The sequence below is a fragment of the Bacillus sp. FDAARGOS_527 genome, from assembly GCF_003812125.1.
Lineage (GTDB): Bacteria > Bacillota > Bacilli > Bacillales > Bacillaceae_G > Bacillus_A > Bacillus_A paranthracis.
Map to the genome: position 1 here is coordinate 57,672 of NZ_CP033789.1, position 115,343 is coordinate 173,014.

Here is a 115,343-nt window from a genome sequence, read left to right on the forward strand (position 1 = left end):
AGCAATTGATATTAGTTCATTACCTCAACAAGATTTAGACTCTTTATTCCTAAATGGACAAGCTCCATTGAATCCAATAACACCTAAAGATTCAGATCAAATTCAATATGTTCACCCAACAGCTGGTACATTCAACTGGAAATATGTAACGACAACTTATGGAAACAATGTATTTTATAATGCCTCATATCGTTTTATGGTTAACGCAGCTATAGCAGGTTTAGGTGCTGGAGTTATAGCGAAAATTGGCAATGCTTTTGCTTCTGGTGTAGCAGGGTATGTAGTAGGCGGTCTTTCTCTTCCTAAGGGTAAAAACTATTGGTGGACTGTACAAAAATGGCAGGATCAAGATGCATACAATGTTTATGTTAAATACAATATTAAGGTTTATTCTGATTCTGGACGTACTAAATTAGTTGATTCCTATAGCGAGCAATTTGCACAAAGATATCGATAAATTGTTTGCTGTAAAATATATAAAAGACTATCTATCAAGAGGGTTTGCTTGTTTTGAAAACAAGCAAACCCTTCACTATAAAACTACTTTTATTCTTTATATCATTTACATTAGGAATCACTGTATAAACCTCTAAATTTAGCCCCTCATATTTCCAAACGTTGACCAAAAAATAAAAATATGGTATGTTTACTTTAGATTAGTTATATATTGAATGCATATTCAGTATATATAAAGTATAGTACTTAACTGAATTGCATAAACTAAAAAAGACGAGATGCTGTCAACATCCCGTCTCATAACTGCTACTGTCAAGGTGGCCGTTATTATGCATTATCTTTTTCTTTTAGACCCTCGCTTGTACTTTGGTCGGTGAAGCGCGGGTTTTTTGTTGTCTTTTTTTTCGAATTGCTTTTTCAGTGCGTATGCTGAAACTTCACGCACAACTGCTCTTGCAATTTCTTTTAAAAGTTCAAACAAAAATTCCATGTTATATCACCCCCTTTCCTTCCAAATGGAAAGAAGGGATAATAACAAGCCCACCTTCACACGATATACAGTTATACTTCTATTTTACCATACTTCAACACTCTAAAATAGAAAATCTGTCCAATTTTAGTCTGTATATAATCTTTGAGTTAATGAGTTTTACAAGAAATTAGTTTACTATAATTTAAATATGTATACTGTATTTCTTTGATTTTTCATAATTGTCCTTAGTTTTATATGCTATTTTTTGAGAATATAAATTTCAAATAAAAGTTGTATATTTTTTTGATGTGTTCCGCAATGTATCTCTGCCTAATCCTCTAACTTACTCATTTGCCTACTAAGTTTCAGATGAAATCTTTATATTTATAATCCTGGTATCATTATCTCTTATATCTCACATCTTTCTTTTCACACATTTCTCATTTTAAATAAAGCGCACTTGTAATTATTCATTGTCTCTTCCTCTATTTTCTAATTTATATATATTAACCCTTTTTTTTGTAATTGTAGTGATTTTTTCAGTGATGTCCCCGAAAAACGACCTCTCAAAATCATCTGTAATCATTTTTAAAACTTCAGATAATGCAATTACACTTGAAAGATAAAAAACTTCTTAGAAACAAAAATAGACCCCTTATAACGTTTTTTCGTTTTTTAGGGATCTATTCTCTCTGGGATTTCTATTCTTCTATGTCTTCTTTTACTTCTGCAGATAAAATGTCTTCAGCAAACTTCTTGTAGCCATTATACCCTTTCTTCGCAGCCTTTTTCTTTATTGCTTCTACTACCTTTTCATCAAGATAGAGACTTAAATGCTGCTTTTTTTCTTTCGATTCCTTTTTTGATCGGTTTTCAATTTTTCCTTTGAAAACTTCCAAATCCTTTTTTAAGTACAATCGTTCAGTAGATTTCCCTTTAGCAATCTCTTTAAAGGGCAATATCCCATCTTTAGCGGCATTATGAACGTAAGTCTTAGACTTATTTAGAAATTCAGCTGCTTCTTTTAATGTTAAAGAGTCTTTGTATAATTCCTCTAACTTTTTTACATCTTTTTTCTCAAAGCGATATCCGCCATCTGCTTTCCAGGTAGCCAGATTGATAGGTTCGATCTGTTTATATTTAATTAAATAGCCTAATTGATTTTTTGTTAAACCTACCCTATCGCATACCTCTTCTAAAGATAAATAGTCCATTTCTCACCTCGTCCGAAACTTTCATTCTAGCTGTTGTTTAAATTTTCTTAGTTGATACTTTGTTAAACCTGTTTCTTTTACTACATCTGTAATTGAGTACTCCTTATACTGCAGATACTTAAATGGATTCTCCATATAACGTTCTCGTACTTTATTAAATGTACTCTTTTTCGATAAAGAATTCAATTGCTCTCCTTTCTCTCGGATGGAATCGAAAATGGGACAACCTTTACAATGTTTGTAGTTTCTCTGTTTTGCCTGTTCTTGCTCATCTGTACAATTCACTGATAGGTTGTTCAGAGGGCAAATTGAACAATGGGTATCTTCTAAATTATGGATTTCTTGTAAAATTTTCAGACGAAGACTAGTCAAAAAAAATCTCCTCCTACCGCATTTGGATTGAAATGTACAAAAAAAATCAATTAAACATTTCTATTATACATTACCTAGACAGAAACGTTAAATTTTAATTCGAAAATATTTATTTAAACATTTCATTTTATACCACAATAAATAATGCATTTATTGTGGTATAATTAGAACTATAAAATTTTATATAAAAATATTTGTTTAATATTTCATTCTATAAAAGGTTGTGTTTAAATTTGAATATTATAAATTACGAACATAATAACCAAATTGTAAAATCAAAATCAGATTTTTTTGATAGCAGTCATTTTGAAAAAATTATGGGTTTGGGTATCCGTAATATTGACTACTCCCAATTAAGTGAAGAATCATTAGTTTATTTATTTTTACACGATGAGCCTTCTTTAACGAAAAATAGAAGTGAGCGAACAAAACAACAGTATCTGCACGATCTTTCTCATTTTCTTCGCTACATAAAAGAAGCAATCGGAACCATCCAGGAGTTATCCCATAATGACATGGAAATCTACTTCTATGAATTAAGTAAGAAATATGCTGCCACTACATTACGTAAAAAGAAAACAGTAGTTCAGCAGTTTTTAAAATATGTGTATGATAATAACGGACTCTCAGACAACTTTAGTAGTCGCCTTAAAAAAGTATCCGTAAAAAAAGAAGAGCTAGTCAATCGTGACCTTTATCCAGAAGAAGTTACCCAGATATTAGATGAACTGAAAAAATCCAACTATTTTGTTTACACTGCATTTTTCCTGTTAACTACAACAGGACTACGAATCGAAGAAATCGCAACTGCTAAATGGGCAAATTTGGTCTTTCATTCATCTTTAAATGCCTATCTACTTCGTGTAGTTGGTAAAGGGAATAAAAGTAGGGAAGTTCGTATCTTTGAAGATACATTGGATGCTTTATGCCATGTTCGAAGTTTACGTAAACAAACAACAAAACTAGATGCATCGAATACCTCCGCTTTTCTCCCTAAAGCTGATGGATCAAATTATAGAGCAGACTATCTATCTTCTCTTGTGGCAAAAAAAATTGAAGAAACAAATTTAACTTTTCTGCGCTATCGACAGGATAGAATTACTCCTCACACTTGTAGGCACTTCATGGCTAATTACTTAATGGAAAAGGGTATTGAATTAAAAAAAATTAGGGACTATTTAGGACATGAGTCTATTATGACGACGGAACGTTATTTAAGAGAACGTACAAGACGTCAAAACTTGGCCACAATAGATATCGGAAATTCATTATTTTAGTAAGTATATATAATAGGAAGATTCTCGATTCGATGTGTCGATTTTAGGAGTTAAAATTTCAATTCAATTCGGTTCTCGTTTTCAGTTTGTGAATTCTTCACATACATTTCACGAATTTCAAAATCGATATTTAGGAAATATCCCTAAAAACAACAAATGCGATTGCCTCTACTGAGACAATCGCATTCGAATTATTTAAGGCTCAACCCATTCCACTTCCAGGATCAGCCATTCTAGCTAATAATTGTTCTGAATCTTTTTTCACTAATTTGTTTGGTTGCTCTTTACTACCAGCAGCGGTGTAAACAATTCCTGCCGCTAAAACGATACTTGTTAATATAAATAATATTTTCTTCATATAGCACCACCTTCGTACATTATACCATTTCCATTAAATTCTACCACTATTTTTTTAGGGAATCTACAATAGAAGCGATTCCCAGCGCACTCTAGTAGCATAATTGACTTTTCAATTAAAGAAATATCATTCTTTGCTATCCCTAAATAGCAATATTGCATCGGTGTGAGCATACCATTTTTCTTTTCTAAATCACTCAGGATTTCAACTGCTTTCTTGTGATTCCCTCTAATAATTTCTAAAAAAGATTTTTCTGCAGAATGATATATATCAATATTCTCCAATTCTTGCTTATTCACTAACTTAATAAAAGCATAGGTGTTAAGAATTGATTGCTTTCTTTGTTTTTCCCTTTCAAAATTACATGGTCCTAACTGCTTTAGTGCCTTCTTCATATACCAAGATGCACTATCATAACAATCAAAGGTATATGATTCTGCTATATAAGCAAGTGCTGATGCTCTTAAAAGGTGGAAACAATTTTTAGGATCATCTATCGCTAAAATTTCCTTACATAATTTCCTAGACATTTCAAGGTTATCTTGTACTAAATAGGCATACGCTAATCCTTCTTTAATCCTACCTAAATAAGATGACTTAATAAAACTATCGGTAATTGCATTAATATCTGGAAGCAACATCTCGGCATACTCGAACAGAGAATTCTATTTTTCTAAATCATACATAGTGTAGTAAGTTAATATACCACATAAGACCTTCATCTCGATTGTCTTAATTATCTTACTCCCCTTATGGTCTTCAAGCCTGGATAACAATTCCTGCTTTTTAATCGTCCCGTTACTTCTAAGTAATACCATTTCATATACATAAGCCCACTCTCTATTCATTGCGAGTGAAGATTTTCTCTCTCGATCTACCAATAACTTGAGAAGTGATAAGTCACCTTTTGCATTCGCATATTCCATGGCAATCCTCAAGTTTTTCTTACTTGTTGTGACAGAACAGAAAGTGTGTAACATCTTTCTCTGTTTATGAAAATCACTCGGATATAATATATTAAGTAACTTGATTAAATTCCAAAATCCAAATTGGTTTTTTCCAGTTAAATTTTTAGAAAGAGTTCCAGGAGAAATACCAACTATTTTAGCAATATCTTCTTGATTTTTTCTTTGGAAATCAATTTCATCAATAATTCTATCCAAGAATTTCTTCAATGTTTGTTCCAAAGTTTTATCTTCTTTCTTAAGCATTTCGTTCATATTATTTCCCCTTCTAAATCTAAAAAAGAATGCTGCAATATCTCTTATTATATTATTCCAACCTAATGTTAGTATATGGTATTTTACCATAAGCATATCAAAAAATGTGTTATTTGTAGTCGTTATAACAGGATAACTGCATATGCAATTATGCATAAGTGTATCAAATGGCAAACTAAAAGGAGTCGAAGATGTTCGACTCCTTTTTTTACTTATTTTTTAATTTCAGCAAACTTATAGTTAAATTCTCCACCAAAGTCGTTTGTTACAATTCCGTTAATAGAGGAACGCTGTAAGTATGATCTGCCTGATTGATAAAATGGTGCGACCGCTCCATCTTCTAATAATATTTTTTCTGCTTGTTTCATTGCCTCCCAACGAGCAGTTTCATTACCAGCTAAATCTGTTTTCACTTGATGAATTAGTTCATCATATGCCTGATTTGAATACTTATCAAAGTTATAGCTACTATCTGTCGCGAATATATCTAAAAATGTGATTGGATCAGGAATATCGGGAGCCCATACATCAACACCTAAATCATAATTACTATTTAGTAGCAATTGAATTTGTTGTTTGCGTGGCTGCGGCTTCACATTGACCGTTAATCCCTCTAAATTCTTTTCTAATTCACCTTTTAAGTACTCCGCATTCTTTTTAGCAAACACATTATCACTTGTAAGCAATTCTAATGTTACCTGTTCTTTCCCAAGTTCTTGCTTTGCTTTCTTCCAGATTTCCTTCGCTGCTTTCACATCATCTTTTACTAATTTTCCATTTTCCTTTCGGAAGTCTTTTCCGTCCGAACTTTTAGCAAAATCGACTGGTATAAAACCGTCTGCAGGAAGAGAACCATTATTCAAAACTGTATCTACAAAGGCTTTCTTATTCATTGCTTGACTGATTGCCAAGCGAGCATTTTTATTTTTTAATACTTCATTCTTTTGATTCATACGTAGGAATTGCACTGTAACTTCAGAACGTTCTTTGAAGTCGGGATTCTTTCTATATTTATCTACAAACTCACCTGTTAGTCCTACACGGTCAAGCTGACCTGATTCATATAGATTTATTTCTGTTGATTTATCTTTCACAATATCAAAGTTAATCGCATCTAATTTCACTGTTTTAGAATCCCAATAGTTAGGATTCTTTTTCAACTGAAAACCTTGTTCATGCTTCCAATTATCCAATGTAAACGCTCCGTTATAAACCAATTTGCTTGCTTCTAAGCCATACTGCTTTCCTTGTGATTCAAAATACCTTTCGTTAATGGGTAAAAACGTTGCGAACGTTGTCAATTCGATAAAATAAGGGACAGGCTGCTCTAATTGCACCTCTAATGTTTTATCATCTATTGCTTTTACCCCTAACTGATCTACAGGTAGCTCTTTACTATTAATTCTCTTTGCATTCTTTATATCAAAGAATAGAAAAGCATATTCTGCTGCTGTATCGGGATTCACAGCACGTTTCTAAGAAAACGCGAAGTCAGCAGCTGTTACAGGTGTTCCGTTTGACCATTTCGATTCTCTCAAATGAAACGTGTACGTTTTTTTATCCTCACTTACGTCATAAGATTGTGCCACTCCAGGAATCAATTTATTATCTTCTCCTAGTGTGTACAGACCTTCAAAAACATTACGCATTACATTCATTGATTCACTATCAGTTGCCTTTGTTACATCCATTGTTGGAATCTCCGCTATATACGGTAAATTAATGGATTGTTTTGTTTCATTCTTGTTAGTTGCCTTTGCTGTATTTTTAGTCTCTTTCTCTCCACTACAAGCAGTTAATAGAAAACTAGTACATAAAACAGAAGCAACAACCGATGTAACCTTTTTAAACATCTTACTTTCTTCCTCTCTACATGTATGGTTTATATAATTAAATTATCTGTATATGGAATTTTATAGAATATCAGAAGAGAGTTTTTCATTCTCTAAACGTATTTCAGCATCTATTCTCATATATGTAGCATCTAAATAATAAACCCTTTATTACTTTAATATTAAAAACGTAGCATTCTAGAGATTATTGTGTCAATCACTAATGAATAATTTAAACGTGGTAGGTGAAATTATGTCGATAAAATAGACAAAATTATTCCCAACAAATACGAATATCCAAGTTATATAAAAACTAAAGGTTAACTAGCATATTTGAATGCCTGAATGTATTTTTTATTCATTGTTACTTGTTGGTATTTTCTTTAATTTAGGTGTTTCAGACCAAATTATCTTATGTGCCATGAATACGACGAAGGAAAAATAAACTACATATCCAATAGAAAAAATCATGAAATTAAAAACTGTTCCTCCAATATCATCTGGGAAAGTATTCAAAAGAAATCTAAAAGGAACATTATTAGGGTTAAGTATTACAGGAAAGAAATATAGCCAAAAACCTATTGTAACGATTACTTTTAATAACAAACCAACTTTATTCATCTCAATTCCCCATCCTTTCTCGCCGCTTTTTATTTAATAAGATATTTAGCTCCTTCTAATTTACCTACTAAATTCCGCCTTCTCTTTGAATAAGGGAAAGGATAGCAACTCGACCGCCTTCACAATATACAATTACTTATTTAAGTTTACCATTTTCATCCCCTTAGCATCTACTAACATAGAAGAATACAGTAGGAAAGAACTAGTAAAACTAAATGAAGATGTATTGTGTTATTTTCTCCACTTCACTCATCCCCAAAAGATCCAACAGGATTTCTTTTTGTCTGATGCATAGATTATATTCATATGTTACCTTTAAAATAAACATATATTTTCCTATGATTTTTTTGGTTGGAGATTACCTCCCCACCAAGATATCTTCTGGTAACAATTTTGTAGTCGTCATATAATATAAATATCAATCTCTAAAACTACGAAATGTGAAATTACAAATTCAAATGGAGGATTCTTATGGATATATCCTTGAAAATAAGCAAGTCTCAAGATCCGCATAATACAGCTATTAAAAACATTTCTTCCGTATTAAAAAAAGAATGGCTTACAAGTTATGATTACAAAAGACAAAAACCTACTCACTATCAAAGTCAAAGGGCACCGGGGGATCTCTTCACAGCACAGACTATAAAACCGATTCTATATCTAACAAAATTGACTCACGCTGCTTTATATGAAGATCACAACCTAGTATCATCTTTTCTTAAAAAAGATGATACCGCCTGGAAAGAAGTTTTAAAACATAACAAAAACGGCGGATTATGTATTTACGCAAGTGTTTTACTTCACTATTTGTTATTGGCGTCAAATGAAATATCCAAGAATAAATTATCCTTTATGCAAGGCTATTATCACCATGAATTCCACGATCAACATATACTTAAAAATATGTATCAAAACGGTGTATTCGGACTTCATTCTTATCTTCTCTATGAAGGGTACGTAGTTGACACTACAATCCATCAAATTGCCTTTAATTATTATCCTGGTGAACACAAAGAATTTAATTTCATCGGCGAAATCACCGGTGGTATTAACCTATATGGCTTTAAAGAGACAAATAAAACTGTACATAAATACGCGAAAAAGTTTGCTAGAGATTCCGATAAGACTATTGAAGCTTGGATTAACTATCACCAATCAATAATGAATGAATACATTTCAAATCAAATTTCGCTTCTAAATGATAAAAAGGACTTTTGATTAATTCAAAGGGTCCTTTTTTCTAAAATACATATTGTGTTAGATAAAATCTTTAATGTAATTAGCTATGTCACTAGAAAACAGTGCCATAATTGTAACAACTATATACATAGCAAATAACGATTTTGCTTTTTTCCTCTCATCTGCTTGTTCTTTTTGAAGAGTGATATAGTAAAGAGATGTTAATAGAGTTCCAATAAAGACAAATATCAGGATTATTCTTTGGAGTATGACAGCTTGTTCTTCAGCTATTTGCATAAGAGTTTCAACGTCAGCTTTTAATAATATGTTCAGTCCAACCATTACATATAGAACTAGTAAGGTTAATTTAAGGAAAGTTAATTTTTTCATTTTTATAGTATTCCTCTCTCTTAAATTGTATCGTGAAATACTTTTAATATGGTTTATAACTGTATAAAATAATCTTACTTTACTAAGTGTTGCTGAATTTCTTTAATTAAAAGTTCAGCCCCTTCAGGACTAAGAACAATTTGTCCATTAGCTAATGACATGTTTTTTTCTGAAATATCACCAGTTATTGTACAAGCATCATATGACTTGTATTTTTGTAGTATTATCTTTTCACCTTCTACAAATATTTCTATAGGATCTTTTTCTGCGATTCCTAATGTTCTTCTCAATTCTTTCGGTAGAACAATACGTCCTAATTCATCTATTTTACGTGTAACACCTGTTGATTTCATGCTTTACCACCCTTTTATTTGTTTTTTAAATCGTTCAGTTCTTTTAATAAATCTTCATGTTTCTCACATAATCTATATACATCTAATAACAATTGTCTACCATTTATTGCTCCCCATTGATTAGATATGTTAACACCATGCAAACATTTGATTAAATCTGGATTCAATATGGCATTTTTTATTTCATCTATACTCATTTTCATTTCTTCTTTAGGCATTTGCTCTTTCTCCTTCGGATCTATCTATCACATATGGACAGACGTACTAAATGATGTATTTTGGGTATCATTTGCATTTAATACTACAATTTTATCGATAAGATTAATTGCTTTATCCAACGAAATGTTTTTTTCATAACATTTATAGCCTAGTTCTAAAGTTAAAAGTGTAGCTTCACTTAAAAGTGATTGTTTTTGAATCTCCTCAATTTCTTTTCCTCTTTTACGAAGATTAATATACTGTTCAATTGACATAATTTTATGCTCCTCTCGCTACAATTACATATCTAAATTACTATTATCATCTTTTATTTCGTTTTCTCTCTCTTTAGCTTCTAACATAAAGTTAGCATAAATCATTATCTTTTCTAATCCATCTTTCGTTGCATTATAATCTGTGATATAGCGTTCTTTTCTTCCTGGACTCATATATTTGTTATTTTTCATTTCGTTTATTGTTTCTATATTTAAGATTTTTCCCTTTCCTTTTAATTCGTTCACGAGTTTTAAATTAATAGCTAGACCTATACTCCAAAGAATCAAGCCAATAACGAAGGAAAGTAATAGATGTACTGAAAGAGAATTATCAATGATCATGAAATAGAGAAAATAGATAACTGAGATTGTCCACAAAAATGGATTGTAGTACTTTTGAATTTTTTTATATTTTTTTATTTTTATTTCGTGTTGCTTTTTTCTCATTTCAAGAGTCTCTAACATGTAAAAGCTCCTTTTAATTAGTTAACTAAGCTTTTTTTTAGCGTTGAGTATAAACATTACATTTTCACGGTAGGTCTATAGTTATACGTTACCTTTCCAAGCAAGCGTGCCTCCAATTATTAAAAATATAAAACAATAGATAGCTATTTCTACATAGTTTTTTCCGAAAAATGGAATTAATTCACTGATATTCAAGTTAAATCCCCCTATATTTGTAATTAAATTCGGCTCAAATGTGATTTTTCTTTAGAAAAATCACATGCTGCTATTATTGATTAATCCTTTCCATGAGTAGATTTAGAATATAGTCATAAAATTCACCAGAAAAGGATATAAAACAGTATGAGAGCATTAATACTGTTGTTGAAAGAAGTATTATTAATGCTTGTCCTTTCCAATTGCATTCGCCTATATCTTTAAGCTTAAAAGATATAGCTAGTACAAGTGGACTTATACAAACTAATGGTATAGTGAACTTATTTAAGGGCATGCTACCTCCAATAACGCTCCCTAAAATTAATCCACAAATTAAAGTTGATAATATCACTGGTCGCTTTGTGGTCATTTTATTTTGTCCTTTCATTTCATTTATTTAATTAATAATAGACTATATTGTATAAGTTATTTACTTTTAAAAGTAAATAACTGAAGAAATCTACTATATTAATGCGTTAAAATTGGAGTAATTTTTTCGATTATCATATTATGTTCCATATCACGTGTAAAGATAACTTTAAATACCCCTTTTTCACTGGTTACTTTCGAATAATCCTCATAATCTTCGACTAATAAATTATCTCTAGTCGTTCCCAGTTCTGTTTCTAATAGCCTTGTTTTATCATCTATTTGCTTTTGTTCAAGGTCTCTCAAGTTTAATGCAAGTACTGCAAGATTATGATCCACTTCTTTACCAGAGTTATATATCGATATGGAAAGAATAGATATCATCACTATTATAAATACTGTAGGTAAAGGATTTTCGCGTATAGAACTCAAATCGTTATTTATACCGAATACTAACATTGCGCCAGCAATTATAACGATTGAAATTGCTAGTATTGCTAGTGTTTGCATAATACGTTCCCCTCCCATAATTATTGTATTCGCTCAAAACAACGACATAATTTGATTCAACAACTGGAAAACTGTAAGTAGAAAAAACAAGAATTTTAAATAGAATTAATTTCTTTAATCTTTTCCATCATCATTATTGCTTGTAATAGATGAAAACAAAGCAACACCCATCGCCTTCTTATTACTACTAGAATACCCTCTATATGTTGTTTTTCCAACAATCATCCGTTTCATTAATATCAAAGTAATTAGTAATATAGATACACAACCCACTATCCATAAACAAGACCAAAATAAATTAATCAAATCATTGAAATTATTCATTTAAATCCCCCATTATTAAATAATTTATATTCATAGTCTATTCGCTTTAAAAAGAGCAAGCAGCAAGAAGAATCCTAACAAGCATAAAATTGTTATATTCAATGAGATCCCTGTGTAATGACCAATTGTTACCGTCAAATTATTATAAGTAGGTTCAAATTTATCTTTAAACATAAGTAAAATTCCCGAACTAATTAAACAAATAATTGCTCCAGTTAATCTAATTATGTCTGGAGCATAAAGCTGCTTAGTTTTTAGCCAAAGAACAATAATCGTTGCTAGGGTAACTATAGAAAAGATAAAGATTGATATGATAAGAGTTAAAAGTCCCATCGTGGTACCCCCCTTTCGTTTAATTATAGTTCATAATCAATAAATAAAACTTTATATATTAATTATATAATGAATGTAGGGATTAAACAACAATAAACTTCATGAAGTTTATTGTTGTTTAATTAAATTGATAGAAACTCAATAGTAATGCTATTATATAAATATGAAAAAATTAAAGGGTGTTTAATATGACTAAAAAGAAACATTATAAAGTAGTGAATAGAAAACAATTATCTACAACATTAGCCAATGATTTGAATGAAAGATTGGAAAAACTTAAAGAAGATACAAATATACCTAAAACAAGACTATTAGACCAGGCAGTTTCACTGTTATTACTCTTTCAATCCAATTCTACTAATGCTTTCATTAGTGAAATGAACGAATTAAAAGAGCAAAAAGGGCTTAATAGTAGTGAACTCACAGATTATATTTTAAATAGTCTAAAGAAGGAATAACATTGTTTTATCTAGACTACTAGGAAACAATCTATGGGTATGGTACTAATTGCATCAAAAGTATAGGCACGTTATAATGGTCACCTAATTACATATAACGAGGTGTAGAAAATGAATAAGACTGAATTAACAAGAGTAGTAGCAGAAAAAGCAGAACTTACACAAAAAGATGCAGCTGCAGCAACACAAGCTGTATTAGATACAATTACAACGGCGCTAGCAAATGAGGAGAAAGTTCAGATTCTTGGATTTGGTACATTTGAAGTACGTGAAAGATCTGCACGTACAGGACGTAACCCACAAACAGGTGAAGAAATGCAAATCGCTGCTTCAAAAGCGCCTGCTTTTAAGGCTGGAAAAGAATTAAAAGATGCAGTGAAATAATTACATATAGTAAAAAGGGTTTGATATGAATATCAAACCCTTTTTAGACTAACTTAGTTTTAAATATAGAAAAATTTAATTTTCCTAATTATATTTGAAATGAATTTACTAATTTGATAAAAACATAATATATGTAAATTTGCATGTATAAATACTTATTTTAATGTTATACTAGATTTAACCAAGAAGCATCCAACAATTTATGATTAATCACTACATTTTCTTTCATAGTATGTCAACGTAAAAAAGACACTTTCTATAGTGTCTTTTTTTACGTTTCTAGATGAATACATTTACTACAACTTATATTTGGCAATTTTTATCGATGTCAGCTGCGAACCAGTCAATCTTTCCCGTTTCTTCTTTTGATTCTTCAATGGTATTAACGCAAAATATTATTATAGACATCTCTTTTTTGGAAATAATACACCTATGTTAGCTTTTTACACTCTAAAATAAAGTCAATATCTTCGCAAGTAGTATCCTCATTGTAAATACGTTCAATAACTTCTGCTGCATACTCTTTATCTTCATATGTTTCTGCTAATCTCTTTAGATAGTTTTTTAAAATTTGTATTGCTTCTTCCTGGTCTAGATTATTTTTCATTAATTCAGGGTTGAAATATCCCAATTCGTACACTCCTTTTCATTAATGTAATGATGATTTCTCTCTCTTTTCTCGCATATATAATGCAAATTGTATTACTTCTTCTTTCTCAAATTACTCCCTTCTGTTGCTCCTTGTCTAGCAGTTCAAATAACACTAATCTAGTTGTTTATTCTATAAGAAGTCTTCTCAAAACGGGGTGCTGCCAACACTTTGCCCCCCACGTTAAACAATGGAATACTAAACTGATTTTTTAATAGATTGAATAATATAATCGCACACAAACTCATCTACGCTTTGATCTATATTAAATTTCATATTTAAAGCTCTGCTAATTTCATCAATAAACATTGCTAAATAACCGATATCCGTAGAGTCATTCCTGTCTTTTGTATTAAAATATGGAGCAATATTAGTGAATAATTTTTCGTATTCTAGATAATTCTTTTTATTGTCAACAACGATTCAAATTTCCCCAATTTCAACGAAATGAAATTCCCCATTATGAACGGCTAAATCGTTGTTTGGGCAGGATAAATTCCTGCTTTTTTCTTTTCTCGCAAACGGTAGGAGTCACCCTTGATGTTAAATGTAATCGCATGATGTAAGAGGCGATCCAAGATAGCCGTTGCCAATACATCGTCACCAAAAACTTTTCCCCATTCAAGGTACGATTTATTAGATGTTAAAATCATTGCTCCTTGTTCGTATCGCTTTGAAACAACCTGGAAGAAAACATTGGCGGTTAGTTCATCAAAAGGAAAATAACCTACTTCATCTACAATTAACACGTCTGGACGACTCCAACGATTTACGAGTCGCTGGAGTGTCCCTTTATCATTGGCCTTGCGGCACTGAGCCACTAAGTCGTCGGCCGACAAAAATAGGGCTGTATATCCTTGGGTAATCGCTTCAATCGCAAAGGAGACGGCTAAATGAGTTTTTCCTACACCCGGAGGACCCAGTAATATGCGATTTTCCCCATTGGCAATAAAGCGACATGTTAAGGTTTCCTTGACCCTTTTCTCGCTCAGACTTGGTTGAAATGTAAAGTCAAAATCATGAATCGTTTTGGTGTAAGGCAGCTTTGCCCGTTTCATTCGCTTTTCTAGTTGATCAGAATCTTGTTGCTCCGTTTCATGCAAAACGATAGTGTGAAGAAACTCAGAATATGATACATTATCCTTAGAAGCGTCTTCTAGTAAACTATCAAGTTGGTTGGCTGTATGATGCCAGCCGAGCTTCTTTAAACGCTCCAATAAGAGTTCGTTCATCATACAGACTCACCTTCTTCCAGTGCTGCGTAAGCAGCGAGAGGGCGTTTTTCCACATTTGGAGATGGGGTATGAGAGTGAAGACCGTCGGTCGCCAAATCTTCAACGTTCTTCGCTTTCTGCCCTTTTTCTTTTGTATGTAGCCCATCATAGTGTTCCATTCGGATATGAGTAGTTGCTTTTCCTGTAAGAACCGGATGTTTTGCGATACATTCACGTTCATCGTAAATCTCTAAATGATGATCGAGTGTTTCTTTAATCTTAACCATTTGTCCAGCGTAACGGTAAGGAACTGAATACCTTTTTCCGCGGTACGACACCACACAGTCCCGACTGACTTCTCTGGTTTCCCAATGTGAAGTGGGAAACAGAGGCTTCACTCCCCATATCTGCAGGAACTTCTGTTCCTGCTCAAATCGTTGAAATGGTGACTCATTAGTAGTCTGATTGGTTTTCTTGTTAGCTATCTGATCCAACCATGTACGTACGGCTTCATTTAATGCATGTAAAGTTGGTTCGTGTTTTCGCTGAAAGAAGTTATCTTTCAAATACTTAATGGTTCTTTCTACTTTCCCCTTTGTTTGCGGACGTTTAGGACGACAGGCTTTTGGCACAATCCCATAGTAGGCTAAGAAATCCTCAAACTTGCGATTGAAACGAATCTCTACAGGACTATGCTTGATTACAACGGTTTTCATATTATCATAGAGAATTTGTTCTGGTACCCCATTAAAGTAAGAAAAAGCATTCATATGACACTTCATGAGGGTTTCGAGATTCATGTTGGTTGTAAACTCTACGTACTTCATTCGGGAATAACCTAATATCATCACAAATGCATAAATGTCTTGCAGATTGCCATTCACTAAGTATTTTCCCACGTACGCCCAATCCATTTGGGCTTGTTTCCCTGGTGGTGTTTCAAACCGTAAGGTTGCCTGTTTCTTTGGCTGTTGACGAAGAGGACGAACAAAGTCTCTTAAAATTGTCATCTTCCCCTCGTAACCCATCGTTTGAATTTCCTCTAACAGTACGACACAGTTGGTTGTTCCTTCTTTGACTCGTTGAAGGATGTAGGACTTATAGGGTTCGAGCTTACTCTCTTTCTGCTGCTCGCTTGCCTTACGTTCCGGCAACTGATTGCTTTTTAGATATTTGCTGATCGTTTTACGATCGAAGCCTGTTGCTTCTGCAATGGCTGTTTTCGTCCACCCTTTCTGAAATAACTCTCTAATCATAAAAAACTCCCCAATCTTCAGCACCGTTTCTTCACTCCATCTTTGATGTTTGTTTCGAAACGATTATCTGTTATTTTTGGGGAATTTAAAACCGTTGTTATTGGGTATTTTACAATCGTTGATTACATTATCAAAATTTGGAGTGTAATCTGAAAAGATTTGCATTATGTCCAGGTCAGGTAACTCATCATCAGGGATATTTACATCTAGATAGTTCTCCCAATAGTCTGTCATAACGTTAATTATGCGCTTATAAATAAGATCTTGTGCTTTTGAAGAGATATCTGAACTGTTTTCTGTATATTCCATTAATCTTTTTAAGCCAAACCCATTCCAATGCTCAATTCCACTCTCAATAATATACCCACCTCTTAAATCTTTAGATACTAACTCTGCTATCTTATCGAAGTTAACTTTGTTATTTTCTTTGTCTATTATTACTTCAATAGGAGGAAATTTACGAGTACTTTTAACTATTTTTACTTGGTCAGCGCTAGTTATAAAATACTCAATTTGTGCCATCACAATATTTCGGACTTGTTCTGCTTTTAAATATATTCTTTGGTCAAGAAAGCTTTCATTTTGTATGTGATAATCAACTGTCGATAAATTATCCTTTTTAGATTTGTCTTGTTTGTCACTCGCTATTTCCAAACAATAATCCATTTCAGCTAAGCTTTCATTGTTGAAATAACTAAGTTGAGTAAACGAATCATTTTCTTTGTTGCTAAAAATCATCCAAAGTTGGCTATCTTTATACCCCTCTAACTTTAGAGATTCAATTTTTGTAAGCTGCTCTCCTGAATGAACAATAAGTGTTCTGATATCTAAAAGAGTATTAAATTCATCAAGAGTTTTATATTCTTTTAAATCCCATAATCTTTTTAGATATTTCATTGCATTATTTAATCGATACAGATTGTTAGCAAAATGATCCGCTTGCATGCTTGGAATGCCTGATTTATTTCCTATACCTAAAAACTCATTGTCTAATTGGTCAAAGTAATCAATACATCCTCTAATAATCCAAACCAAGGGAGCTTCTGAATTATGAAAAGTGGTTTCAGTTTGATGTTTTTCTTGATACTCATTAAATTTATCTTTTAAATTTTTTGCCGTGGTATTAAATTCTGTTGAAAGTTTAACAATAATTGGCTCCATTAAATTACTCCATTCATCTAAAATAATGATTAGTTTTATTATATCATTTAGGCTTTTGAGACGTAGATTATTGCAGTATTTAATGTTTTATTGAGAGGTAAATTGTATCTAACAGTTGTAGGCAACACAAAGAATCAAATTGTGTAATCTTTATTAATTTTTAAATATATTTTGGTACGTGAAATTATATGTACTAAGGTGTTTCTTTCAAAAATTCTTATAGCATTCTATATAAATGTTGTGTTATTATATAGATAGAAAATTTGTTTCCATTGTTTATACTCTATTGTACGTAGCGTGAAGGACAAACCTTACGCCCAGTTAACTCGGGCGAGGTTTGTCCTTTTTTTTACTTTAAGGAGGAATTTACTATGAATAAAGTCTACAAAATTGGAGCAATTGTTACTACATTATGCGTTGCTTGTATCGCTATCTTTACTTTAACTAAAAATGAATCTGTTAACCCAGAGACTGTAACACCAAAGAAAACAATTGTGTCAGCTGCAGAAACAAAAGGATCACCCGAAAATATTAAAGATATTTCAAAAGAAGAATTAAAGCAAAAAATACAATCCCATGAAGAGTTTATTGCGTATTACTATCAACCAACTTGTCATTATTGTAAAAAGGCAGCACCAGATATCAATAGTATGTCAAAAAAGCATGATAGAACTATCTATCGTATTGATATCTCTACACCAGAAAATCAAAGTGCCTTTCAAGAGTTCGACATTCCTGGTACTCCAGTTGTTGTAGCTTATAACAGAGGCGAAGAAATTGAACGCCTAGAAGGTGCAGTGTCAGCTGCTACATATGACGGATTCTTTGCGAGACGTAATTCGAGCGCTAGTTAATATAGTGCTCGTTTTTCTTTGTAAGAAAGGGGAATTCATATGCAACAAAACGCCCGTATTTATTCTTTAGACATAATAAGAGGCATTGCCATACTATGTATCCTATTTGCTAATCTACCTACTATGACGGGACTAGACCCCTTTAATCAAGCGGGTTACTCCGGTACAGATAAAGTGATTCGTTTATTAATAGATTTATTTATACAGGCAAAATTTTATACTATTTTTGCGTTCTTATTTGGAGTAGGGTTTTATATCTTTATAAAGAATGCTGAAGCAAAAGGCTATTCTATGTATAAGCTGTTTAGTCGTAGATTGTGTATCTTACTACTCTTTGGTTTACTCCACTTTATATTTCTATGGTATGGAGATATTCTACACGCATATGCCTTAGCTGGTTTTATCCTATTGTTCTTTTATAAGCGATCTACAAAGCTTATTTTTATAGTTGGCAGCCTCTCTCTATTTGTTGGCTATACACTACATGCTATTTTATTTATACAAGCAAGTCCTTCTATTTCTGCCGTACCAAGTTACTATCAATATATGTTTACAGGCCACACTACCAATCACACTGTAAATCTATTTACACATTATTCACATCAAGTAAAAGCTCGTCTGTTCTTTTTAATGATTGAGGAATTTCAACAATTACTAGTAGGAATTCCGGAATATATAGGCTTATTTTTAATTGGTTTATGGGCTGGTAAGAAAGATATTTTTAAAAGGGTACCGGAATTTATAAAAGAAATTAGATTTATCCAGTGGAGTTCGTTATGCATTTCATGTCTTCTCTCTTGTCCTATTATCTACTATTTTATAAAAACGGATATCTATTACTCTCAGGATATTAAACTATGGATTCTATTTGGAGGGAAAACGCTAGCTATATTCTATATTTGTACTCTACTTAGGGTTTGTGAGAATAAAAAATATATAAATCAGCTGAAACCTTTTATGAACGTAGGCAAGTATGCTTTAACGAATTACATTAGCCAAAGTATACTAACTCTTGTCATTCTTTCGTTGTACTTTAAAGATGTCTCACAGGTATATTACTGGCAACTATGCATCTTCGGGATTTTAATTATCTTTGTACAAATTATATTTAGCAAAATTTGGAGTAAACATTTCCGCTATGGTCCTATTGAATGGATATGGAGAAAAGGAATTTACAAAAAATAACCTATCTTTCACCAGTTTTATGCAATTAACTGAAAAAAATGATAAAATATCATATGAAAGATAAAAGATATATTTGTGATTGTAAAATGATGTTATTAAAATTAAAGTGGTTCAAGTCAGAGGAAGGCACCTTAGGTGTCTTTTCTTTATTAAAATATGTATTTTAACAAACCTTTAATACTTATGTATTAGATAATAATATTATTTAGTAAAAGGCATTTTTAGAGATAAGAGCCAATAAAAAAAGCCCTAACAGGGCTAAATAATTTTCTTCATACCACATTGACGACATTCTCTTAGAAAGATAAAATCTTTAACGGAACTCTTGAACGCGGTATTACCACAGTTATCGCAACGACCGCTAACCTTATCTGGGAGCTCTGTGTATGTGTATATTTTACCTAGATCGTAGTGTTGTTCAGGTTGTTTATTTTCCATTCGTTTCACCCACATAGCAATTTGAATTAATATAGCTTAACCATAATAACACGAAGTATCCGCATAGTGGATGCTTTTTATTTTTTAAAGGATGCTTTTCCCAGCAGAAACCCTAATAGGCCTCACCATACATGCCCATCAACTTAAGAACGAAAACAAAATGAACTTTCGTTCAAACAAACTAAAAAACACGTAATGTACTTTTGGTATTGAAAAGTACACACACCAAATAAACTCTAACGAGTTTCATTTTAAAAATTATGCAGCTTTCTTTTGTTTTCCAAACCCATTATACTCATAGACAACACCCATAATATCAAAGATAGTTTTCTTCTCATATCGATGAGATTTCCGTCCATTCTTCTGTAGGAGGTCGAACAAACGGATTAAAATCTTTGTTAGATTTTGGGTGTTTCTCTGTATCGCTTGATATAACAGCGATACATGATCTTGAATCATCCCAATGGCTTTATATTCACTTAATTCTCTTTTGTTCTTTTGCAAAAGAAGTTTACGCATCTTAAACATCGTAGAAGAACAGATAAAGATGGCAATAAGTCTTCCATACACATGACATTCTAATCGCTCTTTTTTGATAGTTTGCCAATGATGAATTTGAAATAAGGATTTCCACGTTTTAAAAATAATTTCTATTTGCCAGCGAAGGGAGTAAAAGTCATGTATTTGTTCCATCGGAACAACTCCTTCAGGCGTATTTGAGACATATATGTTGATACCCGTTAATCGTTTACTCTTTTCTGAAAATGTAATACCCTTTTTACTTTCAGTGTAACTTTGTTTTTTTCTACGTTCCTGTATCTGTTTGTCTGTTAAACGATAGATAATTACACGTGTGAATAGTTTTTGATTCTTTCCAATGTAAGCTTCTTTTATTTCGTATGTTTGACCGGGTTTTAAATTGTTCATAATATGTTCTAAATCAACTTGGATATACTGTGATTGCTTTTTTACGGTTCCGTTTCGAAAGTATTCTGGAAACGGATTTTTTACATACACGGTATGGTTTAATTTTAATCTGGATATATAATAAGCACCTCGTTGATCCATTTGATCTAAGTCTTCTAATGAAAAATAACCTAAATCACGGATACATAAATCGCTTGGACGTAATGTGTCTAAGCATTCTGTTCCAAAGGTCTTATCATTATTTTTTCCTGGACCTATCTGAAAGTTTAGAAACTGTCCGCTATGTAAGTCATATTCTAATTGAATCTTGATACCCGCTGTTTGTGCACAACCACCTGATCCAGGATATACATGGGCTAAATGTTTTGGTACTTGGAAAATCGTCGCATCTAAAATACGAATTCGTTGAAAATACGTGAGCGCCGCGCTTGAAATGGCCGATGTTTCACAGATTTTACTTTTCCATAATGCCGAAAAAATATATTTCAAAAATTCAACCGCTTTTTTATCAAAGCGTTTATTGAGTCCTTCTGGACTCATAAGAGTGCCTGTGGCCGCATGTAATTGACTGCATAGTCGAACAAGCGAGTCACTCGCTGTACGTTGACTTACCCAAATACATATGGTAGCTAATTCATTTCCAGAAAACTTTCGTTTTCTTTTTACAAAACCCAATTCTTTTGCGAGTTCTTCCAAAAGAGAAGGGGTTAAATGACGATACAGTTCTTCAGAAAATAGTTGTAATTCATCTTGAATCGAAAGATTCATAAAAAATGTCACCCTTTCTAGCTAGCTTTTTAGAAAGAATAACGTTTTTTGTCACTTGGGGGTAGTGAAAATTCTTAAGTTGATGGGCATGTATGGTGACCCCTAATAGAAAAAGCTCCCACAATTAAAATGAGAACTAACTCCATGCTACTTTCAATCTCGTCCCTAGAATTATACATATCGTTAACCTGTTGGCGCTTCTTATCGTTCTATATAAGGGTTATCCTACTCTTTTTCTATTTACATGTCATATGTGCAAGCACCACATTTGTATCCACTGGAATTTCAATTATTTTTTCATCTATGACAAAAGATACCATACCGCCATCTAATTTAATAACTTCCTGGGTTTGTCGATCGTCTTCCTGCAAAATAGTTGATAAATAAATACATTCCTCGTAAGCATATAATTCTGTTGTTAAATCTTTTGTACTTATGTATAAAGTTCCTATTTTTTCACAATCATTGTATTGTATAAACTTAGAAATATATTTTAAAATCCCTCTTAATCTAGTTGAGTTATTATGAATCTTAAAAAATATTTTTTCTTCAATCACTACCGAAATATCTATCATTAACTTCCTTTCATTTATGTTGAACGAAAGTTTTTTTTCTGGAGATTTCACACCCTTTAGGTTAGCTAATTTATTAAAGAACTTATCTACTATTTTGTAAAATTTCGGCTCCGTTACCTTATTCTCGTCTAATTTCACATCTAATTTTAATCTATAAAAATTCATAATTGCCTCCACTAGTTTACAAATAAAAAAATTTAAAAATAATATAGTACTTTACAAGCTATGAAATAAAGCTTTCCTTAATCCTTGCTTTAGAACCGTATAGATTTTTTCTTCTCAATAAATCTAATGTTAAATTTTCCATTAAAACAAATTCTCCATTAATTAGTAATTCTGCTGATTCTATTAGATACTCATTTGAACCTTCATCTAAAACCAACCCTTTATTTCCTGAAAGAAATATATAACCATAAATATACCCTTCTCTTTTTCCTGATTGAAATTCACTCATTGCAAAACACTTCCTTATACCTATTTTTATATCTAAATTTCTTATTTTAATGCAGTAATTTATTTTTCGAACAGTGGAATTAAACCTCTTTATTGTTACTACTCACCACTTTTTAAAATTTTACCTTCAGACAAAATATTAAAAAATGTTTTCAAGCGCTACATTAAGCAAAGAAGGAAATTTTAAATTTGCTTTTGTTTCATCCAAAGAATCAGCAATTCGAATTGTTCTTGTTCCAGCCTTCTTCCCTGCACATATATCGGTTTCTTGGTCACCAATCATATAACTGCTCGCTAAATCAATATCGTACTTTTGAGCTAACTGCAGCAGCATACCAGCCTCTGGTTTTCTACAGGAACACCCATCATTTGGTCGATGTATACAGGCAACAAATTCATGTATATGGGCATCGACGTTTTCATTAATTAATTTTTCTTGCATATGTTTATGTATTTCTAAGAGCTCTTCTTGAGTCATATAACCAAATCCGACACCTGCTTGATTTGTTGTTACTAGGACCATATATCCCTTTCTATTAAATATAGCAATCGCGTCAGCTACACCAGGTAGCAGGTAAATATCTTCTGGTTTATTTACAAATTTAACACGATCTGTAAGCACTTCGTTAATTACATTATCACGATCTAAAAATATCGCCTTCTTTTTCGCCAAGTTACTCTCTCCTTACCTACATAATTTTCTATCAAAAAATCTGCAGTATAACAATTATTAAGTTCATAGTAGCATGAATGACAAATGAGACTAGTAACCTATTAGTACGTACATATATTGCCGCAAGTACAAGTCCGATTAGAAAATATCCAAATACAAAAGGAAAATCAAAATGCATGATAGAGAAAAACACTGAGCTAATTAATATACACCCAATTTTATTAAATTTACGGTTTAATATATTTATGGCCGCGTAACGAAATACAAGTTCCTCAACTAACGGAGCAAGAATTACAATTGATATAAGAGCAAGAGGAGATAAGGCTGCAGCTTCAATATTACTTGATGTATTTACTGATTGTGTAGTTAAGTGAAATATACTCTTATCTAAAATACTACCAATTGTCTGCGCTAAAAATACTGCAACAATTCCTATTAAAATCCATACGAATGAGTTTCTTGATAATTTAATCGATAACTTCGAATCACTCATCGCTTCTTTCTTATATATAAGAAAAACGAATATTAATATGAGTGAAAACCCTACTAGTTCCCAATGAATAAGTAGTTGCTGAATTGCTTGCTGTTGATTTCCCTTAATATCATACCAACCTGTCTTTGCTAACAATTGTACTCCTATAATCCCAACAAATTGAGTCATTACAAAGTATATGAGTATAACATAACCTGATTTATTTAAATTACTATGATTCATTTTACTATATTCACCTTTCATTTACCTCCAAATATTATATTATTTGAATTTTAAATCCAAATAGTATTATCTACTCTTCTTTAAGAATTTTATATATACCTGTAGGTTTATACATAACAAAATCCCCTTCACTATTTCTGACTCTTTTTGTTTCAAAGTAGATTCGGTATTCTTCCCCATCTTTTTTTATTTCTGATACTAACTCTTTAGTTATCCAGTAGCTTCGATTCAGCAGATCTCCTGGTACAGCAGTCATTCGAAAATTTTTATTATCTGTATTTAATTCTTTCGCGACCATATCCTCTGCAACTTTCACGTTACTCCTAGTTAGTTCCATCCTTATCTCATGATTCTTTTCTTGTTCCGCACTAAATTCCTGAGCAAACCTAGCACCGATACAGAGTAATAAAATTATGCCCATAAATATAAAGAATGCTTTTGCATTGAACTTTTCCATTTCCATAACATCAAATCCTTTCACTTCTTAATAATGCGAAACTATTTTATTATTGTTTACGGTGAGATAACCGAGAGAAACAATATATAACTACTGCTATATATAGAAAAATCGTAAAATTATCAATAGCTATTAATGTTTCTTCTGATACGGATCAATCATAATCACCCTCCCATTACCAATATTTTTGCCACTATAATATCCATAACTTTAAGCTTAATCTCCAGCTTTATTTAGTTTTTTTATAAATTCACACGTTGCAAATATTCAACTAAGAAGTATCCACTAAATTCTTCTAAAAACACCACTTGCGAGCCACTACTCGCTTTGAATTGATCCGTCCGGCATGTCCAAACTTTACCGTCATAGTGTTCCGCTTCTCCACATGTATGCATTACTACTTTGTCGCCTTCTTTTAATTCATCTATTACACCGAATATCGTTCGATAGCCTTCTTTATATTTCCGCTTTATAAAATCAACTTGTTTCCCAGTTCTAACGTTTCCAAACCGCCCTTTCATGTAATCCAAGCAAACATGATCTATATCTTCCGGCGGACCAGGGAAGTAAGTGGAAGATCTCTTTCCTCCACTCGTTGTATAAATCATTGCTACTCCGCCATTTTCATCCTTTATCATTTCAAATGAAGGTTTCATTTTTGTTCCCCTTTTCTTTTAAAATATCGCTTTAAAAAGATTTTAAATATCCAATCTCCCTTGCGTACTCACGCATGTTTTTCATCGCTTCTTCTGTCCATCCCCAATGCGTACAGTACAATCCTCCATAACCGTTTAATCCGTTCGAATTGTCATTTCCATAAATGAAGTGTGTAAAATCTTTTACTAATGCCCACATTGTGCCACCGCTTGAAAAGTACTTTTTTTGTATTTTCGTTTTATAATCAACTCTTGTCATATTCATAGAAACATTTGTATAGTGATCAACAAACCGTAACGATTTACCATTGAGTACAAAATGGGCTGTTCTATCTTTATAGTGAAGTAACCCTTTACCATTGAATGTATTTTTATCATTATTTGCAATGTATTTAATTAGTTCATTCACAATTTCAATCCGTTTTTTCTTGTCCATCTTCAATCCCCTTTTAGTTCAAAATTCAAATCCAACTATTTTTTCACTCTTTTATCGAAATCTTTTGAAATGAATTCCAAAACTACCAATAACAATACAGAAACTGGAATAGCCACAATAGCAAAGAGTCCCCAAAATTTGATTATATCCATCAGAATCGACCACCTTTATATACTCATATACAAAATTCAAATTGTATTAAAACTCACTCTAATACTCATTACGACCAATTACTAAAGCCATGTGTTTTATTGTACCGCTAACTCTCACAATTGGTTGATATTTCAACTCTACATATAACCCTTTCTCCTGCATTTCAGTTATCGCTATGTTTAAAGACATCTGAAAACTTTTTTCGCTATCCTCGTTTACAATCTTTGTATCTACAATTTTACCTGTATTCATCTTCATTACTCCCCTTTCATTTTGTACCAAATTCAAATTGTATTGCATTGACAGTTTTGTCCTTTTAATTTGTCGATAAATTCAAAGTAGTAACGTTCTGATACTGAGACACTTCGTGGAGAACGATTAGTCTTAAAGTTAGATGAAGTTAATTCATCAAAACGCCCATTTAACAGATAAACTTCAAATTCTATATTATATCCATCATTGATTCGGTCGAATTCAATTTGAATTGCTTCTACACCTTCAGAGATTCTTAAAAGTTCTTGAATAAGGAAATCAATTGTAGAAGTTGGAATTTGACCAAAATAAATTCGCTTACTATGGGTATTAAAAGCACCATTAAATAGATCAGGTGTTACCTCTCGCACATCTTTATTTACAATAACAAATTTCTTCATTTCCTTTTCCAACAATCACACCATCCATTCTAGTTTCGTCAGTAAATCAATATAACTATTTTGTTGCGTTTTCTTTTTTCTCAATATAACGATAAAAATCTTTTTCTTTTGCATGTTCATCACAAGCAACTACAGGAATAAAACCATCTTTAATCTCAGTTTTTGAATGCCCGTATATGTGCCCTTCTGTCGTTGCATTCTTCCAGCACCCTCTGAAATTACAAAATCCTAATTCCACATCCAGCACCTCTTTTCACATCCGTTGCGATAGGTAAGACTTTGAGGTTGTCTCCATCTTTTCCCCCGCTTAGCACTGGACGTGCGACTTTCATTGCATACAGCGCCCCATCTTATTCTTTCTAAAATACTTCTATAAATTTATTACTCTAACTTACCTTTATTCAGTGGTAATCCCAATAAACATTGATAAATTTCCTGTTATCTTCTCACCCACTCTTAAAAATAAACCTGCAGGTTCTCCACCAATTAAATGTGAACCTATTAATAATTTACCTGTATAATCTCCATCCCAGGTATCTATAGTACAGTCTGGCATTTCTATATACTTTTGATAGATTTTATGTTGTTGCTCATAATAAGGCGTTTTATCTGCGGCTACTTCTTTCCCCTCATTAATGATGGAAACACCACCGCCTTCCCGTCCAAATGTGGCCTTTTTCACATAATCTATATCATTTTCTTCAAATTTGTCCTTTGAGAAATAAGTTGGTAAGAAGTACTTTTCAATAATTTTATGTTCTTGTTCTGTAAACCATTTATTTTGCTCGTGAAGTTGCCAAATAAGAGCTAGTACACCTTTATTTTGAATTAAGAATGCTGAAGGGGGATTAATAATTTTCACTCTCCCCTGTGCAATATGGTCTAAAAACATAAGGCCAATTGATTTTCCGCTATAGTCCTTATCTTCTAATAAGTACTCTAATGGATATAATCGATACAAATATTCTATTTTTACACCATCTGGTGTATATAACCCATCGTCTGCAACGATAATACTCTGTATCCCCACATAATCACTTGGCTGCGGACAATATTGTTGAATAAATTTTACTGTTTGATAATCTTCTTCATGCCAATCATAACTAGTGAAATGTATAACATCATGAGGATTCAATTCATAATCAGAAATGATTTTATACCACGTTGTTTCTAGCTTCTCTTCTATGCAGTTTGGATTTATAACTTGATGATGATCACATAAAACTTGATTAGCTACAGATGGCTCCAAATAGCCGGTGGGTGTGTCTGCATTAATTTCAATTAGTTTGATTTCATTGTTTGCAACAATGAAATCAAACCTAGTGAAATATGAAAATAAAACATCATAATTTGTTCTAGTCACTTCCCATAATTCGGTAGGTAATTTTAATTGTAAAAAACCCTCGTGACTTTCTAGTAAATATGTATAAACCTTTTGAAAAATGGTTTTTATTAATTCAGTTGCTTCTATAATATTATTATATTCCTCTTTTTTGATTTTTTTGATACCAGTAGACATATACTGACACCATTCATCGTTCTCTAATAAGCTTGGCCAAGTGAAACCACGTGTACAAGCTTGCTCAGATAAAGCAAACCATTTTTTCATATATTCTTGTTGCTCTTTATTGTCTAACATTTTTTCTCCTCCTATAAATTAAGATCCAGCTGGAGCTTTTGCATTTCCGATACCACTAGAACCACTAGTAACCTTACCTGTTGAAGATGGTTTCGATGGTTTCGATGCTTGAGTTGGATTAGTTGTTTTCGGTGTTTTCGGTGTTGATGTATTACTTTTATTCGTGTCATTTTTGTTTAAATTAACTTTATCTTTTGATTCAATTTTATTTGTAGAAGCAGAATTATTTGCTTGCTTATTTGCACCTCCACCACTTGTAGTAGTACTTGTCCCTCTCCCTTTTTCCTTCTCTTTTTCTTTTGGAACTTCTGGTAAAGGTCTTTGTGTCATCGGTGGTCTATATGTATGGTTGGTATTATTATTAATTTGTCCTGGATTTTTCTTATTTAATGAATTAATTAACATCATGCCAGCTGCCCCTGCAGCAAACGGAACTAAGGCGGAACTCCAACCATTATCATGCTCTACACTTGGATTATTCTGTTTGTCTTCGTGCTTAACAGGTCCTATAGTCGGCATCTCTTCAAAACACTCATTTTCATTTATTTGATTAGAAGTACATTGTTTTTGCGTTTCTTCTTTATCAGTTGTGTCTCGGTCAATTGCTAGTGAATTATTCTCTTCGAGATCTCCTACGCATCCCGTTAATAAAGCCGTTGAAATTCCAAGGTTTGCAGCGATTTTCATAAATTTTTTATTACTCATTTTCATAACAAAAGATCCTCCTATATTTTCCATTCGCATGGTGATTTCAAACTCAATTACAGTAGCTCCTTAATTTAAGTTTTTCAAGGTTCTCTGCTACCATCATTCTTACTAACCATATATAGTTATAAATGCATTAAATCTTGTTCTATACTTGTTTAACTTATAAAGGGTTAATTAAATCCCATGCATGTTGAACTTCCCAAAATTTTTCATCAGGATTTTTCCAATTACAATCACTATAAAACCCCTTTTTTATTACCAGGTATTCGTTAAAAAACTCATCATAAAAGTAGGCTAGTATATTATCTTTATTAACTGGATAGTAAATTCCTTTGACAGAAAACATGTATAGATCAGCTTGTATTTCTTTGGTATCTAATTGTAACTCTCCATTTAAATCAGCATTTAAATAGCATTTAACACTTTGTTCTGGTAAAGATAGCATTATAATTCCTCCGTTTTCAATCCTTAATTTTTATATAAAGATTATATGATTATATTTCCAAATAAATTACCAACCTACTACTAAACTTATGCTCATCTCTTCATAATTATCTAGTCCTGTTACAATATCTAAACTGTGCACATGATTCCCTATACTAGTTTAACTTATATTGGATTAATTGAATCCCATGCATGTTGGACTTTGTAAAATTCTTCATCAAGCTGTTTCCACATACAATCACTATAAAACCCTTTTTTTATTACTAAGTACTCTTGAAAATCCTTATCATAAAAGTAAGCTAGTATATTATCTTTATTTACAGGGTAGTAAATTCCCTCGACAGAAAACATGTATAAATGGTCAAAGTCTAAATCGGCAACTTGTGGTTCTTTTGTATCTAATTCTAATTGTCCATTTAAATCAGCATTCAAAAAGCATTTAACACTTTGTTTTGGTAAAGATAGCATTCTAGTTCCTCCAATATCAACTTCGTAATTTTTATATAAGGATTATATGATTCTAAAATCAGAATAAATTTCCTACTACCTAATTTATGCTGCTTGCAAATGCTTTAAACCAATCTCTAACGCGCCTGTTCCTCCAAAACCCTGATTAAATAAAAGCGGGACATCATACTTCTTTGCGTATTCTTTTGCTACATCAATAGAGACATGACCACATGCACCTTTCTGCACTACAATGACATCACATTTTCTTATGACACTACGAAACGTTTTCTTTACACCACCATGATTTTTCCCATCATGAAAAATCACCTGACAATCTCTTTTTTTCGCTAATTTCTCTAATGTTCTACCATTTGAACCACCTAAAACTAAAATCGTACTCATTTCCATTCACTCTCCACATCTTTATTTTTTTTATATGTACTTGGTGATACTAATAATACAATTGTGCAGATGACAATATTCAAGAATACCACACCCACTATTAATATAATTGCGAAGACCGGTAACAATAGCATGAAAATAAAACCACTTACAAGCAAGCAGATGAATATAAATCCATTGCTCATATCTTCATAACCATCTAACCCTGTTACAATATCTAAACTGTGCATCCAAACTGTGATACTATCCCAATTTGTGATCAACAGGTATCCACTACCTATCAATAAAGCCCATCCAAATAATGTCCCTAAAAATCCCGAACCTCTTCCAGATGAATATCCTGCAAAATAGTTTGCTGCGGTTCCTAATAATAATCTCATTATTTTTACCTCCACATCTATATCATTTAACTAATATATATAAATTTCATTTAACCATAACTTTATTATATCAGAAAATTAAGAATATTCAATATATATTTTTAGGTACTCTTTATATTTTTTAATAAGGGTTGTGATTTTTATTCACAACCCTTATCTTTTAGTTAATCCACAGGTACTTCTTCTTGTCCATGTGGTATTTGTTCAATTGGTGTTACAATTTGCGCATACTGATTTACCTGAATTTTAAATTGTCGTGGTTCCAAGAAGTTTACTTGTTGTATTAAAACCTCTATATGAAATGTATCTACTTTTTTCCCGCGGTCAATTTTGGTAATACGTGCGTTGTAAAACTTATCTCCATTTAGGAAATATCTTTGAACAGCTTCTGTAGCAAGCATACGTTCATTACTTGTCATTTTCATTGGTTCAATACCAAATCCAGCCTTTGTAAACAAATATGGAACATCATAACTACTATTAGAAATTTTTCGTAGTAAATCCTCTACTGTTTTTGTTTTTGCAATATATTCTTCTTCTTTTGTATCAAATCTCTTTGGTTTATCTCCAAGCATCTCGATTTCATCTTGATTTACTTGCTCTTCCTCTTGCACTTGTGATTTCAGCATATAATCATGAATGGTATTATAGGTGGCAACACCTGCCACTAGTACGATAATCCCCAATATGACCAAGTATTTACGAGGCATATTAGATAAAATGTTGATTATTTTCTGCATCTACTCTCATCCCTTATCAGTCTATAACATTACGGATTTGTGTCATATGTTGTCCTCTTGCCGTATAGTTTAGACCTGTAATTTGTACACCCTTATTATCACCAATATGAATCATTTTTTGATTCCCCATATAAATCGCAACATGCCCTGGATTTTCATAGAAAATTAGATCCCCTGGTTGCGCATGATTGATGTCTGGCACTTGTTTTCCTTGTCCGACTTGAGCACCAGTCCAATCTCCAAGTTGTACACCTATACTTGTTCTAAATACATACTGAGTAAATCCTGAGCAATCTGAAGTACCTCCTGGCGGATTACGATCCCCTAAGACATATCTCACTTTTCCTTGACCAAGCCATTTTTTCGCTTCTGCTAATACTTTTTGTCGTTTGTCATTCGTCATAATAGGAGAACCACCAGATGATAGTCCTGGATCATCATTTTTCTTAAAGAATTTCATTGGATCCGTTGGTTGGTCGTTAATACGAATTTGGAAATCTAAATGAACAGCGTAGCCATTCATATTAAGGAAACCAGTGTTTTTATCATAGTTAGAACCACCCATCTCTCCAATAATTTGTCCTTTCGTCACCATGGTTCCTTGTGCAATTGATATTTTACTCAAATGTAAGTAACGAGATACAATACCATTTCCATGGTCTACATAAACCCCTAGACCTCCACCATTTACATTACCTGCTTGGACTACAATACCTGCTTCCATTGACCACACGGGGTCTCCAGCTTTTCCAGCGGTCATAGCTCCAATATCTACAGCATTATGTTGCTTTCCACCACGAACTGCATCAAATGTATCTGTAATACGCCCTGATTTCGTTGGCCATTTCCAACCTTTATCGGAAATCCATTCTCCATCTCCAGATTCTACACAACCTAAATCTTTATAATATTTCAAAACTTTGGAAACGTAAGTGTAATCTCCATAACACGCTCCAACTTTGGTTCGGAAGTTATTAGGATCAGAACAACCTGCTGGATTTTCACCAGCATGCTCCCTAGAAAACGCAATAGCTGTTTCTTCTGAATATCCACCTTTTGCTAATGCATAACTAATGAATCCAGGACCGTAATTATAACTTTGTAAGGCAAGTGCTATATCTCCATTTGCCTTTGCTAAAACATCTTTAAATTCTTGTACGCCTGCTTCAATAGAAATATTGGGGTCTTTAATACACCCTATACGAGCACTTCCTTTTAGACCTATACAATATGAACTTAAGTCTCCATAATGCCCTTCTGCAGCTTGCATCGGGTCACTTCCCTCTCCTTGTGATTCCTGCATCATTTGGGCAGCCAAAACACCAACATATTGAGCTACACCATGTTTTTCTGCCATTTCTTTAATTTTAGGAAGGTATCCTGTAACTTTGGCATTAAGGTTAACAGGTTCTCCGCCAGGGCTCACATTACCTACACACATACCACCAACAAAATTACTAGAAGGTGCCAGATGTCCATACATTCCTTCTAACATTCCTGCTGCTAATATCTCACGCGCACGATCTTTTTGACTCTCACTAAACTTTGCAAGCTCCATCGCTTTTTCTAATCCATGAGAAGAAACTGTTACTTTTTTACTACCACTTGCATTAATTTCATCTATTTTTTTCTTAAAATCTGTATCTCCCAATATCTTTTTTACATCTGGTCCGGAATAACTTTCAGATTTGGTTTTTTGCATCTCCTTTTTCTTTTTTTCACAAGGACCATTCGACCCTGCCTCACATACCTCTTTTTCCGTATATTCCTCATATTGGATATCCAAGAAATATGATATAGCATCATGCGGATCTTTTCCAGTCAAATCATTATCATACTGAGCCATGTCAAAAGCGACGACCTCTTTCCAGTCTACGTTTAGTGCCATTGAAATTTCCATATACTTTTTGACTTGCTCTTCTGTTTTACTCTCATCATCGGTAAATGGTACAAAAGATGCTAGAATCACACATACAGTAATAATAAGAGCCATAATGAGAGCAACAGGCAATCCTACTGCTCCCACGATAGCTCCGACAATTTTCACTATACCAGCTCTTAGCAGTTTGGCAGCAGCTTTCGCTGCCGCTCTTCCTGCTTTTCCTGCCATTTTTGCCATTTTCCCGCTTGCCTGCATCCCTTTTTTCTTAATAAAGTGAGATGTCGCATCTTTTAAAGGGTTACTTTTCTTCTGGTTATTTGGATCGTTAGGATTTTGACTCATAGACTTGTCACTCCATACTTTCCATTTTCATTATTTCTACTTCTTCGCTGTGCTAAGCGAGGGTTTGGCGCAAATGGAATCAGGTTTTGTGGGTCATGTTCTGATAAATTCAAATGTGTCTCTGTACGTACAACTTCGTCCTGTGTATGAGTTACTAGGATTTCTTCTCTCGGTTTAATACTGCTATCTTTCACTTCACAAACCCTTTCAATTCTTTGGTTTGCTTGTAATCGTGTATCTCCTTTTCCGAACGGAGAAATACGTGACACTGTACCGTCTGTAGTTGTCGCAACCATATAACTACGATCTCTTTCTACCACCATTTGCACATTCTGGTATCCCCCCTGGTCTAAATCAGACATATAGAAGTGACCATTGTCTACCTTATGACTTACTGTAAGTGGCGGTTCACTAAATACTGGTTTCTGTTGTAAAGGTCTTTGATTTTGATTTCCTACTAATTGGTTTGGATTAATATTGATAGAACGATTGATACTAATTTTCCCACCACTAGAATCTTGAATATATGCTGGTGTTGCTTTCATACCATTACGGTACTGCGTTAATTGTCCATCCGAAATATTTAAGTCTTGATATACAACTTGTCCCGAACGAATGCTACTATCACCACTACCATAACGAGATACAACTTGTGTCATTCCACTGGAATCTTTCGCTTCAATCCATGACTTATTATTTGTCGTAACAAGACGTACTGCACCTTGAGCAACTGATTGTCTTCCAGTCGCATCTGTTATTGTTGGTACCATTCCCTTAATCTCTTGAATTTCTTTTGCTTCTGTTTGAACTGCTTTATTATAAGGATTATGTTTACTTACCATACGTGCAGTAGCTTGGTAAGCACCTGCACCACCAATTACACCTGCTGCATAGCTTAATCCTTTTGTCACATTGTAATGGCGTTCTGCTGCATTACCTCCTAATGAAGTATGAACGGCAGCTGCAGTTCCACTCATCACTCTTTGTACTGCATTTCCACCAGCCTGCTGAACAGCACTAGATGCATTAAAGTATGCTTGTGATACATTTTCCATACCTTTTGTATGCACGAGATGTTTGGCACCTTCCATCATACTTACACCAACCATCTTACTTTGCTGTGTCATACGTCCCACTGCTGAAGTTGGAATCGTCATTTTCCCAGCACTTTGCGAAATATTTGCTACACTAGCTGATGCATCCGCATACGAGCGCTCAATTTCAGAAACAGACAGATTTCCAGCACGTGCCATACTCGCTTGCGTTTGCGTAGCTGCAAACACAGCTTTATTGATTGCACCACCTGTCGCAACACCGTGTGAACGAACACCTTGAATCGCACTAGTAATTCCAGAACCTACTTGTTGACTCACTGTTCCAAGACTTGCATGACTTTGCAAACCTTTTGTCAATTGCGAAGCAAAGGCATCTTTATTAACATACGATTGATTATGAAGACTCTTTCCACTCGTATCTTTTGCCTGTACAGGCATCGCACCCGCTTGTACCGCCGCTTGCTGAGCGACTGCTTTAAATTCATTCCCTTTATCATTCAAGTGAGACTGCCAAGCTTCTACTTTTTGCGCTTGAGACATAGTTGGAGACAAGTTTTTCATAAAGTTTGCTTTGTTTTCTGCTGCATATCCTTGTTTAAAGGATTCTGTAGATGCTTGTACTAAATTCCCAACATTACTTACACCTTTTTGTTTCTGGTTTCCATATCCATTTGCTAAACTATGTGTTTTCACACCATTTACCGCTTTTTGAATGCCAGATACACTAGATACACCCATTGCATTTATATTTGGATTGTTTTGTAATTGTTGTGATAGCTGAGAAGCAAAAGCTTCCTTATTAGCATAGCTAGTCCCATCTTTTTGTTGCACAATCCCTGCTTGTTCGGCAGCTTTCTGTGCATGATTTTTAAACCCTTGCACTTTTTGACTCAAGTGCTTGTTCCATGCAGCCTCTTTTTCTTGTTGTGGTACATCTGCAGGGAATTGCTTCATGAATCCAGCCTTATGATCTGCTGTATATGCCTTTTTAAATGCAGCAGTGGATGCACCCACAAGTGAGTCTACTTGTCCCATATTTTGATGGCCACTCTCTAGTGTTTCTCCTTTTACTCCTTCAACTGCTTTCCCAACTTTTCCAAGTGCAAGTTGAGAAGCAAAGGCATCTTTATTTACATAGGACTTATCAAACAGGTTGTTGCCTTGCTTATCTTTCGCATCAACTGGCATTGCTCCAGCTTTTATTGCCGCTTGTTCTGCATGATTTCTAAATCCTTGAACTTTTGAGTTTAGATGGTCATTCCATTTTTTCTCTTTCTCTTCCGCTGACATGTTTTCTGGTAATTGACTCATAAACGCATCTTTATGGTCTGCCTCATATCCTTTTTGGAATGCGTTAGTTGCAGCGTTAACTAAATCTCTAGCGTTTCCATATGGTGTAGCATTTTTCTTCATATTTTGTAAATCTTGTTTTCGCTGATTTTTGAAATGAGACATTTGATCACTATTTGTTTTTGCTACTTTTTTTGCAATCTCTGCATCGGATGCACCAGGGAATGCTTGTTTTAAACGGCTCGCAACTGCAGAATCAGGATTATCAGCTTTCCAATTTTCAAAATCTTTCGTAGCTAAGTCTTGTGCAATATCTTCATCTGTTAACTCTGGATATTGTTCTCCATTTAACCCTTTATACGTATCTAAACCTTTCTTCACACTCGAACCAATATGCTTCCCAGCACTAGTAACTCCTTCAAGTCCAGCTGCCAATGTTCTTCCTGTTACTGCACCAGGAACTCCACCTGCTTTACTTCCAGCAAATGTCCCTACTGCCATTCCTTCTGGTCCAAGTCCCGCGCCCATTGCTAACCCCGCGAGTCCGCCCGTTGCTTTTCCAACCATGCTTCCTATTTGACCTGCTTTTAACATACGAGCTGCACGAGATGTTGTACCTACATCTGTCCCTAAATTGGCTCCCAACGCGTTTTTAGGGTTATCAGCATCTTCTTTTTTATCTTCCTCGCCTTCTTTTCTAGCTTTTGTCTTCTCTTTATTACTACGATGGTCATCACGTATCCCTTTAACGATACCTGCCATACTTGCTAAGGCGCCCATTCCAAGCATCGTACCTGCTCTATTTACTGCTCCTGCCGTATTTGTACTTAAACCAATGAACCCTTTTACAATTTCACCTATAGGAATAAACATAGCAAATAAGATTAATTTAATAATGGTATTATCTGATTTGCCTACTAGTACAAAAATCAACCATATAGTAATCGCATGGATACCTTGGATGAGTACTGTACCAACAAATTCACGCATCCAATATAGAGTTTGTTGTTTCTTTTGAGGAAATAACCACATACCAACCATAACCGGTCCCATTAACATCAAAATATAAAGAGATACCGCTCGCATTAAATAGAAGAAGTTTGCCCAAAGTGACAATCCAACTTCAATCAACATCGCAAAAATTTGAAATAAATAATCATCCTTATTTTTATCCATAGACAATTCAGCAATTGTCTGACCTGGTTTAAAAACATCTAGTGATTGTTCTCCTATTGCTCTTTTAAACTCCGATGCTACCCAAGTATTCATATCAAATATAATGTTATAGAAGAAATCTAGATGCCATATACAAATAGAAACGATCATTAAATCCTTCGCATATTCAATGATATATGTTCGATTTGTTGGATTAATAGCAGCAGCTGAATACTTTGCACCAGCAATTACAGCACTGACTAAGACTAAAAAGGCTGCAAATTTAAACATGACTGGTAATCCCGTATTTAATACACTCCCAGCTGTGTCGTCTTTAAATAAAAAATTTAATTTTGCACTATCCCCACCAAAAATTAAATCGGGGATAGTATCAATTAATTTATAGATTGGAGAAAGAAAGGTCTTGACCATAGAAACAATTAAGCCGCCGACCCATCCTATTATCTTATCAAGCATAATTTCACCTTCCTTTTCAAAGGTACGCTATTATCCTGCGTACCCTTGTACTTTCTTCATATTATTTAAAAGCTCTTGCAGTACGGCTTCATTGGATTCAATGAACATCATTTCTTTATCTGATGGATCTGTTTGAATCCAAACTGAACTATCTCCTATGCGGAAAATCCCTTCACCTTTCCCTGGATTGTTGAGAATAATGTCAAGCTCCCCAGCAGTTAAGTTAAAGTTCTCTTGGATTTTTTTCTTATCAATCTTATTTTGCTCTAAGAAGAAATAAGAGAAAGTAGATTGCAAGATACCACGCGCTTTCACATTTTCTAAAATACGAACAAAGTCCTGACTTGCCCAACACATACCGGCATTTCTTTTACGTGAACGACGTGCTACTTTTTCTAAGAAGTTAACAGTTTGTTCATAGTCGATAAACTGCCACATCTCATCCACATATAACACTTTTCGTTTGATAGCGTGTTCTGGACTCTTAATCCAATGCTCCCAAATATAGTTCAGGATAACGTGGAAGGCGATCGGCTTTAAGAAGCCCTCTTCTAAATGACTAATATTAAAGTTAACAACACGTGATTCGTTTAACTGTGTTTCTACACCGCGTCCAAAATTACTTTGTCCATCAAATAATGGTTTTGAGCCATCACGTAAAAACGGACGAATCGCAGCAATTAACTCTTCTGCTTTCACATCGTCTCCATGGTTTTCCACTATCACATCATAAATTTCTTTTAACTCTGGCTCCGGCTTTCTCACTTGAGACTGAATTAATTGTCCATCCACCTTCTTCACTTCATCCGTATATAAAGATGAAGGGTGAGAAGTAATACCATGTTTACTGAATACTTCACGAATCGCATCTTCTAACATTGTGCGCTGGAATACATTTAATCCTGGTTGATCAAAATCTTGTCCGCGAATAATAATGTCAAAGAATCCTAGTATTTCATTAATTTTCTCTAAAATAGGCACAAATCTTACATACTTCACGCCATCACGCTCTACGAGTTCTTTCTTGTCATATTGTTCAAGCGCTTCTAGCTCTTCATCTTTATCCGTAATCTGAAGTTCTGTTACTGCAATTGCACAAGGATTAATAATGATATTACTTTCAGGTGAAATATTTAAGTTAATACCACCTAATCGTTTGGTGATTTTTACGAATTCCCCCTCTGGATCTATGATCATCGCATGTGTATCTGCAAGTGATGTTTCACGAGCTAGCTTCATTTTTAAAAGTAAACTTTTACCGGAACCTGAAATCCCTGTCACACCAATGTTATAGTTTGGTGGACGATAATCTGCGTTACCAAATGAATTTAAAAATTCTACTTGGCCAGTAATTTTGTTCTTTCCTATTGGTATACCACCGTTAAATCTTCCGGATCCTGATACAAAGGGAGCAAATGTACATAGAGCACGTCTATCGATATTTCGATATGTATCTTGCAGAGTATTTGGTGCACCTAGTGGCATAACCGCTTTCAAACCACTCTTCACACGATTCCAGGTACTCGCTATTTTAAAGTGAGATGCTTGCATTTCATCTTCAATATACTCACATAAAACATCTAATTCTTTCTTTGAGTCAGCATATGCAACGGCCATGGTACTTACCATATAGGAGTCATTCTCATTAAATTGAATTTCATCCATTAGATTGTTTGTATCCTGAATTTTTGCATCTAAGTCTTTTTCTTGGTCAATATTTCCGCGTGTACGTTGGAAAGAAAGGTTCGAACGTAACATCGTCAGCTGCATATCTAACGATCGCATCGCTTTTGCTTTTGGCTCTTTATGAATATCAATCATGACATCAACCTCTCCAGCTGAAGTTAACATGTTCAGCCAATTGGTTTGCATCATACGAGGGTATCCATCACGTGGAATATAAAATGGACGGAAGAAAGTATTACTTCCTAATGACTGCTTAATTACCCCATAGTCTTCTGCATCAATTTTCATTCCTTCTGGGGCAATGACATCAAATACAGTTGTTTGATTGTCTAATTGAGGCGGAACTTCTTCTTGTTCGTACTCTTCCTCATCTAGTTCCAATTCATCATTCTTTTCAGCTTCTAATTTCTTTTTTTCTTTTTTCTTCTTTCCAAACAATTTCATACTTATGCCACCCCATTATTTGATTTTTCAGCTTTTTCTTCTGCTAGAACTTTCTTCATTAACTCTAGTTTTCTCTCATTTGTTTCACCTGTTGAATATAGAGAGAAGTTTTCATTTTCAATTAAATCTTGGAAACGTGCTTTCACCGCTTTACGACGGTTAAACGCTACGTATAAGAGTTCTATTAATTTATCTTTCGTTAACATTTCTACACTAATTTTTGCTTTCGATAGTAGATTTCGGGAAGCATTGTAGCGACGATATAATTCGTTAAACGCTTTATCTACAATCTTTTCTTCCAATTCATCTTCTGTATCAGCTGTAATCGTACTAATATCCACTTTGTATGGATAAATTAAATATCGCTTTTGTTCATATCGAGGTTGCGAACGTTGCCAGTACTCTAGGTTGTCGATAACTTCTTGCCCATAAAGTACTGTCTCTGGTGTAAGGTCCTTCGCACCTTTCATTGTTTCTGTCATTTTTCGTACAGGATCTGTTAAATCTACAAACTTACTTTGGATATATACCTTTGTATTAAACTCTAATGTGGTTAACCATGATTCAATTTTGATATCAATCGCTTCTTGTTCCGCATTGGAAAGAAGGTAATAGTTTACTGGGTGTGCCTCTGCAATTAGGACAAACGTATCATCATGATAACGAATCATATGATTTTCAACTTCCTTAATGTCTTCTACAAAAGCACTAAAGAAGTCCACATTATCCTCATCAATTTCCTCTGTAGCAGGCGTATTCTTTTTATTTTTCTTTCCATTTTTTTCAGCAGTACGTTTCTCTACCCCGCCCTGACTTTTCCCCTTTTTCTTAAAGCCAAACATTGGTTTTCCATTCATTTTCCGATAAAAGAAAAACCCTACAATGGCTACCACCGCAAAATATATCATTTCTAACATCTATAAATTCTCCTTTACCCATGTAATTGGCTCGTATCCTTTTCTCCACTTACCTTTTTCAGAACGGCTTCGCATTTTGATAAGTAAATATTTATCTAAATACATGTGTTGTTTTTCTTTATAAATAAAAGCAAACGTTATTACAACTACTACTGTTGGTATTGCTAAAATTAAGCAAATAAAAAATGCTACTGCCGCATTAAAAGGTGCAAATAGCCGCCATAAGAATGGCACATATAAATAAAGGGATGCTCCTCCACCCAATAGATAAATCAATTGGCGTTTGCTCAGCACACCTAATAGTGTTTTTTGTTCCGAAGTCATATCAACAGGAACGGTTACTTTTCTCATTTTATTTCCTCCCTTGTATAAGAGAAGCTCTCCCCAAATAGAGGAGAGCTTTTGCAAACTCTTATGTTAAATTTTTGTAACCCAAGAAGCGATGTCGTATGCTTTGATCATGACAAAGCCTCCAATTGCCGCACAAGCTAAACCAATCATAGCTTGTGTACGGTTTTCAGGGTTTTTACCTTGTGCACCAGATAATTTAATAGCTGCAAATACCACGCAAGCTGCTACCCAAATACCCCCAAAACCAATTAGTGTTGTTACAAGGGTATTCATGCTTTTTTGTACAGTGGTAGCATCTGTACCACTGGTGTGCCCAGTAATACCTTTCTCAAAACTAGTTTTTGCCAGTAGAAAATCTCCTACTGATGTTGTCATAAGTTTTGCAGACAACCAATTCAACATAATTCCTGCACCTCCGGGTGTTTTTTGCTCGCAAAACGCAAAAAGACCCCAATACACGCACACGTCCCCTAAGGACATGGCGCATATTGAGGTCTTCTCTTATATGCGAACTGATTATTTTTTTATTTTATTGTTAAATCTTATTACATTTATATTATAGCAATACGATTTTAAAAAAACAAGCCTTATTTACACCCAAAAAATAAAATTGGACTTTTCGTGTTCCGTTTTATTTCATTTCTTTTTATCCTCTTTGTTTGGATCGTACCATACCATTTGAATTTGAAAAATATCACTGTCCTTAAGACCCAAAACATTCATTTCCTCTTTCAATGAGCGCCATGGTTCTATTTTTATAGATTTTGTACTTTTGTCTCTAAGCGTATACACATGTACATAATATGCTTCTTTTTTCTTTTTCATAATACAAATAACTTCCCCTTATATTCTTTATATTTTTTTAATAACAGAATAATTGAGTATGTAAAAATTACACACTTCAAATAGCATTTCCTCTTGTTACTTTCATAACTATTCCCCCTTCCTTCACATCTATTCACTTACTTTCATTAAATCAAAAAAACAGGTAATCGTGTGTACCCACAATTACCTGTTTTTTTATCATTTATATCTACCTTTTATTTCTTATAATTTCATTAACCTCTTCAACACTTAATTCTGCAACTTTTGCAATTTGTTCTATAGGTAATCCTATTTTAAACATATTTTCAATCATCTCTATCTTAGTTGCAATTTTAGTTTCTTCTGTAGCTATTTCTGCAGCTTTTTTCGCAGCCCTTTCTTCTGCTGTCTCTATTTCTGATATTCTATCTTTTATTGCTTTTTCTCTAGCCTCATATAAGCGTAAAAAATCCTTATCGCTACTTAAACGCTCCCAATCCTCTATTGCTTTTTTCAAAACTGGATCTTTTTCCATTGCTATCGCCTCCAGGATTGTTGTTAATCTCTCATCCTCATGCGCAGGAAATAATAGTAACCAACGCGCTAAAGAATCTTCCCACGGATCCATTCGTTTTCCTTGCCATTCTTGAATCACTTTTGGAATTTCAAGAAAATGCAACTGCATATTTTCGGTAATGATACGTTTAGATTTTTTGTTCATCACAGTATTAATACTATGAAACTCCTGTTCTTCTGGAAATAGAATGAAATCCACTATATTAATACAAATGGTTGGTCTTAATTCTGTATATTTCATCCCTTGAGTCATTTGAGAATAATACATACCTGACCAATAGAACAAAGAACGTTCTATCATATCTTTTTTGTCTCGAACTTGAATCTCTATATTAATTTTTATACCACTATTTAGCGTAGCTCGCAAATCTAAAATAGACAATTTATCATCCTTCTGCTCTCTTGGAAGATGCGGATCATCTAAGTGCAAAGATGTAATTTCTTCATCAATAGATGATTGTAGTACCGCGTTAAGAAACCCAATTAATATATCTTCATTTCCTTCTACTCCAAACAAACGCTTAAAAGCATAATCAACTCGTAAATTTACTAGATTCTTTTTTACATATACACTCATGTTTTCCCTCTACCTTTCTCGTTTTAAAATTGTATATAAGAGCATAAAAAAAGATAGAATTACAATTCTATCTTTTTCTCCTCTATTTTCCTACCAAATATGGCTACTAGTTACTTACTATATAAGAAATATCCTCTTCACACATATTTGTCGCATTTGCAATTGTCGTGATAGAAACTCCCTCATTATAAAATCGTTGAATGAGTTCCATTCTTTCTTGTTCCCTAGCTTTTTTATCTACGTCCATTAATTGTTGCATAATATCCATATACTTAATACACACCTTTCTTTTATATAAAGTCCCCTAGTTAAACTGTTACGTGTATTGTTAAAAGAAAGTTTTACACTAATACTGCTACTTTGTTGTAAAATGTACAACTTTCTTTTAACGTGTACAACTTTCTTTTAAGTTCACAACGTTTTTTTATATTGTGCGAAAAACTGGTTTGAAAGAAGCTTGCATCGCATCATCCAGACCTTTCCCTTGTGCTGGGTTCCATGCTGCAATAATTACGTTATAGCCCTCTTTCTTTAACTCTGTCGCAAAAGCAATTAAGGCAGCTCTTACTTTTTCATTCTCTACTAAGTCAGCATCGAATGCTAAGTACACATTTTCTACGCCCATATCTTTTAATACTGGCATAACGATTCTCCATGCATTTACACCTGGAATCGCAAGAACTGTTGTCCCTACTTTAGCTATTTCTTCTTTATTTAGTCTTTGAGGAAGTAAATCTGCAATCAAATCCGCCTTCATCGGCCCTTCTGTAATCATTACTGATTTTGTTTTGTGAAGCGTACCAGACTTCCAATGTTTCAAATGTGAGCTTGGTACCGCTACATGTACAGGAAGTGGATTTTCACTACCTCCCGCACCGGTTCCTTCATTTTTATTTGCTGAAGAGATCCATAAGTATTTTTGACCTTTATGTATCTTTACAACAACTTTTTCCCCGCCGATTAATAATTCTTTATTTTTCCCTATTTCTAGTTTTCCTTCATAGATACAATCACCGTTTTTCGTTATTTTCACAACATTAGGATGTTGTAGTAGTTCGGCTTGTATACCTGTAGGTCCAGATTTCACATGAACAGAGTTCTTTACTTCATCTACACGTACTTGCCAACCAACAATTTGATTATATTGGTTTCGGAATGGAATCATAATTCCTGGAAAACCTGCCATTAAACGAAGAGAAAGTTGTCCTTTCTTCATTTCATAAAATGTGACGCATCCCAAAGGATATTTCCCTCTGGGGTAGCGCCTACCCATTTCGGGTGCGATAGGTAAATCTTTGATGTTATCTCCAATTTTTCCCCCGCCCCACACCGTGCGTGCGACTTTCACCGCACACGGCGTTCCATCGACTGTTTAATGTCTTTGTGTTTCCTCAATCTAAAGGTTTATTACTTTTGTTAATGTTTTGTTTGTCAATTGATTTCTAACATTTCATTTTTCGCTTGTTTTCTAAGTTTATTTAGCTTAATGAGTTGTCCTTCGTTTAGCTTCAACTTCTCCATTAGACCTCCGATCACATCAGGCGATGTTGCATGGATTAATGTGTGTACATCTCTACATATTAGGATTAGGTTCTTATAACTATCATCTTGCGTATATTTCCAAGGTGTTTTATGGTGACATTGCATGTCTGATAGTATTAGTTCCTCGGAAGTAATTGCACATTTGCCATGTTGGGCTACAAATAGAGAGATTCGGTTGTCATTATATTCAACAGTTGCTCGTTGACTAATGACAGGGTGTTCTCTTAACCATTGTATTTTCCATTCAGGCACTGCAGATTGATTTTTATGTATCAATTCTCTACCTTGTGGTGTATACTTATTGATTTTTGTATCCTTATTTTTGGGGCTTTTGTGCTTGATATACGCTAGTGGTAGAATAGGAATATCATTTAGATATCGAACCATTGCTGATTTCATGTATCTTTTAATTCCTTTATCTTTCCCTTTGTACTTCCCTTTCCTATTAACATGTAATCTGTTGTAAATCCTTATATTTAGGTGTTTATGGATGCTTGCTAAATCCCTATTAACCTCGGTCGCAATCTCATAGTAATTATGTGTGCCAATTACCATAGAGTTGTAGCGAACAATAGCTTTATTCTTTAGTCCCTCATTTTTACTTCTTTGAATTACAGCGATTTGATCTTCAAATTGTTTTTGGATTTTCTTTTTGGTTTTGTTTGATATGTGTGTTCTTGCAATTAACTTACTTCCCTTTTTTACCATTTTGATTTCAAAACCAAGAAATTCACTACTTTCCTTACGGAGATTTGTGATTTTTGACTTTTCCTTCGAAATTGGTAGTTTTAGGCGTTCTTGCAACCACATCTCACATGCTTTAAAGATTTTTTGTGCATTCGATTTCGTAGCGGTGAAGATTTTGAAGTCATCTGCATATCGAACAATATACATTTCTTTCAAAGCCGTTGTTTTGCGCATTTTACTGTAATGTGGGTACTTGTCAACATGTCCGCCCTTTTTAATGGTTAATGACAATTCCTTTAACAACCTGTCTTCCCATTGATTTGTTATCCACCAATCGAATTCATTTAGATTGATATTGGCTAATAATGGACTTAATATTCCACCTTGTGGTGTACCTTTGTTTGGATATTGCATTTCACCATTGGGCAGTACTATTGGGGCTTTTAACATTTTTCGGATGATTACAAGAAGTTGTTTATCTCGTATTCCCATAGTCCATAGTTGACGCATGAGTTTTTTGTGATTAACTTCATCGAAAAATCCTTGTATGTCTACATTAACTACATATTGCATATGACTTCGATTCACCCTCAAGGTTGCATCTGCCATAGCTGTTTCAGGGCTTCGATTTGGACGGAAACCGTGACTGTGTTTGTTGAATTTTGCCTCGCATATAGGTTCAAGTACTTGTTTTATACATTGTTGCGCAATTCTATCCCACATTGATGGAATTCCGAGTGGTCTCGTTTTCCCATTAGGCTTTGGTATCTCTACGCGTCGCACTTTTCGTGGGGTATAGTTAGAAAATCTTTTTTGAACAATTTTGATGAAATCTTCTTGACTGAGTTTCTCAACATCCTTGATAGTAACTCCATCAATCCCCTCTGTGATACTTCCTGAATTGCGTTTAATATTTCTAAACGCTAAAAGAATATTACTTTCAGAGGTTATGACTTTCATTAACTGCTTGAAGTTTCCTCCATTTAGACTTTTGGCATATAACTCGTCTTGTGATTCCTGCATACCGTAGTATTCAGAATGTCTAAGCGAGTTATCCTTTAGTCCCTCTTTTCTAGACCTTTTCATGTTTTATCACGCTCCAATCTTGGCTCGTGACCTTTTAAGTCATACGAGAATTCCATGAGCGATTGAGGTTATATGACTTTTAAAGAGTCGACTTGTGGCTATTGCTCCAGTTCCATTACAGAACCTTCTTTGCTCCTACCACTACTCTCACTAATGTTAAAAGAAGTTCCCTCGGTATACCGTTTCCTCCTTACTGTTTCATAGAGTTTGCGCTCTCCACATCATTAGCTTTCGACGTTCCCTTAACTTTATCAATTTTAGACTTAGATGCTTCCTTTAAGCCGATGCCCTATCCAATGCCTGTAACATTGCATGGTGGTTTTTCCAGGCTATAACGTATCCACCACTGGACATAGAAACTTTCGTTTCCCATACCATTTCTGGTATGCGAATATTCGACCCGTACATTCGGAAGTTCGTCAGAATACCATTTTATTCATTCTCACCATATCTAATTTTTTGTGACCCCCACCCTATCAACTACGGGACTCACCTCTGAGATCCTTTTCGGTTGCCTGTTAAAATAGGTACTTCGGTAATTTTTCAGATGACTTCACCGAGCTTCAGACCCCTTCTTATGTCGCAAAACTAGAAGGCGCATGTCGGAGTATTAGGGGAAGCGTTTCAAGACGTTACTCTATCATTCCACTTCTCAAGTTAAGAGTTCTACAATCTTAATTCGTTGTGGGTGTTATTTACATTTCAACGTTTCAAGATGGTGCGTAATCTTTTCAATTACGAACGTCTCGCACAGCCAGGTATTCCCTTCCAACAATCTTTTTTGTCAATTTGTTTAAATAACTTTTCCCAAATAGTTGTGTACGTATTATCATCTTCCAACACAATTTGTTGCTTTAAAAAAGAACGATATTGACGTATCTGTACTTCTTCTTCAGTCATTTTTCTATCTTGCAGTAAATGTATATGGTGCTTCTCCTCTAACGGCAAAAATCCGATTAAATTACGATTAAATGCATCTAATTCTTCTTTACTACGCTTACTATGCCCCTTTACCACATCCACATCTGGTAATTGGTATTGCTTCTTACCATTTAGATAATGGATATAACTTGGATTACTTGAATTTTTACCGTATACCCACTTACTTTCCACACGGGTACACGCTACTTTCTCCTGTGAAACATGCAGCATACAGTTTCCAATACCATTACAGATTGGGCATGGAACACGATAAAATTCCCACCAACTTCCTCTTGGATGTGCAGTTGTTAAACGAAATTGTCCTTTTTGTATGTTATAATTCATCATTTCCCACTCCTTGTATACTATTTATTATATATGGAACAGCTACTTCCATTAAACTCTTTATACTTCTATTTAGATGTTCTCTTTGTTCTCCTAACGGATATACAAAAGAATGTGTATCACAAACTAAATAATCGTTTCTATGTTCTTGATCTAGCAAAGCTGATTCTACATATGCTTCAAATGCTCTAGCAAACATCTCATGATTTGTAGACCAATACTTTTTACTCCTCTTCTTATCTAACTTAATGGCTGTATCAAAATATATAGACCCTTTCACTAGATAGGGTATTTCACTAAGTTTTTCGCCTGTTTTTTTATAATGATATGCAGCTAACATTTGTGCGGTTTTCTCAAATTCTTTTTCAATTTTACGCTCCATACGTGTCTTTGTTGCTCCTGATAAAGTATCAAGCTTCCTACACAAACTAGCATGATGTGATTCTAAAATATTTGAAATATTTCCTTTAAACACATCATAACTATCGATAACACCACCATAGAAATACCACTTTCTACTGTAGGCATTTTCCACGTTGATTACTCTGGCCACTTTTCCTTGTTTACAAGCATCTAACACAGCTTGCAACTTTTCCTTGATAATAGCAGGCAAGATATTCCCAATACTCTTCCCACTTGATAAGAAAGCAAGACTACCATTTTGAAAATCATGACTACAATCATATAAAAAATGATCCAATGCATGTCCCCATTCATGACACAATGCCCCGACTCCATTATCACGAGTTAAATTAATAACTTTGGTAGAAGGTTCATAATGTGCTAATGCATTGCCGCTTCCTCTCGCTCCAATAGCAAGTCCTAAGCGTCCACCTAACCCTATATACTCAGGTGGAATTCCCAATATACGAGCTAAATCATGCAATGCTTCAGAAACATGCCCAATATGCTCTTTTGCATATTGTTCGGTGCAATAATGACCAAATTGCATTCCCTTCAACCCAAACATAGCAACTACGTCTTCAGGTTTGGTAGCAATTTCTACTCCTGGCCCTTTTCTTTGCAGGGTATCTGGCAGTTTCCTACTCCAAGCAGCTGCGGATTTCTTACGAGTCGTAACCTTTTTCGTAAGTAAATCATTCCATGTCAGTTCATGTGATACACGAAGGTACGTAGAATTAATACTTTTTGAATTTGTGCAAAGTGATATGAATTTCTTTCCTAATATTAATAACTCCATACCATCTGCATCAACAAACTCATCAAAATATTCCTCTACCATTCTTTTAAATGTAAATGTTACATTCTTATTCTTTCTAAATGCAGACCAACCATTGCTCATTTCCATACCATAAGAGACAACAAGATCTACCCATTGTTCTGAGGTATGTACCGACTGTATATCATGCCATATTCTTCTGCATGCTTGAACATATAGTTTCCTTGCAGTCGGTGTATCTACAATTGGCTTCTTATTAATTCTGCCCACTAGCAGTTGCTTTAACTTTGCAACACGTGGCGGGACATCATTTTCTTTTTCATGTTCAAAAGAGAATGGAATTAATGAGTTTCGATCCAATGCATTTAGCGCCTCTACTGGAGATTCTTTTTCAATTTCAGCTAAAATTTCTAAAGAAAATGATACTAAAAATGATTCTTTTAAAGCTCGTATCTCTTTCTTTGCTCCCACTAATTTCTCACCTACATCATAACTGTATCGATTGCGAACTTGTTTATCTGTTCTTACATCCTGTACCATTATGTCTTCTCCTACCTCTAAACCAAAAAGTTCAAATAAATTCATACTGAAATCCTCCTGAATAAAATAAAAGACAGAAATTCATAGTCATTTTTCACTACGGATTTCTGTCATTCCCTCTGTCTGTAGACTTCCATGTAGTTATGTAAATCACTCATTACGATACACTCACACCTGTTAAAGAGAATAGATCCTCTTTTGTCGGATTTAGTGCTTGTAACCAGCTATCTACCTCCAGAAAGTTTACTTTTTTTAATTGTTCGCCTTTTTCCGCACGCTTAACCACCTCTAAACCTCCATGCTGATGCACAATCATTACAAGATTATCTTTCTTGAAAATACAATCTACATCTGCAGAGTTTATGTGGTGGTTACGTAGAATTGGTTTCCATTTCTTAAGTGAATAACCTTCTACATCTAAAAAACCACGGATAGCAGTAAAGCGAAAACTCGTCCCTCTAAAACATCTTTCCAATAAAAAAAGGAAATCCCGTACACATCCATTAAAATGAACATGATACAAATAGATTTCCCCTGCTTGTTTTGCTGATCGCTGTGACAAGTTTGATGGTTTAATGGAAAACTGATAACAATCTCGTTCCCAAAATGCTCCTTCTTTTGTAATTCTCATTCGTAATGCACGTAAACTTGGAATAAGTTCATCTGGATGCGCAGAACAAAATAAAGATACTTCATAACTGATATTCATAAATAAATCCCCCTAAATAATAATTTTTGCCCAGTGTAATAATGGGTTCTAACAATCAAACAGACTTGAAAACAACACAAAAAGGGCTTCTTCAAGTCGATTAAAAATGTGCATAGCAAAATAAGCTATATATACACTAATCGGCTCAAAGAAGCCCTTTCATAAATGAAACAAGACGCAACTTGCTTCTACAACTCAACCACAACACAAAAAAGGTGTGGGAATAAACGGAATCAATTAAACAATAAATATAGTTATATATTAATTAATTTATTAAGTATTAGCAAGTATCATTATATATATTTATATTATTTTGACATATAATATATATAAAGGAGGTAGAATATTATGACAATGCAATATGATTCAAGTAATCCTAAATTAATCCCTTCAGTTGTGACTTTTATTGATGTATTAGGATTTTCGCAGTTGGGTATGAAAGCTTTTGCCAACGGTACAGGTAATGAATTTTTAGAACAGATACATGCTTCATTAAAAAAAGCTAGAAGTAATATTACCGAACAATTTCCATTAGCAAAAGTTAAAGTTTTCACTGATAACGTAGTAATTGGATGGCCGATTCATGAAGAAGGAGATGGAGAGGGAGAATTAGGAATCACTTTCCTTAACCTAGCAGAATATCAATTTTTGTTAACGCTTGATGGCTTCTTCACTCGAGGTGGAGTAAGTGTTGGTTATCATTTTATGGATGAAGAAACTGTTTTAGGCCCAGAATTAATTATGACATATAAACTAGAATCTCAAGTAGCTGTTTATCCAAGAATTATCCTAAGTGAAACAAGTAAAGATAAAGTACGTGAATATATAAATTATTCTCCTCAGCCTGATAATGCTTTTAATTCTGTATTACTTGAGGATATGGATGGAGAATGGTTTTTAAATTACTTAAACGCATTATTTACTTGGTACGAGGACGACGTTTCTAACAATGATTACACACCATTCTTCCCTCACTTAGAGGCACACCGCAATAATATTGAAAGAGCATTAGATACCTATGCAAATAATCATAAATTACTTAAAAAATATGCATGGATAGCAAATTATCATAATTATTTTTGTGATGAATTTGTACCTGATGCACCTGATGATCTTAAAATCGATTCTCCAATAAAAATGTCACAACCAAGAAGAATAATTACATAAATCATAAAAGCATTCTTACTAAGTAAGAATGCTTTTATATATCCACCATACTATTTTTAACAATTTAGCATTTCAAATATTTTATAGTTATATTGCGCATATTCTTTTTCATTTTCTTGAAATTATGTATAATTAAAGTATCCTACACGAGATATTGAGTCATATCTCATCGTCATTTTAAAAGACCCCCATTTTATATGGAGGTCTTTTTTTAGGGGATAAATAACTACTAATTTTACACGGCAGGAAATTCCCCCTACACATTCTCTATTAATATCCACCCATCTTAATTACTAACATAGTCATAAACATACTAAACATGAGGCTTTTTAAGTACTTATTTTCATCTTTTGCTACAAAAAGAGCTAAACAGCAAAATAAAGCCCATCCTAACCAAAATAGCATTCCTAAAATCATTGGTAAATCAGTCAATTAAATCTACTCCTTCGAATGTTTTATCTATTACACTATTTAATATATTCATTTTGACTTCATATTTTAAGACCAAAATAAAAAAGACAGAAGTTTTAATCCGTACCCTTTGTAAAGGACATTTTAAAAAAAGTTAGGCGGCATCAAGAAGATGATTTCTGTATTCAACAGGGGTCATCTTCTTTAAATTCCACTGATAGCGGTGTTGATTATAGTATTTCATATAGTCTTTAATTTCTTGTTTTAACTGAGTGAAAGATGTACAAGTTTTTATGTGTGCTTCATCTTTAAAGTGCCCAAAAAAGGATTCTTGAGGGGCATTATCCCAACAGTTTCCTCGTCTTGACATGGATTGTCCTAGCTTTAATTTTTTGACCAACTTTTGATAGGTAGGGCTTGTGTAATGAGCTCCTTGATCTGAATGAATATATGCATCTGGTGTTAATTCCACTTTCTTATTCCTCTTTAGTTTACGAAGAGTTGTCGTTGCGATATCTAGAGTAAGCCGTTCTGAAACATGATAAGCCAAAACTTCATTCGTAGACCCGTCTAGAATGGTAGATAAGTATCCTTTCTGATTTTTGCCATAAAACAGGTATGTGATATCTGTAAGAAGTACCTTTCCAGGTATACCTTGCCTGAATTCTCGTTTTAATTGATTAGGTACTACAAAGTGTTCTTTCGTCGCTTTCAACATTCTTTTATAGGGATTCGCTTTCCGAATGGGACAGACAATTCCATATTTTTTCATGATTCTTCGGATGCGTTTTAAATTGTAAACAACTTGAAATTGACCCGCCAATGTCATTTTAATTTGACGAGCCCCTTTCTTTCGGTTTTTAAATTGAAATGCCTTTACTATGAGCTCTTTCGCCATTTCATCTTGATGCATTCTTTTCTCTCGCTGACTTTGAGCAGTAGCGGAAAAATAATGATAGTATCCAGAGCGCGAAACACCAGCGATCTCACACAAATATCTCACCATATTTTTCAGGTTATACCTTTCAATAATAGTACGAATTAAGATGTATTTCTGACTGGGTTGTAACCTTATTTCTTTCCCATCCTCCCTTCCATAAGCTTGATCTTTTTTAATAATTCATTTTCAGCTTTTAATAAGTTTCGTTCCGCTTCTAAACGTGCATATTTCTCTTCTAATGTAAGTTCTTTCTCTGACTTTCTTCCGGAGTTATCCTTACGTGTATCTCTTAAACCAAATACCCCCCTTTCCTTATAGGAAGTACGCCATCGATTTCCTGATGATACAACACGTTGTAGACCGATGACATCTATATCAAATCCACATTCTTCAAAAATAATACGAGGTGGTTTTCCTTTTTCATTTTCTTCAATAAAAATACGTTTGAATTCATCTGTATAAGTAATCCCTTTCTAACTGACTGATTTTACGTATCGATTCTTTGATAGTGCTTGAACTTCTTTTTCTGTGAACAGTTTTTTCGTCATTTTGAAATTTCTCCGATTCTCATTTTTCTCTCATTATACAAGAAAGACCCTATAGAATAGACTTTTTTTTAAGTGTCTATTCTATAGGGTACATTTTATTTTTCTGTCTTTTTTATTTATCTTAAAGTAATCCATTCATAACTTGCCCACTCTTTTGGTTTTTTATCGTACTTAATACGACCAGTCGTACAGAATGAAGCAATCATCCATTGTATAATGTTCATCTTGGCATAAGGATCAATACAATCCTCTATTTTTTTTAATTGATAGCCTGTACTATTTTTCTGCCAAATTGTATATAAACGAAAATGAGTTGTCGTAACAAGCCTAGCTTTTGTTGTAACTTGCCATTTTGCAATTTTCGTTAAATCCTCTTTTACTTTTCTCTCATACTCTTGTTTTATCACTTTATAAGTCTTGTCTTTATTAATTAATCCATTAGAGAATGTAAAAGGCATTTGATGCACCTCATAAACTGTTCCTTCTTCATCTCCTAAAATATTTGATTCTACTAGGAATATGTTTTTTAGTTTTAACTGTTCCGTTAATTCTTTTCCGCTCCGATAAAACGTTTTTTTATCTTCTGAAGCAAGACAACCTGTACAATTAATCCAATTAGTAACGGATACGCTAGTATAAACACCATATTAATAAACATATTGGTAATAAGTACCCCTACTAATGCGAATATCGTGAAGTAAATATAAGTTTCTCTTTGATGAATGATTCTACTATTCAAGCTAAAATACCTCCGTTTTGATAAATAGTGAAAGCAACATATACAATTGCTCCTAATAAAATAGAACAAGCCCCCGGAAAGCTCTGTATCAGCTGTATTTCTTTCTTTGGTAGCTTTGCCCCAAATATAGAAGCAGCATGCTCCAATTGGTCTTTAAACGCCCCCACAAACCCCAAAATTTTAATTAATCGATACACACTAGCAATCCAAAAGAATAGTAAATGGAAAGCTGTTAATGTAATAGCAGTAAGGATTGCTGATTCTTCCACTAAATTACTAACATATATAGCTACCACCACAAGCATTTTTGTATCACCGGGTGAAGAAAATTTAAATGTCTCTAACAACAAACCACACGCTAATGCCATAGCTAGTACAATCACAATCTCTTTCCCTGTTCTTATTCCAGCAAAATACGTGATTCCTATACCTACAATTAAGAATAGCAAATGCCATATATTTTTCGTTTTTCTATATTTCAAATCAGTAAATACATTCAGGGCCATATATCCTAGTAGTATTCCTATTACATATATACTCATAATTTTTTCTCCTTATTTTTTCCTATTTTAATGAATTATTACGGTCCACTCACTAGAGACCAGGTGACCGTAGAAGTATAAGTAGCTTGCCGATTCTTCCCTACATAAGTTGTCCCTGGATCTAACTGCAGTTGTAATCCATTTTGTCCAAAATCGACTTGATATTCTCCAATTGCTACATCTTTTGAAGCCCGTATAATAGTGTGTGCCGCCCCAGTATCAATAGGTGTACTTGGAATTTGTATGATAGGTTTCCCTGTCTCTGGACCTTTTACTTTAGTTATACTTACCTGATTTTTTAAGGATAAAGAACCCTTTGGCAATTGTTTTGCAATATTCGGCTCTGTAAATGGAGAAATTGTCATATTCAATCTCCATCCATCCGCTTGATTTCGACTATCATGTATCATGAGTTTCCCTAATGTACCAAATGAATTTTGCTTTTCTCCATTTAGTTGAATAGGAGTAAACTCTACACTTTTAGGAACAGTAAGCATGTCTACTCGTCCTTTTTGTGTTGTAGATATATGCTTCGTCGTACTTTTATTCCCAGCTTTATCTACTGTACGGATATGTACATATTGTGGTTTCGCATAATCAGTTGGAAGCTGAATGCTAGTCTGATTTGTAAACTGAACACCACCCACTTTATCAAGTGAAGTGTCGGATTTATCATTCACTACATATTCATATCCCTTTACACCACTTGTTACAGTTGCAGGAACTTCCTTAGAAAAATCCGAAACGCCATTCCTACCAACTCCACGAATTTTATAATGATAGGTACTCCCTTCATCTTTAGCAGGGGCAAACGTTACTTTAGTTTCTTTCAGTTCTCTATTTTCAAATTGGAAGCTTTCAGGTGTTGTTGGCACTGCCTGATCTTTTGCTTCTTTATCTACATAGTCAGAGAGTCTACCCTTATATATTTGCTGATTTCCCCTGTATACTTCCGCTTCCGATGCATATCCCACTTTTAACTCATCCACATAGGTAATCCCTTCTGAATAAGCAAGCATATAAAAAGTTACACCTCGTTGCTCGGTAATATAAAACGGATTATTTGCAACTTGAGTATTCATACTAAACGTAGACCATCCATTTATATCTTTATTAGAATCATTCTTTGTGATCGTACGATTATTTGGTAATTGGATAGGTGCTGCCCATTTTCTTGTTTTTAGGCGATCACCTTGTTTCATCGGGGTCACAATAGGACTATTTAATATTACCTTTCCCTTTCCAGAACCATCCTGATACGGTATTACCTTTTCAATCATAGGGGAATCTTGATACACATCTTTGTTTATATCCGAAGTTATATGTCTTCTATCCCTTGGTATGTTGGTACCCGGTTCCTTCTCTGGAAACAAAGAGATATTACTAATTTCTATTTCTTTTGAACCGCCTGGAACATCTTTCAAAACAGTAGCATTATAATAGTCAAATTCTCTCCCTGTTTCCCAGCCTCCATCACCATAGAAACTAATTCTTCCTAATCCTTGTGACTTTGCTTTAAACGTTGCTGAAATATAAGCATTATTAGGTACGTTTAATCGCTTAAAAACAGCAATGGAACTCTCTCTTACAGTATAAGGATATAAGACTCGATTCCCTCCCGATTTTGTATCAAATACTTTGTATCCGCTAGTATCTGTACCATTTGGATAAAAGACTTCAGATTGTAAACTTTGATTCCCGTTACCGTAAAACTCTCCCCAACCACTCATCAAATTAACGTCTTTTGGGTTATTAAAATCAATTTTCCATAAGACGTCCTGCTCTAAGATATCAATCGCCCATTCTAGCTTCACTTCATTTTCTTTTCCATTTGCAGTGAGTGTTGGAATACCATTTTGCTGTTTTCCTATTTGATCAGCTAATATAGAGTTATCTTTTGAATCAATAATTAAGCACGATACACCCAAAAGTATGATTGAAGTAAGAACCTTCCCCCATTTCACTGTTTCCTCCCCCATTTCATTTTTATGCTATCTATGCTGCCTTATTTTGCTCCTTCTGATTTTCATGTTTCTTTCTCCACCATACAAATACAAACATTGAAATAACTAATATGAAAACACCAGCGGCTATTATATATATTTGATTAGAATATCCAGGCAACACTTTTATTGCACCTGTTTGTTCCGCATAATCTGTCACATTAGAAGCAGTTATGCGTATCTGTTCTGTATATGTTTTTGGTATACCATTCTCTTTTATAGTGACTTTTAGTGTATACTTTCCATCTTTGTATTCTTTCGCTTTCCATGGGATTGCTAATCCTACCTTAGATTTTGGCGCTACATTGAATGCTGGAATATTACCATGAAACAGAACGTTATCCTGGGATAAAACTTCATAGTAAACTGCTACATCCCTTACAATATTTGCATTTGTATTTTGAATAAGTGCATGGACTTGTGGTTGTGTTGGATAAGATTCAACAGTTGTGCCATTTAGTTTAAGAGGTGTTTTATTAACTGAATTTTCAGTCTCTTCACTATTCAATTGTATTGCTACCGCATATTCAATGCTATTATGTACAGAAAAGTTCAATCCGTCCTTTTCAAGCTTCTGTCCTTGGGTATCGTGCGCTAACTCAAATAATAATCCACCCAAAAACACTCCATCTTGATTTGGTGTCGTTAAATGTACCTCTATAGTTTTCGTTTGATTCCCCTCTAAGTTAACAGCGTCAGGCGCTTGAACATACTGATCCATATAGAAATCTGTATCTGTTAATATACTTTGTGAGACTTCACGATTTGTTACATACATAATACCTCCGTTTGTAGAGGTGAGAGCGTTAGCGACTTTTACATTGACTTTGATTGGAGTATTAGCTTTATTGTGTACATCCATTTTTACTGTTTGATTCTGTTTCTTTTTCACCTGTAAATTAAAATAATTTTTTATATCACCTAGTTGATTATCCGGGACATGAATGCTTACATCAAATGGTAAACTATCTTGTTTTTCTTGTGCATAAACTACTTTAAAAGGTTTTAAGCTTATACTTAAAATGAATATAATCACAACCAAAATACTAATTAAAATTTTATATACATAGCTTTTCATTCTGCCCCTTCTTTCTATGTATAGAAGAGAATCATACATACGTGATTCCCTTCTATATGATAAATTTCTTTTAAGGTCCTGTTACAATAGAATATGTCAGTTTTGACTCATATGAGGTAGCACCAGCCTTATTCTCAACATACGTACTATGTGGATTTAACGTTAAAGCTAGAGATTTATCATTGAAACTAACATTATATTTCCCCATACCTTCATCTTTTTTCGCACTTAAAATCGTAACTTGATTATCAGTATCTATAATAAAGTTAGTCGTTTTAAACTCCGGATTTGGTGAACTTGTCCCTCCAACTTTCGTTATAGCAGCACCACCACTATTCAAAACTAAGGAACCCTTTGGAAGTGTCCGATTTGACTTTGCATCTCCACTCACTTTAAATTGATCTGCTTTTACATTGATTCTCCAACCATTCCCAGAACCAGTTGCATCTGTCACTGTTAGTACACCAGGATTTGCATGTGTCACTTGTGTTTCTCCACTTAGTGTTACCGCGTTAAAGTTACTAACTGGTGTAACAGCAATATTATGTTCCCCACCTGTTATACTTTGATTTAGTTTTGTATCAGCTGTTGTTGCTGCACTTGCAGGTGTACCCATTAGTGACATACTAAGGGCTAATGTTGCTAATGTGGGAATCATCACTTTACTAAATCTCATCATAGTACCTCCTTATGTTTTAAAAGGAGGGAGCTATATAAAACACGCCCCCTCTTATTTTCAAACAAAATTTATTTTTTGTTCCAAGAATCTACATCTGCATTGCTTGATGCTTTTGTGAATCGAGCTAGAATTGTATCATAACCACCTTGGATTGCTTTCCATACAAATGGCCCAATTACTAATACGATAATGACCGCCAAGGCAATTAACATACCGTTTTCTGATGATAACTGTGAATCCTCATTTTTTAACCAATTTTTCATTTTTGCTAACATTGCATTTCGTCTCCTTTATATATCAATTTTAAGAATTTACTAAAATAAGAACTTAACTATTAAAATCTTTTATTACTTATTCCAAGAATTCACGTCCGCATTGCTTGATGCTTTTGTGAATCTTGCCAGGATCGTATCATAACCACCTTGGATTGCTTTCCATACAAACGGTCCAATTACTAATACGATAATGACCGCCAAGGCAATTAACATACCGTTTTCTGATGATAACTGTGAATCCTCATTTTTTAACCAATTCTTCATTTTTCCTAACATGATTGAATCTCCCTTATCCATTTATTTGATCTATACGTAATAAGCATCATTCATCTAAAACTTCTATTACTTGTTCCATGTATTCACATCTGCATTGCTTGATGCTTTTGTGAATCGAGCTAGAATTGTATCATAGCCACCTTGGATTGCTTTCCATACAAATGGTCCAATTACTAGCACAATAATTACCGCCAAGGCGATTAACATACCATTTTCTGATGATAATTGTGAGTCTTCATTTTTTAACCAATTCTTCATTTTCGTTAACATATATTTTGCTCCTTTACCTATTCCATTTTGAATAATGTTTTTCTATATACTTGCAAATCCTTGCATTAAGGATTGAATAACAATAACCATTGGATAAATCACAATACATCCAATAACCGCTACGTTAAATTTATTCATTTCCATTGGCTTATTTTGAATGAGACGGTTATAGTTCTCATGTTTTAACTCACGCATCATTTTAATCTGTGCATCCATAATACGAAGACTCTGTACCTTGTCCGTTTTTTGTGCTTGTTGCAATGCAATGGTAAAGGTATTTACTTCTGGACTATTTAGGGCTGCTGCAAAGTTTCGAAATGGTTGATCCGAACCCGCATACATTTCTAATTCCGCTGTAAGTGTAGATACATACGGTCGAAGATGTCTCCCGGCATATATCTGCGCCTTTTTTACTGCTTCTAATGTTGTATGTGTTTTTAACAACTGCAGCATAGGAATTAAATACTCCGGTAATTCGAACTTCCTTGCTTCTATAGCCTGCTTGATTCTTCTCTTTAATAGATAATCAGGATAGAAATAAAGTAGCGGTGAAATTAAAACGCCCACTTTAAATAAGTAGTAATCATGAAACACCGTACATATCAAGAAAACAGAGGTGAAAATGATGGGATAGGCAACCTTCATTTTCAAATATTCTTCTGGTTTCGTATCCAAACCAGCTTCTTCTAATTTTTTTTGGATCTGCTCTTTCTTTTCTTCTGTCAGATACTTATGTGATAACGACTGGAAGGGAGCAAGCATCATTTGATTTAAATTCTTTTTTTCAATTCGTTTTGCATTTTCTACATAGTTTGTAAGTAGGCTACCGCTGTCTTTTTTACTTTGTAGAAAGGTAGAGAATACCCAGTACATGACAACGAATACCACTAAAGCTAAAATCGTAGCCACTTTATTCCCCTCTTTCTGTTGGATTATAATTTGCAATCTTTTCTACACGGGTTGCTAAGAAAAAGACAATTAACATATTTACCGTTAATGCAATTTTCCCCATCATAGAACCTGCTAAAAATCCATATGCTTCTTTTGACATCAACATAATCACAATCGGCATGGCAATCACGATTAAGCAGTTCTGTACAAACGCACGTTGTGCTTGCGACAAACTAGAACGTAATCTTGCCAGATATAGCTTTTGTTTTTCGAAATCTTCTGCAATATCTAATAAGACTTGTACTGAATTCGCCCCGCCTTCTCGACTACACACTTCCAACATTTCATGGAAGAAAACCAATTCTCTAAAATTAAAAGTTTCATTGAATCCTTTAAATGCACGGTGCATTGTAGTTCCACCTTCTAATAAAAGAGAAACTTTTTCTATTTCTTCTTGAATACTCTCATGCATCATTGGCTTTACTTGTACTAACACGCGTTTAGCGTTATTACTAATTTGAAGCGCATTCGCTACTGCCTTCATATAAATAGAGAGACGGTCAATGACAACCAAGTAGTAACGTTTTTTTCTTCGATAGAGAAGAAATCTCGGAACTAAAAATCCACATAAAGCAGAAATCAGGGTAAAAGGATCTCTTCCAAATGAGAAGTAGAATATTGCTGCTATACTCATTCCCGAAAGAATCGTATATACCCAGTACATGCTTTTCGTCAATTTCCACTCGTACTTTTGGGCTTCTTGGATAACAGATTGTGGAAGATACATTCGTATGCCTTTAATATTCCTTAATTCCAAGCGCCTTTCTTCTTTCTCATTTTCTTGTACAAATTGGGAAAGTGCAGAACCTTTAGATTTTGCAAAAAGTAAAACAAGTAATACTACACTAATAAAGATTAATAATATACATCCATAGGCGAACAAACTATGCATACTGCACCTCCTGTTGTGATAGGAACGGTGCATAAAGAGCTGGATTTACAGAAGTAGCAGAACGGAATTTTTTCTCCATTTTAGCTGACATTTTCCCTGTAATAATGTGCTGTCCATGAATTTTTCCTATGCTTTCATTTATCTCATCCTGTTCCTCGTATGTCGGGATAAACTGAGAAAGTTCATTAAACTGTATATCACCTCGATAATCTAATAATTCAATCATCTCTGTAATATAACGATTCCCATCATCTTTCTTTTCTAAAAAGACAATCACATCGAATGTCTGTGAAATTAATTCATATAAATACTGGGCATCAATATTCGCACCACTTTGCAGACACATGAGCATTAAACGTCTGACTGCTTCTATGGCACTTCTTGCATGGACAGAGGTAAAGCCAGGGTGGCCTGTTTGGAAAAAGTTAATCATTTTTAATGCTTCTTTACCCCTCGATTCCCCTACAATTAATCGCTTTGGTCCTTGACGTAGTGCATTCGTTAACAATCTATCAAAATCAATTGCATTTTCTTCTACTTCCGATGCCCTACATTGCATCGGAACAAAGTGATGTTCTGGAAAAATTCGATGCAAATATAATTCAGGGTTATCTTCTACTACAAGAGTACGTTCTTTTTTCTTTCCTTTCGGAATATGAGAAGCAAGAAATTTCATAAACTCTGATTTCCCTGTCCCTGTTGCTCCAGCGACTAGAATATTCATTTTGGCTTTCACGGCTGCAGCCAAAAAGTCCAACATCTCTTTTGACGCTTGATTAGTAGATAACATTCGCTCTTCAGAAGCACGAAGATGATCTGCATTCTTACGAATCGTTATTGTTGTCCCGAGTCCCCCAAGTTCATCTAAAGCAATATTGATACGGATATAGGGAAACACGCAGTCCACATATGGTTTTGCTGTATTTAATGACTCTGACGTACTATTTACCATCTTATAGGCTAAAGCCTTTACCTCTTCTTCCGTCTCAAATCGGTAAGGGAATGTTAACTCTCCCTCTCCAATTTTTTCGTAAATAATTTCTTTTGTACCATTGATATAAATATCGGTTACATCCTGATCTTCTTTTAAAGGTTCTATAATTCCAAATCCCACAATATCATCACATACCATATTTAATAATTGTTCAGAAGGTACATCTGAAATGACGACTTGATTACTTAATAGAAAGCTTTTAATGATTTGTTCTACAGCTGCTCTCTTTTCTTTATTCATAAAAGATTCGCTTAAAATATCACGATGGTCTTTTACTAAAAATGCACGAATTTCATCCGTGATATCTTTAATTTGTTGAGCTGTAGTTGTTCCTAACTTTCGAGCTGATTTGGAACGAATCATATAACCAAAATGATATAAATCAACTCGATTTCGCTTTAAGGCGACTTGTTTTCCCTGTAAATAGCCCCACATACTACTGCCTCCCTTTTAATTTCGTAAACCAAAGAGACCCTTTTTCATAGAGGATGTATGCTGGGTTGGAATATCAAGACCAGCTGCTTCCATAATGTGATGGACCTTTGTATTAATTTGCGGGGAACCAAACTGCATCCCCCATTCATAACTCGTACGATCCCTGTCATACGGAATTGTCACCGCAATTTTTTGGGAAGAAAGCTTTTCAATATCTTCTACATAATCCTCATCTGCCATATTTAAAACATGAATCATACGAGGCAATGTTAGCTTTGCTTCTTCTAGTAGTTGTAATTCTCTTTTAATTGCTATTGCACCACGAGGGTTGCCGTTTAACACATGAATTACAAGGTCTGATTGGTATAGGATTGGATAACTCAGAACCTCAGATAATTCAGTTGGTACTGATAGAATGATAGAATCGTATTCTGTATCTACAAGTGATTCTATAAATGTCGTTACAAACAGTTCTTTGTTTTGAATCTCTGGGAATTGAGCTAAGTTATAACCTGATGGAAACACTAGAAAATCCATCTTATCGTGCAATTTTTGCATCAACCTTGGATTCATTTTTCTCTCTAATAAATCTTGCTTGGTACAAATATATTGCGAGAGATTGTATTCATTTTCTTTTCTTACAAGTTCTAAGATGTTTTTACTATCGTGGCTAAGACCAGTTCCAACCGCAAAGCTAGGTCTTACTTGGTCTGCTTCAACATAAAGCACCTTTTTCCCTAAATGAGCTAATTCATTTGCCATCGCAATACTTAATGTGCTTTTCCCTACATTTTCGTTTGTTGCATAAAAGGCAATGATTCTTGCTTGCCGCTCCATCTTAATAACCCCTTTCTTACTTAGATTCATTCAGATACTGTGCTACATACTCTTTTACATTTTTAGAAATTGGATTAGTCGAATGCTTCTCTACATAGTCTAAAATGTTCTTTTGATCAGATATTTGTGAGAATCCTTCAGCTGGTTCTAATTCTTTCCCTGTTTGCTCCACCTTTTGTCCAACTGCAACAGGAATGACATCTCCAAGTGTTTTTGCACGATTTAAGTATTGAAGTTGTTCAGGGGAAACAGCCAGTGTGTATAATCGCGTTACTTTAGGCTTTTGTTTTCCTTCTTGTTCCTCTTTTGATTCTTTCTTTTCTAGCACAAATGCATCTTCTGTATTGCTATCTTTTGCAGCCGTCACACGTACACGTTGGAACAGACCACCAAAGACAACCTTCTCATTGTCTCCTTCTTTCACAACTTGTTTGAAATACAAGTCCACATACGTGTTTGGGATAATACTATTCCCTGAACTTGTTTCCAAATCAACGAGTAACGGGAAAGCAACTTCTCCATCTTTCAAATTTAAAATAGCAGAGTCCGGTAACTCCTCTTTCTTTACTACTTTGTTTTTAAAGAGATAGCTATTTTCTGTAATGGGTTGCCCATCATTTGTCCACTTACCTACAACCTCTTTTTTATTTACACGTAATGCATTTGGGGGAATCGCATCACCAGGTAAAGTTCGTTCCACTAGCATGTCTTCTTTAATTTCTGTATGTGCAGGTATATCCTTTGCGGCTACAACAATCTTTGTTGGTTTTACAGCATTTTCTACTGCGAAATGATTGTATCCATAGATACCCGCTACTGTTGCAGCGGCTAGACCTACCGCAACAATCTGCTTCTTTTGAAACTTAGATGGCTTCAATTTTTGTATTCCTCCTTATGTAGCCTTTAAACGCAAAAAAAGGACACACCTATGGCATAATGCGCCTTAGGTGTGTCCTTTTAGCTAATCTAAAGTCTATATGAAAATGTTGGATTTGGTTTCTTTAATATTACAATTTCAATATTATGATATATAGAGTTATATGTCAATCATTTCTAAAAAAAATATTATTTTTACCATTTCAAACCTCTGATTTCAAAACTCAAAAACCCTTAAAAACATTGTCATATCAAGGTTTTTAAGCTATTAACCCACCCGTAAATATGGTATAATGAATATAACGTAACTGAATATTTCAGGGTGGTTGGTTGCTATCCTTTCTCTTTCATTTTATGGAGAAAGGAGGTGATCGCATGGAAATACTTTTCATAATAGCAATTGAAATTTTAAAAGTAATTGCTAGAGAAGTCGCTGTGTTTTTTGCAAAACGAGTAGGTAAATACCTCTCAATGTCTTGGAAGAAAACACAAAAAAAGCGACGAAAAACGAAAAGAACCACCCACAATGCCTGCAAGCGTGTGTGAACCGCACCCAATTTGTTAGACAAATAACTAACAATTGGAGGTGCGGTTTTATTATGTCTAGAAAATATAAATTCGAATTAAAAAAAAATGCCGTTGAACATTATTTAAATACAAATGATTCTTTTAAAGTGACTGCCAAAAAATATCAAGTCAGTATATCGTTATTAAAAGAGTGGGTGGCACGTACTAGAGAACAAGGAATAGAGTCCTTAAACTCTAAATGTACAAGGTATGACATTCAGTTTAAAATGGAAGTATTGAATTTTATGAACAATACAGGAGCTTCGCCCCTACAAGCGGCCGCTATGTTCAACGTTCCATCTCCTCGTACCGTTAGGAAGTGGCGATCAATGCTAGAATCACAGGGGATAGATGCTCTTCGTAAAACAAGTAAGGGGTACTCCACTGTGAAGAAGAAACAGGCTATTGCACCTAAGAAAAAACAAAATATTAACTCTCAAAATGATTTACAAAAAGAAATTGAATACTTACGCATGGAAAATGCTTATTTAAAAAAGTTACACGCCTTAATTCAACAAAAACAACAATCTCTGAAAAAGACAAAGCACACATAATATATGAGTTAAGGCATGAATATAAAATTATCGACTTGATTAAAGCGGCTGAAATGGCTCGTAGTACATATTATTACTGGGTGAAACAAATGAGTCGTGAAGATAAATATAACGAGGTTAAAGAAAGTATTAAGCAGATTTTTCAGGAACACCAAGGGCGATATGGCTATAGGCGTATCACACTTGAATTACGTAATCAGGGCTATACCATTAACCACAAAACCGTCCTTCGCTTAATGAATCAATTAGGGTTAAAATCGTTGGTAAGAATCACTAAATACCGCTCTTATCGCGGGAAGGTTGGGAAGGTAGCGCCAAATGTCTTGAAGCGTGATTTCAAGGCCTCTAAGCCTAATGAAAAGTGGGTTACAGATGTTACTGAAGTTCATTTGTTTGGTGAAAAACTCTACCTATCTCCTATTCTAGACTTGTTTAATGGTGAGATTATTTCCTATAATATTGAGAAACGCCCTACATTCCTTCTAGTCGAAAGGATGTTAGATAAGGCTTTAAAATGCTTGGATAAAGAAGATACTCCTATCCTTCATTCAGATCAAGGTTGGCACTATCAAATGGATAGATATCAATATATTTTAAGAGAAAATAATATAACTCAAAGTATGTCCCGTAAGGGAAATTGCTTAGATAATGCAGTCATTGAAAATTTCTTTGGCTTATTAAAATCTGAATTACTTTATCTTAAAGATTTTGAAAGTATGGAACACTTTAGGGAAGAACTAGAGAATTATATTTATTATTACAATAATAAAAGGATTAAGGCAAAATTAAAAGGATTGCCTCCTGTAAAATACAGAATTCAATCCTTATTAGCTGCTTAAATATATGTCTAACTTTTCGGGTCCAGTTCAGTGAAGGGCGGTTCTAAGAAAAAATAAACTTTTTTTAGCAACTAGCCACCTTGCGGTAACAGTTACATAAGGCGAGATGTTGGAGCATCTCGTCTTCTTTAGTTTATGCAAAAACTATTATTATAATACTTCTACACTTATTATAACATCAACTATTGTACATGTCATGTATTCTATTCTCCATTATTCATTCCTTTTTAATATACATTGTAAATCGAATTATATATAGTTATAATACTAATAACCATATATAAAGAAAGTAGGATATTAATTTGCGGAAAAATGTTTTTATTGTTCTAATATCAATGATTTTAATGTTAATTTCTGGGTGTTCAAATGATAATGAAACAACTCAAAAGAAGGAAACTCAAAGTGGACCGGAAAGTAAATCAAGCAATCAAAATAATGAGTCTTATAAAATGATAAAATACAATAAATCTATAACTATGGAAGATATTGAATTTCAAATTTCAGATGTTGAAAAGTCACTGGAATACAAATACAATCCCTCTCCTGATTTTAATATGACACTTAGACCTGCTAAAGATTATCTTGTTATTATTAGTTTTACAGCTACAAATAAAGGGAATATAGAGAAAGAAGCTCCATTTACTGATTTTAGATTGAACGATAAAAACTTATCAGGATTTCCGGTGAGAGAGGCATTTGAAACTGGAGATGTTAAATTAAAGCCTGGAGAATCTAAAACGCGTGCTTATATTTATAATTTTGATAAAACAGAAGATGCCGATAGATTCTACTATAAAGGAATTTTGGGTTCAACAGGTACTGAAAAGAAAGAGTTTGCATGGGATTTAAAACCCATCTTCAAAAAGAAAGGGATAGGTAATTTCTCCTGATCCCATTCTCCTAAAAAGAGACAGCATTATATAACTGCTGTCTCTTTTTTCTTTTTATTATTTATTAGACTTTTAGAATGAAACAAGCTTTGTTCCCGTCTCAAAATATCTTGCAGGAGCATAACTTGTCCCATTTCGATCTTGAAATTCATTTCCAATATATATTGATACTATCATTGCGATTACTCCAAGAAAAATCACTCGTCTCACACGCTGCTTTTTCTTTTTATCCACTCAAATTTCCCCTTTCTATGAAAAAAGGCACACCCCATTAAGGGGTGTGCCTTTGGTTTATCCATTCAGCTACTAGTTCAAGAAGGATTATATACTTTTGTCGATTCAAGTCATTATACAATACTATTAATCTAATTTCTATTCTTCATATAGTACCAATTTGATAAATCAGTAATAATTTTTTCCTTTCCAACCCAATTCCAACCTGGTGTTTGCACAGGGAATGGAAGATCCGCAAGCACCCTTCTCTTTTTAAAATCATCGTACGCAACACCTTTAATTTCCACTTCATCTGTCAGGCACAAACTCATTTCATTCACACCTGCTGGGTTTGTTTCAACATTGAACGAATATTTTCTATCTTTTGTTTTTAATGGCGCATACCATTTTCGTTGGCCATCAATAATTTTTTCCTTACCATCCCAATATAAAGACTTAGTTGGTCTTTTACTATCAAAGACATGTCCTGTTACTTCAGACAAATACATATTTTTAGGTAGGAATTTAGATGTTAAGCCATTATTAGAAACACTCTCTAAATCATATGCTGTTTTTAGTCCTTCATCTGCAAATGGATACTGTGCCGTTGCTTTTGTAAATACACCTGGATAATTAGTATTCCAATCATTTTTGTATTTCCCATTAACTTCATAAGAATAACCATACCCCGCATGGAGCTTAGATGGTTCTAAATTATCAATACTTCCACTTAATGTTTCATAGAACATTTCTCCCACTGTGTCCTCTTTTGACACACGTTCACTTACTGTTTCTACCACACCTTTTACACTCGTTACTCCGCACATTCCTTTTTCATGAGATGGTGAATAGATAGCTGTTTTAATAGGATTATTTTTGTATGTGGTTTCTTCTATATCTAATCGGTTACCAGCAGGGTTAATTTCTGCCTGAATTGTTCCTTTCCCCTTATGTTGCCAGCCAAGGTTCAATGTTTTCTTTTCTCCTTCAGTTAACCTTACCTTTTGTGTCGCTACTTGTTGTCCGTTATGCTTGAGCACAACTACCGTTTCAGGATTTGCATACTTCGCTTCTAGCTCATCTAACTTTTTAATTTTATTTTTCTCTTTTTCTAACTTCTGCCTTGCTGTATCTAACCTACTTGCTGCACTATCTAATCTATTTTCTTCCCAAGAGCAGTCTCTATCGTAATAGTGATGGTTCCCTTCTGCATCTACCTCATGAATTGGATTACGACGGCAATAACTAAGACTAGACTGCGCACTATCTCTATCGGATTCAGAACTATTTACCGCTTGCTCGGACTTATTAATATTGTTATTTACCTTTGCTCTATATTGGTCACGTTCTGGTTTAAAATTATCACGTGATACATCTATTCTTGTTTTTATATTCTTTCCTTCTCTTGCTGTTTCTCCTTCTATTCGGTCAGCAGAGAAATCGATTTTATATTTAAAATCATCTTCAGCACCTGGATCTGGATTAGGTGTTACTTCTGTACCACAGTTACCATTTATGGTGAAATCAACAGTTTTCTCATTTGACTCCCTTTGAACAGCATCAATGACTTTAATTTTTGCAGTATATCGGCCACACATTTGTGGCTGCCACTTTAGTTCTTCTGACTTAAATTGCCCTGCATCACCTTCATTTGGTTTTTGATTATCTTTTTGCGGAGTTGAACGTAGATAATTTTCTTGATGATACACGGTTTCGCCATCTTTTGTAATATCTAACATCCATTTAACTCGGTTCCGTTCTCCAGCAGCTTTTTGATAAGGGTTTATTGTTGTTCCATTAGGATCTCGGTCATTGTATCCTTTATTTTTACTTACATATTCAAAACCGTTAAATGTAAATTTTACGGGTATATCTTTTGGCCCACTAGTAGCTTTAAAATCTTTTATTTGAGGTTTACTTGTGCGCACATACCACAAGCTATACCTATTCACATCATTTACACCACCAGCCCCTGCATATCCACCAGAAAGATATGCAATGTCCCTAATCCAATAGAAATGTCCATAAGATTCAAAGGATTCTTTATTTGTAATCTTATGTGGAATTAAATTTTTTAAAACAAACTGAGGGTTGCCCCAATATTTATCTGTAATTATGCTATTTGTAATTCTCTCCACTTCAGTTACCATTCTATCTCCCACTACAACTGAAGGGTTAATATAGCCGTCATTTGATATACGCACATAAGGATCTGAATGGTCTTCATTTTGGATAAGGTTTTCCCTTGGATTCCCCCAATTAAAAGAACCATTATAAACAGCAGGAAAATGTATATCGGCTTTATAGTCGAACTCTTTTGGCTTATATCTACTTCCAGACCTAAGTAGTTTTCCTTTCAATTGTAATTCGTCTGACGCTAAAATCGTAGTTTCATTTCCATCATAAAATGGTACATCACTATTTCCTGCACTTGCTACTGACGGTAATAACAAAACTAAAGAAGTACAGGTTAATAATACTTTTTTACTCAGTTTCATAAAATCCCTCCTTTAAACATAAAAAAGGACACACCTGTACCTTGGGAGGTACGTAAGGTGTGTCCTTTACGTAAATAAATCAAATTTATTTATTAATTGTTATATTACATATTTCAATATATCAAATGAAACATTGAATTGCAATGATATTATACACGTACTTGAATGTACATCATGTGGTCAGCTGTAGAATGCCCTACACGAATTTTATATTTTCCTTTTTCAAAGTTATTAATTTCTTGAGCATCTACAGTTTCTTGAATTTCTTTATCTAGAACTAAATCAGAATTTAACATCGTAGTCCACTTTTTAGCTAATTCAATAGTTGCTTCGTTATTATCTAAGAAAATAATTTTAAAATCATTCTCACTAGTTGCATTAACGTAGACTTGTGCCCCAATTGTACCTTCTGGTAAGTACATATTTTTATCAACCAGTCTAATTGTTCCATTTATATCTGCATACTTAAGGTTAGTACCATATTTACTATTCACACTCTTAATAAGATTTTGCGCTTCTGTAGAAATGGATTTTTGAGCAATCGGGTTTTTCATAGCGTTTGGATTATACGTAACTTCCTCTGTAACTAAACCTTTATCTATACTTGATGGTAAATTTGTATCTGGTTTTTCTTCTGGTTTTGTTTCAGGTTTTGGGTCTGGCTTCACTTCTGGTTTTTCTTCTGGTTTCGTTTCAGGTTTTGGATCTGGCTTCACTTCTGGTTTTTCTTCTGGTTTTGTTTCAGGTTTTGGGTCTGGCTTCACTTCTGGTTTTTCTTCTAGTTTCGTTTCAGGTTTTGGATCTGGCTTCACTTCTGGCTTTTCTTCTGGTTTTGTTTCAGGTTTTGGGTCTGGCTTCACTTCTGGTTTTTCTTCTGGTTTCGTTTCAGGTTTTGGATCTGGCTTCACTTCTGGCTTTTCTTCTGGTTTTGTTTCAGATTTTGGATCTGGCTTCACTTCTGGTTTAGTCTCTTTTTCTACTGCATTAATAGAGTTATATAAGAACTGGCTATATTGTTCACGAGTTACATGTGCATATGGTGAATACATTTTACCTCCTGTACCAATAGTAACGCCATTTTCTTCTAATGCACTAATTGCTTTTAATGCCCATGAGTTTTTATCAACATCAGTAAAGGAAGTTGTCTTAGTAGCTTTGAACTTGAAAGCATTTGTAAGTACTTGCGCCATTTGTTCACGAGTTAAGACATCATCTGGACCGAATTTCCCTTCACCATAACCATTTACTAGACCTGCTTTAGCAAGTGCTCTAATTTCTTTTTCAAACATGTGTCCTCTAATATCTGTAAATGGATTTTTGAAGCTAGCATCTGCATCTGCTGGTTTAACGTACATATAAATCATACGAGCAACTTGCCCACGAGTTACATTGTCACCAAAACCAAAGATATTATTTCCGTATCCTTGTACTACTTTACGATTTGTTAAATCATAAATTGCTTTTGTAGACCAGTGATTTGCTGGAACATCACTGAATTTTAATGAGTCTGTGTTATCAGCCTTAGCAGTAAATGCTCCTGCTCCTAGTAATGATGTACCCATAATTGTTAATGCTGTTGCTGTTTTTAAAAATTTGTTAGCCATTGTTTGTTCCTCCAAGTATATTAGTTTTTTAATAGATTCCTTTATTGTATCGAATTTAAATATAAAATCCAGATACTTTAACATATAAATTTATAAATTAGCGTTTTTTTATAACCGCTGTTCTATATGGAAAATATTACCATATAGAAATAGGCTTGTAAAGTATTTTTATATATTTATTTATAAATATTTATTTCTAGTAAAAAAACTACACTTTTCAGTATAGTTTTTAACTCTTTATATATATTGATATTCTCAACGGAAATAGATTTGTCCCATTCCATCTTTGTTAGCCCATATTGGTGCTTTCACACTATCAATCCCTATCATTTTAAAAATAAAGAAGTGATGTTCAGCTTTTATCTTAAAATTTAACGGCTGATTATGATCCACGCGCCCTTTAGTATATTCATATTTCCATCCATCCATATTCTGCTCTTTCATTTTCTTCTCTATATCAGGAATTAGATTTACGTTTTTTCCTTCATATGTGTACTGAAAACCACCTGTTTGTTCTGCTAACTCTACTGTACTAGAAGCAAAATCATGTGCTTTTACTAACTGCATTCCATACAGTACACCTTCTGGTATAAGAGTTATCAATAATAAAGAAAGCGTTAGAAAAAGCGCTGTTGTTACTGTATTTTGCATTTCTTACACACCTACTTTTTCTTATTTATTTCACGTTTCCTCCAGCTTTCTTGTTGTCAGAATCTGCTTCATAAATAAATATGTGTCTTGCGTTACTCTTAATGTTACCTTTCTTTTCATCAAATTGTTTCGTATAACTAGCAGCTTCCGCTTCTCCTTCAACCGCAATCATTGCAGGTTGCTCTTGTACAGCATGTACAGAAAACTCTCGTTTTGATGCAGGATCCTTAAATGTTGCATTTTGTTTATAAGACTTTTCAAATTCTTTCTTTGCGATACCTGGTTCAATAGCAATTTCTTCTTGCGCTCGTAAAACACCTACTTTTACGGCTTTATCCATTGCTGTACTTCCAGCGCGTTCTGATGCAGACTTATTATCTGTGTGTGTTGTATCTCCAATAATCATATCTGTCATTAAGAATAAACAGCCAACAAATAATAATATTGAGGCGGCCCCTATAATAAATTTTTGCATCTTTCTTCACCCCTCCTTAATTTTCAGACTTCCGAAATCGAAATCCACTTAAAATGGAACTTTTCTTTTGATTCAACAATTGGTTTGGCAGTAATAACTCTGCTATTTCCTTCATTATTCCTTCAAGCTCTTTATAATAGTTCCGACTAGATAGTAACGTACTACTTTTTAATTGAGATTCAAATACATCCTCTATCTCATATGGTGCTAAAGCAGTTAATACCTTATCGCCAAAACATTCTTCTACTACTTCATGCTTTAAAAGTGCAGTAGAAAACTTATTCCCAATAATTCTCGTTTTCTCTAAAACTAAGTAAGAAACAAGTTTTCTCTCCTTTTGTGTAAGAGGATGCGCTATCTTTAACAATTGATGCAGATCTGGTTCTGCTACAAAGAAAATAAAATCTGCCATTTCACATATTTCATGGTATAAATCTTTATCCCAATCGTACCCCGCATCAATAATAGATATAGGCGCTTCTTGGTTAGCCAATAATACCTTAATAAAATGGTCAAAGTCCTGCTCTGTTTCGTTTTTCAGCTCTTGGTCCACTATAGGATTCTTTACGATATAATTTATTCTTCCTTGCTTCCATTTTGGAATTGATAATATATCAGATTCCTTCTGTAGCATCTCCTTATATCGCTGTAACATAAATTCACTACGATAGTTTTCTGGTGCTTCTGTATATCCCTTTAATAAAGGATACGTATATCCATCATCATATAGATTCTCTATATAGTTCACATCAATCTGTAGTTCATTTAAGTAAGCAGCTAAAAGATGTGAAACAAAAGTTGCACCACTTCTTTTGTTCATGCTGGCCACAACAATTGTTCTTCTCGGAATAGCAATACCTATTTGTTTTTCATATACCGGCTCAAAAGCCAATTTATATTGTTTTTTTATAATAGGTGCTTTTTGTGACTCACCTGGAACAGACTTACGCTTTTGATTGTTTTTAAATAGTTTCTTGGAGTTAGAGGAAGCTTCATTGTTGCCACCTTCCTCTAATTCACTTGATACTTCCTCTTCTTCCTCATCAACAGGAACTTCGGGTAACTTTGTTTGTTGTGGTGCCTGACTTGCGCCTACAATTTCTGCTACATTTTTAATATCCGACTCCTGTAGCAGCTGCGGGATAACTTTATTATCAATATCAATTCTACGAGAGTTAAAAATGTCATAGATACCTAGATAAATCAGTTTCGCCAAAAACTCATCATCATTTTCACGCTCTGTAAATACCACAATACGAATATCTCGATTAAAGCGAATATCTCTTAGTTTCTGTAAGATAATCAATTCACGTTTCTCTTCATGTCCCGCATCAATATTTAATCGTTTGTCATTAATACATAGAATATCGGGCTGTTCTGTATCTAGAATTTCATCTAGATACTTGATATGCATCACATCACTATCAGCTACTTCAAATCCCGCACCAATAAAATCCTCACGTAAATATGCCGTATATACAGTATCACTAATAGCTAAAACGATTTTTTTCACCATAGTTAACCTCCTACAAAATCTAACGTTGGATTAAAATCATGTTTTCAATTGGAATTTGTGCCTCAAGATGAACCTTCCCAATAATCTCATTCAAAATATACTCAATTTCAACTTGTTCCATTGTACGTGGAGCTCCAAAATCAGAATTTAGCTTTACTCGTATTTCTAATCGATCTTGTATCTCATGTAAAGGTGTACCAAGATAAAGAATGCTGTAGTATAAAACACCATCTTCAATATTTTTTTGAATCATATCTTTTGTTTGATGAATAAACGTAACCTCAGCAAGCTCAATAAAAGGATCATTAATTGTTACTTTGCTATTCCAATTTAAATTCCAAATCTCGCAATGTTCTTCCGCATGTACAACAACTCCATTAACAGAAGGCGTAATCGCGAAAAGACGATCTACAGGAACTTTGGTTAACGAGGTACTATTACCTTTCTTTAATTCAATTCCTTTTTCCATTCGCTCATGTTCAAAAGCATATTCAGCACCAGTGAATGCAACTTCGCAAAATACTTGTTCTAACAATGGACGAATCCCTTCATATGTTCGTATAGCAAATACACTAAATTCCTGTGTTTCATCTGTACGAATGATTTCGTACAATTCATATTCAGATGCATTTGCTAAGGCAAAAGGAATATCTTTTATAAAATTCGGATCAGTATATAGATTCTCAGGAATTTGCGTTTCAGGATGATTTATAAACTCAAGGCATAATTGATATCCTTTTAAAAATGTATTTTTAACAGCTGCAGGGAATAGAGTTTCAAAACGTTTCACATTATTTTTAAACGTTTTTTCTTCAATTTCGTTATTAAATTCTCTTTCCTGTAAGATATTTGCCTTATTCCCTAGTAATAAAAAGTAGTGATTAATAATGCGACTAATATCCTCTTCAAATGCTGCATTCTCCTCACAATACTTTGTAAATCGTTCTTTACTCATGTTCACAATTTCGTTCATAGCTTCAAATTCTCCCTTTTTATTGTTATTTATACAAAAAAAAGACACACCGATGGCAGGTTATGTGCCTTCGGTGTGTCCGTTTAGCTAGAAATTAAATCTATTAATTTGTATATTTCTCTTAGTTAATTGTAGTTCACGTATAAGAATACCTCTATGAATTTTAAAAGTCAATAGATTAATTACCTCCTTGTAAACTTATATTTATTCCTTCTTTCTATTTTTCTATGTATTTAATTTAAAAAAATACAAGTAATTAAATATAAATAATCCAAGTATTTTATATAAAAACAACAAGAAATATATATAACTAAACTCAATCATTAATTATAAAGAGATTCAGCAAACACCTCTAAAGCCTTGTATTACATACGTTCCTGGATATTAAGCTAAATTCACTATCGTAATATCCCCATTACATACAAGCTCTACATCATAGAAATCACAAATTAAGAAGTTAAATACCATATTACTAAGAATTCACAAGGTTAGAATCATATTACTAAGATAACCACAAGTATTGAATCGAATTATGAACATACCGAGTCGTAACCAAACATAACGTAAATCAATTATATGCTTCCGTAAAAATGCTAATAGATATATTTTCCTAAATAAAAAAGCATGTCTTCAAATTAAAGAACATGCCAAATAACCCTTGCTTTTAAGTAACTTTTTAACAAGGGTTTCCATATATATTTTTTTAAAATCACATAAATTCCGGATAAACACCATTCTTCTTATGATAATTTATCATTGCATCGTGTTTTTTCCCTGTAGACAAGTTTTTTTCCTTAAAACCTATCCAGGACTCTCTAAACTTTACACGCATAAATGCTGGAATAGAGAATATTTCTTGCTCTTTCAAACAACTTTCCACTTGATCTAATGCATAAGTCATTGCGTAAATTAATAATTCACTTTGTTTTTGTTTCGTCGGTAAATAGATTGCGATATCAACAATTTCTTGTCTAAATGCAGTCATTATATTTTCTTTATCTTTTTTACGTAACGCCTGTCCCATATGTTTCAAACGAGACACCGCTTCTTTTCTGCACTTCGCTACTGGTCTATGTAATTCTTTTTTATCATTCTCAATTACGCAGTTTGAAGAAAATACAACGTTGAACTTCTCAATGATGATTTGTTTTACCTGTTTCCTTGCACTAGTAATTCTTGTTTCATTAGATTTCTTCTCTTTAGAATCGATTGCAGTAAATTGCACGATGGGGTTAATAATTTCTATGTAGTGTCTTACTTTCTTTGCATTACGATTTAATCTCCTTTTTAAGGAAGACATCTTTCTTGTAATCTGAAACTCCTCAATTTTATGTTTATAATGTTCCATACCTACTTTTCTTGAAAAAGTATTGATTAAATCTAAAAGGAATATAATCCCTCTATTATCACGAGCCTTTACTAGACTACTCATTATCGTTGTTTGAATTAGGTGAAATGGAATACGGAAATACGATAGCGATATGCCTGTCATCTTTGCAGTTTCTGCAGTAGTGTGGTTATACAACGCATAATCTACAATTTCATATACAGTACGATTTCCAACAGGTGTTTCTTTTACGAGTCTACGCTCCAAACAAACTTGAAACCCTGTATAAATTGTTGTGTAGGGAATCCCACTTTTCTTAGCAAGATCCATTATTTGAAATTCACGTGGTAGCATTCCTATATCATTGCATTCAAAGTGAAGCAAGATGTAAGTAGCTAAAGCTGAAGATGGTAACTCTTTTCTTTCATTTTCTAGTTTTACGATGTTTAATAGTCCATCAAAAAATTTAACCCCATGAACTTTAAAGTTCTGTTGGGAAAAAGCCATTTGCGTATGCATAATGTTGCTAACTCCTTTCGAAAGAGCAGAAAAAGGCACTGTCATACCACGGATACAAAAATACTACTCTCTTAAAAGAGTAATACTTGTATAACAACGGTAAACAATGCCTAAAATTACGCAAGAAATCCCCTTTTTAAGTTGCACAAATACATAAGATACAGTAAAATTATCTTATAATTTCATGCAAAATAAAAAGGTTTATTGGCTTTGTTTACCGCGGTCGATTGAAAATTTCTTTTGGGATTTTTGTGCGGTGTACCACAATGAAGTAGTTGGCGCTATTTCATTGGGCTGATGAACCTTTTTTTGCTTTTTTATATTTTATTTTTTATTATATAAATATTTTATTATTAATAAATTTGTATATAAAAAAATACAAAAATATAAAGTAACTACATCATATATAGTTTTTCCCATGGTTGCAAGGTGATTTTTTCAAAAGTATGACCTTTGCTAAATGACTATGTATAAATAACCACCACTCAAACACCTCGTTGAGCGCCGCTCAATCAAAAGTCAATTCACAATAAGTAAGAACAACTTAAACAGCCTCTGATCAACCGCCTGATTGTCGCTCAATTAACAAAATATCATCGATAAAGCGCATTAATGGCACATTTTTCATTATCCACACCTTAAATCACCCAACTAATCACCAGTCACTCGTGTGTAAATACTGTTATTTTCGTATGTAGGTTGAGTGGTGATTGAACGGTTGATTTCATTGCATTAAACCTAATTGTAATCAGTCAATTAATCACCGGTCAATCATATTACTATTTTAGAATGAATGATTAGCGAATGGTTGAGTGATCGAGTGAAGGTGTAAGTTTTGAATAAGAATAAACTGTTTTTTTTATGATTAATATAAAAATAGTTCCATACTACTAATTAAGTAGTATGAAACTATTGAAAGAGATGTTTTGGTCAAGAGGTTTTTGCTTACTAACTACTGGTGGTTCATCAATAGACGTAGTAAAAAAATATATTGAAAATCAAAGTGAAAAGTGAGGTGAAATGATATGACAAAGCAGAATAAAGCATATAAATTCCGTTTGTATCCAACAGGAGACCAAGCACATCTTATGCGTAAAACCTTCGGTTGTGTACGTTTCGTGTATAACAGAATGTTAGCCGAACGGAAAGAAGCGTATGAAAATCACAAAGATGATAAGGAACAACTAAAGAAACAAAAGCTTCCCACTCCTGCGAAATACAAAGCAGAATTTGAGTGGTTAAAAGAAGTTGATTCATTAGCACTGGCAAATGCTCAACTAAACTTGCAAACTGCCTATAAGAATTTCTTTCGTGGTCAAAATGACTTCCCAACATTCAAAAGCAAAAAAGACAGAAAGTCTTATACAACGAATGTAGTGAACGGAAATATTATGTTGCTTAACGGTCATATTAAATTGCCAAAACTGAAAATGGTACGTATCAAGCAGCATAGAGAAATACCACAAGACCATGTAATCAAGTCATGTACGATTTCTATGACACCTACTGGTAAATACTATGTGTCTATCTTGACTGAATACGAAAAAGAGATTGTACAAAATGAAGTAGAAACAGTTGTTGGATTAGACTTTGCGATGGATCGATTATACGTTAGTTCTGAGGATGAGAGAGCCAATTATCCTAAGTTCTATCGTGAAATGTTAGACCGATTAGCAAAGGCACAACGAGTATTATCAAGAAGAACAAAAGGTTCTATTCGTTGGAATAAACAACGTATCCGTGTAGCTAAGTTACATGAAAAAGTAGCGAACCAACGTAAGAACTTCCTTCATCATAAGTCTAAAGAGTTAGCTACTCATTTTGATGTTGTAGCTATTGAAGATCTAAATATGAAAGGCATGTCGCAAGCACTTCATTTTGGAAAAAGCGTCGCTGATAATGCTTGGGGTATGTTCACTTCTTTTTTAGCTTATAAACTACACGAACAAGGCAAACAACTTATGAAAATAGACAAATGGTTTCCTTCCACAAAAACATGTAGCAGTTGTGGAAATGTGAAAAACATGTCATTGTCTGAGCGAGTATATTCTTGTATATGTGGTGTAAATCTTGATAGAGATTATAACGCAGCTATCAATATCAAAAATGAAGCAATACGCCTATTAGCGTTGGCATAGATAGCAATAAAATAACCCTTGGAACGAGGGGGTTAGCTCGGTTGTCTTAGGACAAATTCGTTAGCTATCAAAAGTAACGACTAACCGAGAAGCCACCACTTCAAACAGTCCATTAGGACGTTAAGTGGCGGGTAGTTCACAGATTGGAAGAAATAGAATTAGAAAACTCTTTGTATAGCAAAATAAACCTAAGTTCTATGATTATTATAAGTTTAAAACAATAGCTGTGAATGAATCATATTGATAATCAATGAACTAAGCTTTTGAAATGATATTAAGAATAAGCAAAATAAAAAGGCTATCAAATGATAGCCTTTTTATTTTTTTCCAAAAAGCTTAGAGAAAAAGCCGCCTTTTTGTTCAGTATTCTCTTGTCGCTGAGCATTAGCACTTTTTTGTTCTTGAATTAATCGTATAGTACTCATTAACTTTTCGTCACGTTCCTCTAATCGCTTATTGATTCTATCGAAATTATCCTGACTTTGTTTAGCCACCGCAGCGAAGAATTCCATATTTTGTTTTGTTAATTCTTCAGTCACTTTAGCTGTAACTTCCTCAGTAATTTTTTCCGTCAAAGCTTCTATAAAGTCTGGATTGACCTGTTGTGCTTTAACTAGTGATGTTTCTTTTGGTTCACCATCACCGTCAACATCTTCAGCATAAACATTGCGAATAACCGTCGGATCCATATCTAAAAGCCCAACAATTTCGTGCTTTTTCTTTGACTCAGAATAATAATGTTTAATCTTTTTTACTGTATCAATACTATCCTCATGAACATATTTAAGTTGGCGTTCTTTTTTTATGTTCAAGTACTCATCGAAATCATTCAACCATCTACGAAGAGTACTTTCAGGAATATCAAGCATGGTTGCTACTTCAGATACGCGATAATAACCATCGCTTAACTGTTCATCAATCATTTGCTCACCACCTAACTATATGATGCCTGTCCTATAATACATTATATAAAAATTCTATAGAAACTAAAAGAACCCCTTTGTAGATTACATAAAATATCATGGACTTTTATACCTGATCACTCAATCATTCACTGCTCATTTATTTAGCTGCATACCAATAATACCTATGTTATCGAGCGGTGATTAGTCGGGTGAGCGTGATTAACACTTGATTATGTACAAAATCACCTTAAAATTCTGTGAACTGAACTAAAAATTTTACATGGATTTTCACTTATTAAAATGCATCTTTTATAATCATTACGTATTCATTACAGTGTTTATTACCGTAATAAATGCGTAACAATTAAAATATTAATTACGGTAATTATTACGGAAGTATTTAAAGTATTGATTTAATAAGATTCTTGATTATCATCCGTAGATGTATTATAGTTAGTACATACAATACTTCGGAAATATATACCGAAGTATTTACGGCTTTTATAACGGTATTAAATTCCGTATAATTATCTTGTCTTTTTGTACCTATAGATAAAATTTATTATTTATTAAAGGTGGTGTGAAATTATTGTCTAATATATCAATGAGTAGTAGTGAAATTATTGATGTGCTTTGTGAGAATTTAAATGATGGGATTTGGGCTTTACGTGTGCTATACGCCGAGGGCGCAATGAACAAAGAAAAGTTATGGGATTATATCAACCAATATCATAAAGACTATCAAATTGAGAATGAAAAAGATTATGAGGGTAAAAAAATACTTCCATCGCGATATGCTTTAGATATTATGACTGCAAGACTTGAAGGAGCAGGGTTAATATCTTTCAAAGCAATAGGACGTGTTCGAATTTATGACGTAACAGATCTAGGAAATGTTTTAATTAAGGAACTGGAAAAACGAGTTGAGAAAAACAACTAAAATATATATTTGAGGAGGATATACATATGGCAGGCAATTTTTCAGAAATCGAAAGCCAAGGAAATATTAGTTTGAAATTTGGATTCTTAGGACTAGGTATGGGTGGATGTGCAATCGCAGCAGAGTGCGCAAATAAAGAAACACAAATTAAAAATAACAAATACCCATATCGTGCGATTCTTGTTAATACAAATAGTCAAGATTTTAATAAAATTGAGATTAAAAACACAGGGAACGTCCGTAAAATACAGTTAGAAGGATATGAACAAGGTGCAGCTCGTAATCCACAGGTTGGAGAGGAAGCATTTGTAAAGCATGAAACAAAGATTTTCGAAGCGGTAAAACAGGAATTTGAAGATCGTGATTTTATTTGGATTACGTGTGGTCTAGGTGGAGGAACAGGAACTGGTGCTCTATTAAAGGCTATTGAAATGCTCTATGAACATGATTACAATTTTGGATTGTTACTGACTTTACCACGTGATGCTGAGGCTTTAAAAGTATTAGAAAACGCAACTTCACGCATTCGTAGTATTGCTATGAACCAAGAAGCTTTTGGCTCAATTGTATTAATAGATAACGCTAAACTATATAGAAAATTTGAAGAGGAAAATCCAAGTGCTTTAGCAAACGAATATACTAGCTATAGTAACAAATATATTGCTGATGCATTACATGAGATTAACCTAGTTACTTCATCATTTACACCGTTTTCAGATACACATTTTGATGCGAGTGAATTTGCTCAAGTAATTAATACACCAGGCGTTTTATCATTAGCAAAATTAGAACTAAAATCAAATCAATTAGACACTGAAAACCCGCTAGGTTACTTGACTCAATTAGGTAACGCACTAGAAAAAGGCGTTTTATACGATACAGAAAGAGAAGAGCTAGAAAGTGCTAAAAAAAGCGCGCTATCTATCGTTACATCACCGCTGCGAGCAGGGCGATTATACAACTTCTCATTCCTTAATCAAATGGAAAACTTCTTAAAAGAAAGAACTCCATATGTAGATGAACGTCCTATAGCTCCATACGTTAATAAACATACAACAAAAAAAGAAGAGGATATAGTAAAATTCTATTCAGTTGTTGCAGGACTTCCATTACCAAAACGTGTTAGTGATATTATTGATGAGATTACGAGAATTAAAGAAGAACGTGAGCAAGCTAATTCAAAGAAATCCAATGCTGTTTTAAATAAACTTTTTGCATTTGATGATTCAGTACAAGAAGAAAAACCTAAAAAGAAAAAATTAAATTTTGGTGCTGAACCTGAAGTAGAAGTTGCTGACGATTCACAACCAGCAAAGAAGAAATTATCATTCTAAACAATAGACCGACAAATATAATTTTGTCGGTCTTTTTCTATTTCAATAGCAAAAAGAAACTACAATGCACAAGTGATTAATCTATTATATTTTCTGTATGTGTAACATGTCTTTATATAATGTAATTGTTTAAATAAATTGTTAGGCCGTCCTAACGATTTTATTCCAATACTTGAACCTTTAAAAAATTGTTCGGTTAAAACATGTCTTCCGTCCGAACAATTTTAAAAGAACTGAAAGACTATATAAATCAATGTTTCTAGCTAATTTTTAGGAAGAGAAGTAATCCAAACTTCAGCGTACAAGTTTTAGTATCTAGATTAAAGCAAATTCAGCTTAAACTTTTAATAATTTACAACTAAATTTTGCTGTAATAAGATATATAGAAATGGTTGTTATTTATTGAAAATACATTCGAGTTATGGAGTTGCATATAATGAAAAGTAAAACGTATAAATATACAAGCAAAGGTACACAGAAATCTTTTCGTTTAAAAGAGGCCGATATATTTGTATTTACATTTTTATATTACAAAAGGTATCTTACTACACGACAAATTACTCAGCTTTATAGTGCATTTGAGGGTAGAGATTTTTCTGAGGATAGTGTGTTTACGAAACTTAATCGTTTTTCAAAATACGGTGCTATCCTGACTAAAAAAATTGATAAAAGAGATGATAGTATAACCAGACGTGCGACATTCTCCTTAAAAGATAGAATGGTTGATTACCTTCAAGAATTAGGAAGGATTCCTGCAGGATCTTCAAAACGTAGATATTCTTCTTCAATCTCACTACATACACTCTGCTCAAGAGAAATATTAGTACGCACACTTTTGGAAGTGTCGAAAAAGACCAATACGAATAAATTATTATGCGAGTTAGATATTCGCTCATATCATCAAAAACAAAAGAAAACAGAAATTGAAGATGCAGGGTTACTTCTAATTCCTGATGAACACATTTCATATAAAGACAAAAATATTTACATTGAAATGGATATGTGCAAAGAAACCAATGCTACCTTAGTTGAAAAGGTGGGGAAGTATATTGAATATGCACAAAAAAACACTAAAAATATAACTGTTGTTTTTGTTATGTATGACAAGTCGATGTTCCTTGCAGAAGATGCAGAACCTCCATACGTACGTATGAAGAATCTCTTATTTTCTATGCGAGAATATCATGAACATTTAATGAATCTACCAAACCTAAATATGCACATCTGCTCTTTGAAAGAAGCTGGAGATGTTATTTCAGATATTCTTCTAGGAATAGATGATAATCAAAACTTTGAACAAGATATTCTCTTACCTTTATCTAAACGTACAGTAGGAGATGCTGATTGGCGCTATGCATTTGTTGAAACAGTTCAAACATTTAAAGAGAAAATAGATGGTGGTCTTAGACGAACGTATAAGAGAGATAAAGATGTAATGCAAGATTTCTTCTTTATTTTTGGGAATGAAAATGATTACCGAATGATTGCTAGATTAGACGATGTTGTGTTTTCAAGAAGAGAAGGTGATGAAGGGGTGCCGCTTGTTGTGATTTATCCAAAGCGCAAAAAGGCTAGAGATATACTTTTAATGGACACGTATGACAACGTATTACTGCTATCCCTCCAAAATGAAGGTGTTACTATCGATGCGGATGAACAGATCATGGCACGTACTGCAAATAACATACATCCGAAAAGACGCAAGCTTGTTGAATTATATTAATCGTTAATTTTTTATATACTTTTATACAATTTTATTGATTTTTATTATTTAAGGTGATAGAATTACGTTTGAACTAAACACAAAAAACTACAATCAAATCAGAACATATGAAATTAAGGCAAGCGACACACGCTGTTTTTACAGTGGGTGTCGCTTGCCTTTTTTTATATGGAGAAAGGTGGAAAATCAAAATGGATTTACAATATGCAACTACTACTACTGGGGGAGTGCTCTCTGCTAGAGAAGCATTTAAAAACCCGGAACTAGTCCTTAATCATATTACAGAAGAGGGGGCAACGTTTAGTGTTTCTCTACAAGATATCCAAATTCCAGGGAAACCAAATTTCTATTGGTACGATGTCATAATTGAAACGGCAACGGATAAAAAGATTGAGGTAAATATCGCGGTACTTTCTCAAGAAGAATACAATCAACTCTGTGAAAGAGAGAGTATTGATTTATATTTAAAACAAACTGAAGATGCAGCAAAATTCTTTCTCGAAAAATCAAAGGAACTATTCCAACCAGAATTCAATAATCGATTCCAGTTTAAACATAAAGCTCAACTATATCTGTAAGAAGTAGGTGAGCCTATATGGAGACATTTAAACAACGATTACCGTTATTTACTACAATCGGCTTAATTAGCGGATTTATTCTTTCATTTGGATTCGGTTTAGTAAACTACATCAAGTTACTCTACTATGCATTTGAACCACCGTCTTATCCTATAGAAATTACATATGTACCGCTTATTTTAATGTTCTTTTCTTTACTATTAGGAGAGTTTAGCTTTAGGTTTTACAGCCGTATTCCAGCTTTACATATAAATAATGGGAAACTAATAATCTTGGTTGCTTCCCACTTTGCGGTTGATATTCAATTTTTATGGTTTGCAACTGCTCCGATCCATGCAAAGGTTATTCCTTATCTAGCGGATAAATCAAAACATCTTAATTTTGGTGAGTATGAAGCCTTAGGTCATGTCTTAACAGGTAATTTTCACACACTCACTATGATTTTTGTATTTTTACCAACAGTATTTATGATTTTGTTTACACTTTGGTATAGTGGGCATATTGTTCGCTACCGAGAAGAGATATTAAAGTGGGTACAAAAATACGAATATAAAAATCACAAATTACAAAAATGGTTTAATAGCCAAGAAGAACAAATATATCCTGATGTAGAAATTGGACCGCATATTGAGCATAAAGAGATGGTTCGTATTAAGGGGAAAGATAGAACGTTAAATTGTATTATTATTGGTCCTATTGGTTCTGGTAAAACATCTAGTTTAATTATTCCCATGATTAATCAAGATTTACATTGGATGGCGCGTTTTATCAATAAGTTCATAAATGTCTTTAAAAAGAAGGATTATCATACAGAAGAAGTAAAAGGAACATTTTTAAATGGTGTGACTGTTATCGAACCGAGTAATGATTTATGCCAAAAGGTTTTTAAGTTAGTGCAAGCACATAAAATACCTGAAAGTGCAGTTTACTACATTGATCCAACTAATCCTGATACCAAAAATATAAACATTCTGCGAGGACCAGTAGATAAAGTAGCAGAAGTTTTCGCAATGGTTATTCAAGGTTTGTCTGAATCTAACAATGCATTCTTTGAACAAGCGCAGCGTAACCACCTTAAACAACATATCTATTTATTAAAGCTTCACAACCCACAAAAAGATGTTACCTTCGACGATTTGATTGAGATGTATGACGATGTAGAACGTGTTCACCGAATGCATAAGCTATTAAAGGTACAGGTCGAAAAGTTATATGATTTTGTTCAAAGTGGAGCAGCTTCACGTGACCAAAAAAATGAATATAAAATTATAAAAGGTATAGACGAATGGTTTGATAATACCATTCGTGAAAAGCTGGATTTTCAAGGTGAACCAGCCGTTTATAAATCGGGAAAATACCGCGGACAACCGATGCATTATGACAGAGAAGAAGAATATGTAAAAGGTTTACGCAACATATTAAAAGATTTAGCTTCAAACGTTTTAATACGACGTGTTTTATTTGGAAAATCCGATTTTGATTTCGATGTTCATTTAGAGCAGGGTGGGATTTTGTTAGTCAATACGGCAAAAGGAGAATTAGCAGACCTTTCAAACGTATTAGGAAAATTTGTATTGTTAAGTATGCAAAATGCAGTATTCCGTAGAGATCCAAACGTCTCACCTTACCATCATATTATTGTCGATGAGTTTCCGGATTACGTTGTGCGGCCGTTTAAAGAATTCCCTGCACAATCTCGTAAATATAAAGTAATTTTAACAATCGCTAGCCAAACACTATCGCAATTAGCTCTCGACTTCACAGAGCAATACATGTTTACTTTACTAGGTTCATTCCGTAACAAAATGATATTTGGAGATGTAACACCATATGATGCAAAAATTTTCTCTGACATGTTTGGTGAGAAAGAGGAATTTAAAGAGGCAGAATCCGAACAGGGCATTTCTCCTATGCAAGAGAATCCAGTTAGTCGACTAGGATCAACCTATCAAAAAACGAAAGAAGTTGTTATGTCACCAGGAGATATCATGGCACAAGGGGCATTCATCTGTGCTGCTCGTATCGTACAAGATAATCATGTGCAACCTGTACAACAAATCACAAGTAACTTTGTACCAAAAGAAGAATTTGCCCAAGCAATTATTCAAGTAGATACAAAAACAGGTGAATATTGGGAAAATGAGCGTCTTCGCCTTATTAATGAATCTATAGAAAAAGCTAATCCTCTGAAGCATGTAGATGCAGAAAACATGAAGAAAATACAACCATTACCACCTATACAAGAAGGTGAGATTGAACAGAATAACTCCATAGAAACAAACGAGGAGCATCAACACATTGTATCATTGGAGGATTATAAGGGACAAAAGTCTCAAAATGAAACCTTATCTAATGATCCTGCAGCAATGAACCAGCAGGGGAATGTTGATGATGAAGTTGAAAATAAGTTGTATGAAGATATTAAGGAATTTATTATCGAATCACAACAAGTCTCGCCATCTCTTCTGCAAAGAAAATTCAAGATTAGCTATATGAAATCTATGCAATATATTGAGAAGTTAGAACAAAATCTAGTTGTAAGTTCTTACACAGGGGATGGTCCTCGTAAAGTATTAATTTCAAATAATAGTAGTACATCAGAAGAAACAAGTGTTATTACTACTCATTCACCTGACAATACTATTTCACCGGAAGTAGCAATTCCAATTGAAGGCGAAGAAATCGAACAAGAGGAAACTAGCTCCTTTAAGGATATTCTATACGAAGATGTTTTAAGTTTTGTGAAGGAATCGGGAAGTATCTCTATATCTGTACTACAAGACACGTTTAAAATTAGTTATACACGTGCATCGAGATTAATAGATGCCTTACAACGAAATGGTGAACTGCCTGTTATAGCAGAAGAAACACATGTAGAAAGTATAAGCTCTGAAATAAAAGAACCGGCCGTGAAAGAAGATATTAAAGAAACCATAGATATAGCATTACCTCCTATGGAAGAATGCTATGAAATAAACATGGAGGTAGCAGAACTAAACAAAGAATTATCTATTACTATGTTAGAGCAAGATTGGAATAAAGATTCCATTATTCATTCCGTGATTCCTGTTGAGACCGAACCATTGTTTGAAGAATTCCCATCTGATGGACTTCCCGTTACAATGATAGGAACTGCAGAAACAAGTATAGAATCTACTTCACTTCCCGTTACAATAACAGAGCTAGAAGAAACACATGTAGAAATCAACACGGTTCCAATTGAAGAAACGCTTAATCATATCGAAGAAAACAAGCTAGATGAAGATGTAGCAAAAGTTTACGAATCTATTAGTATTACGGTACAAGAAAACTTAGAAAAAAATAGAGAAGAGCATTCGAAAAATGATGAGAAGCAACCAGAATATAAACCTATGAGTTATAAAGAACGCCAAGAGCACTTAAAATCTCATCAAAAAAATAAGAATAATACTACGCAGTCGCTGCTTAATAAAAATGAGAAACCAAAGCCCAAAACATCGAACGTAATGAGTAAGGAATTGAATAATTTCTTTGATTAATAGTTTGTAAATCTTAAATTAAATCTAGTATTGGTATAGCCAGCATTTCGGAAAAAACCACGCTAAGCCAAAAATAAAATAAGCTGCCCATATAGGCAGCTTATTTAGTCGGGTAAGCGGGGGGCATCGCTGCCCCCAACTCCCCTCAGAACCGTACGTGACAGTTTCCCATCATACGGCTCAAGCCTTCTTTTTATCCGATTTCAGTCCCTTTAGTATAGGCAAGGTAAGTGAACTAATTTTAAGTTTAAATTAGACAATATGAGGTGTTGCGGAACAGGCATGTCTTTTACGACTACCTTTTCCCCGTTTTGTAGTGGAGTTTTGCAGATAGCGCAGCGGTAACCTTGTTTTCTAGCCAGCTTCATTCTATCCATCGTGTTTTCCGTATCAAATACCTTACGGTCTCTTTTTTCCCAGTATTCTTTCAATGTTGGGTCATCAGGACTATTTTTGAATTTCACCATGTTGTGTCTCTCAATCTTAATCCATGACATATGTAAGAGTTGGATATTTGTTTTCGGGCAGGTTGGTGTCCAAGCATTTCCACCATGATGTGGATGCCTGTAATACCTTGCATATATCCATTTCCACGACTTCTTTGGATGGAGCTGTCGAAGATGTTTGCCGATTCTCCAATAGATATAGCTATCCATTGTACCAAAGATTTTCTTAGAAACGACATGTTTCCAGTATTGCCCGTATCCTCTGATAATAGGATTAAGCACTCGGATGATTTCTCCGATGGGTTGACCCCTCATGACACGTAAAGTATCTCCAATTTTCTTCTTCGCTTTCTGTCTACTGCCCTTACTTGGTTTGATGAACAGTTTATTCCCCTGTTCAGTTTGGTACTGCCGAATCAAGAATCCTAGGAACTCAAATCCTTCCTCAATATGTGTAACCTTCGTCTTTTCAGGGCTTAATTCCAATCCCCTGTCCTTTAAGTAGGGACGAAGTCTCATATATACAGAGAGTGCTTGTTCTTTTGTCTCCGTTAAGACCACAAAATCATCTGCGTAACGGATAAGGGTAAATTTGCAAGCAGGATTCATAATATAACTATCATTAGCTTTATAGTTTTTCTTGTAAGTAATTCCCAAGGTTTCTTCCATTCCATGAAGGGCAATGTTAGCGAGAAGTGGCGAGATAATTCCTCCTTGCGGAGTACCTTCTTGCGTTTCCGCGAAAAAGCTTTGCTCCATGTATCCCATCTTGAGCCATCGCTTCAATAGTTTTCTTCCTGGGAAGTAAGAAGTTTGTTTGAGTATCCACTCATGGTTGAGATGATCAAAACAGCCCTGAAAATCTCCTTCAAATATCCATTTCTTCTTTGTGCCCCCGTTGATTCTATTGAAAATGCTTCGTATGGCATCATGGGTACTTCGCTTAGGACGAAACCCGTAAGAAATAGCTTCAAATCTGGCTTCCCACTGTGGTTCAAGGGCATTTCGCACTATATTTTGATATACCCTATCCTTTATAGTTGTGATGCCCAACGGTCGCAATTTTCCGTTTTTCTTCACAATGTATATACGTTTTGCTGGTTTTGGTCGGTGTTGTAGCGTATTTAACTTTTTGAGTTGCTCATAGAGAAGATTTCTTTCTCTGCGACTCAAGGCTGTATGTTCATCAACACCTGCTGTTCGCTTTCCTTTATTCTGCTGTGTTACTCGTCTAATTGATAACAGTAAGTTTGCTTCGCTTCTCATGAGTAAGCGTTGAAGTTTTCTTACCTTTCTTTGTTGCTGTAACTGTTCGGCACGGTAAATTCTTTGTCGTAACTTCGTCACATACATCTGAACTGCTTTCCAGTTTGTATACGAGACGTGCGCCGACGCTCGTTCTGAGGTGTTCATAACTGCACGCTCCTATTCGTCAGAAGATAACTTACAAATGTATTTCCATGTTGAAGACCTATAAGAAGTGGGCTCCCTTTCAGGCTTGTCATGGGTTTGTCCGTAAGGACGACAATATCCGCTCAGTTATACATATTTCTATGCTTTCCTGTTTCCTTTCGGCTAGCGGCTTTTGCTTTCTCTTATATCCTTTACCCTCTGCCACATCGTTTGACTTTACAGTCATCCTACTGCTTGCGCAGATGACATAGGGCTTACCAAGTTTCACATTCCACAGATACGACAGGGTTAGGTGGACTCTTTACTCCGGATAAGTTGCGGGATGCAACGCGGCAGTATTATGAGAATGCCTTTCCTCTTATCAAGACCTGGGTAGAGCTGTACATTATCCCAAGCTAACGATTACGAAGCTTACGAGCCTTCACTCTCGTTCACCGTACCTGTCTTCTCCTAGCGGTATTCCGAGTCATGTACAGACTCTCTGTTTCCACATTTCCTCATGCAACCCACGAGCCCGTTACCAAGTCCGCAGTTTCGGATGGAGATAGACTTTGCATCTAATCTAGTAGCAGAAGCTACCCTGTGGGAATGCGACTTCTTGTCGCACCATAATTCTCGATATAGGAAGTTCTATTTTAGTAAACTCATAGCAACTACAATACATCCAACTATAAATAATTCTTTTTTAAATATGTATTTTTATCTTTACTTAGGATATGCTATAGTCTTTTCCTTAAAAATGTTTCCATAATATCTCTCTTAAATCTTTCATAATTGAACTGAAAAGCGATATTATGTGTTTTATAACCTGGATTTGTCACAAAACGAAAGTCTGCGATACTTTGACCAAATCCTTCTCCTTGATCGGGAATTACTTTGATGGGCACTTTTGACAGACGAACTGCATCTGGATTCAACAAATACCATATTGTTACAAAATCATGCATAGGGCTTCCTCCTATGCCAGGATTCGATTTAGAGTAGAAATTATAGTAGTAGTCTAACATAGGTTTGATGATGAGTCCTGCAAGGTCTTGTGTATTCCGGTGAAATGCATCAATTTGTTGAACCATTTCAGGTGTAACAATCGCGTGTTGGGTGACGTTTAATGGAATAATTGTCAAATTCTTCGCATGCTGCAGAATTAAGTTTGCTGCATAAGGGTCTGCGTAAAAGTTAGCTTCAGCCACAGCAGTCACGTTTCCGGGGTAAAAAAAGGCTCCACCCATGCAAATGTATTCTTTCACATTCCGCATTGCTTCTAAATTCAAAATAAATGACGTAGCCAATGATGAAAGTCTTCCCAAATTGATAATTGTAAGATCGTCTAAATTTGAGTTTATAATTTTGTAAATATCATTTATGGGATAAATTGGATAAGGGATTTCAGGTGGAATGATAGGTCCTAGTCCTACTTTTCCATGTACTTCAGGAAAATATTGAACCAATATACCTGTTAAAGGTACAGAAGCACCGAGAAATACGGGTATCTCTTTTCTTCCCGAAATATACTTCAAATAGTTAATATTTTTTATAGCATTCTCTCTCGATACATTTCCATAATCCGCTACAATCCCCACAAGTTGGATATCCTTACGAAAAAAGGTGTACAGAATAGCAAACACATCATCAATTCCCAAATCTGTAAACAAGAGAACTTTTTTGGGCATATGTTTTCCTCCAAAAGCCATAAAATTTTATTTTTACTAAGGATGTAATGAATAGGCTTGTACTATATTTGATATATATTTGATATATATTTTATATATTCTTCAATAGTACATTTTGTTCATCTATAACTTTAGATATCTTATATGTGTTTGCATCTAAAAAAGTATTTTTGTTTTGTATATTGTATACAAGTACAGTTAACATAACGCATCATTATTGGTAGAGAGGAAAAAAGCGGGCCCTTACTCTCACAGGGAGTCCGCTTTTTTTTGTTCTATGGATCTATTCAATTTTTTATACATTCCTATCTTGGCGCGGTTTTAGGGTTCTCGTTTGTTACTGAATTACTCGAAAAATTGTATAAAATTATGCATACTCTTAGCGTGTTTTTTCCGAAATACTAGCGGTCCCCCTAGTAAGGCTGCATTCTAGATTTTGATTTAACCTATAGCAAACTTATGATTTTAAAATTATTCTTGCATTTGAGTAGAAATACCATTATATTTGTATTAACAACTATATAAATAAACCATAATTTACGTGAAGGACACACCTTACGTACCATCCCAACGGTACAGGTGTGTCCTTTTTTACGTTCTAGGAGGAAAATATAATGGCAGAAGATAAGACAAACACTCAAACTGTAGAAGAACTTGGAATGGCTTTTGAAGCAGAGAACCTACAAGGTGACACAGTGCTAGAAACAAACTTTAATCAATTTGAGCGAGTACGTGATCATGAACTAGAGGAATTAGCCCGTATGAAACGTGAGCGTACTGTAGGAAAAGGCTTGATTACAGTCGTATCTGAAAAGCTATTCCCAACTAAAAACGGAAAGTCTGAGCGTATACAAGTACTTACAATGCAAATTGGTACTCATACAACAGCATATTGCCCCATTACAGAGGCAGGTATAAATGTTCCTAAAAATCCTCAATGGCTAGTTGGTAGAACCAAGCCTTTAATCATTGAACACTTCCAAAAAACGGAGGAAGGCAACTTTGCTGTTGTATCTATCACTGCAGGAGAATTGGCACTTCAAAAAAGATTATATGAAGAAGTGACAGCGCAAGAGGGCAACAAGGTATACACAGGAACCGTTTCAGGACATATCCCATCTGCACAAACAGTCTTAGTTGAAGTACACGGTGTAACAATAGGTGTACGGTACTCACACTGGTCCTATACATTCGTCCGTCCGGAGGATATTGTCATTGGTGATGTTGTAGAACTTATCATCGATAAAGTAGGGGAAAAGAATGGCCGTTATGAATTTAGAGGAAATAAAAAGAAACTAGAAACAGATCCAATTGAAAAGTTGTTAGAACTAAAGAAACGCCGTGACCGATTTGTAGGTAAAATTGTAGGGGTAGACGCTATTGCGGGTATTTTCGTAGAGGTTGCACCAGGAATTCAGTTTAAAGGACTTAAGAGCCGTAATCTTGCTAATCCAACTGTAGAAGATGCGAAAAATCAAACGATTGTTACATGTGAGCTGCTTAATATCGACGCGAAAAATAGAAAAGGTACAGTGCGTATCCTAAATTATCCGCAGGGACAAAGTAAAAAAACTAATTCGTCAATTTTCCAATTTTAATGGATGACTATGCGTACAATAGAGAAACAATTGCCCACTTATGTCCCTTCTATTCCTCATTTATCAAGTGAGGATGTACAGGGACTTCAAATATATCGGATACATGAACTGGATAAAACCTATGTATTCCATTCTTTTGACGAATTGGTTAAGTTTAAGCAGCGTTTAACAGAAGAACAGTATGCCTTACTTGCTTTCATTGGTGTTCATACATCTGTTCGATTTAATCATTTATTATATTTATTTAAGGATAAATATTCTCGTAAGAAAATAAATGATGCACTTCAAGGATTACTTTACTACCGTCTAATTGAAAAATGGCAAGTGGAGAGTTTTGAAATGGAGATCTTTGAAGAAACATATACGTTATCCGACAATGGTTACAAATTTTTAAAATACTGGCAAGGAAATATGTTCTTCTTTGCCCCAGAACGAATTGATAATCACGGTAAATATGTTCACTTACGTTATTGGCACGATATAGAATTAATCTGCCACCTGCGTTATGCTCCATCGTTTTTAGGTCATATTATGCATCCATCTATTAGTAAAGGGGTTTTTACCCCTCCTTTAAGTTTTGCAGTGCAAGGCGGAGTAAATCACATATTTAATTTCGTTGTATACTCCACTCTACTAACAGATAAAAAGGATCGTTTAAAACGAATTATTGCTCGATGGAAAGATTTCGTAGAATCAGGAAAAGATGTTATTATGCAAGATTTAGGAAACAATCCTACAGTGTTAGTTATCTATGTTTCTACTGAAAACCAAGCAAAGCAAATTAATAATGAACTATTACTCGACCTGCTCCCTGGTAAAGTATTGTTATGTATAGGAGAAACCTTGCATATACAAGGATTACAACATGCATTTTACCAGCCCCTTGCAGAAGGAGAGATTAAACAATTAAATACAAAGCTATTCGCAACAAACTAAGCCGCCCTTACAAGCTATTGATTCATTTTAAAGGGTGGCTTGTTTGTTATATAAAAAAGCGTGGAATATTTAAAAAAAATTTAAGAAAACGAATTATCCTGTATCTCCCTCTATACAAATTACGGATTTTACGAAATAATATTCTTTGACACCTTTATACAGAAAAACAATATATACAAATATAAACATTCGTGTAAAGGAATATATTTGAAAGGAGTAACAAATTGCTACGTATACAACGAGGGTACATGTATGATCCAGATGATAATGAGGTCATTGTGAACGAAATTTTCTACAACGCTGCATCCGAACAAAAGTTAGGAAGCAAAATGGGTGTGTTTTCTGCAGACAAACTACCTACTTCCATTTTTAAAAAAGTTCAAGAAAACGAAAGTATGTCTTATATGGAAAGTATGGAAGTAGAAGAACAAACCATTCCAGAAATACTATGTCATTTAGACCAAAATCAAAAACCAGAAAAACTTTATTTTGAAATGCAGTACATGGTGTAACAACAAGAACTGAAATAAGAGGGGATTTATAAACGTTGAAACAGGGGCATTATTATATGGTACATAAAACAACTATATATAAATTCCCTTCTTATTTTTGTTTCCTTAAAACAATTGAATATGATATAAAAATAGATTAATATATAACTATATTTATTGTTTAATTGATTCCGTTTATTCCCACACCTTTTTTGTGTTGTGGTTGAGTTGTAGAAGCAAGTTGCGTCTTGTTTCATTTGTGAAAGGGCTTCTTTGAGCCGATTAGTGTATATATAGCTTATTTTGCTATACACATTTTTAATCGACTTAAAGAAGCCCTTTTTGTGTTGTCTTTAAGTTAGGAAATACATGTATTAGACCATTTAGGCTAAACGAATAATAAAAGTGATTAAAGCACAATTTTAAGGTGCTTTTTTCTATTTCAAGGGGGAAGTACAAATGAAATTTTATAAGGTTAGTTATGGAGAAGAACTTGCTATAAAAATTATTGCAGCCAATAGTCCATATGAGGCAGTAGGGTTTTATTTAATGGAAGCGCAGAGTGATTATGGAGAAGTGGAGTACGTTAATATTAATCGATTAGGTTTGCGTGAGCGAGTAAAGGTAGATTATGGGCATATAGCAATCTATGACACAGTAGAAGAAATTTATCATCGTCAAAAGATTGTAGATTTACCATGTGTTATAGCAAATTTACTACCAAAAATTTAATAAAGTAGGTGTATATATATGAATGTTGAAAAAGAATTAAAAGAGATTTTACATTGTAAACAACTTATGAGGGATATGTTCTCTTTGTCAATTGAGAGAATTGAATATTTAGGTAAAGGGACAGTTTATATGTATTTTGCAGTAGTTTCAGAGTATGAACTGAATGTTTTCTATCGTATAGATAAAGATCTTGATACATTCAGGCTTGAAAAAGGCTCCTGGGTCTATGCAATTACACTGTAAAAAAGCAAATTTAAAGAATCTCAAATATTAAAAGCGGTAAGAAATTATAACCAAATCCAGGGCTTTATCATATCCTACTTTTGTTAAGAATTTCTGAACTCTCCGTTTTTAAGAACAATTTATAAAAGAGACATAGTACAGTAGTTATAGAATGGAATGCAACTATAGAAAATATGGGATTTATATATAAGTAAGGTACTTGTTGCAATGCTAAAAGCACAAGGAATTAGAAAATGTAAACCTGAGAGGAGCACTACAATATGATTACAGTTAACCGAGGATATATGTATGATCCAGATGATAATGAGGTCATAATTACCGAAATTTATTATGAAGCTGCTACAGATACTAAATTAGGAAGTAAAATGAATAGCTTATCTTATTCAGCCATTCCTAATGAGATTAAAGAAAAAATAGAAGCAGCTGCTTCATTATCCTATATGGAAAGCATTGAGATGCCTCAGCCATTAGCTGTCGTATATCAAAATGAAATTAGCATGTATGGAAAACCAGAAAAATTATACTTTGAGTTAACTAGTATATAAGAGGGAAAAAGACATTGGACGTATTTGTTCAATGTCTTTTTTATTAATTTATAGAGGAGAATATAAAATGAATAATGTAACTGAAATAGAAACAAGTCTTTGGACAATTTGTGTAGGGGATATTTTTAGTAATGGTCGTATGCCGTACCATCTAAAAGTTGTAAAAATTGAAGTAGAAGATATGATGAAACCAGACGATGCGAAGATATATAGTATACCTGTTCACCCTAAAATCATAGAAGACGTATGAAAATAATGGATGTATCAGAACATATTTCTTATCGAGCTTGGTATTATAATGAATTTTGGAGCAAATAATATACTATGGATGAAAGAGTGATACGGTTGTTTCACTCTTTTTTACTTGCATTAAAAATAAAGATAGTTTAATATACAGATATATTTATTGTTTAATTGATTCCGTTTATTCCCACACCTTTTTTTGTGTTGTGGTTGAGTTGTAGAAGCAAGTTGCGTCTTGTTTCATTTATGAAAGGGCTTCTTTGAGCCGATTAGTGTATATATAGCTTATTTTGCTATACACATTTTTAATCGACTTGAAGAAGCCCTTTTTGTGTTGTCTTCAAGTTTGGAGTTATTGTATAGCCAGCACTTTAGGCAATTATTTTATTAATTAGGGGGAAACATCATGAATTTAGTCATGGAAAAATCACAAAGGAAATTACAAAATGATGCTCATTTACATGACATTATTAAAGAAATTAAAGAACTAGCTAATCCTTTATGGATCAGTTCTGTATCAATGTTGCAAGCGCACAATCAAAACTTCAATACGAAAGCTACGACATTTAAGGATATTACCATTTCTTATTTAAGAGATTTAAAAGTAAGTTTAAGTCTCATTTATGCAGCAAGGAATATCAGTTGTAAAAGTATAGAGGATTTGAATAAGCGTCTATCCATTCAATCAGGGAAAGATATTACTTCCCATGAGGATTGGCTGCTTCATGAAAACAGAGGAATTATATGTGAAATGATTGATGAATTTCGAAAGAAAGAGTGGAAACACCCAGATTCGAAATAACAAGTAATACAGGAGGATTATTATGACAAATATAATGGAAAGTTTACAAGCTGAATTTCCTGTCGAACAATTAGGATGGAAAATTATAAATACATTTGAAAGCCAAGGTCGTTTTTTTGCGTTTGTAGCTCCATTTGTTGACGCACGCGCCATTCAGGACCGATTTGATGAAGTCTTTGGTATTGATAACTGGCAGGTGTCGTATGAAAAATGGGGTGAGAAAGCAACGAAATGTACCATATCAGTGTTTTTGAATGAACGTTGGATATCAAAAGAGGATGGAAGTGAAGAATCTGACTATAGTTCTGTAAAAGGTGGCTTTTCAAATAGTTTAAAAAGAGCTGCTGTGCTTTGGGGCGTAGGAAGATACCTTGTGTGAACTGTTCTCGCACAAAAAGTTGTGGAAACACACTATATAAAAGCGAGGGAACTATAAAATGTTCTAACTGCATGTTTGACTATCAAGACTCGGAAGTAAGTCTTGCAAGAACATCGTAAACTCTTGAAAAGGTCTAATACTACGGATAGCAATAATAGAGAACCCTATCATTGTTATGAGCCCGTTGAAGGCGGTGAAAATCGAACCTAAATTCCTCAGGGAACATGGTAAGAAAAGTAATCGGGACGCCATAAAATAGCTATGGATAGAATGAATCATAGATTCTGGCGAATCACTGAATGTACGTGTCGATACTATCCGTTCCTTAGAAATATGGAGGAGGTAAAACCATACCTTTTCAGTTGTGGAAATGATAATAAGGTATATCAAATCTGCGGATAGGGACTATACCCTATTCATCTAATGAATCAAATTACGATTAGTTCATTAGTAACTGACGGCATAAAGGTGAGTCCTAAGGCTATATGTAAGGCTAAAACATGTGGAACAGTTGAAGTTGGTGAGAACGTCATACGATGGTTAATTATCGGTTCGTGGATATAAGGTATTACACATACAATACTGAAGTTCCTTAACACCAATGGCAGTAGGGTCATAGTACCAAAGAAGGTTATGTAATATAACTAGAGGGAAGGGCCCAAGTCTAATAATCATGCAAAGGCAAAATTATTCTAGGAATGTGTAACAGTAACCGACTAAACCTTAGAGCAAAATCTCAGCAAAAGAGGTGATGCAATTTGGTGCGAAAACTAGAAAATACTCTTGAATCAGAAACAGAATTAAAGAGAACATTAGACAAGCTGTACTCAAAAACAAAAGAGCATATGGAAAAAAAGACGAGAATCAAACACACATCTCTCCTTGAAATTGCGATGTCAAAACCTAATATTGTCACTGCGATACACTCGCTAAAAAGCAATAAAGGCTCCATGACTCCAGGGGTAGACGGAAAAACAATCCAAGACTACCTCAGACTATCCGAAGAAAAACTTATCGAGTTAATTCGTGGTAGACTCACAAATTTCAAGGCGCACCTAATAAAACGTGTGTTTATTCCAAAGGCTAATGGCGGACAACGACCTCTCGGTATTCCAACCATAGAAGACCGGATAATTCAACAAATGATGAAGCAAGTCTTAGAGCCTGTACTCGAAGCACAATTCTTCAAATACAGCTTTGGGTTTCGACCAGAAAGAACTACCTATCATGCGTTGGAAAGAGTAAAAGTCCTTGTTCATAACACTGGGTATCACTGGATCGTAGAAGGTGATATTCGTCAATTCTTCGACAAAGTAAACCATAGGATTCTTATAAAAAAACTATGGAGCATGGGAATCAAAGATAGACGAATATTGTGCCTAATAACGGAATTCCTCAAAGCTGGAATCTTCAAAAATATCATTAGAAATGACAATGGTACACCCCAAGGTGGCATATTAAGCCCCCTCTTAGCAAATGTATACTTACATTCCTTCGACAAATGGGTTGCCAAGCAATTTGAAGAATTTACAACCAGACATGAGTATTCGAAACACGATCATAAATTACGAGGTTTAAAATCTTCTAACCTTAAGCCAGGCTATCTAATCAGATATGCTGATGACTGGGTTCTAGTCACTAATAACAAATCCCATGCTTATAGATGGAAGACTGTTATCAAGAATTTTCTTCAGAAAGAACTTAAACTTGAACTATCCGAAGAGAAAACAAGAATAACCAACATCAGGCATAAGCCAATAGAATTTCTTGGCTTCAAATACAAGGTAGTCTTAAAAGGTGTAAAAGGAAAAAAGAAGAAGGATAAAAAGACAAGATATATCAGCCAAATAACTCCTTCTGATAAGAAGATTAAAAGAAAAGTAAAAGAACTCAGAGCCACACTCACTTCTCTCGGCAAAAGATTAAGCCACGATAAACTGAGTAATGCACAGCTAATCTTAGCCTATAACTCAAAGGTTAGAGGATTAATAAATTATTATTCATATGCCACCGAATCTCCCATAATGGATAGAGAAGGTTATAAGTTAAGAAAAAAGACTTTTAATCTTCTATCTAGGCGTGGTGGGGTCTTACATCCTATCAACAAGTGTATTAACCTTGCGGACAAATACCCTAAACGGACACAAAAGACTTTAGCTATTAAAACCGAAGTTGGCTACATTGGCATTATGCATTTAAACCTAACCAAGATGAACGAAAACCTATATAAACAAAAGGTTCAAAATGAAACTCCATACTCTCCTTCGGGACGTAAATTAATCGAGCGAAGAAAGGGAACAAAGGAGTTCAGTGTCAGACTAGATGAAATTACAAGCCTCTCTCTCCTTGAGAAAGTCAGGAAAAAACTTGTGAATTCACCCCGATACAATTTTGAGTACTTTATGAATAGAGGATATGCGTTCAACAGAGATAGAGGAAAATGTAGAATTACAGGAGTCCCACTTGGGAAGCACAACCTGCATGTTCATCACATTAATCCTAATCTCCCGTTAGAAGAAGTCAATAAGCTGCCAAATCTAGCCTGTGTAGATAAGGAAATTCACAAGGCAATACACAATGAAGTTGATATGAGCAGCATCTTGAATAATAAGGAAATTAATAAACTGAAACGATTCAGGAACAAAATTCATGCTATTTGATTATTAGATGGAGCGCCGTATGAGGTGAAAGTCTCACGTACGGTGTGGACCGGGGGAAAAGCCACTCTTAACAGGTAATGCTGAAGAATTGGCTTACCTATCGGTATTATAATGTAAAACCTACTAAAGTAGAACTTTCTACATGTAGTAATGGCCCAAATAGTATCTATATTTCTTATCAAAAGAAAGGATATTATTTTATACCACCTACTATGTTACAGCAAAAACATAAACAAGGAAGTTCAAAGAAGGAACCATCGAATGGCCAAGTAAGTCTAGGTGTACTAATTCAAAACATACAAGAGCTTGCAAAACCATTAAGTATTACATCCAAGGAAATTCTACTTGCCTATAATCACAATTATAATGCGCAAGCAAGAACATTTGAGGATACGACGATTGGTGGTTTAGAAGGAATTCTAACTAGTTTACAGTTGATTCACGAAGCGAAGAATATCCGTCCTGGAAATGAGAAACAGCTTAACCGGTGGTTATCAGCTCTTATTCCTGGTGATGTTACATCCTTTAGAGAATGGTTACTTCATGATCATACAGAAGCCATTCATCAACTCATACAACAGTTAAAAAAACAACAAAGCGCGTAAAGCTTTGTTTTATAGCAGGAAAACGAATGAACAGGATATGAGGTCTGTTCTTTTTTTATTACTTTTTGGAGGGATTTATTATGAAATTTACTATTAACCGTACATTATTTATTGAAAAATTAGAGAAAGCAAGTGCTACTGTAGACGTTAAAAACCCAATGCCGGCATTACAAGGTGTTTTATTGGATTGTAATTCAAAGGGAATGATTCTAATGGGTTCAGACGGTACAGAAACAGTAACATTAGTAACTCGCTTTAATGTAAACAGTGGGGATTGTACTGAACCGGGGAAGGTGCTTTTTGCAGCTGCTCCGGTACTTAAAACGATTAAGAAATTCAAAAGTGAATTCATCGGTCTTGAACATAAAAACAATGAGCTAAAGATTGTAGAAAGTAAGAAGAAACAATTTAGCTTTTGTACCATGGATCACGAAGAATATCCTGAAATTAAAATCGAAGCAGGGGAAGATTGGATTTCACTTTCACAAGAACAATTTGTATCAATGGCCAACGGAACGTTACATGCTATTCCTGCAATGGATACACGTAAGATTCTAACAGGTGTGAACTTAAAATCAGTTGATGATAAGTTCTTTAGTATAGCAACTGATGCTCACCGTTTAGCCCGTTTACATTTTGATTGTACAAAGATCACTATCGCAAAAGATGGTGAAGTCGTGTTACCAATTAAGTCTCTTAAAACAGCTCTTAAGCTCTTTAATCGTGAAACAAATTTACAATTAAAGCTCATTAGTGATACACAGCTGTTGATCCGTGGCGAAAGTATTATCTATCAGTCTAGATTACTAGCTGGTACATATCCCGATACGGCACGTATGGTACCCGACGAATTTAAAAGTGAAATACAACTATCACGTGAAGAATTTAAAAATACGTTGGAGCAGCTTTCAGCATTTTCTTCCTTAATCGTACTTACGTCAGAAGGAAAAGAAAGCATCCATCTTAAACCACAAAATTCTCAAGTAGGTACTGCAAGTGTAGAAATTCCATGTAATCAAGTAGAAGCATTTACATTGGCTTGTAATGTGGAATATCTGCTACAAGCACTACAAACGATAACTTCTGAAACAATCGCGATAAAAATGATTAGTAATCAGAGACCTATCGTGGTAGTGGGAGCAGAGGATACAACTCACTCTAATCTGCAGTTAATTCTACCGGTTCGCGTGTAAGGGGGCATCCAAATGAGTATGAATCACAGTGACTTCTTTGACTTTTTACAGTCAAAAGAAGTCCTTCCTAATAATCAAGAACTTCGTCAATCCTTTGAATTGATTATAAATGGATTTATTGCGAACGAAATGCCTGATTTAGAAAACATACCATTAGAACATATAGATGAATTTGAAAAGCAATTTGAGCAGCTACGACATTATGTCACGTTTTATAGTGATAATTCATTTCGTATAAATGGTCCAGATTGTGAATTAAAAGAAATGCTACATTTACATCTTTTCACTGAACAACTAGAAGATGTGGAAAAGCAGGGGCTAGAAGATGAGATATTTATTTAATCAAGGAAATGAGATGAAAGTATACATACGGATACTACGCATACAAAAATTAATTCGTAAATATAACATCCCATTCTTAATCAATATCAATGATTTTCACAGGGACAAGTTGCATATCACAAGTGAACTATTATTCGAGTCGTTTGCGCGTTTTAACGAGCAAACAAGTATATTTTGTCACTTTGCCTTTGGAACTGAAGAAGACCTGTTAGATGGGACGTTATTTAGCTCAGAAGACATGTATTCGAATTTCGCTTCGGATATTAGTTCTATGGCTGCGGAAGGATGTTACTTCGATACAGCTGGTTACTATTTATGTATAGGCTCGGAACATATAACACAATCTGATTTTCAATTCGTGTTACATGAATTTTCGTTTAACACCTATCAAAGTGAAGCGTATCCCAGTCATATTTTGATTGAATTTCTAGAGGATGGTTATGAACAGTACTCATTTGATGAATGGGTACTTTCTTATTATGAAATTATAATCCGTCTTGCGGCAATGATTCGAGAAAAGACGAAGGGGAACCAGGTATGAAATTATTATTTACATACAATCACCAGAAAGTAAGAAAGTATCTACTTTCGTTAAAAATGCAAAAGAATGCTCACTTACTGCATGAATTACTTGCAGATAAGAAGCATGAAGAAGAAATCTATATATTAGATTGTTTAGAGCACTCAAGAGAAATAGACTTCAGTAAGATTTCAGAACGATCCATTCAACAAGTAATGGCTACTGTTTCTTATTTAGAGGAAGACTCGAATTTCCCAATTGGTTTAATTGATTCGAAAACCTTACTTGAAATAATTATGATTGCGGAAACATCTTTAGATACTGATCTTTCCTGCTTCTATACATCGCAATTCTATCTTATGGAGATATTTATACGTATGTATAAATTGGGGATTCCTGTAAAAGATTATTACCCAACTTATTTAGAACAAGATAATTTCGAAGAATACGATTGTGAGGATTCATTTAAAAGCTGGGGTGATGACTTACTTCAAGATATGAAATTACATCACGAAGAGGTAGATAGCGACGATAAAGATACCTTAATCCAATATTCGAATTTATTTCATATATCTATGGATGAGATAAACCTTATTGTTGAGAATGCATGGAGTCCAATTGGTGAAATGCTCTCTAATATCAAGATAGAGAATCAAAGTTTCTTTCAGTCAATCCAGAATCAGTTTGATATACGTATGCTTTACCAAGCTGATGAGGAAAAACTTTACCTTTTCTATGATGATGATACATATTTTCCAGCAATTAAACGAATTGAGATGTTACTTCGTATCTTTGAAGAGATACAGTTAACAAAAAATATAGCAAATTAGTACAGAGGGCCAAAAAATGAAGAAATTATTTAGCTATTCATCTAATGTAGCGATGTCAAACTACTTACTATCACTTAAGTTAAACAAAACTTATAGCATCGTTAGTTGGGAACAAATTAAACAAAGATATCAAGAGGAAATATATATATTAGAAAGCCTTTCTAAAGATATAGAAATAGATTTCAACAAAATCTCTCATGGAACAATTAGTAAAATCCAAACTTGTGTGGACTTTCTAGATGAAAACCAAACAATAAGGTGGGAGGACATAGAATCAACAGATACGATTGTCATCTTCTTACTTTCCATGAACCTATTAAACATAAATCTATCTAAATTTTATTCATGTCAATTTCATATCTTACGTTACTTTAAAAGCATGCATGAGCTTTCGATTGATGTAACACAGTATTCTCCCTCGTATTTAGACCGAGAGAATATCTATGAATTAGACCATGAAGAAGGATTTATAGAATTGGGTACGGACATGATCGAAGATATGGGCTTAGAAGCTTTTCCAATTGATGAAGAAGAGTATGAAAAGCTCTCTACACTATTCGACATACCATTAAAGGAAATAAAGGAAGCAGCAGAGGACACATGGGGTGCTATAGCTGAAACAATAGACGGCATATCACCGAAGCATAAAGAAAAAATTTCTAAATTACTAGATTGTTATCCAGTGCAGCATTCTTATCAAATTGATGAAGAATCTCTGTATCTCTATTATGGCCAGGAACCATTATACGGACCATATAAATTTGAGATGTTACTAGATTTAGTGGAAACAATCTATACGCAGGGGGACATAACAAATGAAGACAGTAGCAATATTTGATGCTTTAGAGCCAAAAGGAATTGTAACCATTCAGCAATTTAACAACGAATTATCACGTGGAGAAACTGCCGTTACTTTTAAGGACTTTTATTTAGCTTTAAAAGAAGTTATGGAGCAGGGTACACAAGATAATACTCATTACTCTAGTGGCGTACTCCCAAAAGGTTGTATAAAACACGAGGTGTTATCTAAGAGTGGAGATAAACAAGCTGTTTGGATTGAAGTACCAAAGGCTCAGTGGGATATTCATTTTTTTGAACGACCGTTTCAACAAGTAGGATTTCCACGTCTATTATTTCGTTATACGGTGTACCAAAAACGAGTTACGAATATCTCTGTCTTTGCTGTAAAAGAAGATATGGAGTTAGAAGAAGGAATGAAATTATATCAATTTCCATATTCTAATGTTCATCCTAGTGGATCTGTATGTACAGGTAGAGTTGTGATACCTGAATTCCGGACTTTAAAAGATTTAGAAACATTTCATGTTTTATTTTTTGCAAGTTCTTTTAATCACGACCTTACACATACTCATACGGAACCAGTTGGAGAGCTATTTAAACGATTTGAAAACCAAAGTTTTGATGATTCTATTTTAATGGAATCGGAAATGACTTTTTAATACACGCTCTTTAGAGTGATTGTTTATTAGAAGCAGGGGAGTATTTATTAAGAATAATAATTTTGTTGGAGTTTAGATTATAAACATTGGATCCAACATGCTTAGGAGGAAATACGGTGTATTTAGATTATGAAACACGAATGAGAATTGAGAGAGAAAGACAACGAATTATTAAGTTTTTAAACGAGAAGGGTATTACACAAAATTCAGATGGCAAAAGAGTCAATGATTTACCACTTTGGCCATTAACTTTAATGGAAAATAAGTTACTGGCAGACAGTAATTGAGTACATCGAATTTCTGAAAATAGCAGAACTATATATAAGCAAAGATACTAGGAGGATTTTTTATTATGACAAACTTATTCGATTTTTTTGATATGGAAACACAAGTAGAGGAAACAACAGTACCAGTGAAAAAAGCTGCTTCAGAGCAAGCCACTGCTAAAAAGGAAGAAAAAAAGGAAAAAGCAAAAGGTAAGACAAAAAGTAGTAAGAAAGCTAAGGCTACAAAATCTACAGATTGTCTAGATAAAATCAATACAACAACGGTTGTTCGCCACGTAGTATTTGGGGATATACCATTAGTAGATTGGTTTACAGAAGAAGAAATTATACATGGAATCGCTGTTCAAAATGGGGATTCAACAGATGTAAGAAAAATAGAAGCAGAGGATATCCGCGTAAAATTAGAGCATCGTTATCCCTCATTTGTTAAAGGCTTAACTGTCATTAAATATGATGAGGATACAAATGCACTACTTCCGATTTTAACTGTCGGCGCAAAAGGAGCAAGTATTGTAGAGGGACAATCCATTTCAGATTGTCCTTTTTCTTTTCTTAGTACTTGGCTGAATCACTTTTTACCTGGGGATTTTATTCCGAGAACACTATTAATGGACTTTATTATTATTGCACAAGCCATTTCTCGTAAATGTGATTGCGAATTGCATGCTGATATCTATTTCAATAAAGAGCGTGGTTATTTTATGGATTTTCCACCTCAGCAGGTAGCAACTGAAATTGTAATCCCAGAAACGAATATAGAGATGCAGTCTATCGCTATGAAAGTTATGGAGATACACAGTCATCATCGTTTCTCTGCTGAACCAAGTGATTTAGATGATCAAAGTGAACGTGCTCCTATTCTTTATGCAATTGTTGGCAGAATAGAGGATGTTTTCCCTGAACTACGAGTACGGACTTGTATAGATGGAAAATTTTATTCTATTAATCCTAACTTTATATTTGCAGGAGAGTATGCAACGAAAGGGATAAGCCAAGATTACGATTTAAGTAGGATCACACTTTTAAAATAAACACACAAGGGGGCGTAAAAGAGACATATTTTTATGTCTCTTTCTTTATTATGACAACATTAAAAACAATTCACGTTTCAATGTTTACAAAGATAAAGCACTACATGTTAGTTCTTACAAAGAATAAACAAGCAATAGAGGAATCGCATGATGACTATAAGCTATTTCAATTTATGTGCAAGTTAGAGATGAATCACATATATGAAGCATTAGAAGGACAGAGGAAGAATACTCATATTGATTTAGACACACATCAAGAATATATAGACACGCTTGTTGTGCAGTTGAATTTACTTCAATATGTTGTAGGCATTGTGCAAGAGGAAGGAGTTATTTATGCTGCATCGATACTAGTGATGCATTCATTTGACTTGTATACCGTGCATAGGCTTACAAATTTATCGATTCCATTTCTACGAAATTTAGAGAATACACTATCAAAAGAAAATAGGGGGCTATAAAAATGAGTATTGTTATTGATATTGCAGAAGGAAAGAAGATTGTACCACATATTGTATTAGTAGGTGCTGGAGGAAACGGAGGATTAATTTTACAACATATTGCTCAAATGATGAGTATTTTTCAATTGGATGGCGAAATTGTAGTTGCAGATCCAGACACGGTTGAAGAAAAAGTGCGCCCATAAGGGCCTTGTAAACTCTGATTTAGTAAATCAGCGGGTGAAGTGAAACAAGATAACAACCCGACACCGGTAGCCTTATCCGTAATCGAAAGTGAACGGGGAGTGTAGCATGGCTGCAACGGGATAAGTCACTCTAATGTCATGAGTGCGACTGAATTTCTAGGTGTACCGTGGTAAACAAGGTTGAATGCTAAACTGCGTGAAGGATAAATCAAGGGGTCTTATCGACGACCATATCGAAATAGACATTGAAACGATATGTCTCTAGTTCAGCTCATCTATTTTTTGTGGAGAGAGGTGTGTTTCACACTAGAGAACCAACTAAAGTACATTAGTAAAGATTGAAAGTCCCAACCGACATTACTACAAACTATTTACAAGGTACTAAATGGGGATTACCTAAGTGGAAGCGCCATTTATGGCTATAGAGGATGATTTCAAGGTAAAAACCAAGAAATGTGGCTCTTGAATATTCCATATGGTAACGGAGCCTTCGTAGTAGTCAGAGATAGGGAAAGCCTATCACACTAACGTATGACAAATTACGTTAGGTCATGGTTGTGAAATCAGGATGGCGAAGGAAGGTAGTCAATTAGTTCATGATGATAATAAACAGGAAGGAAGCGAGATGCTGATGAGAAATCCAGTTTATGTATTGAACACCTTGTCGAAGAATACTATTAAAGAAAACTATAAGTTCAAAAGATTATATAGAAATCTTTATAATCCAGAATTCTACTATAAAGGTTATCAAGAAATATATGCCAATCCAGGTAATATGACCAGAGGAACCATAAATAACACTGTTGATGGCTTCTCAAAAAATAGAGTATCTAAAATCATCAACAACATTAAAAATGGTAACTATAAACCTACTCCTGTTAAGCGAGTATATATTGATAAAAAAGGGAGTAAGAAAAAACGTCCTCTTGGGGTACCGACATTTGACGATAAACTTGTCCAATTAGTAATAAAGTATATCTTAGAAGCAATTTATGAACCAAACTTCTCTGAGAACTCACATGGATTCAGGAAAAATAGGGGTTGTCATACAGCTTTGAAACAAATTAAAAAGAGTGGTAATGGAACTAAATGGTTTATTGAAGGTGATATTCAAGGTTTCTTTGACAATATCGACCACCATATCCTAATTGACCTACTAAGAAAACGTATCAATGACGAAACACTCATCGGATTAATATGGAAGTTCCTAAGAGCTGGGTACATGGAGGATTGGCAATTCCACAAAACATTCAGTGGAACACCACAAGGAGGGATTCTCAGTCCTCTTCTTGCCAACATATATCTAAACGAACTAGATATATACATGGAAAAATACGCTGAAAAGTTCGGAAAAGGTCAACCAAAAGACAGAGAAGTTGATAAAAGATATCAATACTTACACCTCAAAATAAAAAGAGGGCGTAAGAAAGCAGACTTACTAAGAGAACAAGGTAAACACAATGAAGCTCAGGAATTAATCAAGCAAGTCAACGAATGGGTTAAGGAAAGGGGACAACGTCCCTACTACAATCCAATGTCGGATAAATTTAAGTCACTAAAATATGTTAGATATGCTGATGACTTTATTGTAATGATAATCGGCAGTAAAGATGATGCCAAAGCCATTAAATCTGATATAGCTCAATTTCTCAATGAAGAATTAAAATTAACTTTATCAGAAGAAAAAACACTTATCACCCACTCTAGCAAGAAAGCAACATTTCTTGGATACAACGTCAATATCACTAGAAACGAGTTATTTACCAAATACTCGGTGAAAGGTGCAAAAAGAAGACATCACAATCTAAAAGTAAGACTTGAAATCCCCCATGAAGCATGGCGAAATAAATTACTTGCCCTGAATGTTTTAGAAATGAAGTATGTGAATGGGAAAGAAACTTGGAAACCAAAGCATAGACCGGAAATGGCACACCTAGATGATTTGGAAATACTACATAATTATGTATTACAGATCAGAGGGATGTACAACTACTACAAATATGCAGTTAATTCAACGGTACTCCAAAAATTCAGTTACGTTCTAGAATACAGCATGTATAAAACATTCGCCAATAAATATAAAAGCTCAATCGGAAAAATTAAGGGGAAATATTGCAAAAACGGTGTATTCATAGTCAATTACAAAGATAAAAAAGGCAAACAACACTCTCATTCTTTCTACAGGGAAGGATTTAGAACGGTTGATATAACTAAGATGAAAACACAAGAAAATAACATCGACAACTTGTTAGCCTCAAGAGTTCATATGTCAACAACTAGTCTTATGGATAGGTTGTCAGCCAACAAATGTGAACATTGTGGTAAAACCGATTCTAACTTAGTAATGCACCATGTCCGAAAAATGAAAGATGTTGAGAAAGGCAAAGCCAAATGGCAAAAATTAATGATTGCCCGTAGACGCAAAACATTAGCCGTATGTGAGGATTGCCATAATGAAATTCACTATGATATGAGAGTAGAACTTATAGCGAAAAACAGAAAAAAATAACTTTGACAAGCAATTGATGGAGAGCCGTATACTCTGAGAGGAGTACGTACGGTTCGGTGAGGGGTTTTGAGAAACCTATCATAGCAATATGACAAGGCGCTCGCTTCCTACTCTACAACCTTGGAAATCAACTCTTTATTCGACCTGATGTTGGTAAATACAAAGCAGAAGTACTGGCTCGTCGATATAAAGCTGGCTATAACGTTCCTATCTCTTCCTTTACGTCGCAGTATATAGAAGACATAGAAACAATGCAGCAGTTGTTTGGTAACAAATATGATTTATTAAAAAAACAACATAAAGACGATTACTTGTATCTGCCAATTGTAATTGGGGCAGTAGATAATATGTTTTCTCGCGAGGTCTTTCATCAATTCTTCCATCAATCAGATAATCTTCTTTACATCGATGTAGGGAATACAGCTGTAACAGTTCCTGATAATTGGAGAGAAGTAAATAAAAGACATTGGACACCTCAACAAATAGCTGATTATAAAAACAGTGGTTATAACGGACAAGCAGTATGTGGAGTTAAATTGAATGGCGAGGTCATTCTTTCACCGCTTGGTGATTTATTTCCGGATGCTTTTACGAAAAAAGAAACAGCTCCAAGTCAATTAAGTTGTTCCGAATTAGCTGCTTCAGAACCACAGCGCGTTATTACCAATAAGTTCGCTGCCATGACTGTTGCTCAATTCGTCAACGAACTCTTTGATGAAGGTACCGTATCGAATCACTATATCATTTTCCAAGCTCAAAAGGCTTTTATGAAAGCTGCACCAATTGAGGGGTAATGATATAGGAGGGGACAAGATGAGAGTGTATCAATTAGATTCCACTCAATTACAACACAGTTTAACACCAACAAACATGTGTAATGGTGTTCTACAATACTACCAATATAAACAGTATACCGTTGTATCTGTACTTGATTTATCAAAGCAAGATTCCGGAATGATACCATTGCTTCTGGCTTGTTTAGCAGAGGCTTTGATTCATTTCAATCCGGATTCTTTTTTAGCGAAGGATGAATCTAGCATTTTATATTGGTGTAGAAAGAACTTTAAAGGCTTTCATAGTATCTCTGACGATGGATTTTTACAAGATTTCAAGCAGATATACGAATGTTATCAAGCATTGCAGAACGTTGGGAAACAAGAGAAAAATATAAAAATAAATATGTAATAGCAAGGAGAAGGGAAACGTATGTATAATATACTTAAACGTCAATATAATTACTTTATCCGAGGAGTGATTCGGATTAACGAAGAAGTACAAAGGGAATTGGACCTATTAGTGCAAAAGATTCGTGAAACTGTATCTTCTGTCCAAAAAATCATCCTTTTTGGCTCTCATGCATATGGCACACCAAATGAAGACAGTGATTTTGATCTCTGTATTGTTGTGGAAGGTGTCGGAGAAAGAAAAAGGGAAGTCATTAATTGTATCAATTGGGGTATTTATGATGTTATGGAAACACCAGTTGATATTTTAGTGTACGGACCAGAAGAGTTTCAAGAACGTGCTAGCCGTACCGTTACTATGGAACATAAGATTGCACTAGAAGGGAAGGTCCTATATGAGAAATATTGAGGATCTAAAAGAGTGGGTATTTATTGCAAAATCTGATTTAGATTCTGCTAGTTACTTAACTCACATGAAACCTTTCCCAACTGCAATTATTTGTTATCATAGTCAACAATGTGTGGAAAAACTTCTAAAAGGATTTCTTGCACTAAACGGTAGGACAGTCCCAAAAACTCATAACCTTTTAATGCTGCACAAATCATGTCGGAAATTAGATGAGGAATTCTCATTGATTTTAGAACAGTGCGTGCAGCTAAATGGTTATGCTACAGACATTCGTTATCCGTATTTTGAAGCACTTACTGTTCAAGATGGATTAATCGCTATACAACATGCTCAAAAAGTAATGAGCTTTTATATGGAAAAGTTAAACAAGTTGAATATACATGAAATCACAGTTGATTAAAAATAGAGGATATACACAAAAGAGAGTGCCTATTAAATAGGGACTCTCTTTTTCTATCTAAAAACAGAGGAGGTATGCTCCATAGTAGTATGAAATGATACTTTGCTATGGGGATAACAATATAATGATGGATATATATAAAGAAATTAAAGAGGAAATGAAAAAAGTCTATTTATCTCGCGATTGTTGTTTTGTAGGTTACAGTGGGGGGAAAGATAGTTCTGCCATGTTGACGTTACTATGGGATGCAATTGCTGAGCTACCACTAGAGGAACGTACAAATCCAATTCATATCTTAACTTCCGAAGTTGGAGTAGAAACACCTGCTATGACGGCTTATATCTCAAGGACATTACAAAAGATCCAGGAGAAAGCAAATGAGCAAAACCTACCATTTGTCGTTCATGGTGTGAAACCACTTATGAAAGAATCATATTGGTATAAAGTAATAGGCAGAGGCGTTTTACCACCGAGCGGAAACAGTAGATTGAGATGGTGTACTGACTCTCTCAAGGTCAAACCGATGCAGCGAAAGATGAAAGAAATCTTAATAGCTTCTCAAACTACTACTGCAGTAGAATGCTTTGATGAATATGATGGTGTGCTTATGCTGGCCGTTCGTAATGAAGAGAGCGCTCGAAGAAGACATAGTATTCAAAAGCATGAGATAAGTAATGATTCCTTATTTTCACGTCATAATGATATGAAGAATATCCTCTGCTTTAATCCAGTTAAATTTTTAACCGGTGATGAAGTATGGATGTTACTTTTAGATAGAGGGATACTGCCCTTTGGTGTGGATGTGGAAGAAATGAGCATACAGTATGGACAAGCTATGTTTGAATGTGGCATAAAAACAGGTGGGAAGCAGCAGGGAAATGCTTGTGGAGCTGCAAACTCACGTAGTGGATGTTGGACTTGCCTAATGATGAATGGTGAGGATAAAATGTTGACCCAGCTAATTAGTGAGGGGTATACGGACTATGCTTATCTACAATCCTGGAAAAGCTTCTTACGTTCGATTAGAAACGATATTCGGTATCGGAATGTAATGAATAGACGAAGCCTGCAAACGCTCCTTAGAAACGAAAATAAAAGGGATTCAGACTTGTTTTCCATATGTAATCATGTTGAATATGATTATATTATGTTTGATCGTACAGAAAAGGGAGACTATGCACCTGGAGGACTAACAGTAGAAGGTAGAAGAATGCTTTTAGAATATCTACTTTATATTCAACAAGAAATGAATACGAGTCTTATATCTGAAGAAGAAATTGAGGCAGTACTACAAGGCTGGTATGACACAGATGGTATTCGTGTATATCGAGATGAATTGGAGCCAATACATCACGCATGTCTTGGTGAATTGGTGTTCAAACCTGATTGTACAATAAATGAAGAAAAAACGACGTCTCCATTCCCTGTGTTTTTCGTGGAAATTGATGTTCATTTAGGGAAGCAGGAGATATTTCGTTGGATGAAGGAACGACAGAAAGTTACGCAGCAGAGTTTTTTCTTTTTTCCTTCAAATTATTCTAATGATTCTGCAAAGCTTACATGGAACAAACTAACCTTTGTTGTATCTAGAGTAGATGTAACAGAAGCAAGAGACGCTGAACGAATTGTTCGTCATTGGTTAGGAATGGATATGTACCATGGAAAAAAGAACGAACAACATAAACAAATGCTAATTCAGCTATTAATTCAATCCATGAAGAATGAACAATTATTTAAAGAAGATGAAAAAGCTAGTACGAAGCTTTTGTATGCTGCAGAGTTTACAAATAGACTTTCTAGATTAATAGAAACAGAGGAAATACTATCCGAAGAGACAAACCATCTCTTTGTAAAAATACTTAAGGAATTAAGAAACGAGGCTTTTTTAATAGATTAACAAATAAATAGAAGCTATATTTAAAGAGAGTACCAGTAACGTAGGTGCTTTCTTTAAATTAAAATAAGATGATACAATGTATCAATTAATATATATATATAATATAGGGGATGAATAATTATGCGCCTATACATATTAGAAATTACTACGGAACATAAAATCAGTTTTATTCATGCGACATCAATAGAAAAGGCCATAGAAGCATTTAAAAGGATATATAAACATTATGAAGAACAAGTACCATTTTACGTTAGAGAGATACATCCGAGTGAAAAAATCATAATGGATACAATAAGCGGTGAAATACATTGCATAGGAGACAATAGCGTTCTAAAGAAATGTTTGGAGAATCTTATGCACTTATATACTCCAATTGATTGGGTTCCTACACTTGTACTATATCAAGATGTAAAAGCTGATCCGGTTTCGTTTGCTATACATAAAGCATGCCTTATAAAAGGAAATCCTGAATATAACAAGGTTGGGATGGATGTTTGGAAAAGCGCTCTCCAGGTATCGTTAGATGATCACAGAGAGGTTTGGAATGCCCTAAAGGCATTTTTACACATCCAGGTACTTTCTGTATTCGAATTAGAACAAGTAATCAAAGTTAATGAAATAAGGTGATAATAATGGAATTCGAAGAATTTATACAGTTTGTAGAAGAAAATAAGCAAGAGCATTTTCAAGATATAATCAGTCAGAATGAAGCTGCAATTAAAAAGATAGATGAGGAAAAGTAAAAAGATAGATGAGGAAAAGTAAAAAGTAATCAAAGAAAAGTACATTAATAAGAAGACGTCTTCTATTTATAGAACATGTCTTCTTATTTTAGTATGGTTAATATAGGTCACTGTAAATATTGATAATATCTTTTTAAAGATATTTTAGTTTTGAACCCCATCCTACTTACCAACTCATCTTCAGTTAACCCTTTCTTAATAAGACGGAGAATAAAAGTGTTTCTCATCTGCTGTGCAGAGATACGCCTATTTAACTCCGCACGTTTCACTTCAAGTCGTATCATCTTTTGTATAGCAACTTCAGACAAAGCCTTTGGTGCATCATTTTCGTACACCCATCGATACGTACCTCGATTAAAATCAAATGCCACAAATAGGGGATTATCTGTGTGTTGTCTAGGTCTTACAGGTTCCGGAATAGTGGTGTAATATTTATAAAGCTGCTGCGTATCTTCCATAGTTAAAGAAACAGACCTAGTTGCTCCATTTTCCCCAGGTATCATTAATATATTTCTAGCAAACTGTATATGGCTCATATTAAGCGATACAAGCTCTTGTAAAGACAAACCATAGTTTACTATTAAATTAATTATACAAGCGTTTCTATCCATGATTAAAGGCCGATATTGGGCTTGTCTTTCCGTTAATCCCTTTATTGATAGAACAGTTTGCTTTAAAAGCTTTTCTTCCATTTCGGTAATAAAATCATTATCATTTAGTGATTGATCCGGAATTAAAGAGAGATTAATACCATCCAACGGACTAACTATACCTAAAAACATGTGTAACTTCTTTAAAACAACCCATATTCTGTGTCTTGTTTTCTGAGAATATTTGCGTTTGTCTTCTAACTCAGAGAAATACATCTGATAGTCTGCTTCAGAAAGTTCATTCCATGATTTGATATGAAAAAGTATTTCACTTACTTCTAACCACTTAAAAAAATCCTTAATATCGTATGCATAACGTTGAACTGTAGAATGTTTTCGTCCTTGTTCATTTAAATACGCTGAAAAAGCCTCTAATGTTTTCTCTAAGCAAATTGTTTCGTTCATAATAATCACCTAATTTCTTAGGATATATTATAACAGAAAATAAGTGAAAGACCTGCTACCGTCCTTTGCTACGCACGGTTGCTGGCATATAAAAAATGCAAACGGAAAAACAACCCTTTGTATTTTTTATATGTTGATTATTATTTGCAAAGTAAAATGTATAGCGTTATTAAAATGCTCCAAAAAGGAACTACAAAAACTAATCCCCAAAGCAGTCCTTTAAAAAAACTAATCTCATTATACGTATTTGTTTCTGTATAAGTTGTATCATTTAATGCTGTCATGTTAAATCCTCCAATATAAATTGTTTATTAAAATGAAAAAAGGACAAACCTAGTCCTGGTAGGGATACGTAGGTTTGTCCTTTTGTATGGGGTAATGATATGTTTAATTACCATTATTATAACGTAATTTACAAATATTTTCAATTAGGTCAGAGATCTTATTAACAATCATACTAGTTGTATTAAAAATCTATTATAAATATATATCTTATATATTAAAAAGAAATAAAGATAAAACTTTTATAGGTTATTCAAAATAGAGGTTAGGCTTACTCCCGCAAGGGGAAATTTAATATAAGAACATAAAA

The 115,343-nt window shown here is 34.1% G+C and carries 115 protein-coding genes and 10 pseudogenes (1 of these 125 only partly in view); 45 read left to right on the forward strand and 80 right to left on the reverse strand.

Going from position 1 to position 115,343, the window contains the following annotated elements; genetic code table 11:
• Positions 1-457: the 3' portion of a hypothetical protein gene (locus tag EGX95_RS00390; protein WP_000751950.1), read on the forward strand. 146 nt of this gene lie to the left of the window's left edge; the window shows 457 of its 603 coding nt (coding positions 147-603); its start codon lies off the left edge, out of view; the stop codon is at positions 455-457.
• A 333-nt stretch (positions 458-790) separates the two neighbouring features.
• On the opposite strand, the gene EGX95_RS30045 is transcribed toward EGX95_RS00390, so the two are convergent.
• From EGX95_RS30045 to EGX95_RS00400, 3 genes are all read right to left on the reverse strand, one after another.
• Positions 791-946: a hypothetical protein gene (locus EGX95_RS30045; protein WP_000394773.1), complete on the reverse strand. Its 156-nt coding sequence runs from the start codon at positions 944-946 to the stop codon at positions 791-793.
• Positions 947-1,629: 683 nt separating this feature from the next.
• Positions 1,630-2,142: a helix-turn-helix domain-containing protein gene (locus EGX95_RS00395; RefSeq protein WP_000386112.1), complete on the reverse strand. Its 513-nt coding sequence runs from the start codon at positions 2,140-2,142 to the stop codon at positions 1,630-1,632.
• Between the two features lie 21 nt (positions 2,143-2,163).
• Positions 2,164-2,514, reverse strand: coding sequence for a zinc-finger domain-containing protein (locus EGX95_RS00400; RefSeq protein ID WP_000202840.1), 351 nt, complete (start codon positions 2,512-2,514; stop codon positions 2,164-2,166).
• A gap of 233 nt (positions 2,515-2,747) precedes the next feature.
• On the opposite strand from EGX95_RS00400, the gene EGX95_RS00405 reads away from it, so the two are divergent.
• Positions 2,748-3,791, forward strand: a complete 1,044-nt coding sequence (locus EGX95_RS00405; RefSeq protein ID WP_001021536.1) for a tyrosine-type recombinase/integrase — start codon at positions 2,748-2,750, stop codon at positions 3,789-3,791.
• Positions 3,792-3,993: 202 nt separating this feature from the next.
• On the opposite strand, the gene EGX95_RS30050 is transcribed toward EGX95_RS00405, so the two are convergent.
• The 4 genes and pseudogenes from EGX95_RS30050 to EGX95_RS00420 form a co-directional block, all read right to left on the reverse strand.
• Entirely contained in the window at positions 3,994-4,149 is a 156-nt protein-coding gene (locus tag EGX95_RS30050) for a hypothetical protein (RefSeq protein WP_000721800.1), read from the reverse strand.
• Positions 4,146-5,369: pseudogene (locus tag EGX95_RS00410) on the reverse strand (AimR family lysis-lysogeny pheromone receptor). Before EGX95_RS00410 ends, EGX95_RS30050 begins: the two are co-directional and overlap by 4 nt.
• A gap of 212 nt (positions 5,370-5,581) precedes the next feature.
• Positions 5,582-7,222 (reverse strand): annotated as a pseudogene (locus EGX95_RS00415) (peptide ABC transporter substrate-binding protein).
• Between the two features lie 333 nt (positions 7,223-7,555).
• Positions 7,556-7,822, reverse strand: a complete 267-nt coding sequence (locus EGX95_RS00420; RefSeq protein WP_001045035.1) for a hypothetical protein — start codon at positions 7,820-7,822, stop codon at positions 7,556-7,558.
• 471 nt (positions 7,823-8,293) lie between these two features.
• On the opposite strand from EGX95_RS00420, the gene EGX95_RS00425 reads away from it, so the two are divergent.
• Positions 8,294-9,040 carry a hypothetical protein gene (locus tag EGX95_RS00425; protein WP_000355315.1) on the forward strand — a complete coding sequence of 249 codons (747 nt, stop codon included), beginning with the start codon at positions 8,294-8,296 and terminating at the stop codon, positions 9,038-9,040.
• A 39-nt stretch (positions 9,041-9,079) separates the two neighbouring features.
• Here EGX95_RS00425 and EGX95_RS00430 read toward each other — a convergent pair whose 3' ends face one another.
• The 7 genes from EGX95_RS00430 to EGX95_RS00470 form a co-directional block, all read right to left on the reverse strand.
• Entirely contained in the window at positions 9,080-9,391 is a 312-nt protein-coding gene (locus EGX95_RS00430) for a hypothetical protein (protein ID WP_000736945.1), read from the reverse strand.
• Positions 9,392-9,465: 74 nt separating this feature from the next.
• The gene (locus tag EGX95_RS00435; RefSeq protein ID WP_000843050.1) at positions 9,466-9,744 is read right to left on the reverse strand and encodes an AbrB/MazE/SpoVT family DNA-binding domain-containing protein; all 279 of its coding nucleotides are present in this window, start codon (positions 9,742-9,744) and stop codon (positions 9,466-9,468) included.
• Positions 9,745-9,758: 14 nt separating this feature from the next.
• A complete protein-coding gene (locus EGX95_RS00440; RefSeq protein WP_001123650.1) occupies positions 9,759-9,962 on the reverse strand; it encodes a hypothetical protein in 204 nt (67 codons plus the stop codon).
• A gap of 27 nt (positions 9,963-9,989) precedes the next feature.
• Positions 9,990-10,217 carry a hypothetical protein gene (locus EGX95_RS00445; RefSeq protein ID WP_000021286.1) on the reverse strand — a complete coding sequence of 76 codons (228 nt, stop codon included), beginning with the start codon at positions 10,215-10,217 and terminating at the stop codon, positions 9,990-9,992.
• A 24-nt stretch (positions 10,218-10,241) separates the two neighbouring features.
• A complete protein-coding gene (locus EGX95_RS00450; protein ID WP_000894492.1) occupies positions 10,242-10,682 on the reverse strand; it encodes a hypothetical protein in 441 nt (146 codons plus the stop codon).
• Between the two features lie 663 nt (positions 10,683-11,345).
• A complete protein-coding gene (locus EGX95_RS00460; protein WP_002073787.1) occupies positions 11,346-11,774 on the reverse strand; it encodes a hypothetical protein in 429 nt (142 codons plus the stop codon).
• 336 nt (positions 11,775-12,110) lie between these two features.
• Positions 12,111-12,413 (reverse strand): hypothetical protein, encoded by a 303-nt coding sequence (locus EGX95_RS00470; protein ID WP_000523775.1) that lies wholly within the window; start codon positions 12,411-12,413, stop codon positions 12,111-12,113.
• A gap of 188 nt (positions 12,414-12,601) precedes the next feature.
• On the opposite strand from EGX95_RS00470, the gene EGX95_RS00475 reads away from it, so the two are divergent.
• Complete coding sequence (locus EGX95_RS00475) at positions 12,602-12,871, forward strand: ribbon-helix-helix domain-containing protein (RefSeq protein WP_000162599.1); 270 nt, start codon at positions 12,602-12,604, stop codon at positions 12,869-12,871.
• A gap of 111 nt (positions 12,872-12,982) precedes the next feature.
• Positions 12,983-13,255: an HU family DNA-binding protein gene (locus EGX95_RS00480; protein WP_001043958.1), complete on the forward strand. Its 273-nt coding sequence runs from the start codon at positions 12,983-12,985 to the stop codon at positions 13,253-13,255.
• 430 nt (positions 13,256-13,685) lie between these two features.
• On the opposite strand, the gene EGX95_RS00485 is transcribed toward EGX95_RS00480, so the two are convergent.
• The 4 genes from EGX95_RS00485 to EGX95_RS00505 all read right to left on the reverse strand — a co-directional run bounded on the left by EGX95_RS00485 (position 13,686) and on the right by EGX95_RS00505 (position 17,535).
• Positions 13,686-13,886 carry a hypothetical protein gene (locus tag EGX95_RS00485; RefSeq protein ID WP_000540345.1) on the reverse strand — a complete coding sequence of 67 codons (201 nt, stop codon included), beginning with the start codon at positions 13,884-13,886 and terminating at the stop codon, positions 13,686-13,688.
• A gap of 488 nt (positions 13,887-14,374) precedes the next feature.
• Positions 14,375-15,139, reverse strand: coding sequence for an IS21-like element helper ATPase IstB (istB, locus tag EGX95_RS00495; RefSeq protein ID WP_000980839.1), 765 nt, complete (start codon positions 15,137-15,139; stop codon positions 14,375-14,377).
• Complete coding sequence (gene istA, locus EGX95_RS00500) at positions 15,136-16,398, reverse strand: IS21 family transposase (protein ID WP_002073783.1); 1,263 nt, start codon at positions 16,396-16,398, stop codon at positions 15,136-15,138. The genes istB and istA overlap by 4 nt, the downstream gene beginning before the upstream one ends.
• 39 nt (positions 16,399-16,437) lie before the next feature.
• On the reverse strand, positions 16,438-17,535 hold the full coding sequence (locus tag EGX95_RS00505) for a hypothetical protein (protein WP_000433310.1): 1,098 nt from the start codon (positions 17,533-17,535) through the stop codon (positions 16,438-16,440).
• 371 nt (positions 17,536-17,906) lie between these two features.
• Between EGX95_RS00505 and EGX95_RS00510 the strand changes: the two genes are divergently transcribed.
• Both EGX95_RS00510 and EGX95_RS00515 read left to right on the forward strand, forming a co-directional pair.
• Positions 17,907-18,389 (forward strand): thioredoxin family protein, encoded by a 483-nt coding sequence (locus EGX95_RS00510; RefSeq protein ID WP_001045583.1) that lies wholly within the window; start codon positions 17,907-17,909, stop codon positions 18,387-18,389.
• Between the two features lie 39 nt (positions 18,390-18,428).
• On the forward strand, positions 18,429-19,574 hold the full coding sequence (locus EGX95_RS00515; RefSeq protein WP_001186867.1) for a DUF418 domain-containing protein: 1,146 nt from the start codon (positions 18,429-18,431) through the stop codon (positions 19,572-19,574).
• A gap of 258 nt (positions 19,575-19,832) precedes the next feature.
• Here EGX95_RS00515 and EGX95_RS30600 read toward each other — a convergent pair whose 3' ends face one another.
• From EGX95_RS30600 to EGX95_RS00680, 34 genes and pseudogenes are all read right to left on the reverse strand, one after another.
• Positions 19,833-20,012, reverse strand: coding sequence for a DUF8096 family protein (locus EGX95_RS30600; RefSeq protein ID WP_000428649.1), 180 nt, complete (start codon positions 20,010-20,012; stop codon positions 19,833-19,835).
• Between the two features lie 258 nt (positions 20,013-20,270).
• Entirely contained in the window at positions 20,271-21,707 is a 1,437-nt protein-coding gene (locus EGX95_RS00530) for an IS4 family transposase (protein WP_001053964.1), read from the reverse strand.
• A 236-nt stretch (positions 21,708-21,943) separates the two neighbouring features.
• Positions 21,944-22,447, reverse strand: a complete 504-nt coding sequence (locus tag EGX95_RS00535; RefSeq protein ID WP_001012485.1) for a hypothetical protein — start codon at positions 22,445-22,447, stop codon at positions 21,944-21,946.
• A 58-nt stretch (positions 22,448-22,505) separates the two neighbouring features.
• Complete coding sequence (locus tag EGX95_RS00540) at positions 22,506-22,736, reverse strand: hypothetical protein (protein ID WP_001288774.1); 231 nt, start codon at positions 22,734-22,736, stop codon at positions 22,506-22,508.
• 138 nt (positions 22,737-22,874) lie between these two features.
• Positions 22,875-23,408: a D-glycero-alpha-D-manno-heptose-1,7-bisphosphate 7-phosphatase gene (locus tag EGX95_RS00545; protein WP_001074764.1), complete on the reverse strand. Its 534-nt coding sequence runs from the start codon at positions 23,406-23,408 to the stop codon at positions 22,875-22,877.
• 31 nt (positions 23,409-23,439) lie between these two features.
• Positions 23,440-24,144, reverse strand: a complete 705-nt coding sequence (locus tag EGX95_RS00550) for a CPBP family intramembrane glutamic endopeptidase (protein WP_000675656.1) — start codon at positions 24,142-24,144, stop codon at positions 23,440-23,442.
• Positions 24,145-24,193: 49 nt separating this feature from the next.
• Complete coding sequence (locus EGX95_RS00555; protein WP_000425109.1) at positions 24,194-24,586, reverse strand: hypothetical protein; 393 nt, start codon at positions 24,584-24,586, stop codon at positions 24,194-24,196.
• Positions 24,587-24,822: 236 nt separating this feature from the next.
• Positions 24,823-25,236, reverse strand: coding sequence for a hypothetical protein (locus EGX95_RS00560; protein WP_000804598.1), 414 nt, complete (start codon positions 25,234-25,236; stop codon positions 24,823-24,825).
• Positions 25,237-25,267: 31 nt separating this feature from the next.
• Complete coding sequence (locus EGX95_RS00565) at positions 25,268-25,672, reverse strand: hypothetical protein (RefSeq protein ID WP_000358491.1); 405 nt, start codon at positions 25,670-25,672, stop codon at positions 25,268-25,270.
• Positions 25,673-25,882: 210 nt separating this feature from the next.
• Entirely contained in the window at positions 25,883-26,077 is a 195-nt protein-coding gene (locus EGX95_RS00570; protein WP_001091677.1) for a hypothetical protein, read from the reverse strand.
• Positions 26,078-26,109: 32 nt separating this feature from the next.
• Entirely contained in the window at positions 26,110-26,490 is a 381-nt protein-coding gene (locus EGX95_RS00575) for a hypothetical protein (RefSeq protein ID WP_000410093.1), read from the reverse strand.
• Between the two features lie 43 nt (positions 26,491-26,533).
• The gene (locus tag EGX95_RS00580; protein ID WP_000418777.1) at positions 26,534-26,716 is read right to left on the reverse strand and encodes a hypothetical protein; all 183 of its coding nucleotides are present in this window, start codon (positions 26,714-26,716) and stop codon (positions 26,534-26,536) included.
• Positions 26,717-26,875: 159 nt separating this feature from the next.
• Positions 26,876-28,117, reverse strand: coding sequence for a glutathionylspermidine synthase family protein (locus EGX95_RS00585; RefSeq protein WP_000886508.1), 1,242 nt, complete (start codon positions 28,115-28,117; stop codon positions 26,876-26,878).
• A gap of 18 nt (positions 28,118-28,135) precedes the next feature.
• Entirely contained in the window at positions 28,136-28,828 is a 693-nt protein-coding gene (locus EGX95_RS00590; RefSeq protein ID WP_000784092.1) for a hypothetical protein, read from the reverse strand.
• Positions 28,829-28,985: 157 nt separating this feature from the next.
• Complete coding sequence (locus EGX95_RS00595; protein WP_000950099.1) at positions 28,986-29,270, reverse strand: hypothetical protein; 285 nt, start codon at positions 29,268-29,270, stop codon at positions 28,986-28,988.
• A gap of 164 nt (positions 29,271-29,434) precedes the next feature.
• Positions 29,435-29,737 carry a hypothetical protein gene (locus tag EGX95_RS00600; protein WP_000950103.1) on the reverse strand — a complete coding sequence of 101 codons (303 nt, stop codon included), beginning with the start codon at positions 29,735-29,737 and terminating at the stop codon, positions 29,435-29,437.
• 84 nt (positions 29,738-29,821) lie between these two features.
• Complete coding sequence (locus EGX95_RS00605; protein WP_000426066.1) at positions 29,822-30,127, reverse strand: DUF2325 domain-containing protein; 306 nt, start codon at positions 30,125-30,127, stop codon at positions 29,822-29,824.
• Complete coding sequence (locus tag EGX95_RS00610) at positions 30,118-30,501, reverse strand: hypothetical protein (RefSeq protein ID WP_001237977.1); 384 nt, start codon at positions 30,499-30,501, stop codon at positions 30,118-30,120. The genes EGX95_RS00605 and EGX95_RS00610 overlap by 10 nt, the downstream gene beginning before the upstream one ends.
• A 164-nt stretch (positions 30,502-30,665) precedes the next feature.
• Positions 30,666-31,241 carry a hypothetical protein gene (locus tag EGX95_RS00615; protein ID WP_002163382.1) on the reverse strand — a complete coding sequence of 192 codons (576 nt, stop codon included), beginning with the start codon at positions 31,239-31,241 and terminating at the stop codon, positions 30,666-30,668.
• Positions 31,242-31,257: 16 nt separating this feature from the next.
• On the reverse strand, positions 31,258-33,465 hold the full coding sequence (locus EGX95_RS00620) for a lysozyme family protein (RefSeq protein ID WP_123805308.1): 2,208 nt from the start codon (positions 33,463-33,465) through the stop codon (positions 31,258-31,260).
• Complete coding sequence (locus EGX95_RS00625; protein ID WP_000884608.1) at positions 33,462-37,442, reverse strand: TrbL/VirB6 family protein; 3,981 nt, start codon at positions 37,440-37,442, stop codon at positions 33,462-33,464. The genes EGX95_RS00620 and EGX95_RS00625 overlap by 4 nt, the downstream gene beginning before the upstream one ends.
• 30 nt (positions 37,443-37,472) lie before the next feature.
• Positions 37,473-39,572 carry a VirB4 family type IV secretion system protein gene (locus EGX95_RS00630; protein ID WP_000765113.1) on the reverse strand — a complete coding sequence of 700 codons (2,100 nt, stop codon included), beginning with the start codon at positions 39,570-39,572 and terminating at the stop codon, positions 37,473-37,475.
• A gap of 2 nt (positions 39,573-39,574) precedes the next feature.
• Entirely contained in the window at positions 39,575-40,489 is a 915-nt protein-coding gene (locus EGX95_RS00635; protein ID WP_000892014.1) for a hypothetical protein, read from the reverse strand.
• Positions 40,490-40,840: a PrgI family protein gene (locus tag EGX95_RS00640; RefSeq protein WP_001233525.1), complete on the reverse strand. Its 351-nt coding sequence runs from the start codon at positions 40,838-40,840 to the stop codon at positions 40,490-40,492.
• A gap of 66 nt (positions 40,841-40,906) precedes the next feature.
• Positions 40,907-41,242, reverse strand: a complete 336-nt coding sequence (locus EGX95_RS00645) for a hypothetical protein (protein ID WP_011167244.1) — start codon at positions 41,240-41,242, stop codon at positions 40,907-40,909.
• A gap of 234 nt (positions 41,243-41,476) precedes the next feature.
• Positions 41,477-41,665 carry a hypothetical protein gene (locus tag EGX95_RS00650; RefSeq protein WP_000727317.1) on the reverse strand — a complete coding sequence of 63 codons (189 nt, stop codon included), beginning with the start codon at positions 41,663-41,665 and terminating at the stop codon, positions 41,477-41,479.
• Positions 41,666-41,873: 208 nt separating this feature from the next.
• The gene (locus tag EGX95_RS00655; protein WP_000118206.1) at positions 41,874-42,797 is read right to left on the reverse strand and encodes an Rpn family recombination-promoting nuclease/putative transposase; all 924 of its coding nucleotides are present in this window, start codon (positions 42,795-42,797) and stop codon (positions 41,874-41,876) included.
• A 106-nt stretch (positions 42,798-42,903) separates the two neighbouring features.
• Positions 42,904-43,065 carry a hypothetical protein gene (locus EGX95_RS30055; RefSeq protein WP_000353863.1) on the reverse strand — a complete coding sequence of 54 codons (162 nt, stop codon included), beginning with the start codon at positions 43,063-43,065 and terminating at the stop codon, positions 42,904-42,906.
• A 156-nt stretch (positions 43,066-43,221) separates the two neighbouring features.
• A pseudogene (locus tag EGX95_RS00660) lies at positions 43,222-44,034 on the reverse strand (DUF3854 domain-containing protein); the annotation flags it as partial.
• A 194-nt stretch (positions 44,035-44,228) separates the two neighbouring features.
• Complete coding sequence (ltrA, locus tag EGX95_RS00665) at positions 44,229-46,112, reverse strand: group II intron reverse transcriptase/maturase (RefSeq protein WP_000830948.1); 1,884 nt, start codon at positions 46,110-46,112, stop codon at positions 44,229-44,231.
• A gap of 276 nt (positions 46,113-46,388) precedes the next feature.
• Complete coding sequence (locus tag EGX95_RS30870; protein WP_011167247.1) at positions 46,389-46,520, reverse strand: hypothetical protein; 132 nt, start codon at positions 46,518-46,520, stop codon at positions 46,389-46,391.
• Between the two features lie 345 nt (positions 46,521-46,865).
• Positions 46,866-47,378 (reverse strand): annotated as a pseudogene (locus EGX95_RS00670) (hypothetical protein); the annotation flags it as partial.
• Positions 47,368-49,143 (reverse strand): LPD1 domain-containing protein, encoded by a 1,776-nt coding sequence (locus tag EGX95_RS00675; RefSeq protein ID WP_076856198.1) that lies wholly within the window; start codon positions 49,141-49,143, stop codon positions 47,368-47,370. The gene EGX95_RS00675 and the pseudogene EGX95_RS00670, both read right to left, overlap by 11 nt.
• 112 nt (positions 49,144-49,255) lie before the next feature.
• A complete protein-coding gene (locus EGX95_RS00680; protein ID WP_076856197.1) occupies positions 49,256-49,807 on the reverse strand; it encodes a hypothetical protein in 552 nt (183 codons plus the stop codon).
• Positions 49,808-50,155: 348 nt separating this feature from the next.
• Between EGX95_RS00680 and EGX95_RS00685 the strand changes: the two genes are divergently transcribed.
• Entirely contained in the window at positions 50,156-50,974 is an 819-nt protein-coding gene (locus tag EGX95_RS00685; RefSeq protein ID WP_076856611.1) for a hypothetical protein, read from the forward strand.
• Between the two features lie 270 nt (positions 50,975-51,244).
• Here EGX95_RS00685 and EGX95_RS30060 read toward each other — a convergent pair whose 3' ends face one another.
• The 15 genes and pseudogenes from EGX95_RS30060 to cpaB form a co-directional block, all read right to left on the reverse strand.
• Positions 51,245-51,406 carry a hypothetical protein gene (locus EGX95_RS30060; protein ID WP_155016830.1) on the reverse strand — a complete coding sequence of 54 codons (162 nt, stop codon included), beginning with the start codon at positions 51,404-51,406 and terminating at the stop codon, positions 51,245-51,247.
• A gap of 133 nt (positions 51,407-51,539) precedes the next feature.
• Positions 51,540-52,873 (reverse strand): annotated as a pseudogene (locus EGX95_RS00690) (IS3 family transposase).
• A 116-nt stretch (positions 52,874-52,989) separates the two neighbouring features.
• A pseudogene (locus EGX95_RS00695) lies at positions 52,990-53,612 on the reverse strand (hypothetical protein).
• Entirely contained in the window at positions 53,609-54,154 is a 546-nt protein-coding gene (locus EGX95_RS00700) for a hypothetical protein (protein ID WP_061185026.1), read from the reverse strand. Before EGX95_RS00700 ends, EGX95_RS00695 begins: the two are co-directional and overlap by 4 nt.
• 38 nt (positions 54,155-54,192) lie before the next feature.
• Complete coding sequence (locus EGX95_RS00705; RefSeq protein WP_076855981.1) at positions 54,193-56,133, reverse strand: WxL domain-containing protein; 1,941 nt, start codon at positions 56,131-56,133, stop codon at positions 54,193-54,195.
• A gap of 16 nt (positions 56,134-56,149) precedes the next feature.
• Positions 56,150-57,235, reverse strand: coding sequence for a DUF916 domain-containing protein (locus tag EGX95_RS00710; protein ID WP_000844613.1), 1,086 nt, complete (start codon positions 57,233-57,235; stop codon positions 56,150-56,152).
• A gap of 70 nt (positions 57,236-57,305) precedes the next feature.
• Positions 57,306-57,911 carry a WxL domain-containing protein gene (locus EGX95_RS00715; RefSeq protein ID WP_076855982.1) on the reverse strand — a complete coding sequence of 202 codons (606 nt, stop codon included), beginning with the start codon at positions 57,909-57,911 and terminating at the stop codon, positions 57,306-57,308.
• Positions 57,912-57,982: 71 nt separating this feature from the next.
• On the reverse strand, positions 57,983-58,189 hold the full coding sequence (locus EGX95_RS00720; RefSeq protein ID WP_000879954.1) for a hypothetical protein: 207 nt from the start codon (positions 58,187-58,189) through the stop codon (positions 57,983-57,985).
• Positions 58,190-58,261: 72 nt separating this feature from the next.
• Positions 58,262-58,465: a hypothetical protein gene (locus EGX95_RS00725; protein ID WP_000900859.1), complete on the reverse strand. Its 204-nt coding sequence runs from the start codon at positions 58,463-58,465 to the stop codon at positions 58,262-58,264.
• A 66-nt stretch (positions 58,466-58,531) separates the two neighbouring features.
• Positions 58,532-58,735, reverse strand: coding sequence for a hypothetical protein (locus tag EGX95_RS00730; protein ID WP_000956355.1), 204 nt, complete (start codon positions 58,733-58,735; stop codon positions 58,532-58,534).
• A gap of 42 nt (positions 58,736-58,777) precedes the next feature.
• Complete coding sequence (locus EGX95_RS00735; protein WP_000201162.1) at positions 58,778-59,644, reverse strand: hypothetical protein; 867 nt, start codon at positions 59,642-59,644, stop codon at positions 58,778-58,780.
• A gap of 1 nt (position 59,645) precedes the next feature.
• Positions 59,646-60,578 (reverse strand): hypothetical protein, encoded by a 933-nt coding sequence (locus EGX95_RS00740; RefSeq protein ID WP_076855983.1) that lies wholly within the window; start codon positions 60,576-60,578, stop codon positions 59,646-59,648.
• Positions 60,571-62,007, reverse strand: a complete 1,437-nt coding sequence (locus tag EGX95_RS00745) for a TadA family conjugal transfer-associated ATPase (protein WP_000264620.1) — start codon at positions 62,005-62,007, stop codon at positions 60,571-60,573. Before EGX95_RS00745 ends, EGX95_RS00740 begins: the two co-directional genes overlap by 8 nt.
• A 15-nt stretch (positions 62,008-62,022) precedes the next feature.
• Positions 62,023-62,844: a CpaE/TadZ family protein gene (locus tag EGX95_RS00750; protein ID WP_000441033.1), complete on the reverse strand. Its 822-nt coding sequence runs from the start codon at positions 62,842-62,844 to the stop codon at positions 62,023-62,025.
• A 16-nt stretch (positions 62,845-62,860) separates the two neighbouring features.
• Entirely contained in the window at positions 62,861-63,721 is an 861-nt protein-coding gene (cpaB, locus tag EGX95_RS00755; RefSeq protein ID WP_000804792.1) for a Flp pilus assembly protein CpaB, read from the reverse strand.
• Positions 63,722-64,319: 598 nt separating this feature from the next.
• Between cpaB and EGX95_RS00760 the strand changes: the two genes are divergently transcribed.
• Positions 64,320-65,680 (forward strand): IS3-like element ISBce15 family transposase gene (locus tag EGX95_RS00760; protein WP_123805311.1). Its coding sequence is split into 2 segments (ribosomal slippage): positions 64,320-64,776 and positions 64,776-65,680, totalling 1,362 coding nucleotides; the frame shifts between segments, so codons are not numbered across the junction.
• A 335-nt stretch (positions 65,681-66,015) separates the two neighbouring features.
• Positions 66,016-66,570: a hypothetical protein gene (locus EGX95_RS00765; protein ID WP_142995885.1), complete on the forward strand. Its 555-nt coding sequence runs from the start codon at positions 66,016-66,018 to the stop codon at positions 66,568-66,570.
• A gap of 72 nt (positions 66,571-66,642) precedes the next feature.
• On the opposite strand, the gene EGX95_RS30070 is transcribed toward EGX95_RS00765, so the two are convergent.
• From EGX95_RS30070 to EGX95_RS00800, 8 genes are all read right to left on the reverse strand, one after another.
• On the reverse strand, positions 66,643-66,804 hold the full coding sequence (locus EGX95_RS30070) for a hypothetical protein (RefSeq protein WP_042512131.1): 162 nt from the start codon (positions 66,802-66,804) through the stop codon (positions 66,643-66,645).
• Positions 66,805-66,935: 131 nt separating this feature from the next.
• On the reverse strand, positions 66,936-69,281 hold the full coding sequence (locus EGX95_RS00770) for a hypothetical protein (protein WP_076855985.1): 2,346 nt from the start codon (positions 69,279-69,281) through the stop codon (positions 66,936-66,938).
• 149 nt (positions 69,282-69,430) lie between these two features.
• Positions 69,431-70,948, reverse strand: a complete 1,518-nt coding sequence (locus EGX95_RS00775; RefSeq protein ID WP_413463792.1) for an S-layer homology domain-containing protein — start codon at positions 70,946-70,948, stop codon at positions 69,431-69,433.
• A 192-nt stretch (positions 70,949-71,140) separates the two neighbouring features.
• The gene (locus EGX95_RS00780; protein WP_001181745.1) at positions 71,141-71,536 is read right to left on the reverse strand and encodes a DUF4320 family protein; all 396 of its coding nucleotides are present in this window, start codon (positions 71,534-71,536) and stop codon (positions 71,141-71,143) included.
• A gap of 25 nt (positions 71,537-71,561) precedes the next feature.
• Positions 71,562-72,011 (reverse strand): hypothetical protein, encoded by a 450-nt coding sequence (locus EGX95_RS00785; protein WP_001168864.1) that lies wholly within the window; start codon positions 72,009-72,011, stop codon positions 71,562-71,564.
• Positions 72,012-72,027: 16 nt separating this feature from the next.
• The gene (locus tag EGX95_RS00790; protein WP_000239320.1) at positions 72,028-73,527 is read right to left on the reverse strand and encodes a hypothetical protein; all 1,500 of its coding nucleotides are present in this window, start codon (positions 73,525-73,527) and stop codon (positions 72,028-72,030) included.
• A 19-nt stretch (positions 73,528-73,546) separates the two neighbouring features.
• Positions 73,547-74,500 carry a hypothetical protein gene (locus EGX95_RS00795; RefSeq protein WP_123805314.1) on the reverse strand — a complete coding sequence of 318 codons (954 nt, stop codon included), beginning with the start codon at positions 74,498-74,500 and terminating at the stop codon, positions 73,547-73,549.
• 709 nt (positions 74,501-75,209) lie between these two features.
• Positions 75,210-76,346 carry a hypothetical protein gene (locus EGX95_RS00800; protein WP_000557422.1) on the reverse strand — a complete coding sequence of 379 codons (1,137 nt, stop codon included), beginning with the start codon at positions 76,344-76,346 and terminating at the stop codon, positions 75,210-75,212.
• A 906-nt stretch (positions 76,347-77,252) separates the two neighbouring features.
• On the opposite strand from EGX95_RS00800, the pseudogene EGX95_RS00805 reads away from it, so the two are divergent.
• Both EGX95_RS00805 and EGX95_RS00810 read left to right on the forward strand, forming a co-directional pair.
• Positions 77,253-77,360 (forward strand): annotated as a pseudogene (locus EGX95_RS00805) (transposase); the annotation flags it as partial.
• An 11-nt stretch (positions 77,361-77,371) separates the two neighbouring features.
• Positions 77,372-78,484, forward strand: coding sequence for an RNA-guided endonuclease TnpB family protein (locus EGX95_RS00810; RefSeq protein ID WP_042512128.1), 1,113 nt, complete (start codon positions 77,372-77,374; stop codon positions 78,482-78,484).
• A 317-nt stretch (positions 78,485-78,801) separates the two neighbouring features.
• On the opposite strand, the gene EGX95_RS00815 is transcribed toward EGX95_RS00810, so the two are convergent.
• Positions 78,802-79,407: a MerR family transcriptional regulator gene (locus EGX95_RS00815; RefSeq protein WP_000564666.1), complete on the reverse strand. Its 606-nt coding sequence runs from the start codon at positions 79,405-79,407 to the stop codon at positions 78,802-78,804.
• A 586-nt stretch (positions 79,408-79,993) separates the two neighbouring features.
• On the opposite strand from EGX95_RS00815, the gene EGX95_RS00820 reads away from it, so the two are divergent.
• The 5 genes from EGX95_RS00820 (at position 79,994) to EGX95_RS00840 (ending at position 87,482) form a co-directional block, all read left to right on the forward strand.
• Entirely contained in the window at positions 79,994-80,329 is a 336-nt protein-coding gene (locus EGX95_RS00820) for a hypothetical protein (protein WP_000098927.1), read from the forward strand.
• Positions 80,330-80,355: 26 nt separating this feature from the next.
• Positions 80,356-81,663 (forward strand): plasmid replication protein RepX, encoded by a 1,308-nt coding sequence (gene repX / locus EGX95_RS00825; RefSeq protein WP_000918313.1) that lies wholly within the window; start codon positions 80,356-80,358, stop codon positions 81,661-81,663.
• Between the two features lie 436 nt (positions 81,664-82,099).
• Positions 82,100-83,386, forward strand: coding sequence for a replication-relaxation family protein (locus EGX95_RS00830; RefSeq protein ID WP_000837871.1), 1,287 nt, complete (start codon positions 82,100-82,102; stop codon positions 83,384-83,386).
• 191 nt (positions 83,387-83,577) lie between these two features.
• Positions 83,578-83,964, forward strand: a complete 387-nt coding sequence (locus EGX95_RS00835; protein ID WP_000365750.1) for a hypothetical protein — start codon at positions 83,578-83,580, stop codon at positions 83,962-83,964.
• A 17-nt stretch (positions 83,965-83,981) separates the two neighbouring features.
• Positions 83,982-87,482, forward strand: coding sequence for a DNA translocase FtsK (locus EGX95_RS00840; protein ID WP_123805316.1), 3,501 nt, complete (start codon positions 83,982-83,984; stop codon positions 87,480-87,482).
• 212 nt (positions 87,483-87,694) lie between these two features.
• On the opposite strand, the gene ltrA (EGX95_RS00850) is transcribed toward EGX95_RS00840, so the two are convergent.
• Positions 87,695-89,341 carry a group II intron reverse transcriptase/maturase gene (gene ltrA, locus EGX95_RS00850; protein ID WP_042512127.1) on the reverse strand — a complete coding sequence of 549 codons (1,647 nt, stop codon included), beginning with the start codon at positions 89,339-89,341 and terminating at the stop codon, positions 87,695-87,697.
• Positions 89,342-90,060: 719 nt separating this feature from the next.
• Entirely contained in the window at positions 90,061-91,011 is a 951-nt protein-coding gene (locus EGX95_RS00860; protein WP_001125083.1) for a nucleoside hydrolase, read from the reverse strand.
• Positions 91,012-91,625: 614 nt separating this feature from the next.
• Here EGX95_RS00860 and EGX95_RS00870 point away from each other — a divergent pair.
• The 28 genes and pseudogenes from EGX95_RS00870 (at position 91,626) to EGX95_RS01005 (ending at position 113,580) form a co-directional block, all read left to right on the forward strand.
• Positions 91,626-92,609: a hypothetical protein gene (locus tag EGX95_RS00870; protein WP_000796697.1), complete on the forward strand. Its 984-nt coding sequence runs from the start codon at positions 91,626-91,628 to the stop codon at positions 92,607-92,609.
• A 9-nt stretch (positions 92,610-92,618) separates the two neighbouring features.
• A complete protein-coding gene (locus EGX95_RS00875; RefSeq protein WP_001259100.1) occupies positions 92,619-93,545 on the forward strand; it encodes a hypothetical protein in 927 nt (308 codons plus the stop codon).
• Between the two features lie 248 nt (positions 93,546-93,793).
• On the forward strand, positions 93,794-94,057 hold the full coding sequence (locus EGX95_RS00880) for a hypothetical protein (protein WP_002020034.1): 264 nt from the start codon (positions 93,794-93,796) through the stop codon (positions 94,055-94,057).
• A gap of 438 nt (positions 94,058-94,495) precedes the next feature.
• Positions 94,496-94,768 carry a hypothetical protein gene (locus tag EGX95_RS00885; protein ID WP_000675279.1) on the forward strand — a complete coding sequence of 91 codons (273 nt, stop codon included), beginning with the start codon at positions 94,496-94,498 and terminating at the stop codon, positions 94,766-94,768.
• 18 nt (positions 94,769-94,786) lie between these two features.
• A complete protein-coding gene (locus EGX95_RS00890) occupies positions 94,787-95,011 on the forward strand; it encodes a hypothetical protein (RefSeq protein WP_001100171.1) in 225 nt (74 codons plus the stop codon).
• Between the two features lie 260 nt (positions 95,012-95,271).
• Entirely contained in the window at positions 95,272-95,556 is a 285-nt protein-coding gene (locus EGX95_RS00895; RefSeq protein ID WP_000633806.1) for a hypothetical protein, read from the forward strand.
• A gap of 67 nt (positions 95,557-95,623) precedes the next feature.
• Positions 95,624-95,874 (forward strand): annotated as a pseudogene (locus tag EGX95_RS00900) (hypothetical protein).
• A 331-nt stretch (positions 95,875-96,205) separates the two neighbouring features.
• Positions 96,206-96,601 carry a hypothetical protein gene (locus EGX95_RS00905; RefSeq protein WP_001055070.1) on the forward strand — a complete coding sequence of 132 codons (396 nt, stop codon included), beginning with the start codon at positions 96,206-96,208 and terminating at the stop codon, positions 96,599-96,601.
• Positions 96,602-96,623: 22 nt separating this feature from the next.
• Positions 96,624-96,974 (forward strand): annotated as a pseudogene (locus EGX95_RS00910) (Rad52/Rad22 family DNA repair protein); the annotation flags it as partial.
• A 767-nt stretch (positions 96,975-97,741) separates the two neighbouring features.
• On the forward strand, positions 97,742-99,640 hold the full coding sequence (gene ltrA, locus EGX95_RS00915) for a group II intron reverse transcriptase/maturase (RefSeq protein WP_002019929.1): 1,899 nt from the start codon (positions 97,742-97,744) through the stop codon (positions 99,638-99,640).
• Positions 99,641-99,852: 212 nt separating this feature from the next.
• The gene (locus tag EGX95_RS00925; protein WP_002073837.1) at positions 99,853-100,245 is read left to right on the forward strand and encodes a hypothetical protein; all 393 of its coding nucleotides are present in this window, start codon (positions 99,853-99,855) and stop codon (positions 100,243-100,245) included.
• Positions 100,246-100,325: 80 nt separating this feature from the next.
• The gene (dnaN, locus tag EGX95_RS00930) at positions 100,326-101,438 is read left to right on the forward strand and encodes a DNA polymerase III subunit beta (RefSeq protein ID WP_000673198.1); all 1,113 of its coding nucleotides are present in this window, start codon (positions 100,326-100,328) and stop codon (positions 101,436-101,438) included.
• 12 nt (positions 101,439-101,450) lie between these two features.
• On the forward strand, positions 101,451-101,780 hold the full coding sequence (locus EGX95_RS00935; RefSeq protein ID WP_000062335.1) for a hypothetical protein: 330 nt from the start codon (positions 101,451-101,453) through the stop codon (positions 101,778-101,780).
• The gene (locus tag EGX95_RS00940; protein WP_001269722.1) at positions 101,764-102,321 is read left to right on the forward strand and encodes a hypothetical protein; all 558 of its coding nucleotides are present in this window, start codon (positions 101,764-101,766) and stop codon (positions 102,319-102,321) included. Before EGX95_RS00935 ends, EGX95_RS00940 begins: the two co-directional genes overlap by 17 nt.
• A complete protein-coding gene (locus EGX95_RS00945; RefSeq protein WP_000770659.1) occupies positions 102,318-103,130 on the forward strand; it encodes a hypothetical protein in 813 nt (270 codons plus the stop codon). Before EGX95_RS00940 ends, EGX95_RS00945 begins: the two co-directional genes overlap by 4 nt.
• A gap of 16 nt (positions 103,131-103,146) precedes the next feature.
• Positions 103,147-103,968: a hypothetical protein gene (locus EGX95_RS00950; protein WP_000732880.1), complete on the forward strand. Its 822-nt coding sequence runs from the start codon at positions 103,147-103,149 to the stop codon at positions 103,966-103,968.
• On the forward strand, positions 103,946-104,590 hold the full coding sequence (locus tag EGX95_RS00955) for a hypothetical protein (RefSeq protein WP_000859312.1): 645 nt from the start codon (positions 103,946-103,948) through the stop codon (positions 104,588-104,590). The genes EGX95_RS00950 and EGX95_RS00955 overlap by 23 nt, the downstream gene beginning before the upstream one ends.
• A gap of 116 nt (positions 104,591-104,706) precedes the next feature.
• Entirely contained in the window at positions 104,707-104,877 is a 171-nt protein-coding gene (locus EGX95_RS30075) for a hypothetical protein (RefSeq protein ID WP_000280379.1), read from the forward strand.
• Positions 104,878-104,942: 65 nt separating this feature from the next.
• Positions 104,943-105,908, forward strand: a complete 966-nt coding sequence (locus tag EGX95_RS00960) for an MPN domain-containing protein (RefSeq protein WP_000182855.1) — start codon at positions 104,943-104,945, stop codon at positions 105,906-105,908.
• Between the two features lie 50 nt (positions 105,909-105,958).
• Positions 105,959-106,369, forward strand: coding sequence for a hypothetical protein (locus EGX95_RS00965; RefSeq protein WP_000209415.1), 411 nt, complete (start codon positions 105,959-105,961; stop codon positions 106,367-106,369).
• 2 nt (positions 106,370-106,371) lie between these two features.
• Positions 106,372-106,554, forward strand: coding sequence for a ubiquitin-activating E1 family protein (locus EGX95_RS00970; RefSeq protein ID WP_000029266.1), 183 nt, complete (start codon positions 106,372-106,374; stop codon positions 106,552-106,554).
• A gap of 631 nt (positions 106,555-107,185) precedes the next feature.
• Positions 107,186-109,063 carry a reverse transcriptase domain-containing protein gene (locus tag EGX95_RS00975; RefSeq protein WP_042512162.1) on the forward strand — a complete coding sequence of 626 codons (1,878 nt, stop codon included), beginning with the start codon at positions 107,186-107,188 and terminating at the stop codon, positions 109,061-109,063.
• A gap of 116 nt (positions 109,064-109,179) precedes the next feature.
• Positions 109,180-109,857 (forward strand): annotated as a pseudogene (locus EGX95_RS00980) (thiamine biosynthesis protein ThiF); the annotation flags it as partial.
• 19 nt (positions 109,858-109,876) lie between these two features.
• A complete protein-coding gene (locus tag EGX95_RS00985; RefSeq protein ID WP_001267129.1) occupies positions 109,877-110,248 on the forward strand; it encodes a hypothetical protein in 372 nt (123 codons plus the stop codon).
• Positions 110,249-110,269: 21 nt separating this feature from the next.
• A complete protein-coding gene (locus EGX95_RS00990; RefSeq protein WP_123805318.1) occupies positions 110,270-110,656 on the forward strand; it encodes a nucleotidyltransferase domain-containing protein in 387 nt (128 codons plus the stop codon).
• The gene (locus EGX95_RS00995) at positions 110,643-111,056 is read left to right on the forward strand and encodes a HEPN domain-containing protein (RefSeq protein WP_001244160.1); all 414 of its coding nucleotides are present in this window, start codon (positions 110,643-110,645) and stop codon (positions 111,054-111,056) included. Before EGX95_RS00990 ends, EGX95_RS00995 begins: the two co-directional genes overlap by 14 nt.
• Positions 111,057-111,180: 124 nt before the next feature.
• Positions 111,181-112,953, forward strand: a complete 1,773-nt coding sequence (locus EGX95_RS01000) for a phosphoadenosine phosphosulfate reductase domain-containing protein (protein WP_042512161.1) — start codon at positions 111,181-111,183, stop codon at positions 112,951-112,953.
• Between the two features lie 120 nt (positions 112,954-113,073).
• On the forward strand, positions 113,074-113,580 hold the full coding sequence (locus EGX95_RS01005; protein ID WP_001242093.1) for a hypothetical protein: 507 nt from the start codon (positions 113,074-113,076) through the stop codon (positions 113,578-113,580).
• Between the two features lie 223 nt (positions 113,581-113,803).
• Here EGX95_RS01005 and EGX95_RS01010 read toward each other — a convergent pair whose 3' ends face one another.
• Both EGX95_RS01010 and EGX95_RS30080 read right to left on the reverse strand, forming a co-directional pair.
• Positions 113,804-114,751: a tyrosine-type recombinase/integrase gene (locus EGX95_RS01010; protein ID WP_042512125.1), complete on the reverse strand. Its 948-nt coding sequence runs from the start codon at positions 114,749-114,751 to the stop codon at positions 113,804-113,806.
• A gap of 140 nt (positions 114,752-114,891) precedes the next feature.
• Positions 114,892-115,035, reverse strand: coding sequence for a hypothetical protein (locus EGX95_RS30080; RefSeq protein WP_172855682.1), 144 nt, complete (start codon positions 115,033-115,035; stop codon positions 114,892-114,894).
• Positions 115,036-115,343: the final 308 nt, after the last annotated feature.

Coding starts and splice junctions, on each gene's coding strand:
- EGX95_RS00880 (WP_002020034.1), top strand. CDS start 93,794: ATGTATGATCCAGATGATAATGAGGTCATTGTGAACGAAATTTTCTAC.
- EGX95_RS30050 (WP_000721800.1), bottom strand. CDS start 4,149: ATGAAGAAAATATTATTTATATTAACAAGTATCGTTTTAGCGGCAGGA.
- EGX95_RS00420 (WP_001045035.1), bottom strand. CDS start 7,822: ATGAATAAAGTTGGTTTGTTATTAAAAGTAATCGTTACAATAGGTTTT.
- EGX95_RS00680 (WP_076856197.1), bottom strand. CDS start 49,807: ATGAATATCAGTTATGAAGTATCTTTATTTTGTTCTGCGCATCCAGAT.
- EGX95_RS00530 (WP_001053964.1), bottom strand. CDS start 21,707: ATGAATCTTTCGATTCAAGATGAATTACAACTATTTTCTGAAGAACTG.
- EGX95_RS00835 (WP_000365750.1), top strand. CDS start 83,578: ATGGATTTACAATATGCAACTACTACTACTGGGGGAGTGCTCTCTGCT.
- EGX95_RS00905 (WP_001055070.1), top strand. CDS start 96,206: ATGAATTTAGTCATGGAAAAATCACAAAGGAAATTACAAAATGATGCT.
- EGX95_RS00720 (WP_000879954.1), bottom strand. CDS start 58,189: ATGTTAGCAAAAATGAAAAATTGGTTAAAAAATGAGGATTCACAGTTA.
- EGX95_RS00470 (WP_000523775.1), bottom strand. CDS start 12,413: ATGGGACTTTTAACTCTTATCATATCAATCTTTATCTTTTCTATAGTT.
- EGX95_RS00445 (WP_000021286.1), bottom strand. CDS start 10,217: ATGTCAATTGAACAGTATATTAATCTTCGTAAAAGAGGAAAAGAAATT.
- EGX95_RS00965 (WP_000209415.1), top strand. CDS start 105,959: ATGACAACATTAAAAACAATTCACGTTTCAATGTTTACAAAGATAAAG.
- EGX95_RS00785 (WP_001168864.1), bottom strand. CDS start 72,011: ATGCAAAAATTTATTATAGGGGCCGCCTCAATATTATTATTTGTTGGC.
- EGX95_RS00800 (WP_000557422.1), bottom strand. CDS start 76,346: ATGCATACGCAAATGGCTTTTTCCCAACAGAACTTTAAAGTTCATGGG.
- EGX95_RS01005 (WP_001242093.1), top strand. CDS start 113,074: ATGCGCCTATACATATTAGAAATTACTACGGAACATAAAATCAGTTTT.
- EGX95_RS00700 (WP_061185026.1), bottom strand. CDS start 54,154: ATGAGTATATATGTAATAGGAATACTACTAGGATATATGGCCCTGAAT.
- EGX95_RS00640 (WP_001233525.1), bottom strand. CDS start 40,840: ATGAGAAAAGTAACCGTTCCTGTTGATATGACTTCGGAACAAAAAACA.
- EGX95_RS00820 (WP_000098927.1), top strand. CDS start 79,994: ATGAGTAGTAGTGAAATTATTGATGTGCTTTGTGAGAATTTAAATGAT.
- EGX95_RS00605 (WP_000426066.1), bottom strand. CDS start 30,127: ATGGAAATGAGTACGATTTTAGTTTTAGGTGGTTCAAATGGTAGAACA.
- EGX95_RS00435 (WP_000843050.1), bottom strand. CDS start 9,744: ATGAAATCAACAGGTGTTACACGTAAAATAGATGAATTAGGACGTATT.
- EGX95_RS00515 (WP_001186867.1), top strand. CDS start 18,429: ATGCAACAAAACGCCCGTATTTATTCTTTAGACATAATAAGAGGCATT.
- EGX95_RS00975 (WP_042512162.1), top strand. CDS start 107,186: ATGAGAAATCCAGTTTATGTATTGAACACCTTGTCGAAGAATACTATT.
- EGX95_RS00955 (WP_000859312.1), top strand. CDS start 103,946: ATGAAGACAGTAGCAATATTTGATGCTTTAGAGCCAAAAGGAATTGTA.
- EGX95_RS00645 (WP_011167244.1), bottom strand. CDS start 41,242: ATGTTGAATTGGTTGTCTGCAAAACTTATGACAACATCAGTAGGAGAT.
- EGX95_RS00560 (WP_000804598.1), bottom strand. CDS start 25,236: ATGAAACCTTCATTTGAAATGATAAAGGATGAAAATGGCGGAGTAGCA.
- EGX95_RS00750 (WP_000441033.1), bottom strand. CDS start 62,844: ATGGAGCGGCAAGCAAGAATCATTGCCTTTTATGCAACAAACGAAAAT.
- EGX95_RS00995 (WP_001244160.1), top strand. CDS start 110,643: ATGAGAAATATTGAGGATCTAAAAGAGTGGGTATTTATTGCAAAATCT.
- EGX95_RS00600 (WP_000950103.1), bottom strand. CDS start 29,737: ATGCTATCTTTACCAAAACAAAGTGTTAAATGCTTTTTGAATGCTGAT.
- EGX95_RS00870 (WP_000796697.1), top strand. CDS start 91,626: ATGGCAGAAGATAAGACAAACACTCAAACTGTAGAAGAACTTGGAATG.
- EGX95_RS00860 (WP_001125083.1), bottom strand. CDS start 91,011: ATGCCCAAAAAAGTTCTCTTGTTTACAGATTTGGGAATTGATGATGTG.
- EGX95_RS00595 (WP_000950099.1), bottom strand. CDS start 29,270: ATGCTATCTTTACCAGAACAAAGTGTTAAATGCTATTTAAATGCTGAT.
- EGX95_RS00875 (WP_001259100.1), top strand. CDS start 92,619: ATGCGTACAATAGAGAAACAATTGCCCACTTATGTCCCTTCTATTCCT.
- EGX95_RS00535 (WP_001012485.1), bottom strand. CDS start 22,447: ATGAATTTTTATAGATTAAAATTAGATGTGAAATTAGACGAGAATAAG.
- EGX95_RS00885 (WP_000675279.1), top strand. CDS start 94,496: ATGAAATTTTATAAGGTTAGTTATGGAGAAGAACTTGCTATAAAAATT.
- ltrA (WP_000830948.1), bottom strand. CDS start 46,112: ATGAAAAGGTCTAGAAAAGAGGGACTAAAGGATAACTCGCTTAGACAT.
- EGX95_RS00770 (WP_076855985.1), bottom strand. CDS start 69,281: ATGAAACTGAGTAAAAAAGTATTATTAACCTGTACTTCTTTAGTTTTG.
- EGX95_RS30870 (WP_011167247.1), bottom strand. CDS start 46,520: ATGTACGGGTCGAATATTCGCATACCAGAAATGGTATGGGAAACGAAA.
- EGX95_RS00830 (WP_000837871.1), top strand. CDS start 82,100: ATGAAAAGTAAAACGTATAAATATACAAGCAAAGGTACACAGAAATCT.
- EGX95_RS00395 (WP_000386112.1), bottom strand. CDS start 2,142: ATGGACTATTTATCTTTAGAAGAGGTATGCGATAGGGTAGGTTTAACA.
- ltrA (WP_042512127.1), bottom strand. CDS start 89,341: ATGAACACCTCAGAACGAGCGTCGGCGCACGTCTCGTATACAAACTGG.
- EGX95_RS00685 (WP_076856611.1), top strand. CDS start 50,156: ATGACAATGCAATATGATTCAAGTAATCCTAAATTAATCCCTTCAGTT.
- EGX95_RS00450 (WP_000894492.1), bottom strand. CDS start 10,682: ATGTTAGAGACTCTTGAAATGAGAAAAAAGCAACACGAAATAAAAATA.
- EGX95_RS00985 (WP_001267129.1), top strand. CDS start 109,877: ATGAGAGTGTATCAATTAGATTCCACTCAATTACAACACAGTTTAACA.
- EGX95_RS30080 (WP_172855682.1), bottom strand. CDS start 115,035: ATGACAGCATTAAATGATACAACTTATACAGAAACAAATACGTATAAT.
- EGX95_RS00480 (WP_001043958.1), top strand. CDS start 12,983: ATGAATAAGACTGAATTAACAAGAGTAGTAGCAGAAAAAGCAGAACTT.
- EGX95_RS00945 (WP_000770659.1), top strand. CDS start 102,318: ATGAAATTATTATTTACATACAATCACCAGAAAGTAAGAAAGTATCTA.
- EGX95_RS00725 (WP_000900859.1), bottom strand. CDS start 58,465: ATGTTAGGAAAAATGAAGAATTGGTTAAAAAATGAGGATTCACAGTTA.
- EGX95_RS00675 (WP_076856198.1), bottom strand. CDS start 49,143: ATGAATTTATTTGAACTTTTTGGTTTAGAGGTAGGAGAAGACATAATG.
- EGX95_RS00740 (WP_076855983.1), bottom strand. CDS start 60,578: ATGCATAGTTTGTTCGCCTATGGATGTATATTATTAATCTTTATTAGT.
- repX (WP_000918313.1), top strand. CDS start 80,356: ATGGCAGGCAATTTTTCAGAAATCGAAAGCCAAGGAAATATTAGTTTG.
- EGX95_RS00550 (WP_000675656.1), bottom strand. CDS start 24,144: ATGAAAGGTGAATATAGTAAAATGAATCATAGTAATTTAAATAAATCA.
- EGX95_RS00710 (WP_000844613.1), bottom strand. CDS start 57,235: ATGAAAAGCTATGTATATAAAATTTTAATTAGTATTTTGGTTGTGATT.
- EGX95_RS00585 (WP_000886508.1), bottom strand. CDS start 28,117: ATGTTAGACAATAAAGAGCAACAAGAATATATGAAAAAATGGTTTGCT.
- EGX95_RS00705 (WP_076855981.1), bottom strand. CDS start 56,133: ATGGGGGAGGAAACAGTGAAATGGGGGAAGGTTCTTACTTCAATCATA.
- istB (WP_000980839.1), bottom strand. CDS start 15,139: ATGATGAACGAACTCTTATTGGAGCGTTTAAAGAAGCTCGGCTGGCAT.
- EGX95_RS00565 (WP_000358491.1), bottom strand. CDS start 25,672: ATGGACAAGAAAAAACGGATTGAAATTGTGAATGAACTAATTAAATAC.
- EGX95_RS30600 (WP_000428649.1), bottom strand. CDS start 20,012: ATGGAAAATAAACAACCTGAACAACACTACGATCTAGGTAAAATATAC.
- EGX95_RS00890 (WP_001100171.1), top strand. CDS start 94,787: ATGAATGTTGAAAAAGAATTAAAAGAGATTTTACATTGTAAACAACTT.
- EGX95_RS00960 (WP_000182855.1), top strand. CDS start 104,943: ATGACAAACTTATTCGATTTTTTTGATATGGAAACACAAGTAGAGGAA.
- EGX95_RS01010 (WP_042512125.1), bottom strand. CDS start 114,751: ATGAACGAAACAATTTGCTTAGAGAAAACATTAGAGGCTTTTTCAGCG.
- EGX95_RS00620 (WP_123805308.1), bottom strand. CDS start 33,465: ATGAGTCAAAATCCTAACGATCCAAATAACCAGAAGAAAAGTAACCCT.
- EGX95_RS00730 (WP_000956355.1), bottom strand. CDS start 58,735: ATGTTAACGAAAATGAAGAATTGGTTAAAAAATGAAGACTCACAATTA.
- EGX95_RS00610 (WP_001237977.1), bottom strand. CDS start 30,501: ATGAGATTATTATTAGGAACCGCAGCAAACTATTTTGCAGGATATTCA.
- EGX95_RS00715 (WP_076855982.1), bottom strand. CDS start 57,911: ATGAGATTTAGTAAAGTGATGATTCCCACATTAGCAACATTAGCCCTT.
- EGX95_RS00650 (WP_000727317.1), bottom strand. CDS start 41,665: ATGAAAAAGAAAAAAGAAGCATATTATGTACATGTGTATACGCTTAGA.
- EGX95_RS00635 (WP_000892014.1), bottom strand. CDS start 40,489: ATGTTAGAAATGATATATTTTGCGGTGGTAGCCATTGTAGGGTTTTTC.
- EGX95_RS00625 (WP_000884608.1), bottom strand. CDS start 37,442: ATGCTTGATAAGATAATAGGATGGGTCGGCGGCTTAATTGTTTCTATG.
- EGX95_RS30055 (WP_000353863.1), bottom strand. CDS start 43,065: ATGGATATTATGCAACAATTAATGGACGTAGATAAAAAAGCTAGGGAA.
- EGX95_RS00430 (WP_000736945.1), bottom strand. CDS start 9,391: ATGAAAAAATTAACTTTCCTTAAATTAACCTTACTAGTTCTATATGTA.
- EGX95_RS30045 (WP_000394773.1), bottom strand. CDS start 946: ATGGAATTTTTGTTTGAACTTTTAAAAGAAATTGCAAGAGCAGTTGTG.
- EGX95_RS00970 (WP_000029266.1), top strand. CDS start 106,372: ATGAGTATTGTTATTGATATTGCAGAAGGAAAGAAGATTGTACCACAT.
- EGX95_RS00810 (WP_042512128.1), top strand. CDS start 77,372: ATGACAAAGCAGAATAAAGCATATAAATTCCGTTTGTATCCAACAGGA.
- EGX95_RS00630 (WP_000765113.1), bottom strand. CDS start 39,572: ATGAAATTGTTTGGAAAGAAGAAAAAAGAAAAAAAGAAATTAGAAGCT.
- EGX95_RS00895 (WP_000633806.1), top strand. CDS start 95,272: ATGATTACAGTTAACCGAGGATATATGTATGATCCAGATGATAATGAG.
- EGX95_RS00840 (WP_123805316.1), top strand. CDS start 83,982: ATGGAGACATTTAAACAACGATTACCGTTATTTACTACAATCGGCTTA.
- EGX95_RS00460 (WP_002073787.1), bottom strand. CDS start 11,774: ATGGGAGGGGAACGTATTATGCAAACACTAGCAATACTAGCAATTTCA.
- dnaN (WP_000673198.1), top strand. CDS start 100,326: ATGAAATTTACTATTAACCGTACATTATTTATTGAAAAATTAGAGAAA.
- EGX95_RS00935 (WP_000062335.1), top strand. CDS start 101,451: ATGAGTATGAATCACAGTGACTTCTTTGACTTTTTACAGTCAAAAGAA.
- EGX95_RS00505 (WP_000433310.1), bottom strand. CDS start 17,535: ATGGAGCCAATTATTGTTAAACTTTCAACAGAATTTAATACCACGGCA.
- EGX95_RS00615 (WP_002163382.1), bottom strand. CDS start 31,241: ATGCAGAAAATAATCAACATTTTATCTAATATGCCTCGTAAATACTTG.
- EGX95_RS00745 (WP_000264620.1), bottom strand. CDS start 62,007: ATGTGGGGCTATTTACAGGGAAAACAAGTCGCCTTAAAGCGAAATCGA.
- EGX95_RS00815 (WP_000564666.1), bottom strand. CDS start 79,407: ATGATTGATGAACAGTTAAGCGATGGTTATTATCGCGTATCTGAAGTA.
- EGX95_RS00475 (WP_000162599.1), top strand. CDS start 12,602: ATGACTAAAAAGAAACATTATAAAGTAGTGAATAGAAAACAATTATCT.
- EGX95_RS00555 (WP_000425109.1), bottom strand. CDS start 24,586: ATGGAAATGGAAAAGTTCAATGCAAAAGCATTCTTTATATTTATGGGC.
- EGX95_RS00440 (WP_001123650.1), bottom strand. CDS start 9,962: ATGCCTAAAGAAGAAATGAAAATGAGTATAGATGAAATAAAAAATGCC.
- EGX95_RS01000 (WP_042512161.1), top strand. CDS start 111,181: ATGATGGATATATATAAAGAAATTAAAGAGGAAATGAAAAAAGTCTAT.
- EGX95_RS00925 (WP_002073837.1), top strand. CDS start 99,853: ATGTTACAGCAAAAACATAAACAAGGAAGTTCAAAGAAGGAACCATCG.
- EGX95_RS00510 (WP_001045583.1), top strand. CDS start 17,907: ATGAATAAAGTCTACAAAATTGGAGCAATTGTTACTACATTATGCGTT.
- EGX95_RS00655 (WP_000118206.1), bottom strand. CDS start 42,797: ATGAGTGTATATGTAAAAAAGAATCTAGTAAATTTACGAGTTGATTAT.
- EGX95_RS00540 (WP_001288774.1), bottom strand. CDS start 22,736: ATGAGTGAATTTCAATCAGGAAAAAGAGAAGGGTATATTTATGGTTAT.
- EGX95_RS00795 (WP_123805314.1), bottom strand. CDS start 74,500: ATGAACGAAATTGTGAACATGAGTAAAGAACGATTTACAAAGTATTGT.
- EGX95_RS00950 (WP_000732880.1), top strand. CDS start 103,147: ATGAAGAAATTATTTAGCTATTCATCTAATGTAGCGATGTCAAACTAC.
- EGX95_RS00590 (WP_000784092.1), bottom strand. CDS start 28,828: ATGAAAATGAGTAATAAAAAATTTATGAAAATCGCTGCAAACCTTGGA.
- EGX95_RS00570 (WP_001091677.1), bottom strand. CDS start 26,077: ATGAATACAGGTAAAATTGTAGATACAAAGATTGTAAACGAGGATAGC.
- EGX95_RS00790 (WP_000239320.1), bottom strand. CDS start 73,527: ATGGTGAAAAAAATCGTTTTAGCTATTAGTGATACTGTATATACGGCA.
- EGX95_RS00940 (WP_001269722.1), top strand. CDS start 101,764: ATGAGATATTTATTTAATCAAGGAAATGAGATGAAAGTATACATACGG.
- EGX95_RS00990 (WP_123805318.1), top strand. CDS start 110,270: ATGTATAATATACTTAAACGTCAATATAATTACTTTATCCGAGGAGTG.
- EGX95_RS00780 (WP_001181745.1), bottom strand. CDS start 71,536: ATGCAAAATACAGTAACAACAGCGCTTTTTCTAACGCTTTCTTTATTA.
- EGX95_RS00425 (WP_000355315.1), top strand. CDS start 8,294: ATGGATATATCCTTGAAAATAAGCAAGTCTCAAGATCCGCATAATACA.
- EGX95_RS00765 (WP_142995885.1), top strand. CDS start 66,016: ATGATTTTAATGTTAATTTCTGGGTGTTCAAATGATAATGAAACAACT.